The following is a 107,704-nucleotide window of genomic DNA, read 5'->3' as shown; positions in this document are numbered from 1 at the left end:
CCCCGCCATTCATTCACTTCAGCGAAGATTTCGTCCCAGTCAGTGGACTGCTTCGCAAGTAGCGTATCAATTTGCCCCACATCCATAGGACGCCAATAACAAGGCCGCCGTTAAGTGCGCGCTAATCGGCATACCTACGCATCGATTGAACTGATCGATCAAAGTTGACAACGGTACATCGCTACCGCACCACCGCCCCGGCCGCTGCCAGCCCCCAGGCCAGCAGTTCCGTTGCCCGCGCGGGCGTCACGCCCTCGACATAGCAGCGCAGTTCCGGTGCGTTGCCGGAGGCGCGGTAGTGCACCGTGTCGCCCGAGGTGAGCGCGAAGCGCAGGCCGTCGATGCTCGACAGGCTCTGGATCTCGCCGACCGGCGCGAAGAAGCGCGCGGCGTAGCCCTCGGTCTCCGCCAGGTCCGCGAGGAACGCCGCGCTGCGCGCGCCCGGCACCTGCGCCAGCCGGTCGGCCAGCGCCGCCCGCACCGGCAGCGTCTTGACCAGCCCGGCCAAAGTTTCGCCGAGCTTGGCCGCCGTCGCCAGCACGGCGAGAATGGGCAGCACCGCGTCGCGCGTCGGCAATGCGCCGAGCACCCTGCCGTTGATCGCCACGTCCGTGCCGAGCAGCAGCCCGCCATTGGCCTCGAACCCGACCACGGCCCCCGGCGAGCCGACCGCCGCGGCCTCCATGCCCGCGATCACGAAGGGCGAGCCGACCCGGGTGCGATCGACGCGGCCAAACCAGCCGACCCCCTCGATGGCGGAGTTCGAGGTCACCGGCGTCACCACCCGATCAGCCCCGAGGAAGCGGGCGGCGAGCATCCCCACCACGTCGCCGCGCACGAACTCGCCATTGCCGTCGATCACCAGCGGCCGGTCGCCGTCCCCGTCGGTCGAGACCACCGCATCGAGCTTGTGCGCGTCGATCCAGCCGAAGCGCGGCTCGAACAGCGCGTCCGAGAACGCCTCGGTGTCGACGGCGACGAAGGCGTCGGAGCGCGCCAGCCGGACCACGTCGGCCCCGGCCCGCGTCAGGAATGACACCAGCATGTCGCGCGCCACGGACGAATGCTCGAACACCCCGACGCGCCAGCCGCCCAGTGCGCCCGCGTCCAGCACCCCGCGGTAGCGCTGCCGGTAGCGGTCGCCCGCCAGCGCGCTTTCGTCCGCCGCCCTGCCCTCGCCCTCCGGCACCGCCTCGACCAGCGCGGCCGCGATGCCGGCTTCGTCGGCCTTGGTGATCTCCCCGGCCGCGACATAGAACTTGAGCCCGTTGCGATCGGCGGGGATGTGGCTGCCGGTCACCATGATGGCCGGCCCGCCCTTGGCCATGGCGTGGAGCGCCAGCGCCGGCGTCGGCAGCACGCCGCAATCGACCGGCTCCAGTCCCGCTGCGCGGATCGCCGCGGCGCAGTCGGCGACGATGGCCGGGCTCGACGCCCTGAGGTCGCGGCCCAGATACACCCGCCCCTCCGGAACCGTGCCAACATGGCTCAGGAACGCCGCGGTGTAGCGCCGCGCCGCGCCGCCCGTCAGCTCGCTGGCAAGCCCGCGCAGGCCGCTGGTGCCAAACTTGAGCGAATCCGACATGCCGCTGGCTCCCGGGACACGATGCGCAAGCATTGTCATGGCCTTGCACGCCCGCGCAAGCCGCTCAGCCGACGTTAATGTTTCGTTCATCTTGCCGGCTCAGGTTGGCCAGCATGATTGTCCAGAAGCGCACCATGAACTGGCTGCCCCGCGCGTCGGTCTACAGCGAGATGACCAGCGCCAGCGAGAAGCGTCGCGCCTACCTCAAGGCCGACCTCGCCTCGGCCGCCAGCAACAATTCCGCGCTCATCGCCGGCGGCACCGGTAATACCGGCGAGTCGATCAACCTCACACTGCGCATCGCCGCCGCACGCATCCAGGGCGGCACCACCAAGAAGGTCTAGCGGCTTGCATCCATTGGGAAACTTCCCCAGTGTCGGGCCATGTCGCTCACCTCGTTCTTCGCCCAGGACGTCACCACCGTCGCGCGCCAGCTGATCGGCGCCCGCTTCCTGGTCGACGGCGTCGGCGGCATCATCACCGAGACCGAGGCCTATCATCCGGCCGAGCCCGCCTCGCACGCCCATCGCGGCCAGACGCCCCGCAACGCGTCGATGTTCCTCGGCCCCGGGCACGTCTACGTCTATCGCTCCTACGGCCTCCACTGGTGCATGAACTTCGTCTGCGCGGACGCCTCCGCCGTCCTCATCCGCGCCCTCGAACCCACTGATGGCATTGAGAAAATGTCTGAACGGCGCGGCCTCACCGCGCCGCGCGACCTGTGCACCGGGCCCGGCAAGATGGCCGAGGCGCTGGGCATCGGCAAGGCCCATGACGGCCTTCGCCTCGACGCCCCGCCGTTCCGGCTGGACCTGGCCGGAACGCCGCATCCGGTGGTCGTCGGCCCGCGCATCGGCATCAGCCGGGCCGCCGACCTGCCCTGGCGCTTCGGCCTCGCCGGCTCGCCCTACCACAGCCGGGCCTTCCGGCCGAGCTAGTCGGGCGGCCGCCCGGATGGCAGGCATCCCGCGACAAAGGTTTAGTGACCTGTTGTCGCGCCGGGTTTCGTTCCGGCCGCACTTTGGCTAGGTTGCCGCCCTGACAACAAGGAGAAGCCCGTGCAGGTCGAAGCGCTGATCAAGGAATTGCTGGCAAACGGCAGCATGAACGAGGAGACCATCGCCGACCTCAACCGCTGGCTCGCCGAGTCGACGGCCGGCACGCTCCACCCGGACGATGCCGACTACATCGCGGCGCTGCACGCCAGGCTCACCGGCGCGCCGCAGCCCGAGCCGACCGAGCCGGCGACGCAGCCGGCCCGCCTCGATGGCCTGAGCATCGAGGACTGGCGCGACCGGGCGCTGCGCGCCGAGGCCGAACTCGCCGCCCTCAAGGACAGCGTCGCCTCGACCGGCGCCTGACATCTCCCCCGGGGCCAGCGCCAAGCCGCTTTGCTTCCCCGGCATCCCTTGCTATGAGGCACCATCCGCTCGCCGGATGGGGCCCATAGCTCAATGGTTAGAGCCGAGTGCTCATAACACTCTGGTTCCAGGTTCGAGTCCTGGTGGGCCCACCATTTCCATGCGTCGGGAAGTTTCTTCACAGCGCATGTCGATTGCGCCGTCGGCCGCTCGTTGTGTCCTCGAAACGGTGCCAATCTCGGTCACCCGACAGCGAGGACAACATTGATGCGCAAGGTCACTGCAGGCTTCTTCCACTCCGTCGACGGCGTCATCGAGGCGCCGAACCTCTGGCAGTTCGACGCCTTCGACGACGAACTGGGGGCGCTGCTGGGCGAATCCATGTCGAAGATCGACACCGTCCTGATGGGCCGCATTGGCTGGCAGGAATGGGCGGGCTACTGGCCGACCGCCAGCGCCGACGCCGATTTCGGCGCCTTCATCAACAACATGCCGAAATACGTGGCTTCGCATACGCTGCGGCAGGATCAGCTTGCCTGGCAGAACTCGACCCTGATCGCCAGCGACCTTCTCGATTTCGTGCGCGACCTCAAGTCGAAGCCGGGCGGCGAGATCGCCGTCATGGGCGGGGTGTCGCTGGCGCGCCAGCTGTTCTTCGCCGGCCTGCTTGAAGAACTGACCCTCATCACTCACCCGGTGGTGGCCGGCAGGGGCAAGCGCATGTTCGAGCCCACCGACCCGGTCACCCGCCTCGAGCTCAAGAAGAGCTTCTCGACCAGCAAGGGCAACGTGATCTCGGTCTATGGCTTGAAGCCCGCGTGAACGGAAGGCCCGCGCATCGGCTGATGCGCGGGCCTCCGTAATCAGTGCCGTCCGGGCTAGAAGCTGAACTTCAGACCGGCGAGAACGGTGCTGACGGGAATGCTCAGACCGTAGTCGCCCGAGCCTTTGTAGTTGCTCTTGTCGAACGTGTCCTGGAAGCGGTACTCGGCCACGGCCGTGATGTTATCGGTCAGCTTGGCGCCAACGCCGGCGATGACCTGGAAGCCGAAGCTGCCGTAGTCGGCCGCGTCGCTGGACCAGTCTTCCTTGCCCCAGACGTAGCCCAGACCCACGCCGCCGTAGACGCTGAAGGTGTCGTTCAGCGCGACCGTGTACTTGGCGTTGGCCATCAGGCTGAGCGTCGAGTACGTGTTGACATCGTCGTGCGCGTAGTCGCGAGACGAGTAGAGAAGGTCGGCCTCGATCGACAGGCCGTCAACGACGACCACACCGGCCGTGGCTGCAATGCTGTAGCCAAAATCGGTGTCATCGTGGCCGTCATCCTGCCCGTCCTCGAAGTAGTTGACCGGCAGGTCCTGCACCACGCCGCCAAGCAGCTGGAAGTAGATGCCGCTGTTGACGAAGCTGGTGTCGACTGCCCCCGGTGCCGCTTCGACCATGAGGTCGGCAGCCTGAGCCCCAACGGCTCCTGCCAGCAGGACGGCGCTGGCCAAAAAAATAGAACGCATAGTTAGTTCCTGGACGCGAAAGCCCCCCGCGTCGCAGCGCTGATGCCACGGCAATCGTGAAAATACTGTAGCGGCGGCGCAACGCAGGGCGGATTACCGAACAGATTCAATGCGGCGCTGCAAAGAAAAGGGGCCCGCACGCCATGCGCACGGGCCCCGAAGCCGTAGTTGTGACCCGATCAGCCGGCAGCCGTGTAGGCCGTCTTCACCTGCGTGAAGAACTCGGCGGCATACTTGCCCTGCTCCTTGGGGCCGTAGCTGGAGCCCTTGCGGCCGCCGAACGGCACGTGGAAATCGACGCCGGCCGTCGGCACGTTCACCATCACCATGCCGGCCTCGGCATTGCGCTTGAAGTGCGTCGCGTACTTGAGCGAGGTGGTGACGATGCCGGCGGAGAGCCCGAACTCGGTGTCGTTGGCGATCTCCAGTGCTTCTTCGTAGTTCTTGACGCGGATCACCGCCGCCACCGGCCCGAAGATCTCCTCGCGGGCAATGCGCATGTTGTTGTGCACTTCGGTGAACAGCGCCGGCTGCAGGTAGAAGCCCTCGGTCTCGCGATTGAGCCGCTGCCCGCCGACGCGGAGCTTGGCGCCTTCCTTCTGGCCGATGTCGATATAGTCCATGTCCTGCTTGAGCTGGCCGGCGTCGACCACCGGGCCGATCTCGGTCTCCTTGCTCAGCGCGTCGCCGACGCGCAGGTTCTTGGTGCGCTCGCACAGCGCATCGACGAAGGCGTCGTGGATGCCCTCGGTCACGATCACGCGCGAGGTCGCGGTGCAGCGCTGGCCGGTCGAGAAGAACGCCGACTGCGCCACCGATTCCACCGCCACCTTGAGGTCGGCGTCGTCGAGCACGATGGTCGGGTTCTTGCCCCCCATCTCGAGCTGGAACTTGCGCATCACCTTGACGCTGGCCTCGGCGACGCGGCGGCCGGTATTGACCGAGCCGGTGAAGGTCATCGCTGCGATGTCCTTAGAGTCGAGCATGGTCTGGCCGACCACCGAGCCCTTGCCCATGACGAGGTTCAGCACCCCCTTGGGCAGGCCGGCGCGCTGCAGGATGTCGACGATCGCCCAGGTGCAGCCCGGCACGAGGTCGGCCGGCTTGATCACCACGGTGTTGCCGTAGCAGAGCGCCGGCGCCATCTTCCAGGCCGGAATGGCGATCGGGAAGTTCCACGGCGTGATGATGCCGACGACGCCGATCGGCTCGCGCGTCATCTCGACGCCGACGCCCGGGCGCACCGACGGCACGCTCTCGCCCGACAGGCGCAGCGCCTCGCCGGCGAAGAACTCGAAGATCTGGCCGGCGCGGGTCACCTCGCCGATGCCTTCGGCCAGGGTCTTGCCCTCCTCGCGGCTCAGCAACTCGCCGAGCTCCTGCTTGCGCGCGAAGATCTCGTGCGCCGTCTTGGACAGGATTTCCCAGCGCTGCAGGATGCCGGAACGCGACCAGGCCGGGAAGGCGGCCTTGGCCGCCGCGATGGCGTTCAGCGTGTCTTCGACGCTGGCGCGGGCGTAGACGCCGACGACTTCGCTGGTGTTGGACGGGTTGATGTTGTCCACGCCGTCGCCGCCGACCCACTCGCCGTTGATGAGGTTATGGTGCAGTTCGGTCATCGGAGGTTCCTTCATGTGATGGCGTGTATTTGCACAGCCGGCGTCCTGTTCTCAAGCACGCCCGACAAAAGTGTGACTTTTGTCCCGCCTAGAGCAGCCCCGCCCTGGCGAGGTCGCGCAGCAGGTGGCTTGCCCCGTAGGTCCACGGCGCCGCCTCGGTGGCGAGCCGCACCGTGTTGCTGAGCGTGCCGAGCGAGGGCGTCGAGATCGACACCACGTCGCCGGTCTTGTGGGTGAAGCCCTTGCCGGCGCCGCCGCGATCCTTCACCGGCGCGAACATGGTGCCCAGGTAGAGCACGAATCCGTCCGGGTACTGGTGATGGCGGCCGATCGCCGACGACACCAGCGCCTCGGGCGAGCGCGAGATCTGGCTCATGTTGGAAACGCCGGTCAGCTCGAACCCATCCTCGCCGGTGACGTTGAGCGCGATATCGGCCTGCTTGACCGTCTCGAGGGTGAACGTGCCGTCAAACAGGCGGATGAACGGCCCGAGCGAGGCCGAGGCATTGTTGTCCTTGGCCTTGCCGAGCAAGAGCGCCGAGCGCCCCTCGACGTCGCGCAGGTTCACGTCGTTGCCCAGCGTGGCGCCAACGATAGTACCGCGCGAGTTGACCACCATCGCCACTTCCGGCTCCGGATTGTTCCACTCCGAGATCGGCAGGATGCCGACATCGGCGCCATACCCCACCGACGCCATCGGCTGGCACTTGGTGAAGATCTCGGCATCTGGACCGATGCCGACCTCGAGGTATTGGCTCCATACGCCGCGCGCGATCAGCGTCTCCTTGACCTTCATGGCGGTCTCGGAGCCGGGAACGAGCTGGCTGAGATCGGTGCCGATCAGTCCCAGGATGTCCTTGCGCAACGCCTCCGACCTGGCCTTGTCGCCGCGCGCCTGCTCCTCGATCACGCGCTCGAGCAGGGAGACGACGAAGGTCACGCCGGCCGCCTTCACCGCCTGCAGGTCGATCGGCGACAGCAGCGACGGCTCGGCCGGGTTGGTCTTGCCCGACCACGAATTGGCGAGCAGCCGATCAAGGCTGCCGACGACCGGGCCCATGGTCGTTCCGACATAGTCCGCCGGGTCGTCCATCTCGGCGATATCGCGCGCCGTCGGCGCGGTCCTCGAGGTGATGTCGATCACGTCCCCGTCGCGCACGGTCACGAGGCGCGGGTGGTCGTGACCCGGCACCCGGGCTCTTCCCAGCAGAATCCCTTCGGACGGAACGATCGGATTGGCCACGGCATCCCCCTGGTTCTTGCGGCCGCTACCTAACCCGTCGCTCCAAACCCTGTCCAGCCGGGGTCGAGGTACGTGCCTCGAACTTTCGTTCCATTTCGTCCCAAGGAACCGGCTGCAGGCGGCGTCTCACCTGACGAAGCGGCGTTCAATTCCCATTCAGCTATGCCGCACTAACACCCGATTGGCCGGGCATGTTCGCCCCGTCGAAGGCCACCAACAGGAGAGACGCATGCGTCCGTTCACCGCCGCAATCATCCCCTTCATGCTCGCGACTGCGCTCAGCGCCGCCCCCGTGCTTGCCCAGGAGAGCCCGATGAATGGCACCATCTCGATCAGCGGCCTCGGCGAGGTCACGGCCACGCCCGATACCGCCTTCATCAATTCGGGGGTCACCACCCAGGGCGCCACGGCGCGCGAGGCGCTCGACGCCAACACCAAGGCCATGGCCGACCTGCTCGACACGCTGAAGGCCGCCGGCATCGAGGCCCGCGACATCCAGACCTCCGGCTTCTCGGTGAACCCGAACTACGTCTATTCCGATGCCCGCGACGCCAACGGCTACCAGCTGCCGCCCAAGATCACCGGCTACCAGGTGTTCAACAACGTGAGCGTGCGCGTCCGTGACCTCGCCAGCCTCGGCGGCGTGCTCGACAAGGCGGTCAACGTCGGCGCCAACACCATCAACGGCATCAGCTTCTCGGTCGCCGACCCCAGCAAGCTCTACGACGAGGCCCGCAAGGAAGCGTTCGCCGACGCCCGGGAAAAGGCCGAGCTGTACGCCGGCGCCGCCGGCGAGAAGCTCGGCACCATCCGCAACATCGCCGAAAGCCAGGGCTACACCCAGCCCCAGCCCTACATGATGAAGGCGGCCGCCGATGCAGCCCCCTCGGCCGTGCCGATCGCCAGCGGCGAGTTGAGCTTCCAGATCAACGTGCAGGTCACCTGGGACCTGGCGCACTAAGCTGCCGAGCAGTGTCGCCCCCTCCCCCTTGAGGGGAGGGGCTGGGGGCGGGGGTCTATCGATGATCGCCGCGCCACCCCCACCTCGATCCCTCCCCTCAAAGGGGAGGGAGGCAGATCGCGAGGTCCGCCCTACCCCGCCAGCACCTTCCAGAGCATGTTCAGGCCGACGAAGGCGAGGAAGGCGGCGAACGCCAGCTTCAGCGTCCGCTGCTGCAGCCGGTGCGCCAACGCCGCGCCGAACGGGGCGCACAGCGCGGCCGTCACCCCGATCAGCACCAGCGCCGGCAGGCTGATATAGCCCAGGCTCAGCGGCGGCCGGTCGGCGACGCTCCAGCCCGATACGATGAAGCCCAGCGTGCCCGACAGCGCGATGAATACGCCGATGGCCGCGCCCGTCCCCACCGCCTTGTGCATGCTGGCGCCGAAGGCGTGGAGCGTTGGCACGCTGAGCGAGCCACCGCCGACGCCCATCAGCGCCGAGACGTAGCCGACCACCGCCGCCGAGATCCGGTGCGTCAGCGGCGAGCCGCCGAGATGGCCCATCAACCGCTCCTGGAACGGCAGCAGGATGTTGGCCGCGATGAACAGGGCCATGACGCCGAACACGATACGCAGCACGTTGCCGGAATAGAGGCCCGCCATCAGCCCGCCCAGCAGGGTCGCAGCGACGATCACCGGCGCCCACAGCTTTAGCACCTCCCGATCCACCGCGCCCCGCCTGTCGTGGGCCCGCGCGCTGGCGATGCCGGTCGGGATGATGATGGCCAGCGAGGTGCCGACCGCCACGTGCTGCACCACGTCTCCGTCATAGCCCATCAGTTGCAGGCTGGTGGCGAGCGCCGGCACGATGATGGCGCCGCCGCCGATGCCGAGCAGCCCGGCAGCAATGCCGGAGATGATCCCCGTCGCGAGCAGCCCCGCGACGAACGGCCAGTAGGTAACGATTAGGTCCACGACGCTCTTCCTCGATGCCACAGAGCAATGCCATGGCGCGCGTGGCGCCCCAAGCCCGATGCCGCCGGTTTCGTCCAGCGGGGCGCAATTGCCGGTCCCCGGCCGCCGACGAGCAGCCAGGGGGTCGCACTCGTGCCACGATTGCCACATCCTGTCGGCGCGTCGGGAACCGGGATTCGCTTGAGGAGTTTGGGTATCCGACGGGGGTATGTCGACAACTGCGGAAGGCCTGCCGGCGCCGTTCAGGTCCGGTTCAGCAGCACAGCGTCACTTCACGAAACAATTGACTCCAAAAAAAGGACAAGACCCATGCGCATTCGAAACTGGCTCCTCACCGGCACCAGTCTCGCCGTTCTCGCATTGGTGCCCAGCGCCGCGTTCGCGCAGCAGGCCGAATACCAGGCCCTGCAGGACGCCCAGGCGTCCGGCGACGCCGACGCCATCGCCAATGCCGAGCAGGCTTTGAAGGAAGCCTGCATCGTGAACGGCTATGCCAGCGTCGAGGAATGCATTGCGGCAATCACCGGCGGCAAGCCCGCCGCTGCCCCCCCGGCCGATGACAAGGCCGCTGCGGACAAGGCTGCCGCCGACGCGCAGGCCGCTGCAGACGCCAAGGCTGCAGCCGACGCGCAGGCTGCCGCAGATGCCAAGGCTGCCGCCGACGCACAGGCTGCCGCAGATGCCAAGGCTGCCGCAGACGCACAGGCTGCCGCAGACGCCAAGGCTGCCGCCGACGCGCAGGCCGCCGCAGACGCCAAGGCTGCCGCCGACGCGCAGGCCGCTGCGGACGCCAAGGCTGCCGCCGACGCCAAGGCCGCTGCCGACGCGCAAGCCGCGACCGATGCACAGGCCCAGTTCGTGGCCGAGCTCCAGGCTGCCGTGAACGACTACCAGGCCGCCCTGAACCTCGCTGCCACCGACTATGCCGCCGCCAAGGCCAAGGCCGACGCTGCCGCCGCAAAGATCGAGCAGCTCTGCCTCGCCAACGGCTACCCGGACGTGAAGTCGTGCATCGGCCAGGATCTTCCGCCGCTCCCGGCCCCTCCGGCAGCTGAGCAGCCCGCACCCGCCGAGCAGCCCGCACCGACCGAGCAGCCGGCCCCGGCCGAGCAGCCCGCTCCCGCCGAACAGCCCGCTCCGGCGGAACAGCCCGCTGCCGCGCAGCAGCCGGCGCCCGCCGCCGAACAGCCGACGGAGGCTGGTCCCGCCGATCAGCCGGCGGACGCCAACGCTGCCAATCCGGAGCAGGCGGCGCTCGACCAGCTCAACACGGCCGTCGAACTGTACAACGTCGGTATCGGCCAGTTGCAGAACGGCGATCCCGCCGGCCAGTCGACCATCGACGCAGCCAACAAGCAGTTCGCCGACCTGTGCGCCGTGCTCGGCGTGAATGACGTTGCCCAGTGCCTGGCGCAGAACAACATCACCCTGCCCCCGGTGCCGGAGCTTGCCGCTCCCGCGCAGCCGGCACCGCCGCCGATCGCCGACCTGCCGGGTGCCAACGTGGACGTGACGCCGCAGGCCCTGGAAGTGCTGCCGGAAACGGTGAAGCCCGAGCAGGCGGCCCCCGTGCTGGACAGCTCCAAGGACGTGACCACCGAGTCCGCTGCTGGTCAGCCGGCGGCCGAACAGCCGGCCGCCCCAGCCGAGCCCGCGGCGCCGCCGCCGGCCAGCGACAAGGCGGCGCAAGCCGACATCGCGGTTGCTCCCGTGCAGGACATCGCCAAGGTCCAGGGCGAGCAGATCCAGGCCAATGCGCTGCCCCCGATCGAGGTGCCGCAGAACGTCACCATCATCAACAATGTGACGAACGTGACCAACGTCACCAATGTCACCAACACCACCACCACGGTGAACAACACCACCAACAACAACACGACGAACAACAATGGTGGCAAGCCGGGCGGCAACGGTCCGGCCACCCCCCCGCCGGGTGGCAACAACTATACGAACTCGGGCTTCATCTTCCAGGTTGGCATCAACCTGGTGATCTCGAACCCGGGTCAGGACTTCGACCGCATCCGCGACGGCGACGCCGACCAGGTCTACTACGAGCGCCTGTCCAACGGCCGCGTGAAGGAGACCATCGAACGCCCGAACGGCGTGCAGATCGTCACCATCCGTGATCGCTGGGGCAACGTGCTGCGCCGTTCGCGCATCATGCCGGACGGTCGCGAGTACATCCTGGCCTCGTATGACGAGCGCAACTACAACGACGCCGACTACTTCACCAACTGGCGTGACCCGGGCGACGACCTGCCGCCGCTGCGTCTCACCATCCCGATCCGCGACTACGTGCTCGACGCTGACTATGCCGACGAGGCCGACGTCGAGGACTTCTTCGGCGAGCCCCCGGTGGAGCGCGTCCGCAAGATCTACACGATCGAGGACGTGAAGCGTTCGGCCCGCCTGCGCGACTCCGTCCGCCGCGTCGAAGTGGGCAGCCTCACCTTCGACACCGGTGCGGCGACCATCTCGCGCAGCCAGGTCGGGGCCCTCAGCAAGGTGGCAAACGCCATGCTGAAGCTGCTCGACAAGAACCCGGGCGAGGTCTTCCTCATCGAAGGCCATACCGACGCCGTCGGCAGCGACCAGTCCAACCTGATCCTGTCCGATGCCCGCGCCGCGACCGTCGCCCGCATCCTCACCGACTTCTACGACGTGCCGCCGGAGAACCTGGTTACCCAGGGCTATGGCGAGCGCTACCTGAAGGTGAAGACGCAGGCTGCCGAGCCGCTCAACCGCCGTGTGGTGCTGAAGCGCATCACCCCGCTGGTGACCCTGGCCAACAACTAGGCGCGCCGCATCCGCAAACGATCAGGGGCCGGGATCATTCCCGGCCCTTTCTGTTTGCCCTGCGGCACACCATCCACTTGCGTGGCCGCATGTTTCCTCTATGCCTTGCGGTCCGACAACCAGCGGAGCCAGCATGCCCAAGCGTCTCGAACTGATCATCGAGGGAGTGATCCTTGCCTCCCGCTGGGTCCTGGTCCTGTTCTACCTCGGCCTCGCCGTGGCGCTGGCGGTGTACGCCGCCACGTTCGGCGTCAAGCTGTGGGACTTCATCAGCCACGTCTTCGACATCGGGGAAGCCGATGCGATCCTCAAGATGCTCGGCCTGATCGACGCCGCGCTCGTTGCGAGCCTCGTGGTGATGGTGATCATCTCGGGCTACGAGAACTACGTCTCGCGCTTCGACGACGAGAACTCGGTGCACTGGCTCGGCGAGATCGATGCCGGTTCGCTCAAGATCAAGGTAGCCTCGACGATCGTGGCCATCTCCTCGATCCACCTGCTGCAGATCTTCCTCAACGTGAACACCCAGACCACCGAGCACCTGATGTGGTACACGCTGATCCACCTCGCCTTCGTGGTGTCGGCGCTGTTCCTCGCCTACATCGACCGGGTGTCGGCGCAGACCAAGACCATCGGCAAGGGCCCCAAGGCGGTCAAACCGACAAAATCGTCGGAAAGTCCCGCGGACAACGACAGACTTTCTTCATCGCCGGCACAGTGAGATTGCCATCAGCCTCAGGTATTTGCGGCGGCTGGCTGAGTCGGGATCGCAAATGATCCGGCGTCCGGGAACGTTTCCCGCGGCTACCGCGTTCTTGCGGCCATACGGTACTCAAACAAAGGAGCTTGACCATGGCTGTCCCCGAACGCGATACCGTCTATACGACCGATGACGGGCTTAAGCGCACGTCCACGACCTACACCCGTGAATCGAGCGCAACCGGCTGGTTCGTCGGCATCATCGTGGCACTGGCCCTTCTGGCGATCGGCTATCTGGTCTTCTCGGCCAACTCCGGTCCGTCCACCACTTCGACCACTGTGAACAACACTCCGGCGATTGAAGCCCCTGCGACGACGACGCAGCCGGCGACCCCGATGACACAGGCGCCGGCGACCGGCACTGAAGCGACCCCGATGGCTCCGTCGACCAGCACGGCTCCGGCCGCGCCGGCTGACAACACTGCCCCGGCCACCACCCCGGCCCCGGCGGCTCCCGCCACCACCGCTCCGGCGGCTCCGGCGACGACGCCGGCGCAGTAACCCAGGCATCGCAAGACCAACAATAGCGGACGGGTACCCGTCCGGCCTCGGCCCTCCCTCCGAGGCGACCTTAAGGTCCCGGCACCCGCCGGGACCTTTTTTGCCTTGGCGACCCCGGCTGACCACGCGGCGCGCCGCTGCGCACTGCGCCGACGTGTCATCCTTGCGTCGCGGCGGCGCCGTACCTAATTGCGAGGGACGAGATAACCGGGAGTGCGCCATGTTCAACATCGACGGCATCATCAAGGCCCTGCAGACCGACCCCAACGCCCAGCGGACCGCGATGACCGGGGCGGCAGGCCTCGCCGCCGGCATGCTCCTCTCGGGCGGCGGGCTCGGCAAGCTGGTCGGCAATGTGGCCAAGGTTGGCGCCGTGGCCGCGGTTGGCGGCCTCGCCTATTCGGCCTGGCAGCAGTATCAGAAGGAGCAGCAGTCGGGTGCCGCGGCCTCGTCCCAGGATGCCTTCGTGCCGCCGCCCCAGGCCGCCTACCAGCAGGAGGAACTGGGCAAGACCCTCGTCCGCGCCATGATCGCCGCCGCCAAGGCCGACGGCCAGATCGACGCCGAGGAAAAGGAACGCATCTTTGCCAGGCTCGAGACGATGCCGCTTTCGGCCGAGGAGAAGGCCTTCGTCTTCGACGAACTGGCGAGCCCGCTCAACATCGACGCCGTCGTCGCCCGCGCCGACACCCCGGAGCATGCATCAGAGATCTACGCCGCCTCGCTGGTCGCGATGAAGCCGGATACGGCCACCGAGCGCAGCTACCTCGAAGCGCTCGCCTTCAAGCTGAAGCTGCCGCAGGCACTGGTGGATGAGATTCACCGCCAGGCCGGAGCGCCTGCTCCCTCTTCGAGCACCGCGCGGCCGGTTGCCGACGCCTACGTGCCTGGCAGCAACGTTTGAGTTACAGGGCTGTGCGTTCTTGCTTCGGCCCGAATGCACGGCCATGTAGGGCGCAATACATGAGGTGCGCGCCATGCAGATCGGTCTTTACTCCTTCGCCGAGAACACCCCCGACCAGTTGAACGGCGGCAGGCTGCAGTCCCCCGCCGAGCGGCTTCGCGACCTGCTCGAGGAGATCAAGCTCGCCGACGAAGTCGGGCTCGATTTCTATGGCCTTGGCGAACACCACCGCCCGGACTATGTCGCCTCGGCGCCGGTCACCATCCTTGCGGCGGCGGCCGCGGTGACCAAGCGCATCCGCCTCTCCACCGCCGTCACCGTGCTGAGCTCGGACGACCCGATCCGCGTCTACCAGCAGTTCTCCACCCTCGACCTGCTGTCGAACGGCCGCGCCGAGATCATGGCCGGTCGCGGCTCGTTCATCGAAAGCTTCCCCCTGTTCGGCTACGAGCTCGACCACTACGACGCGCTGTTCGAGGAAAAGCTCGCCGAGCTGCTCGAGATCCGCAAGGGCGGCAAGGTCAACTGGCCCGGCTCCGAGCACACCAAGCCGATCCCCGGCATCGCCATCTATCCCAAGCCGATCCAGGATCCGCTGCCGCTCTGGATTGCCGTCGGCGGCACCCCCAATTCCGTCGCTCGCGCCGCCTACTACGGGCTGCCCTTGATGATCGCCATCATCGGCGGCAATCCCGAAGCCTTCCAGCAGTTCACCCAGCTCTACCGGATGACGGCCGAGAAGGTCGGCCACGACGTGAGCAAGCTGCCCATCGGCATCTCCTCGCACGGCTTCATCGCCGAAAATTCCCAGGACGCGCTCGATATCGCGTTTCCGGCCCACCACGAAGCCATGAGCCGCATCGGCCGCGAGCGTGGCTGGCCCCCCGGCACCCGCGCCCAGTTCGAGGCGGGCGCCAGCCCTTCGGGCGCCTACTTCATGGGATCGCCGCAACAGGTCATCGACAAGATCCTGATGCAGCACGAGTGGTTCAAGCATGATCGCTTCGGCCTGCAGCTGAGCGTCGGCACCCTGCCCCATGACAAGGTGATGAAGGCGATCGAGCTGTTCGGAACCGTGGTGAAGCCGGCCGTGAACAAGGCGCTGGGAGGCTAGGCCAGCCCGAGCACGGCGTCGCTGGCCGCCGGGCGGTATTTGTCCTTGGGCGGCCACGGCCGTTCCCGCCAGTCCGGCTCGAACACGAAGCTCGATCGCGTTCGATCCGGCAGCAATGCGCCGTTCCCTGCCCCGCGCGCATAGTCGTAGTAGACCTTCACCACTTCCTCGGCGCTGACCTGTTGCGCCGCCTCGTGGGCGAGGCAGGCCTCGCGCCAGCGCCGCACCCGGTCATAGTCGGCACCCGGGGGCAGTTCGAAGCCCTCGTAGTAGTCGAGGAAGGCGAAGCGCACGAACATCGGCGTGAAGACCGCCTCCGCCAGCCCGAAGCGGTCGAACAGATAGGTCCCGTCCGGATTCCGCCATTCGAGATAGTCGTTGAGCCGGCGAAACTGCGCCAGCATCGCATCGCGCATGGCATCGCGCCTGGCCTCGTCCTGGTTCATCACCATGCGATAGCCCGCGCCGGTGAAATCGCCTTCCATGGCGATCATCATGTTCTCGACGGCACGCTCATAGGGCAAGGTGCGCGCCACCGCCGGTCCGGCGATCGCCTCGTCGAGGTAGCGCAGCAGCACCAGGCTCTCCTTGAGCACGCCATTGCCGGTATCCATGATCGGCAGTGCCGTGCTGCCCCGGCTCAGTTCCAGCAGCCAGGCTTCGCGCGGCCTGGTGATGTCCACCTTGGAAAAGCGCACGGCGGCGCGCTGCCCCTTCAGCGCCAGCAGGATCTCGAGCCGCTGCGAGAACGGGCAGACGGGGATATGATAGACAATCGGGGTCGTCACGGTAGTCTCCGGAACCGTCGGGCCCGCCCTGCTGTCGCGTGACAGGCGGCGGGCAACTACTTCCCGCTGCGCTTCAGGGTCTTGATCTGGAGCGGAGGCACACCGGACTTCTCGGCGATGGCGAGGTCCTGGTCCATGATGAACGTCTTTGCCGGCTCGTCCCCGTCGAGGCCGCCAAGCAGGTCTGCGGGCACCTTGCGGTTGGAGCGTTGGCTGTCGTCTTCATAGATCACGTCGAACAGCACGAATTCGCTGCGGGCGGTGGGTTTCTTGGCCATGTCTGTCTCCATTCGCCCCGGAGGCGAGGATTGCCGGCGCCAGGCCGGAGAATGTTGCGGATTGTCGGCGCCGATCAGCGGTAGATCGCGTCGCCCTGCTCGTCGATGATCTGCCGGCCCTTGGCCAGCGAGAAGCTCACGACGTCTTCCTTGGACGAGAAGCGGTCGGCGCGGACGAACTTGTAGCTCTTGAGCTCGCCGCCGATGTCCTTCTCGATGGTTCCGGCCAGCTGGTACTCGCTGCCGACCGTCATGGTGATCGCCTTGATCGTGTGGCCCTTGTAGCTTTCCTCGCCGACCACCGCCGGCTCGATCGACTTCGAGGCCGCCCCGCCACCACCGAACAGGTTCTTCCAGAACGACATTTCGAGGCTCCTCGTCCGTCATGCCAACCGATCTGGCTTTAGGACGCCCCGGCGCCTTTGTCCACGGTTAGCGTCGCCTGACCGGTTGACGGATCACCGTCTTGAGCTTCTCCGGCGCTGTCCGTCCGGGGTCGCTGATGTAGATCTCATGATGATGGCCGTTCTCCACGAGGCCGTTGGCCGGCAGGAACTCGCCATGCAGCTTCGCGATGGTCGGCGCCTCGGCGCTGTACGGCCCGACATGCATGGTCTGGACGCTCAGCCCCTCGTCGAACGCCTCCAGCCGCAGGCTCGGCGGCGGCGCGCCGAGCTTGCCCTTGGCCTTGTCGAGCGCCTTGGCGAACATCGCCGCGTCGATCCAGTCCGGCTGCATGATCATCGCCGTCCACAGCCAGTCGTCCTTGTTTCCGGAGCCGAAGCTGGACATGTCCTCGGCCCACCACAGCCCTTCGAGCGGCGCCACGCCATAGTCGCGCCCGTCGGACTTCGAGGTGAACTTCAGCGTGTAGCTCATCGTGTAGAGCCACTGCACCGCCGTGCCATACTCCACGGCGGTGTTCGGATCGCCCTTGCCATCCACCTTGATGAAGTTGAGCCTGGGAACCTCGACCACCACGAACTGACCGACCGGCGGCTGCCAGTAGGGCTTCATCGTCTTCTTGAAGTCGAGCTTGTCCATCATCTTGCCTCACCGCGATTTTCGCGCCAAGGCTAGGGTAACGGCGGCAAACGCGCTTGATTTACATCATCGTGCTATGCACCGACGCGGCCATGACGCTCGCCGAAACCGTGGACTACTCTGCTGCCGCCGGAACCGTGAGGGCATGCATGGCGGCGAGTTCCATGTGAAGGTTCGTCGGGTCTAGTTGCAGACCACTCGGCCATGTCGGAACGCCACGGCTGAGAAACGCTCGGCTGAACATCGCCTCGTCGCGAATTGGCTCGATGACCTCGCCGCCCGCGGCCAGTATGTCAGCAAAATCACGAATGCCCTCTTCGCCATTGGAGAACCGCAGCCATAGCCGATGCCCCTCAAGCGCCTTGAGTTTCAGAACACTCACGTACTCAATCATCTTCATCGGCTCCAGGGACGGAGAAGAAGGACTTCATCATCCTACCCCGCTCCCAGTTGGCGAGCAATTCTGCCCTGTGAGCCTGTGCCCAGTCCCTCACGAGCCGGCGCGCCGTTTTCGGCAAGCTGCCCTCAATCACTTCGCCGCTGGCTATGGCCACACTAGCTTCGAAGCCCTGATACAGCACGTGGAAATGAGGCGGGGCGTGATCGCGCCAGAACATCTGATCACCATGCCGAAGAAGATGGAAATCGTCGGCATGGCGCCCTGATCCTGTTCCGTCAGTTGTCGAGGAAGCTCCTCAGCTTCCGACTCCGGCTCGGGTGCTTGAGCTTGCGCAGTGCCTTGGCCTCGATCTGGCGGATACGCTCGCGCGTCACGCTGAACTGCTGGCCCACCTCTTCGAGGGTGTGGTCAGTGTTCATGCCGATGCCGAAGCGCATGCGCAGCACGCGTTCCTCGCGCGGCGTCAGCGACGCCAGCACGCGGGTCGTGGTCTCGCGCAGGTTCGACTGGATCGCCGCATCGATCGGCTGGATGGCGTTCACGTCCGGGATGAAATCGCCGAGGTTCGAATCTTCCTCGTCGCCGATCGGCGTCTCGAGGCTGATCGGCTCCTTGGCGATCTTCAGCACCTTGCGCACCTTGTCGAGCGGCATCTGCAGCTTTTCGCTGAGCTCTTCCGGCGTCGGCTCGCGGCCGATCTCGTGCAGCATCTGGCGCGAGGTGCGGACGATCTTGTTGATCGTCTCGATCATGTGCACCGGGATACGGATGGTGCGGGCCTGGTCGGCGATCGAGCGGGTGATCGCCTGCCGGATCCACCACGTGGCGTAGGTCGAGAACTTGTAGCCGCGACGGTACTCGAACTTGTCCACGGCCTTCATCAGGCCGATATTGCCTTCCTGGATGAGATCGAGGAACTGCAGGCCGCGGTTCGTGTACTTCTTGGCGATCGAGATCACGAGGCGAAGGTTGGCTTCCACCATCTCCTTCTTGGCGATGGCAGCCTCGCGCTCGCCCTTTTGCACCTTGTGCACGATGCGGCGGTACTCGGCGATGTCGAGGCCCGTCTCGGTGGCAAGCGTGGTGATCTCGCCGCGGATTTCGTTGATGGTGTCGACTTCCCGCTTGGCGAACTCGGTCCAGCCCTTGCTGCCCAGTTCCGAGATCGTGCCGACCCAGTCCTGGTCCAGCTCGCTGCCGTAGTGCGCCTTGAGGAAGTCCTCGCGCTTCACGCCATAGCTTTCGGCGAGGCGCAGCAGGCGGCCTTCCAGGCGCACCAGGCGCTTGTTGATGTCGTACAGCTGCTCGACGAGGCTCTCGATGCGGCCCTGGTTGAGGCTCAGCGACTTCACGTCGGTGATGACTTCGGCGCGCAGGCCCTCGAGCTTCTTGAGGTCGGACGCGCTGGCCGGCGCGGCGCCGGCGAGGCGATCCTCGGTGTGCTGGTCCTGCAGCTTGCGCATCTTGCCATAGGCCTCGGCGATGCGGTCGAACGTCGCCACCACCTGGGGCTTGAGTTCGGCTTCCATGGCCGAGAGCGACAGCGAGTTCTCGAAGTCGTCGTCCTCTTCCTCGACCGGATCCTGCGGCGCCTCGGGCTCCTCGGGCACGTAGTCGTCCTCGTCGTCGCCCGCGGCCTTGCGCGGCGCCGGCTTCGCCTTGGCGGCAGGCTTTGACTCCTCGCGCTTGTCGGCGGGGCGCTCGATCTCGGACGGCATCACCGGGGCTTCGCGCTTGGCGTCGGGGCCCGCATAGGTGGCCTCGAGGTCGATGATGTCGCGCAGCAGGATTTCGGCGTTGGCCAGCTGGTCGCGCCAGATGATGATGGCCTGGAAGGTCAGCGGGCTCTCGCACAGGCCCTCGATCATGGTCTCGCGACCGGCCTCGATGCGCTTGGCGATGGCGATTTCGCCCTCGCGGCTGAGCAATTCGACCGAGCCCATCTCGCGCAGGTACATGCGCACCGGATCATCGGTCCGGTCGCTGCCTTCGCGGGTATTGGACTTGGAGGCGACCGCGGTGCCGGTGCGCTCGGCGATCTCGGAGGACTCTTCCTCGGCCGTATCCGGCTCGGCTTCCTCGACCTCGTCCTCGTCGACGACATTGATGCCCATGTCGGAGAACATCGCCATGATGTCCTCGATCTGCTCGGAGGTGACTTCCTCCGAGGGCAGCACGGCGTTTAGCTCTTCATAGGTGACGTAACCGCGCTTCTTGGCGGTCTTGATCAGCTTCTTGACCGCGGCATCGGATAGGTCGAGCAGCGGGCTATCGGGAGTCTCTGGCGCGCCGGTTTCCGGCTTCTCTACGTCTTTGGGCTTCGTCTGTGTCGCTGCCTTGGTGGCCATCTAGCTTGCTGCTCCGGGTGCCCGCCTGGTCGGGCGCCGATAAGTCGTTAAGTGGTCACGGCTTGAGACATCGTAAAGGGAAAGGGTGGCGCGACGTTTTCCGATATGCCGTCACTTGTCCGTCATCAGCACTGATTCGCCCAAATGCGAATTCGCGCGTACCCGCCGCCTCGTCAAAAGCTGCGTGTCGCGCGACCTGATAACGAACCAAACCCTTCGATCAATGCCTCTGTGCCATCGACGGTGGTGATCTGGTTCTGGATGTCCCGCAGCCGCTCAAATGTTTCTTCGCTCGGGTCTTCGCCCAGCGCCAATTCGGCTGCTTTCAAGGCCTTATTTAGCTCAACCGATTTGTAATGCAAGGCCAGCGCATGCCTTAATCCGATCTCCGCGTCCGGATCGGCGATCTCCGCTGCGCTCTGCCAAACCCCCTGTCGCGCCAGCAAATCATGCATTTTCTCGATCGCCTCGCCGAATCCGCGCGCGCCCAGCGCCGCCTTCAGCTCCGCTGCAGAAATCTCGTGATTGCGCGTCACCAGGTCGAGCATGGCCCCCAGCAGGTTCCGCGAGGCCGGCGAGGAGAGCTCCAGCGAGGCAAGTGATTCGAGCCGGCTGTCGGCCAGCGCCGGGTGGTTCACCAGCGTCATCAGGATGGCAGCCTCGCGCGGCGTCGCGTCGACACCCCTGCCCGGCTTCAGCAGGCGCGAATTCCTCAGCGTGTCCGAAACCACCACGCGCGGACTGCCCCTGCCCCCCGGCTGAGGGTTCGAGCGCGCGCCATATTGGCCGCCACGGCCGCCACCGCGCGGACTGTCGCGCCGCCCCTCCCAGCGCTGCTGCCGCACCGGCGCGAAGAAGGCCTGCAGCTTCTCGTCGAAGGCCTGCATGTAGTGGCGCTTGACGCTGGGCTCGGCAATCGCGTTGGCGCGCGCCTTGAGCCGCGCTTCCAGCGCCGCCCGCGCCTCGGGCGTCTCGGGCACGATGCCGCCGGTCTCGATGCTCCAGATCACGTCGCTGAGCGAGCGCGCCCGGTCGATGACGTCGGCGAAAGCACCTCGGCCTTCTGCCTTGATCAGGTCGTCGGGGTCCTGCCCCTCGGGCAGGGTCGCGATCTTCACCGTCCGCCCCGGCTGCAGGTGCGGCAGCACCAGCTCGGTCACCCGCGCCGCTGCGCGCTGCCCGGCGCTGTCGCCATCGAAGCAGAGGATCGGCTGCTCGCTCATCCGCCACAGCAGTTGCAGGTGATCCTCGGTCAGCGCCGTCCCCATCGGCGCCACCGTGCCCTCGAACCCGGCCATCACCGCGGCGATCACGTCGAGATAGCCCTCGACCACGATCACCGCCTTGCCCGCCCGTGCCGCCTCGCGCGCCGTCTGGCCGTTGTAGAGGTTGAGCCGCTTCTTGAAGAGCTCGGTCTCGGGCGAGTTGAGGTACTTGGCCGGCACGTCGGGGCTCAGCGCGCGCCCGCCGAAGGCGATCACCTTGCCGCGGAAGTCGCTGATCGGGAACATCACACGGTTGCGGAACCGGTCGTAAGGCAGCGGCGAATCCTCGCGCACCACCACGAGGCCGGCGTCCACCATTTCCTGGGCCGAGACGCCGTTCGCGGCCAGGTGCTCCTTCAGCCCGTTCGCGCTGTCGGGCGCGTAGCCGATCCGGAACCGGGTCTGCGCCGCCGCGCTCACCCCGCGGTCGTGCAGGTAGCCCCGCGCCCGCGCCCCGATATTGTGGCTGAGCGCCGCCTCGAAATACTGGGTCGCGATCTCCATCACGTCGTAGAGCGTGCGCCGCGCTTCCTGGCGCTGCTCCTCGCGTTCGTCGCGCGCCGGCATCGGCAGGCCGGCCATTCCGGCCAGCTTTTCCACGGCCTCCGGAAAGCTCATCCCGGCCTTTTCGGTCAGGAAGCGGAAGTGATCGCCCGACACCCCGCAGCCGAAGCAATGGTAGATGCCGCGCCGGTCGTCGGCATGAAAGCTCGGGCTTTTTTCGCCATGGAACGGGCAGCACGCCCAGAAGTCCCCCCGCCCCGGCTGGCTCTTGCGCTTGTCCCAGATGACGTGCTCGCCCACCACCTGCGAAATCGGCAGGCGCTGCCGGATTTCATCTAGGAAGCCGTCGGAGAAGCGCATGGCTGATACCTAGGTCGGCGGCATGGCAAAGTCATCCCGCCCGTGACTTATCCCCGCTGATACCAGCCATGCTAGCTTGCCACCACTTCTTCGACGCGAGGTGCCGACGGGGCATCGCGGAGAAGGTTCGGGCTAGTGGGGAGCCGTCCCTGCTAGGGTTCTTCGGTTCCTGCATCGCTTCGTGGTGCCGGAGGGCCAAAAGACCGATCGCAATGGGCGGGGCGAGAGTCCCAACCTTGTACAGTTCGGCGGACGACCGCCACCGGGACGAAGTCCCGCCCATGCCGCCTCCTCGGAGGCGGCACAGACTGAGCAGGAACCCGATGGCTGTGGCCAGTCGGGGGCTTTCCCGCGCCTAGGCGGCGCCCTTGGCCGACTGGTACATCCGCCAGGCCAGCCCGAACAGCCCGATGGCGAAGATGATCGCCAGCACCCCACCCAGAACGACGAACACCCAGGCCGCGGTCAGCGGGAAGAACAGCAGCGCGATCCCGAAGATCACGTAGGCGATGCCCGACAGCAGCACCGGCCAGATCCGCGCGTAGTGCTCGCGCTCGCGCACGATCACCCAGATCTCCATCACCCCCACGAAGATCGACTGGAACGCCACGAGATAGACGAGGAACGTCGTCGTCAGCACGGTCGCGATGAGCGGAGAGATAAGGATCAGCACACCGGTGATGATGGCGAGCGCGTTGCGCACCACGTCGAACCAGAAATTGCCGGTCCTGGCGCCGCCAAAGGTCAGGCTCCACAGGCCCAGGATGCCGTCGACCAGCAGCAGCGCACCACCGAACAGCACCAGTACCACCAGCGCCTGGGCCGGAAAGATCACCGCATATATGCCGGCGAGCAGCATCAGCAGCCCCCGCAGGCCCGTGATCCACGCCCACCGCTTCCTGACATCGCTCGAAATAGCCATCGGTCCGCCTCCAATGTTCGTTGCTGCACCGGAGGCTAGCGCATTTTCGGTGCTGGTGAAGCTGCTTTCGATGGCCGGCCGCCATTCGCGCCAAACTTGCATCGGGTCGGAGGAAATGGTCTGACCACGGCCGAGGCTGTTTCGAGGATTCCATGCCGTTTGCCATTTACGCGCTGGCGCTTGCCGCGTTCGCTGTCGGCTCGGCCGAGTTCGTCATTTCCGGGCTGCTGCCGCTGCTGGCCGACGACCTTGCGGTCTCGATTCCCATGGCCGGCCTTCTCGTGACCGCCTATGCGGCAGGCGTCGCAGTGGGCGGCCCGATCCTCACCATCCTCACGTCCCGCTATTCGCAGCGCACGGTGCTGATCGGGGTGATGGCGCTGTTCACGCTGGCGCAAGTTCTCTGTGCGATCGCGCCCGACTACGGCATGTTGCTGGCCGCGCGCCTGCTGTCCTCGGTTGCCCACGGCACCTTCTTCGGCGCCGGCAATGTCATCGTCGTGGGGCTGGTGCCGCCGGAGCGGCGCGGGGCGGCGTTCTCGCTGTTCATTTCCGGCATTACCGTTGCCAACCTGCTCGGCCTGCCGGGCGGCAGCGCCATCGGGCTCAACTTCGGCTGGCGCACGACGTTCCTGATCGTCGCCACCATCGCCGCCGTCGCGGTGGCCGTCCTGGTGGCCCGCGTCCCGAATACCCGCGGCCCCGGCGAGCGCAGCGCTACGCTCGGGGCCCAGGTGCGCGAACTGCGCCACCAGCAGGTCTGGCTCAGCTACCTGACCATCACCTTCGTCATGGTCGGCGCGCTTGCCTTCGGCACCTACCAGGTGCCGATCCTGGAACAGGTCACCCGGATCGCGCCGGAGATCGTCCCCATCTACCTGCTGGTCGGGGGCCTCGGCTCGGTCCTCGGCATCTACCTGGGCGGACGCGGCACCGACTGGAAGCCGATGCCGACGCTCATCGCCGTGCTGCTGCTGCAGGCCTTCTTCTACTTCACCATGCTGTTCGCCATGCACGACAAGGTGTGGATGACGGTCAACCTGCTGATCACGTCGATCCTCGGTTTCGCCTTCTCCACCCCGCTGCAGGCCCGCGTCATCACCGCCGCGCACTCCGCGCCGAACCTTGCCTCGTCGCTGATCTCGACCGCCTTCAATATCGGCATCGCCGTTGGCGCGGCCATCGGTGCGATCCTGATCAGCAGCGGCGTCAGCTATGCCGACATCCCGGCGGTGGGCGTCGTTTCCAGCCTGTGCGCCGCGGGCACCGCCAGCCTTTCCTGGTGGCTCGAGCGGCGACAGCTGGCGACCGGATGAGGCGCGCTAGGCCCCCAGCGCCGTCCTGATCTTGGCCGAGGCCTTGCCGAAGTCGATGCGCCCGGGGAATTCAGCCTTGAGCGCAGCCACCACCTTGCCCATGTCCTTAGCCCCTTCGGCGCCGGTCTTCCGGATCGCGTCGATGATCGCCGCCTCGACCTCGGCCTCGCTCAACCCCTTGGGCAGGAACTCGTTGAGGATCGCTATCTCCTCGCGCTCGACCACGGCTAGATCCTCGCGCCCGGCCTTCTCGTAGATGCCGAGCGATTCCTCGCGCTGCTTCACCATCTTCTGCAGCAGGGCGAGCACATCCTGCTCGTTGAGCGGCTCCTTGCCCTGCCCTCGCGCGTCGATTTCCTTGTCCTTGATGGCGGCGTTGATCGCCCTGAGCGTCGCGGTGCGTCGCTTGTCGCCGGCCTTGAGCGCCGCCTTGTATCCTTCGCTGATCGCTTCACGCATCCGGCTGTCTCCACTACGCTTGGATTGTCTTTGTCTCACCCCATATAGCGCAATAAAGCCGGTGCGCCACTTGCGCTCCGCCGGCCCCCCGACTAAGGAGGGGCCTCAACCGACACCGACCAGAACCTTTGGAGCCCCGCCATGACCGGCTGGCAGCAAAAGCCCGCGACCGCCCTCCTGCTGCTGGACGACGGCACGCGCCTCGAGGGGCACGGCATCGGCGCCATCGGCCACGCGGCCGGCGAAGTGTGCTTCAACACAGCGATGACCGGCTACCAGGAGATCCTCACCGATCCCTCCTATGCCGGCCAGATCATCACCTTCACCTTCCCCCACATCGGCAATGTCGGCACCAACGACGAGGACATCGAGACGGTCAACATGGCCGCGCTCTCGGGGATCCGCGGCTGCGTGCTGCGCGCCGACATCACCAACCCGTCGAACTACCGCGCCGTCGAAAAGCTCGATGCCTGGCTGAAGAAGCGCAATATCATCGGCATCGCCGGCATCGACACCCGGGCGCTTACCGCCCGCATCCGCGAGAAGGGCATGCCCAACGGCGTCATTGCCCATGCGCCCGACGGCTATTTCCACGAGCCCTCGATCCTGGCCGAGCTCAAGGCCTTCCCCGGCCTCGAAGGGCTCGACCTCGCCAAGGAAGTCACCACGGCCCAGACCTACCACTGGGACCAGACCCCATGGACCCGCACCGGCGGCTACGGTCGGCTCGAGAACCCGGAGTTCCACGTCGTCGCCATCGACTACGGCGCCAAGCGCAACATCCTGCGCCAGCTCGCCCACCAGGGCGCCCGCGTCACCGTCGTGCCCGCCACGGCAACCGCCAAGGATGTGCTCTCGCACAACCCCGACGCGATCTTCCTGTCCAACGGCCCCGGCGATCCGGCCGCGACCGGCAAATATGCCGTGCCGACCATCAAGGCGCTGATGGACACCGGCAAGCCGATGTTCGGCATCTGCCTCGGCCACCAGCTGCTTGGCCTCGCCGTCGGCGGCAAGACGCAGAAGATGCACCAGGGCCACCACGGCGCCAACCATCCGGTCAAGGACCTGACCACCGGCAAGGTCGAGATCACCTCGATGAACCACGGCTTCGCGGTGGATACCGAAAGCCTGCCCGGCAACGTCAGGCAGACGCACATCTCGCTGTTCGACGGCTCCAATGCCGGCCTCGAGGTCGAGGGCAAGCCGATCTTCTCGGTGCAGTACCACCCCGAGGCCAGCCCCGGCCCGCACGACAGCCACTACCTGTTCACCCGCTTCCTCAACCTGGTGCGCGCCCAGAAGGGCCTCGAGCAGCAGCCGGAACACGAAAAACCCGCCGCATAGGCAGTTGCCCCTCGCCAGGGCCCGCTATTGATGCAGCGATGGCGAGAGGGCCGCCCGTTCCCGGGCGGCCCTCTCCGTCACGCGGGCGCGCTCTACTCGGCGTCTTCCTGCGTGGCCGCATAGGCGTCAAACTCGGCCTGGTCGAGCAAGCCGTCCTGGCTCGTATCGGCGGCCTTGAACGCCGCTTCGTCCAGATCGGACCAGACAGCCTGGGCCTCCGCAAGGCTCACTCCGCCGCTGCTATCCGCATCCGCCGTGGCGAAAGCAATGTCGGGCGCCTCGGCGAATGCGGCCGAGGACATGCCGATGACGGCAACGGTGATCAGGAGCTTCTTCATGGAGTCCTTCCCTTCCATGTGAGGTTTGGAAACGGCGCCCCGTGGGCGAGGCGCCGGCGGAGGCTTCAACGCCGTCCGCCCCACCAGACTAGGCCGGAATGTGCCCCCAGACCGGCCGCACTACGGCGTGCCGAGGGTCATTTTCCGGTCATTTCGGGAACTGGGGGAAACCGGTCGTGAACGGGAACCGGCCGGACAGCGCCCGCGTCTGGCGCGGTTTGCGCAGCCCGCAAGGACTTACTGGACCCGTCGCCAGTGCGCGGCCAGCGGACCGCCTGCGCCGACAACCGGATCGGTGCCCGGCAGCGGCACTCGGGCGATGTTCTGGTCGGCACGCGGACGCTCGCCGCCCTCGCCCCGCAGCAGATCCCACGTCTGGCCCGGCGGGTAGCAGCCCACCACCAGGAAGTCGCCGCTGGAATCAAGCCGGCGATGCGCCACCCCAGCCGGGATGACGATCACGTCGCCCGGCTCCACGTCGAACGTCTGCCCCTCGGGACCGCCCAGCATCAGGCGCGCCGATCCGGCAACCACCCCCAGCGTCTCGTGCGCGGTCGAATGGTAGTGATGGTAGGTAAAGACCGAGGCGCGCCAGGACGGTGGCCAGCCATTCTCCACGAACAGCGCTTCCATCTGGTCCGGCCCCGACGCGTAGCTCGGCAGCGCCTGCTCGTAGAACAGCAGCGGCAGCCGGCTGTTCGGGAACGTCCCGTCGTCGAAGAACCTCTCGATCCTGAGGCCGTCCACGCGTCCGGACATGATCTAGATACTGTTGTTGAACGTGTCGCACTGCGCCACGTCGCCTGTCTGCAGCCCGCGCTTTAGCCAGGCCATGCGCTGCTGCGACGTGCCGTGCGTGAAGTTGCGCGAACTAACCTGCCCGCGCGTCAGCGTGTCGTCGCCGATCGCGTTGGCGGCATTGATCGCCTCCGCGACATCGCCCTGCTCGAGGTAGTTCTGCTGGTTCTCCCAGTAGCCCCAGACGCCGGCATAGCAGTCGGCCTGCAGCTCGACCCGCACCGAGTAGGCGTTCTGCTGGTCCTGGCTCATCGAGCCGCGCCGCTGGTTGAACTCGGGCAGCACGCCGGTCTGGTCCTGCACCGCATGGCCGATCTCGTGCGCGATCACATAGGCCTGGGCGAAATCGCCGGCCGCGCCGAACTGGTCGCGCAGCTGCTGGTAGAAGCTCAGGTCGATGTAAACCTTCTGGTCGTTCGGGCAGTAGAACGGTCCCGACGCCGACTGGGCCACGCCGCAGGCCGACTGCGTCGCCTCGGTGAACAGCACCACCTTGGGCGGCGTGTAGGTGGAGTTGTGCTTCTGGAACTCGTCGCCCCAGAACGTCTCGGTGTCCTTGACGATCACGCCGACGAAGTTGGCCAGTTCGTCCTGGCCCGCCGAGCTCGGCGGCGGCGACCACTGGCTGCTCTGCGGCGCGACCGTGCCGCCACCGCCGGTCAGGACGTCGATCGGGTTCTGCCCGGTGGCGACCCAGATGATGCCCAGCACGATGATTATGCCGACCAGTCCCAGCCCGCCGCCGGCGCGCCCCATAGGAATGCCGCCGCCCCCGGGCATGCGGAAACCGCCGCCGGAGCCGCCGAAACCGCCCATGCCGCCGCCCTGGCTGCGGCGGTCTTCGATATTGGAACTGCGCTCACGCCCCTGCCATTTCATGGGGATTGGTCTCCGACTGACGCTCAATTCTATCAATAAGCGCTGGAGCGGCAAACGGGTTCCCTGCCGGCCGGCCCAACAGCGTTGTTGACCGCCTGGTCAAAAGCCACTCTGATGCCGCCACCCGTCATTGCATCGTCACGCAGGCGGGAGAGGAGATGTCGCATCGCATCGGCGAGCGGCAGACGGCAGTTGCGGCCGTCCCCCAGACGATCATTCAGCTCAGGGAGACTTCCAACATGAATTACCACAATGGCATTTCCCGCCGTGCCTTCCTTGCCGGCTCAGCGACGCTGGGCGCGGCGGTGGTCCTGCACCCGTTCGCCGTCCAGGCAGCGGCCGGCCAGGCCCACCTGCGCATCATGGAGACCACCGACCTGCACGTCGCAGTCTTCCCCTACGACTACTATGCCGACGCCCCCAACGACACGCTCGGCCTCGCCCGCACCGCCGCGATCATCGATTCCATCCGCGCCGAGGCCGGCAACTCGATTCTCGTCGACAACGGCGACGTCATCCAGGGCAACCCGATGGGCGACTACATCGCCTACGAGAAGGGCCTGACCAACGAGCCGCACCCGATCATCGCGGCCATGAACACCCTCGGCTACGAAGCCGGCACGCTCGGCAACCACGAGTTCAACTACGGCCTCGAGTTCCTCGATGCCGCCATCGCCGCCGCCAACTTCCCGATCGTCTCGGCCAACCTGGTGAAGGGCGAACTCGCCGCCGATCCGCTCGGCGACACCACCTACATCGCGCCCTACAAGATCATCGAGAAGCAGATCACGGACGGCGCTGGCACCACGCATACGGTCAAGCTCGGCTTCATCGGCTTCCTGCCTCCGCAGATCATGACCTGGGACTCGACGCACCTCAGCGGCAAGGTCAACACCCGCGACATCGTCGAGACCGCCAGGGCCTGGGTGCCGAAGATCCGCGAAGAAGGCGCCGACCTGGTCATCGCCCTCTCCCATTCCGGCATCGCCGCCGATATCGGCATCGGCGAGAACGCCTCGCTGCAGCTCGCCGCGGTCGAGGGCATCGACGTCGTCTTCACCGGCCACCAGCACCTGGTGTTCCCGAACTCCAAGGACTTCGAGGGCGTCGAGGGCGCCGATCTCGAGAAGGGCACGCTCGCCGGCAAGCCTGCCGTGATGGCCGGCTTCTGGGGCTCGCACATGGGCCTCATCGACCTGCTGCTCGAAAAGTCCGACGACGGCAAGTGGTCGATCGTCTCCCACACCTCCGAGGCCCGGCCGATCTACGAGCGCGTCGACGGCAAGGTGAAGCCGAAGGTGGAGAGCGTCGCCACCGTCCTTGCCGCTGCGCAGGACGACCACGACGAGACCCTCGCCTATGTCCGCCGCCCCGTCGGCGAGACCGCTGCGCCGCTCCACTCCTATTTCGCGCTGGTTGCCGACGATCCGTCGGTGCAGATCGTGAACATCGCCCAGAAGTGGTACCTCGAGCAGATGCAGAAGGGCACCGACTGGGACGGCCTGCCGATCCTGTCCGCCGCTGCCCCGTTCAAGGCCGGCGGCCGCGGCGGCCCGGACTATTACACCGACGTGCCGGTGGGTCCGGTCGCGATCAAGAACGTCGCCGACCTCTACCTCTACCCCAACACCATCCAGGCCGTGGTGATTACCGGCCAGGACGTGCAGAACTGGCTCGACCGCTCCGCCGGCATCTTCAACCAGGTCGCCGCCGGCGCCACCGACGCGCCGCTGATCAACCCCGACTTCCCGTCGTATAACTACGACGTGATCGACGGCGTCACCTACAAGATCGACATCACCAGGCCGTCAAAATACGGCCCCAAGGGCGAGGACCTCGGCAACGCCGAAAGCCGTATCGTCGACCTGATGTTCGACGGCAAGCCGATCGACCCGGCCCAGAAGTTCGTCGTCGCCACCAACAATTACCGCGCCGGTGGCGGCGGCAGCTTCCCCGGCATCGGGCCGGACAAGATCGTCTTCAAGGGTCCCGACACCAACCGCGACATCATCGTGCGCTACATCGTCGACCAGAAGACCATCCAGCCCAAGGCCGACAGCAACTGGTCGCTCGCCCCGCTCGGCGGCACCGTGCTGTTCGAAACCGGCCCCAAGGCAGCCGACCACCTCGCCGACGTGACCGCGGTGAAGATCGAGGCGACCGGCCACACCAACGAATACGGCTTCGGCCAGTACCGCATCACCCTCTAGGTGAGTCCCCGGGAGCGGCAGCCTGGCTGCCGCTCTTGACTTAGGCCCTTGGCGGGCTTTGGCTTCCCCTGTTCTACAGTTCGAAATTGAGCAGGGATTCGATGGGCGCCACCCCTCAAATGGAAGTCCTCCTCAAGGAGGCGGATATTGTTCTCAACGGGTCCCGTCCGTGGGACCCGCAGATCCATTCCAACGAATTCTGGACCCGCCTCTACGGCCAGGGCACCCTGGGCCTCGGCGAGGCCTACATGGACGGCATCTGGGATGTCGAAGACATGGCCGAGTTCTTCAACAAGGTCCTGTCCTCCAAGGTGCCGGAGGGAATCCGCGCCACGCCGAACCTGATCTGGCAGGTCGTCCAGGCCCGTGTGCTGAACATGCAGAATATCGCGCGTTCCAGGCGTGTTGCCGACATGCACTACAGTGAAACGGAAGCCTACAAGGCCTCGCTCGACGCCCGCATGACCGGCTCGTGCGGCTACTGGCCCGACGGCGTCACCAATATCGACCAGGCACAGGAGGCCAAGCTCGACCTGGTCTGCCGCAAGATCGGCGTAAAGCCGGGCCAGCTGGTCTGGGACATCGGCTGCGGCTGGGGCGCCTTCATGGGCTTTGCCGCCGAGAAATACGGCGCCCGCTGCGTCGGCGTCACGGTGTCGCCCGACCAGGCTGCCTACGGCCGAGAGCGCTACAAGCACCTGCCCATCGAGTTCCGCGTGCAGGACTACCGGCAGTTCGGCGGCAAGACCGACCACGTCGTCTCGATGGGCATGTTCGAGCACGTCGGCCACAAGAACTACCGCGCCTATTTCGAGAAGGCCCGCTCCGTCATCAAGGACGACGGCCTGTTCATGATGCACACCATCGGCTCGCAATGGTCCACCGAGACCATCGAGGCGTGGCTGGAGAAGTACATCTTCCCCGGCGGCGTCATCCCCTCCATCGCCCAGGTCGGCAGGGCCATCGACGGCCTGTTCACCGTCATCGACCTGCACAATATCGGCCCGCACTACGACAGGACGCTCTGCGCCTGGTACGAGAATTTCGAGCGCAACTGGAAGAAGGACCGCACGCCCGAGGAAGAGCGCTTCTACCGCCTGTGGAAATACTACCTGCTGTGCTGCGCCGGCGGCTTCCGCGCCAAGGTGCTGCAGGTCTGGCAGTTCGTGCTCTCGACCCGCGGCGTGCCGGACGGCTACGTCACGCAGCGTTGAGCATGGGCGATAGCATCGGCGGATGAACGCCCGGCTCTCCCTCCTGCTCGTGGCCGCCCTGCTTGTCGGGCTGGCGGTGTACCTCTGGCTCCAGCCCGAGGCGCCGAAGCAGCCAACGCCGGCACCGGTCGAGACCAGCGCCCGGGGCACGGCATCAAAGGCTTCCGACCAGTTCCTCATCCTGGCCGCCAGCTGGGAGCCGGCCTTCTGCGAGACGGTTCGCAACAAGCCCGAATGCGCCAGCATGGGAAAGTCACGCTTCGACGCGAGCCACTTCTCGCTCCACGGCCTGTGGCCACGCGACGAATACTGCAGCGTGCCCACGACTATCGAGCAGCTCGATCGCGACGGCCGCTGGCAACAGCTCCCGCCCGTCGACCTGCCGGCCGACCTGCGCAAGACCCTCGACCAAGTCATGCCCGGCACCCGTTCGCAGCTCGAGCGCCACGAGTGGACCAGGCACGGCACCTGTTACGGCGCTGATGAGGCGGCCTACTACTCCGCTGCCACGGCCCTGCTCGCCCAGCTCAACGCCTCGCGGGTCCGCGACCTCTTCGCCGGCAGCATCGGCAAGCAGCTGACCCAGGCCGAGATCCGCTCCGCCTTCGACGACTCCTTCGGCGCCGGCGCCGGCCAGCGGGTCCGCGTCGCCTGCGAGGACGACGGCAGCCGCCGCATCATCGTCGAGGTCACCGTCGGCCTGTGGGGCACCGTCACGGACAGCACCCGCATGTCCGACCTCATCCGCGCTGCCCGCCCCACCGATGGAGGCTGCTCCGGCGGCATCGTCGATCCTGTTGGATCGCAATAGCGAATTGTTTACCGGCCGCGTTCAGCCGGCCTCAATCGCTGCCGGCTAGGCTCCGCACAGATCCGCGGGGCCGCACATGTCCAACTCCCAGTTCGCACTCGATATTTCCGGGCTCCGGAAGAGCTTCGACCGGCCGGTCGTCATTGACCTCGAGCTGAAGGTGAAGGCGGGCGAGTTCTACGCCCTGCTCGGCCCCAACGGCGCCGGCAAGACCACCATTCTCCGCATGGTCGCGGGCCTGCTCAGGCAGGACGCCGGCTCGATCTCTGTGCTCGGCATCGACACGGCCAGGGACCCGATCGCCGCCCGACAGATCGTTGCCTGGGTCTCCGACGAGCCGATGGTCTACGATCGCCTCACCCCGCTCGAGTATCTCGAGTTCGTCGCCGGCCTCTGGCGCATCGACGCGCGCGAGGCCGAGCGCCATTCGAATGAGCTGATCGACTGGCTCGGCCTCCGCCCCCACGCCAATGAGCGCTGCGGCGGCTTTTCCAAGGGCATGCTGCAGAAGGTCGCCCTCGCTGGCGCCCTCGTCCACGATCCGCGCCTCATCATCCTCGACGAGCCGCTGACCGGCCTCGATGCCGGCTCGGCCCGCCAGGTCAAGGACGTGCTGAAGCAGAAGGTCGCGTCCGGTGTCACCGTCATCATGACGACCCACATCCTTGAGGTCGCCGAGCGCATGGCCGAGCGGATCGGCGTCATCAACCACGGCCGCCTCGTCGCCGAAGGCACGCTCGCCGAACTGCGCACCCGCATCGGCCGCGAGACCACGCTCGAGGAGATCTTCCTCGATCTGGTCGCACAGAAGGAGGCCGACCTCGCCACCGAGGCCGCCGCCTGATGAGCCTCGCCCCCGCCACCCTATCCTGGTTCGCCGCGCACGAATTCCGCCTTGCCTGGCGCGACTGGCTGGCCGTGATGACCGCCGGCAAGCGGGTGCGCGGCATCGTCCTGTTCGGCGTGCTGGCCCTGTTCTACATCGGCCTGCACCTGTTCGCGAACGCGCTGATGGCGCCGTGGATGGCCGCGGGCATCGGCCCCGACAAGGCGACGCTCGTCACCGTCACCGGCACCGGCTTCCTGTTCTGGACCGTGATGCTGAGCCAGGCGCTCGAGTCGATCACCCGCGCCTACTACGCGCGCTCCGACCTCGACCTTATCCTGAGCTCGCCCGCCTCCTCGGCCCGCGTCTTCGCCGTCCGCACCAGCGCCACCGCCTTTGCCACCGTGCTGCTCGCCTGCCTGCTGGCCAGCCCGATCATCAACACCCTCGCCGCCCACGACGGGCCGAAATGGCTCGCCGCCTACGGCGTGCTCGCCGGCTTCGGAGCGCTCGCCGCGGCAATTTCCGTGCTGGTCACCATCGGCCTGTTCCGCACCATCGGTCCCGCCCGTACGCGCCTCGCGGCGCAGATCATCGCCGGCATCGTCGGCGCCGGTTTCGTCATCGGCATCCAGGCCGTCGCCATTCTCAGCTTCGGCAACATGAACCGCTACGCCGTGCTGCAGTCGCCCGAGTTCATCACGGCGGCGCCCGAGGTGGGCAACCTGATCTGGCTGCCGGCCCGCGCCGCCATGGGCAACGTCGCCGATATGCTGCTCGTCGTCGCCCTCGGCTTCGGCACGCTCGCCCTGGTGATCCGCCTGACATCGGCCAGCTTCGCCCAGAATGCTATCGCCGCCGCCGGCGTCTCGGCCACCCGCGTCCAGCAGACCGCCTCCACCCGCCCGTTCCGCCAGGCCAGCCAGCGCCACGCCCTGCGCGTCAAGGAATGGAAGCTGCTGCGCCGCGATCCCTGGCTGCTCAGCCAGACGCTGATGCAGATCCTCTACCTGTTCCCGCCGGCGCTGTTCCTGTGGGTCTCCTACGGACAGAACGCCGGCACCTATGTCGTGGTCATCCCGGTGATCGTCATGGCGGCCGGCCAGCTCGCCGGCGGCCTCAGCTGGCTCGCCATCTCGGGCGAGGACGCGCACGATCTCGTCGTCACCGCGCCGATCTCGCCCCGGGCCGTGCTGATCGCCAAGATCGAGGCCGTGACCATGTCGGTTGCGGCGATCTTCGCGCCGGTCCTCGTCTGCCTCGCCATCGCCTCGCTCGAACTCGCCTGGATCACCGCTGCATTCGTCGCCGTCTCGGCCGGCTCGGCCACCGCCATCCAGCTCTGGTTCCGCGTGCCGATGCGCCGCGCCATGTTCCGCCGCCGCCAGGTCGCCTCGCGCGTCGCCACCATCTCCGAGGCCCTGAGTTCGATCATGTGGGCCGGTGCCGCGGTGCTCGTCGCCGGCAACCAGTGGATAGCGGCCCTGCCCGCCATCCTGGCGATCGTCGTCCTCGCCGTCGCCTACGCCCTGAGCCCCAAGGGCAAGCGCGTCTAGGCTAGGCCTCCCCGGCAGTTCTCCCCTCCCTCCCCCTTGAGGGATCGAGGGGGTGGTCCGGCGATCACCGATGGAGCCCCTAGTGCTCGCTGCCCGCCGGGGCCAGCCATGCCGCCACCAGCGCCAGCACGACCACCAGCGCCCCCACGGGTGCCAGCCAGGTCAGCCCCCAGCGTTCGAGCACCACGCCCCCGAGCAGCGCCGAGAGGGCGCCGCCGATATTCATCGCCGTCAGGTTGAGAGCCGCCGACAGCTGCACCGATTTTGCCGATAGCGACGCCAGCCGATGCAGCTGCGGCGGCATCACCCCCCACGCCGTCGCACCATAGATCAGCATGAAGCCGAAGAAGGCCGGTCCGGCGATCCAGTGCGGCAGTTGCACCAGCAACGGCAATCCGGCGAGCAGGGCAATCACGATCCCGATCATCAGCAGCGTCGTCCGCTTGCCGCCGTATCGGTCCGCCATCCGGCCGCCGAAGTGGTTGCCCAGCATCGCCCCGCACCCGAACGCCAGCATCACCAGCGGCATCATCGACCTGTCGAGCCCGACGAGGTCCGTCGTCACCGGGGCCAGGAAGTTGAAAAACGTGAACGTGCCCATGACCAGCAGGCCCGACGAGAGCAGCGTCATCGGCACGCCCGGCACCTTCAGCACGCTGAGCCGCTCGCGCAGCGTCCGGCTGTCGCCGTAGATATTGCCGGGGAGCCGCAGCCACATCGTTACCGCCGCAAGGATTGCGATGGCCCCGAGCCCGACATAGGCCACCCGCCAGCCCAGCGTATTCGCCACCAGCGCCGCCAGCGGCGCCCCCAGCGCCACGGCGATCGAGCCGCCCATCACCACCGTCGAGATCGCGCTCCCGCGCTTGCCCGGCGCCGCGAGCTTGACAGCCGTCGATTGCGCGGTCGAGGTGAACATCCCGGCGCCGGTCGCGAGGAAGGTGCGCGCCCCCAGCAGCAGCAGGTAGCCCGGCAGCAGGCCAAACAGCAGCGCCATGGTTCCGAACAGGAACTCGGCCCCCGCCACCACGGTGCGTCGGTCCACATGCCCGAACAGCGTGGCAAGGATCGGCGTGCCGATGCCATAGGCCAGCGAGTAGACGAAGATCAGCCAACCGGCCTCGGCGACGGAGACCCCGACTTCGGCGGCGACATCGGGCATGACGACGACAATGAGCGAGCTCTCGACGCTGCCGGCGAATGCCCCAAGCGCCAGCCACAGCAGTCTCGCGTCCATCGAAGGCCCCTCTCCCCGCGCCAATAGGCAGAGAGTCCGATTGTTCGGTCAAGCGGCCGCGCCTAGACCTTTCAGCCAAGCCGGACCGGCATCGTCGGCGCCGCCGGGCGGCAGCGGACACCGAGGTTCCTCGAATCGATCGTTTCCGCTAGTCGGCTCGATATCTGGGTTTCGGGGACGATCTGCAGTGAGCCGCCTCTCCTACCGCGATGCACGCGCCGCCGATCTCGGCTTCATCGTCCGCCTCATCGTCGACGACAGTGTCGCTGCCACCCCTGACGAACCCGACCGGCCCGACCATCCGCGCTACCTCGCCGCGCTGGCGGCCATCGATGCCGATCCCACCAGAGGCTGGTGGTCGCCGAACTCGCCGGCCGTCCGGTAGGTACACTGCAGTTGACCTTCATCCCCGGCATCAACCGGCTCGGCGAGTGGCGCTGCCTGGTCGAGGCGGTCCACGTCGCTCCCGACCACCGCAACCTTGGTCTGGGCAGCGAGATGATCCGGTGGGCCGTCGCCGAGGCGCGCGCCCGCGGCTGCGGCCTGGTCCAGCTCACCTCGAACAAGAAACGGCTGGACGCCCACCGCTTCTACGAGCGGCTGGGGTTCCAGAAGAGCCACGAAGGTTTCAAACTGGCGTTGTAGTCAGCCGGCTGCCCGCAGCACCACTGCCACCGTGTCCGGCCGCCGCCCGGGATCGGGCAGGTCATGCGGACCGAAGCCTTCGGCGCTGTTGACGTTGAGCGCCACGCCGGTGGCGCGGAAGCCGAGCACTTCCTCGAGCCCGCCATTCTCCCCGTTCACCAGCAGCGGCGCTGATGGGTCGAACGTTTCCAGCATGGCGATCACGTCGCCCACCGTGAGTCCGACCAGTCGCGGCCTCCCAAGGGGGGAAGATTTGTCGAGGAGTTTGAGCACGGTCGAGTTTCCGGAACCAAAGCTAGCGCGTCCGATAATCTGCCGCTTTGCCACTGCGCGCACCCCGCAATTGTGGGGTTGCTACGCGTCCGGCGCATTGCTGCTATGAATATTGCAGCCGCGCCACGAGGTGGCCGAGTTCGGACTGCTTCTTGATCTCGAGCTTGTCGTAGACCGTCTTCAGCGTCGAGCGCGCCGTGTGCTCGGAAATGCCCAGTTCGCCGGCCGCTGCCTTCGGAGGCATGCCGGTCCCGACCAGCGCCGCCAGCCGTGCTTCGGCGGCCGTCAATCCGAACAGCTGGAGCAGTTGCGCCGCATCGCGCCGCTCCGGCCCGTGCATGTCGGCCAGCAGCACAAGCGCCGAATCCCTGGCATGTGCACCATGCTCGAGCGGCAGCACATAGGCGAGCACGTAGCCGCCGCCGGGAAGCTGCATCAGCACGGGGTCGGAGAGGCGGGGTCCCGTTCGCCCGACGCTCATGCGCAGCGCGCGCGCCAGTGCCTGTCGCTCGGCCGGCACGTTGGACAGCAGCCGTTCCCCCACGCCCGAGCCATCGAGCTTGAGCAGCGCCAGCGCCCTGGTGTTGGCTTCGAGCAGCGTTCCGTCTTCACGCACGATCGCGGCTGCGCGACCGGTGTCGTCGATGAGGCTCAGAAACACGCTCGCGGCATTCTTCGACGCCCCCGGACCCACGACCCGGGGTTCGCTCCAGATCGAGTTGACGCGCGGCGCGTGCAGTCCGAACACATATTCCAGCGGTCGCAAGGCCTGCATGTAGTCGGGCGCATCGTCGGTAATCTCGAGCGACATCACCTCGGCGTCGTCGAGGTCGGCCAGCGTCGAGTCCGCATACTTGATAAGCCCCGCCCGCGTGTGCCCCAGGAAGGTATCGACGCCGGTCAGGTCGCGGCGCACCTGGCGGGAGGGCCGGATGGTGGCCCGCAGCCAGTCGACGCCATCCACGCTGGCAACGCCATGCAGCAGGTCGGCCTCCGGCCACGTCAGCGCCGTGCCCTCGACCACGCTGTCCGAATAGAGGTCGCGCATCACCTCGCATCCCGGCATGTCCACGATGTCGCCCATCACGAACATGCCCTCGCCTATGTCGGAGCCCGGCACACCCTGCGCCGACACGCCCACTACGCCGCGCCGATAGGGAGCGATCCCGCTGCCGCTGGGCGCGGTATAGATCCCGAGAATGCCGATACTGGTGGGGGAGGGCACAAGTCCGTCGGGCAGGAACGGGGTCACCGCGTCGGCATCGATGCGGAACCCTGTCCAGATGACATCGATAGCAGTCTTCTGGAACGGCGGCTGTGGCGGCGCCTGCTGTCGCGTCGATAGCGGTCGGTTGGTAGCGCGGAACGCACCGCGAACCTTATCGCCAAGCATCGGCTACTCCAGCCGAACAGAGAATACTCATTGCGCCGCATTCGCAGGCTACAGCAAAATCGCTGTGCCGCGCCATGTAATCGATATCAGGAAGGATAGGAAGCGAGCAGGGAAGGATCAACCGATGTGATGTATTGGTCGATCAGTTCTCGATCGCCCCCAGCCGCACCAGAACCTCGCCCGGTATGCCGTAGTGGCGGATCGCATCCCTCTGGTCGCGCAGCCCGCACGACTCGCGCTGCACGAAGAATTTCCACACCTCGCGCGCCGCAGCCTTTAGCAGCACGACGCGCTCCTCCGGCGGTCCCGGTGCCGCGTCGAACGCCCTGAGCGCGGCCATCGCTTTCTCCACCTGCCGCCCGTGATGCCCGAGCGAGGCCGCCTTCTCTCCCGCCACCTCGTGCTCGATCGGGCCAAAGCCGCTGACAAGGCGCTGGCGCAGTTCGGCAATATCGAAGGCGGTCACGGGCATGTCGCCAAAACTAGGCAACCTGCCTGCGTCCGGCAAGCCTGCCCTTCCCCATGGCAGGCCCGCAGGCTAGAAGCGCGCCATGTCTGCTCCGCTGTCCCGCTCCGCCGCTACGCTCACCGGCTTTTCCGCCGTGCTGCTCTGGTCGCTGCTTGCCTTCCTCACGGCCGCCAGCGGGACCATGCCGGCCTTCCAGCTGACGGCGATCACCTTCGCCATCGGCGGCCTCTCGCTGCTGGTCATCCGCCCCGGTGCGATCAAGGCCATGCGCCAGCCGCTGCCGGTCTGGCTGCTCGGGGTGGGCGGCCTGTTCGGCTACCACTTCGCTTATTTCTTCGCCCTCAGGACCGCGCCGCCCGTCGAGGCCGGACTGATCAACTATCTTTGGCCGGTGCTGATCGTCGTCTTCTCCGCCCTGCTGCCCGGCGAGCGGCTCAAGTGGCAGCACCTCGCCGGCTGCGCCCTCGCGCTGGTCGGGGCCGGCCTTGTCGTCAGTCGCGGACAGGGCTTCGGCTTCGATCCGCAGTACGCCCTCGGTTACGGCGCGGCGCTCTGCGCCGCCCTCGCCTGGTCGACCTACTCGGTCCTGTCGCGCCGGTATGCCCATGTCCCGAGCGACGCCATCGCCGGCTTCTGTCTCGCCACGGCTGGCCTGGCCGCCGCCTGCCACCTGCTGTTTGAGGCCACCGTCTGGCCCGCGACACCCTGGCAATGGGCCGCCGTGCTCGGCCTCGGGCTCGGCCCGGTCGGGCTCGCCTTCTATGTCTGGGATGTCGGGGTCAAGCGCGGCGATATCCAGGTGCTGGGCGCCGCATCCTACTCGGCGCCGCTGCTGTCGACGCTGATCCTGATCCTCACCGGCTATGCGCAGTTCACTCCCGTGGTTCTCGTCGCCTGCCTGCTGATCACCATCGGCGCGCTGCTGGCCGCCAAGGACCTGCTGTTCCGCCGCCGCCTCGCCTGACCCGTTCGCCGTTAGTGCGAACTCTCCGCGCGTGCTACACTCTTCGCATGTCGAAAGCCGCACCGCACACGATGGCGGACAGTGCCACCAAGCCGCGCACGCGGACCAGGCTCGCCCGGCCGCCGCTGCACAAGGTGATCCTCGTCAACGACGACTTCACGCCGCGTGACTTCGTCGTGCGCGTGCTCAAGGCGGAATTCCGCATCACCGAGGACCAGGCTTACCGCATCATGATCACGGCCCACACCAAGGGCAGTTGCGTGGTCGCCGTGTTCATCCGCGAGATCGCCGAGACCAAGGCGAAGCGCGCCACCGAGATGGCCCGCAACGAGGGCTTCCCGCTGCTCTTCACCACCGAGCCGGAAGAATAGCTCAGGTCAAGAGCGAGATGCCGAGGCCAAGCATGACCAGCACGATGATGATGCCGATCACCATGATCGCGAACACGATCTTGGCGATGGTCGCCGCGCCGGCAGCAATGCCGGTGAAGCCGAGCGCGCCGGCAACCAGCGCGATGACGATGAGCAGGATGAGGAGCTGAAGCATCTGGGGCCCCGGGTTTGGCTTGCCTATCAACGGCCATGGCCGGCGCCCGTTCCCCGGATGACGGAAAGGGCCCGGCACGATGCCGGGTCCTTCGCTCAGTGGAGGTCAGTTGGCCCAGGTGGTGTAGCCGAGCTTCAGCGTCGTGCCGGCAAAGCCGTTGACGCGGAACTGCGAGATACGGCCCTGGTCGGTCTTGGCGCAGACATAGGTGCCCGGGGGAATGTCCTCGAGCGGCACGCGGTCAGTGGAGAAATCTTCGTCCACGCACCCTGCGTAGCCCCGGTTCGTGCCGTCGCCGACCGCAATCCGCGCGCCGTTCTGCGGCGTGATGTACTTCTCGACATCGGTCTCGGCCTCGTACCAGATATCCGTGCCTGCCCCGCCGACGGCGCCGTTGTCGAGGTTGGCCGTGTAGGTCTGCATCAGGTCGATCGGCCCGGTCGAGAAGGTCACCGGAACCTCGGGGGGCGCCGGCGGCGGCGGCAGCGGCGGCACACCGACATAGACGGTCAGCGACGAAGTCTTGTTGTTGATCTGCGGCACCAGCGGCGCCGTGTCGGAGTTCACGTTGCGGCAATAGCCGGTGAGGTTGGCTCCATCGCACAGCCGCGCCCGCGCGCCTCCGAACAGCTCCACCGACGAAATCTTGTCGTTGAACGTGGCGTTGAGCGCGTTGCGGATGCCGACCCCGACGCACAGCTTCTGGCCATCGAAATTGCTGCCGGTGTAGAAGCATGCGCCCGGCTCGTCCGCGGGCTCGGGTTCCGGCGCGGGCCCCGGACCCGGCGGCACCACCGGCCCATCCCCGCAATTGATGCCGAGGCTCGGGCCGTCCGGGCCGATGTTGAAGCCGAAGCTGCAGTCCGGGTTGCTGCCCGATCCCTCCTCGACGTCCCCTGCCGGCTCCTCGGCGACCGGGACGAGATAGTTCGCGCTCACCCAGCCGTCCGGGCCTGAATGCTCGACGAAGCAGAAGTTCGACGGCGCGCACTCCTTGATCGTCACGACCTCGCCGGCCGTCAGCTGGTCGACCACGCTGAAGCTCTTGCCCGGCCCGGTGCGCACGTTGACCGCCGATTTCGCTGCGGCCTCGACGGCAAGCGCCGCCCCTGTACACGCCAGGAGCGCAGCGATCGCTGCGGCCGGCGCCAGTATCCGTTTGATGGACATTCCCTCACCCTCTCCTCTGCGGAGGGTACACCCCGCCGCATACAACACCAGATCAAGCACCTCGCGGCTGAACCGGCGCTGAATACTGTATCGCGCGCCCCGTCGCGCAACACATCGTGCACAGAACTCCCGCAACCCCCTCATCCGGGCTATCGTTATGGGCATATGTCCCGATTCCGGAGATATCCATGCCGCACCTGAACCTGATCCAGAGGCTCGCCGTCGCTCTTGCAGTGCTTGCCCTCCCGGTCGCACCGGCCCTCGCCGGACCGGCCGAAAACGCGCTCCTCGCAGGGTATGCCGGCGAATGGACCGGAACCGGGCAGGTCACCGGCCCGGACGCGGGCACCGTGGTCTGCCGCATCAGCTTCAAGCCCACCGCCGCCGGCAAGCTGACCTACAACGGGCGCTGCAGCTACAGTGGACAGGGCACCGCGAGCTTCCGCGGCACCATGTTCTACAACGACGCTGCCAGGCGCTACGAGGCCTCGTCTTCCGCCCAGGGCGTCTCCACCTCGACCATCGGCAAGAAACAGGGCGGAAGCATCGTCTTCGCCGCCAGCGGCATGGATACCCGCTATGGCTCTGCCTCGTCGGTGATGACGCTCGCCGGCAACGCCATCAGGCTGAGCTTCAAGCTGGTGGACAAGGAGGGCGCCACCACCGCCTCCAGCATCAGCTTCTCGAGGTCCTGAGGCGGAACCTTAGCGGTTGCCGGGCGTTTTCCTTCGCTCAGGGGAGGCGCGCATGAGCGACTTCAAGGTTGGGTACTTCGTCGGCAGCCTCGCCAAGGCGTCGATCAACCGCAAGCTGGCCAAGGCGATGGTGAAGCTGGCGCCATCGGAGTTGAAGCTCAAGGAGATCGAGTTCTCCGAGCTCCCGCTCTACAGCTACGACTACGACGCCGACTTCCCGCCTCCCGCCCGCACCATGAAGGCGGCGCTGGCGGCTTCCGACGCCGTGCTGTTCGTGACCCCCGAGTACAACCGCTCCATTCCCGGCGGCCTGAAGAACGCCATCGACTGGGCCAGTCGCCCGTGGGGCCAGAATTCGTTCCACCGCAAGCCCTCGGGCATCGTCGGCGCCTCGCCCGGCATGATCGGTACCGCCGTGGCGCAGCAGAGCCTCAGAAGCGTGATGGCGTTCTGCAACTCGCCGCTGATGAACTCGATCGAGGTCTACATCCACTTCACCCCCGGCCTGATCGACGACGACGGCAACGTCAGCAACAAGGGTACGGCCGATTTCCTCCACAACTACATGGTGGAGTTCCACGGCTTCATCGAGCGCGTCTACACCGCCATTCCGCGCGTGACCTGATCAGGCGCCGGCCCGCGCATAGCGCAGCTTGGCCTTCTCCCGCGCCCGCGCGATCAGCACTTCGCGGTCGCGCTTGGGCGCATCCGTTTCGAGCTCCTTGAGCAGTCGCCTGACTACCTTTTCGACATCGTCCACTGCCGCGTAGAAGGCCGTTTCGTTCGCCTTGGAGGGATGCGTGTAGCCCGAGATCTTGCGCACGAACTGCAGCGCCGCGTCATGCATCTCGTTCCCGCTCGCCGGTGGCTCGAAGTTGAACAGCGGCTTGATGTTCCGACACATGGCTAACTCCTTCGCTCTCCGCCAACCGTCGCACCGAAGCAGGGGCCCGGCAAGGCGGCCGACCCGGCGCGCTCGGTCCCCGCGCCGCGACCAACTTCTAATCACAACCCACCGCTGGGGGTTCCCTTCGCCATCCGCTTCGGTTACAGGACGCGCCTAGCCCATAGAATCCGACGCCATCGACCCGCCGCAACGGGTCTTTCTGCGCGCCCCCAAGCCGAGGCCCGAAAAGTTGCCCACTTTTCGGTCACGCCGAGAGCCAAGAGAAGACGAACGAGCCCCAGATGCCAAAACGCACCGATATCAAGTCGATCCTCATCATCGGTGCGGGGCCGATCATCATTGGTCAGGCCTGCGAGTTCGACTACTCCGGCACCCAGGCCTGCAAGGCGCTCAAGGACGAGGGCTACCGGATCATCCTCGTCAACTCCAATCCGGCGACGATCATGACCGATCCCGATCTCGCCGACGCGACCTACGTCGAGCCGATCACCCCCGAGATCGTCGCCAAGATCATCGAGAAGGAGCGCCCGGACGCGCTGCTCCCGACCATGGGTGGCCAGACCGCGCTTAACTGCGCGCTCAGCCTCAAGAAGATGGGTGTCCTCGACAAGTTCAACGTCGAGATGATCGGCGCCGACTCGGAAGCCATCGACAAGGCCGAGGACCGCGAGCTCTTCCGCGACGCCATGAAGAAGATCGGCCTCGAGACCCCGCGCTCGATGCTGGCCCACAACACCATCGAGGCGCTGCAGGCCCTCGAGGTCATCGGGCTGCCCTGCATCATCCGCCCCAGCTTCACCCTCGGCGGCACCGGCGGCGGCATCGCCTACAACAAGGAAGAATACCTCACCATCGTCGAGAGCGGCATTGATGCCTCCCCGACCGACGAGGTGCTGATCGAAGAATCCGTGCTCGGCTGGAAAGAGTACGAGATGGAGGTCGTCCGCGACCGCAACGACAACTGCATCATCGTCTGCTCGATCGAGAACCTCGATCCGATGGGCGTCCACACCGGCGACTCGATCACCGTCGCGCCAGCGCTGACGCTGACGGACAAGGAATACCAGATCATGCGCGATGCCTCGATCGCGGTGCTCCGCGAGATCGGCGTCGAGACCGGTGGCTCGAACGTGCAGTTCGCCATCAACCCGGCCGACGGCCGCATGATCGTCATCGAGATGAACCCGCGCGTCTCGCGCTCCTCGGCGCTCGCCTCCAAGGCCACCGGCTTCCCGATCGCCAAGGTCGCCGCCCGCCTCGCCGTCGGCTACACCCTCGACGAGCTCGAAAACGACATCACCGGCGGCGCCACCCCGGCCTCGTTCGAGCCGACCATCGACTACGTCGTCACCAAGATCCCGCGCTTCGCCTTCGAGAAGTTCCCCGGCGCCGACAACCGCCTCACCACCTCGATGAAGTCGGTGGGCGAGGCCATGGCCATCGGCCGCACCTTCCAGGAATCGCTGCAGAAGGCGTTGCGCTCGCTCGAGACCGGCCTTACCGGCCTCAATGAGATCGGCATCCCCGACTATGCGACCGGCGCACCCGAGGATGACAACGAGAACGCCGTCTTCGCCGCCATCTCCACGCCGACGCCGCAGCGCCTGCTGCACGTCGCCGAAGCCATGCGGCTCGGCTACTCGCTGGACGACATCCACGACGCGAGCAAGATCGATCCGTGGTTCCTCGAGCAGATCAAGGGCATCGTCGACACCGAGGCCAAGGTCCGCGAGTTCGGCCTGCCGCAGGACGCCAGGACCCTGCGCAGCCTGAAGGCCATGGGCTTTTCCGACCGCCGCCTCGCCGACCTCTCCGGCAAGCAGGCCAAGGACGTCCGCGCCCTGCGCAAGCAGCTCGGCGTCCGCCCGGTCTATAAGCGCATCGACACCAGCGCCGCCGAGTTCGCCTCGCCCACCGCCTACATGTACTCGACCTACGAGGCCCCCTTCATCGGCACGCCCGAGGATGAGGCGCGCCCGTCCGACCGCAAGAAGGTCGTGATCCTCGGCGGCGGCCCGAACCGTATCGGCCAGGGCATCGAGTTCGACTACTGCTGCTGCCATGCCGCGTTCGCGCTCGCCGACGCGGGCTACGAGACCATCATGGTCAACTGCAACCCCGAGACCGTCTCGACCGACTACGACACCTCCGACCGCCTCTATTTCGAGCCGCTCACCGAGGAAGACGTCATCGAGATCCTCGAGACCGAAAAGCAGAACGGCACGCTCCACGGCGTCATCGTCCAGTTCGGCGGCCAGACCCCGCTGAACCTCGCCGAAGCCGTCGAGAAGGCGGGCGTGCCGATCCTCGGCACCCAGCCGAGCTCGATCGACCTCGCCGAAGACCGCGACCTGTTCAGTAAGCTCATCAGCCGCCTCGAGCTGACCCAGCCCAAGAACGGCATCGCCTACTCGCTCGAGCAGGCCCGCCTCGTCGCAGAGCGCCTGGGCTATCCGCTGGTGATCCGCCCGTCCTACGTGCTGGGCGGCCGCGCCATGGCCATCGTCCACTCGCCCAACGAGTTCGAGCGCTACGTGCAGGATACGCTGACCGGCCTCGTCCCGCCCGACATCCTCATCCGCTACCCCAACGACAAGACCGGGCAGATCAACTCGGTCCTCTCCGACAACCCGCTGCTGTTCGACGGTTACCTGAGCCGCGCCATCGAGATCGACGTCGACTGCCTCAGTGACGGCAAGGACGTCTTCGTCTGCGGCATCATGGAGCACATCGAGGAAGCCGGCATCCACTCCGGCGACTCGGCCTGCTCGCTCCCCCCGATCCACCTGTCGGACGACGTCATCGCCGAACTGAAGCGCCAGACCGCCGAAATCGCCCTTGCCCTAAAGGTCGGCGGCCTGATGAACGTGCAGTACGCGCTCAAGGATGGCACCATCTACATCCTCGAGGTGAACCCGCGCGCTTCCCGCACGGTCCCCTTCGTCGCCAAGGTCATCGGTGAGCCCATCGCCAAGATCGCCTCGCGCATCATGGCCGGCGAGAGCCTTCAGAGCTTCAACCTCGTCGAGAAGAAACTCGACCATGTGGCCGTGAAGGAAGCCGTTTTCCCGTTCAATCGCTTCCCGGGCGTCGACACCGTGCTCGGCCCTGAAATGAAGTCGACCGGCGAAGTCATCGGCCTCGACACCAGCTATCCGATCGCCTTCGCCAAGTCGCAGCTCGGCGCCGGCTCCAAGGTTCCGCGCGAGGGCACCGTGTTTGTCTCCGTCCGCGACGACGACAAGCCGCTGATCCTCGGTTTCTGCCGCCACCTCGAGCATGCCGGGTTCAAGATCGTCGCCACCTCCGGCACCCATAGGTACCTGGTCGAAAACGGCATCGCCGCCACCAAGGTCAACAAGGTGCTCGAAGGCCGCCCGCATATCGTCGACAGCATGAAGAACGGCGGGGTGCAGCTGGTGATCAACACCACCGACGGCGCCAAGTCGATTTCCGACAGCCGCGACATCCGCCGCACCGCGCTGATGGGCAAGATCCCCTACTACACCACCATCCCCGGCGCCGTCGCCGCAGTGGAGGGCATCATCGCCTACCGCGAGGGCAACCTGCAGGTCCGCCCGCTGCAGAGCTATTTCGCGGCCTGACCAGCCGGGCGGCCCGCTGGCCGCCCGCGCCCTCGACTGCGGCGGACAAGGGGCCCATAGTCCGGCCATCGTGCGGGACTTGCCCCTTGAAGACCTCCTTCCTGACCGCCGTCGCCATGATCGCCTTCGCGGCCAATTCCGTGCTCGCCCGGCTGGCCTTCGCGACCGCCGGGGCCGAGCCGCTAAGCTATACCGGCATCCGCCTCGCCTCGGGCGCGGTCGTCCTTGTTGCCCTCCTCGGGCTGAGGCAGCGCGGCGTGCCGCAAAGCCTGGCCGGCAGCTGGGCTGCCGCTGCCGCCCTCTTCGGCTATGCCTTCGCCTTTTCCATTGCCTACGTCCTGCTCGGCGCGGGAACCGGCGCGCTCATCCTGTTCGCCAGCGTCCAGATCGGTATTGTCGGCTGGGCCATCCTCAAGGGCGACCGCCCCGGCGCGCTCGAATGGCTGGGCCTCGTCGTTGCGCTGGCAGCCTTCGCCTGGCTCGTTTCGCCCGGCCTGGTCGCGCCGCACCCGGTGGGAGCAGGCCTGATGGTCGGGGCTGGTCTGTGCTGGGCGGCCTACACACTGCTCGGCCGCGGTTCGAGCTCTCCTCTCGCCGATACGGCCGGCAACTTCGCCCGCACCCTGCCTGCCGCCCTCATCCTCTTGCTCGTTAGCCTGTTCGGCGCCCCGCTCGACCCGATCGCCGCGGGCTACGCGGTGGCGTCCGGCGCCCTCGCTTCCGGCCTCGGCTATGCCGTCTGGTACCTCGTGCTGCCCGGGCTTCCGCGTACCACCGCCGCGGTCGTTCAGCTGACCGTCCCGGCGCTGGCCGCCGTCGGCGGCGTCGTCCTGATCGGCGAACAGCCGACGCTGCGCCTCGTCGTTGCCTCGCTCGGCATCATCGGCGGCGTTGCCATGGCCCTGATCGGCGCCGATCGCCGCCGCCGCACCGGAGCGGGTTGACGCCGCGGCGCGATCGATTACCCTGCCGCAGTCATGATGATGATCCGCCATTTCGCATCGGTGTTCCTGCTCGCCTGAGCGAGCCAGCACAGCACACCACCCGGCGCCCCGCGCGCCCGAGCCCGCCAGCCGCGGGTTGATGCGATTTGGAATGCACAATGCCCAACACCACACGCGCGCTCTCCGCAGCGCAGATCGAGCAATTCGTCACCGACGGCTTTGTCCGTATCGACGACGCCTTCCCGGCCGGGCTGGCCGGCGAATGTCGCCGCATCCTCTGGGCCGACACCGGTTGCGATCCCGATGACCCCGCCACCTGGACGAAGCCGGTCATCCGCCTCGGCGAGTACGCGCAGCCGCCGTTCGCCGCCGCCGCCAGTACGCCGGTCCTCCACGCCGCCTTCGACCAGTTGGTCGGTGCCGGCCGATGGTCCCCGCGCGGCGGCCTCGGCACGTTTCCGATCCGCTTTCCCTCCCCGGACGATCCGGGCGATGCCGGCTGGCATATCGACGTCAGCTTCGGGTGGGAGGAGCACCCGACCGACTTCCTGAGCTGGCGGGCCAACGTCGTGTCGACGGGTCGGGCCCTGCTGATGCTGTTCATCTTCTCCGAAGTCGGCGAGGACGACGCTCCAACCCGCATCCGCGCCGGCTCGCACCTGGATATTGCCCGACAGCTCGCCCCCGCGGGTGAAGCCGGCCTCTCCCTGCGTGAACTTGCCGCCGACAACTTCGCCGGCTCGGCGCACCGGCCCGAGACCCTGGCCATCGGCACCCCGGGCACGGTCTATCTTTGCCACCCCTTCCTGGTTCACGCCGCCCAGCCGCATCGAGGCACCAGGCCCCGGTTCATGGCCCAGCCGCCGCTGCTGCCGCGCGAGCCGCTCCGGCTCGAGCGTAGCGACGGCAGCTATTCCCCCGTCGAGCTGGCCATCCGCCTCGCCCTCGGGCGCTGAACGCGTGGTGGGCCGGCAACTATCCGGCCCACCCGTTCACGCGTCGCGGCCGGCGGGGACCGGTTTTTTGCCTCTGGCCGTCGTCCGGCGCGAAAGCGTTTCGCCCAAGATGCTGGCGGCGTTCGATCCCAGCCAATAAGTTGCCGGCTTGATTGATCGGGGGGGCGCGTTTGGTCTGGGGCATCGATCCGCTCTATTCGCTGTCGGGCCTGTTTGTCGGCCTGGTCGTCGGTCTTACCGGCGTCGGCGGCGGCTCGCTGATGACCCCGCTGCTCATCCTGCTGTTCAATGTTCATCCTGCCACCGCCGTCGGCACCGACCTGCTCTTCGCCGCCACCACCAAGACGGCCGGCACGCTGGTCCACGGCTTCAACGGCCATGTCGACTGGCGCGTCGTGGCAAGGCTCGGGGTCGGCAGCGTCTCCGCCTCGGCCGTCACGCTGCTTGTCCTCCATCAGCTCGGCGGCTCCGATCCGGGGGTCGCGCACGTCCTGGCGCTGGTGCTGGGCGGCATGCTGGTGCTCACGGCCCTGTCGCTGCTGTTCCGGCGCTGGCTGTTCCGCTTCGCCCACCGCCATCGCGAACTGCCGCCACTGTCGCAGGCCGCGATCACCGTCGCTTTCGGCGCCCTGCTCGGCGTCCTCGTCTCGGTGTCCTCGGTCGGCGCCGGTGCCATCGGCGTCACCGTGCTGATGCTGCTCTATCCGCGTCTTTCACTGGTTCGCATCGTCGCCACCGACATCGCCCACGCCGTGCCGCTGACGCTGGTCGCCGGGCTCGGCCACTGGCTGATCGGCAACGTCGAATGGAGCATGCTCGCGTCGCTCCTTGTCGGCTCCATTCCCGGCATCGTCATCGCCAGCATGTTTGCGCCGAAGGTTCCGGAAGCCGCCGTCCGCTACCTCCTCGCCGCCGTCCTCGCCATCGTCGGGCTCCGGCTGCTGGTGTCCTAGGCCTTCTCCGCCACCACCACGACGCCCTCGACTGGCAGCCGGCGGTCCATCCGCACCGTCACCCGTTCGACTTCGACGATGGCCAGGCCATGCCGCTCGCACAGCGCCAGGGTCGGCGCCACCGCATGCTGGAAGCGCAGTGAGGACATCAGCCGGGCCGGTGCGTCGCCCTCGTGCGTCTCCAGCGAGAATGCCAGCACCCCGCCCGGCGCGGTCGCACGTCCGATCGCCTGCACCGAGGCATCGAGCGCCCCGACATAGTTGAACACGTCCGCCGCAACGACGAGATCGGCCGGCGCCGGCTCGCGCTCGAGGAACTCGGCGAGGTCGGCCTTCTCGAGCCGGTCGTAGACCCGCTTGCGCTCGGCCCGCTTCAGCATGTTGGCGGAAAGGTCGACGCCCTCCAGCCGGCCGACCAGCGGTCGCAGCCGCTCGCCCATCAGGCCCGTCCCGCACCCCAGGTCGACGGCGCGCGCGAACCGGATCACGCCCCGTGCCGCCATCCAGCGGGCGACGGCGGCGGCGATGATGTCCGGGATCCGGTACCCAAGTCCATCGACCAGCGACTGCTCGAAACGCGGTGCATAGTCGTCGAACAGGGCCTCGACATAGGCCGGCTCCGGCCGGGTGTCCGCCAGGGCGCCATGGGCCGCGAGCTTCAGTCGCGCCCCGAACACGCCGCTGCGGTCGAGCCGCAGCAGCTCCAGCCACGCCCCGACCGCCCCTGCGATGTCCCCTGCCGCCTCGCGATAGCTGCCGAGCAGGCTCCAGCCCGCCACCCATTGCGGCACCACCTCGAGCGCTTGCGCCATCACCTCGGCCGCATCGGCGAAAGCACGCTCCGCCGCCAGCGCCGCGGCGTGGAACGCACGGCGATCGGCAACCAGGTCGCCGGACGAATACTGTATCTGCTGCAAAGGAAATCGGACCCCGGATGGGACGTTGCAGTACTTACCGCGCCGCGAACTGGCTGGGAAGGTGGGTAGAACGGGGATTTTCCACTTTGCCCTCGCGGCGGCGCGGCATAGACTGGGTACAGGCTGATCCGCGTCGATCCGGCCTTTTGGCGGGGCCAGCAGCCCCGATTGGATGCCTCGCCGCACCCACTCCCCGGTGCGTCAGGAAGACTTCGATGGTTCGAATTTTGGCCCGACACGCCTCTGCGTGCCGGGATACAGTTGTTTCATCGCCCATATTGATAGGCTGGTTTTTTCCGGCTACAAGTTAACGGTCGAATATTGCGGCCGACACTTCGTGCCTGGCGTCTAACGCGCCTGCTGAGGTTCATTCCAAGAATTCGATTGGCAAAGGTTCCTATTGGGGTGGGAGCCGCCACGGCAGTCTGCGAAAGGGACTATATATGGCTACCGGCACTGTGAAATGGTTCAACGGTCAGAAGGGCTACGGCTTCATCCAGCCCGACGAGGGCGGGGCCGACGTGTTCGTGCACATCTCCGCGGTTCAGCGCTCGGGACTTTCCGGCCTTGATGAGGGTCAGAAGGTCACCTACGAGATCGTCAAGGACAAGCGGACCGGAAAGAACGCCGCCGACAACCTCCAGGCGAGCTGATCGGCACCGGTTTCGAGGGAGACCGACAAGGCGCAGCCAACCTTGGCTGCGCCTTTCTCTTTTCAGAATGGCTCATAGCAGTCGTAGTTCACTTGCCGGATGATCCGGCCGTCCCTGAGCGTGAAGACCATGCAGATATGTGCAACCATCGGGTCGCCCGGCTGCATGATGCCCAGCGCAACGTTGAGTATCCCCTCCCAGCGCGTCTCGACCGTCACCTTGTCGCCGGCGCCGAAGATCGTCGCTATCGGATAGCTCTGCCGCCTCAGCACTTGCGCCCCACGCGGCAGGTCCCGCAGCAGTTCCTCGCGCCCCCGCACCTGGCCTTTCGCATAGAGCCGGTTGGGACGCTCGACCTGCTCGATTGAAGGATCGATGTACCTTCCCACAACCTCCACGTCGAAACGCTCGATAGCCGCCAGGTACGCACGAACGATCCCCACATTGCCCTCTTCTGCCATCGCGACCTCCACTAGAACGATGTTCTAATATATAGAACATCGTTCTAGTTTCGTCTATGGTGGGCGGATGCCAAACGAGCCGGATCGCCGTACACAAATCCTGGATGCCGCCCTCGCCTGTTTCCTCGATCGGGGCTACGCCGCAACATCCATTGCCGACATCAGAGCTGGCAGTGGCGCCTCCACCGGCAGCATCTACCACTTCTTTTCCAACAAGGGCGCTCTCGCCTCCGCCCTCGTCGAGCGCGCCGTCGCGGGCTGGGGGGCGGCCACGGCGGCAATCCAGCCGGGCATGCCGGCAGAAGCAGCAATCCGGGCCTCGGTGTCGGGGCTTGTCATCTGGGGCCTCGAGCGTCCGGCCGAACGCCGCTTCCTCGACGAAATGCGGTCTCTCGCGCGGCTCGATCCCACGCTCGCCGATGTCGATCAGTATTTCGCGCGAGGTGCCCTAGCGGCATCCGCCCTCTACGCCGAATACCGGGAACGAGGCGAGGTTCGGGACCTGCCCTGGCCCGTCGCCCACGCCCTCATGCTGGGCCCCGCCTACGACTTTCTCCGCCACGCAGACCCCGCCGAGGCCCCGGCACAGGCAGCCGCCCTCCTCGCCGATGCCGCATGGGACGCTGTGCGCCTGCAGGGCACTTGACGCCATCGCGTTCCGTGGCGATATGCACCGTTCGTGAACGACACCTGCGTGCGGCTTGACCGAAGCGCACACTGCAGGCAGTCTAATCTTGCGCTCCCCCCCAAGTCAGTCTGCCGGTCAGCCGAACGACTTTGGCAGGGGGAGCCTTTCTTTGTATGGAGACGGCAATGGACAAGATTCCGATGACACCCAGCGGTCACAAGACGCTGTCGGAGGAATATCGCCGCCGCACCGCTGAAGATCGGCCCAAGATCATCGCGGACATTTCGGAGGCGCGCGCCCACGGCGACCTTTCGGAGAACGCCGAGTACCACGCTGCCAAGGAGCAGCAGAGCCTCAACGAGGGGCGCATCAAGGAACTCGAGTCGCTGCTCGCGCTCGCCGAGATCATCGACGTCAGCAAGATCAGCGGCCCGACCATCAAGTTCGGCGCCACGGTCAAACTCATAGACGAGGACACCGAGGCCGAGAAGTCCTACCAGATCGTCGGCGACGCCGAGGCTGACCTGAGCAAGGGCCGCATCTCGATCTCGTCCCCGATCGCGCGTGCCATGATCGGCAAGGAGAAGGGCGATTCGGTCGAGGTCGCCGCGCCCGGCGGCGCGAAAACCTACGAAATCCTCGACGTCAAGTTCGTCTGACCCTCGCGCGGGCCCTGCGCCCGCGTGAAACTGTGGACTTTTCCGCCGCGCCATGCGCTCCATCGTCGCCCGGCATGGCTGCGGCCTTGAAAGCCGCGCGCCGAACCACCTATTTTGGTTCGGGCGTGGCCTTTCACGCACGTAGGTCAGGACTGCGTCAGTCCAAGCGTAATGGAGCGTAAGGTGCACGCCAAAGTCGTCATCATCGGATCTGGCCCGGCCGGCTACACGGCCGCCATCTATGCGGCGCGCGCCATGCTCGAGCCGGTCATGATCGCGGGCATCCAGCCCGGCGGCCAGCTCACCATCACCACCGATGTCGAGAACTATCCCGGCTTCGCCGACGTCATCCAGGGCCCCTGGCTCATGGAGCAGATGAAGGCGCAGGCCGAGCACGTCGGCACGAAGATGATCAACGACATCATCGTCGAGGTCGATCTCGACCGCCGGCCGTTCGTGCTGAAGGGCGACAGCGGCACCACCTACACCGCCGACGCGGTGATCATCGCCACCGGCGCCCAGGCCCGCTGGCTCGGGCTGGAGTCCGAGGAGAAGTTCCAGGGTTTTGGCGTCTCCGCCTGCGCCACCTGCGACGGCTTCTTCTACCGCGGCAAGGAAGTGGTCGTGGTCGGCGGCGGCAACACCGCGGTCGAGGAAGCGCTGTTCCTCACCAACTTCGCCTCCAAGGTCACGGTCGTCCATCGCCGCGGCGAGTTCCGCGCCGAGCGCATCCTGCAGGAGCGCCTGTTCAAGAACCCCAAGGTCGAGGTGATCTGGAACGCCGAGATCGAGGAAGTCTACGGCGAGACCATGCCGCGCTCGGTCCGGGGCGTGAAGATCCGCGACACCAAGACCGGCAAGGTCACCGAGAAGGACGTCGACGGCGTGTTCATCGCCATCGGCCACCAGCCGGCGACCTCGATCTTCTCGGGCAAGCTCGACATGAAGCCGGGCGGCTACCTCAAGGTCGTGCCGGGCGGCACGGCGACCAACGTGGCCGGCGTCTTTGCCGCTGGCGACGTGACCGACGATGTCTACCGCCAGGCCGTAACCGCCGCGGGCATGGGCTGCATGGCGGCCCTCGATGCCGAGGAATATCTCGCCTCGCTCGAGCTCGCGGAAGCTGCGGAATAGCCGATGCTGGATTGGGACAAGCTCCGCATCTTCCACACCGCCGCTGAATCAGGGTCCTTCACTCACGCCGCCGAGCGGCTGAACATGAGCCAGTCTGCCGTGTCGCGGCAGATCTCGGCGCTCGAGGACGACCTCGGGCTTAAGCTCTTCATCCGCCATGCGCGCGGCCTCGTGCTTACCGAGGTCGGTGAGCAGCTGTTCCGCACCGCGCACCGTATGAACTGGGAACTGCAGCAGGTCGAGACCCAGATGTCCGAGAGCCAGGAGGTGCCGACCGGCCCCCTGCTCGTCACCACCACCGTGGGCATCGGCTCGACCTGGCTCAGCTCGCGCATCCACGAGTTCCTGATCCTGTATCCGGAAATCCAGATTGAGATTAAGCTCAACGACGCCGAGCTCGATCTCGCCATGCGCGAGGCCGACGTCGCCATCCGACTGCACCGCCCGAACCAGTCGGAGATGATCCAGCGCAAGCTGTTCACCGTGCACAACCACTTCTATGCCTCGCGCGATTACGTCGCCGAGTTCGGCGAGCCCAGGGCGGTCGAGGATCTCGACAGCCACCGCATCATCTCGTTCGGCGAGCCGGTTCCGTCCTACCTGGGCGACATCAACTACCTCGAGCGCCTCGGCCGCCCCGACTCGTCGCCGCGCCGCGCCGCCATGAAGGTCAACGCCATCTACGGCATGATGCAGGCCGCCCGCGCCGGCATCGGCATCGCCATGCTCCCCGACTACGTCACCGAGGGCGAGGACAATCTGGTGCGGGTGCTCGAGGGCATCGAGCTGCCGGCCTACGAGGCCTATTTCGTTTATCCGCCTGCGCTGAAGAACTCGAAGCGGGTCGGCGTGTTCCGTGACTTCCTCGTTGGCAAGGCAAGGGAATGGTCGTTCTAGGTCGAGCGTGGGCGCTCGCGCTCCTGCCGCTGTTGCTGCTCCCTGCCCCGGCTTCGGCCGACTCCATGACCTCGGTGCAGTTCGGTGTGCTGTTCTGCATCGGCCGGCTCTCCGGCGACATGGCGCCGGTGCTCGCAGTGATGACGCCCGAGTTGCAGGCGCTGGTCGAAAAGGCCGATCCGGCGACGATCCGCTGGCAGGGCAAGCCGGACTACGCCAGTACGTGCGAACCCGTCGGCGCCTCAGGCACCTATGACGCGCCGCAGGTCATCCTCTCCTACCGCTACCGCGAAGCCGACAAGCCCGGTTTCTCCGACCGGCTGGTGATGCGTTTCGTCGATGGCCTGCTGCGGCTCGACGACATCCTGTTCGCCGACGGCAAGTCGATGCGCGACAGCCTCGCGGCGCAGAACTAGCTAGAGCTTTTCACGCCCCCGCACGGACGCCCGCCTCGGGCTGGGTCTCGCGTCGTCGATTACTGCGGCTCTGTAGCCAGGGCGGCAATCCTGCTCATGTTGGCGGCGACGTGCCGCTGGTTCGGCACGCGATCGGCAGTTCGGTTCCGAATGGGAAATGGCACATCTGGCAGCGGCAGCCCGAGCAGACCACACAGCTCGCTCCAGCCATCGCCGTTTTCGAAGCAGAGAACGCGGAAGCGGCTGCTCAGACCAAGCCGTTCGGCGAGGTCGGCGACATTCCGGTTGTGGGCATTGTAACGCTCGAGAAAGTGAGACGCGTCCTGCTGCGGATAGTCGAGTCCATAGCAGAGGGCCCTGATCTTGGCGTTCTTCGGGCTGCTGAGAAGCGCATGTCGTTCGAGGCTTGCCAACCAGGTCTCAGGCGACTTGCGCACCGTGAGAACGTAGTAGGCGTCCGTCCCATAGCGTTGCATCAGTCGTTCGAACATGGCCGGATAGGGCCAGTCCTCGAATGCGGTATTGCGCCAAAGCACTCGGTCGATGCGATCGAAACGCCCGGCAAAGTAGTCTTTCGTCAATCGACGATCGTACATTGCATGATGAAACCCGAGGATTTCCAGCGCCGCTCCCAAGCTCGAAGTACCGGTCTTGCTGAGTCCGAGGCCGAACACCTTCGGCCGGGCTTCTCTGGACAAGAACTGATAGAGGGGTCGCATGCGCTGATTGTCCTTGGGCGCAGTGGATCGGCCTGCCAAGACGACTACTGCATCGTCGTCGGCAGCGTCTATCCCCCATCGGTTCGGAAGGTCCCGGGCTGTCTCTCTGGCCAGTCTTCAGCAGAAATGCCTACAGCCGCTTCACCAGCCGGAAGATGATCTGTCGGCGGATGCGGAAGCCGAGCCTCTCGTAGATCGACTTGGCGCCGGCGTTCTCCCGCTTGACGTGCAGGAACGGGGTTCGCCCCTCCCGGGCGATCTGTGCCGCCACGAATGACACCAGCGTCGCCGCCAGCCCCCTGCCCCGGAACTCCGGCCACGTGCATACCGCGCTGACCTCGGTCAGTCCGTCCATCCGCATGCGCTCGCCTGCCATCGCCATCAGCCGCCCGTCCGGCGACTTGAGCCCGTAGTAGCGTCCCATGCCGATCGTGCCCGCGCGAAACGGCCCCGGCTCGGTCGCCATCGCCAGTTCCACCATGGCCGGCACGTCCGGAAGTTCGAGTCGTGCCGGCACCACGTCGGGAGCCCCCGGCGGTGCCTCGCACACCATCTGGTCGCACACGATCTCGCCCAGTTGCGCCCACCCCTCCGGAACGTCGTAGGCGCTGCCGGTCACCAGCCCCACGACATCATCCTTCGGCACCAGCGCCTTCAGCGCCTCGAACCCCCCGGCCGTGTATCGCTCGAGCCCGGCGATCGGCGACATGGCAGCGGGATAGCGCGCCGCCCGGCCATTCCGTTCCGCGATCTGGCGGTGCCCGTCGATCAGCGCGTTCCAGGCAGGATTGTCGAGGGCGGACAGATTGGTCATGGGCGACTCCGATGCCGGGCCCCGCATCTAGCACTGCCCGCGGCGCCCCCCAAGAGCACCAACGGTACGGAAATGTCCGCACGTTCATCGCCAATTCAGCGCCCTGACGCTAGCTCGACATCATCCAATTCGGGGCAAACGATGCGACCGGTCATCACCACCATCCTCTTTTTGACGCTCTGCCTGCCGGCTGCCGCCCAGCCCGTCACGCTGACGCCGCAGCAGGTCGGCCAGATCTTCTGCATCGCCCGCCTCGGCAACGACATGGCGCCCGTCGGCGGCCTGCTGACCGCCGATCTTGCAGCAACGATCTCTGCTGCCGAAGCCCGGAACGAGGAAGTCCGGCGGGGTCACCCGGACGAGAAGCCGCCGCTCGGCGACGGCATCCCCTGGCAGGCCTTTCCCGACTATGCCGACCAGTGCGAGGCCGGCAAGGTCACCTTCATGATGGACGAGGCGCGCGTCGCCCTCGACTATGCCTTCACCACCTATCCGGACGCCGGCTTCACCGACACCCTGTCGCTCCGGCTCGTCGAAGATCCTCTCGGCACCAGGGTCTGGCGCATCGACGATATCGCCTACGCCAACGGCGGCAACCTGCGCGCTGCGCTGGCCTCGGCTTTCCTCGACTGATCACGCCGGCGCGAGCCTGGCGGCGGCCTCTTGACGGCCCCCGCCCAAAGGCGCATTCCCGCCGTGCTGCGGGCGTTTGCGCTCCGGCTTTCAACAGGAACTGAAAATGAACCCCGACAGTCGAAGTCGATCTTCGATCTTGCCGGCGCACTAGCCCGAACCGGGTCCGGCGCGCTGGCGCGGCGACCGCTTGGAGCCCCGTTATGCTGCGTGCCTATATCCGCGAGGACAACCGTCTCGCCCCCACCGACTTCGATCCGACCGCCGCAACTCCGATCGGCAGTGCCGTCTGGTACAGCCTGATCGACCCGACGCGCGAGGAGGACAAGTTCGTCGAGTCCTGTCTCGGCATCGACATCCCGACCCGCCGCGAGATGCAGGACATCGAGCCTTCGGCCCGCCTCTACAGCGAGGCCGGCGCAGAGTTCATGACCATCACCGCGCTGATCGAGGACGAGTCCGGCCAGGTGGTGAAGAGCCCCATCACCTTCGTTCTGCGCAACGACCAGTTGGTCACGGTGCGCTACGCCGATCCCAAGCCCTTCCGCCTCTACGAGCGCCTCGTCTCCCGCCCCACCACCGGCGAGATCGGCGGCGAGCGCGTCATGATCGGACTGCTCGAGTCGTTCATCGACCGGCTGGCCCAGTTGCTCGAGAACACTGGCGACGGCATCGACCAGATTTCCCGCGAGGTGTTCGGCAACAAGTCGACCAAGCCGACCCGCAAGACGCGCGACCTGCAGTCGCTCATCGAACAGATCGGCAAGAAGGGCGATGTCCTCACCCTCGCCCGCGAGAGTCTCGTCTCGATCAGCCGCCTCGTCAGCTATCACCAGAGCGCCGGCAGCGAAGATCAGCGCGCCGTCCGCGAGCGCAAGCAGGAACTCAAGGTCCTGCAGCGCGACGCGGCGGCACTCAGCGACCACGCCACCTTCCTGTCGGACAAGATCACCTTCCTGCTCGATGCGACTCTGGGCCTCATCAACCTCGAGCAGAACCAGATCATCAAGATCTTCTCGGTGGCCGCCGTGGTCTTCCTGCCCCCCACCCTGGTGGCATCGGTGTACGGCATGAACTTCCACATCATGCCCGAACTCGACTGGCCGTTCGGCTATCCGTTCGCGCTGGGACTCATGATCCTGTCGGCGCTCGTGCCCTTTCTCTACTTCAAGCGCAGCGGCTGGCTCTGAGGCCGTGGATTCGGCCTCCGGCCACTGACAAAAAACTGTCATATCAGGACCTTGACCCCCTTAACGACCCGCATGTGCGACGCCATGGCGCACGCCGGCGCCGGCAATACACGAGCAAACTCATCGACTTAATAGGTATGCGATAATCGCATACCTCGCATGCCCGCCTTAACCTTGATAGGTCAGCATCACGGCCATATATCCCGCTCCGACAGCAGCTGAGCGCTTCTCCCTCCTCCTCCTAGCGCTCGTTGTTTGTTCCTCCTTGCAGTCAGCAATGACTGCAACTCGGCCCCGCTCTCCCCTCGAGCGGGGCCTTATTTTTTTTCCGCGCGACCACCGGGGCCGGATTGTGACGTTTACGTCATGTCAGCACAGCTGACCTATCCCTGCGCAGACTGCATAGCTGGCATGTAGCATTGCGGATTGTGGACCAAACGGTCAAAGTGCATATTGTGAGTGTCGATGTGAGCCGCACCGTATCCTCCTCCCTCGGTCCTGCTCTGCGACACCCGGTTTGAAGTCGTATCCTCCTCCCTCGACTTCGAACCACTGGCAAATGGCGTTTCCTCCTCCCTCGTCCATTTGCCACCACTTTCGATTTGGACTGCGGTCCTTTTCATCAGGCTCCATCTTCGGATGGAGCCTCTTTTTTTGCTTCGCGCGAAGTGCGGGCGCCCTCCCCCGACGCCACGCCAGCCGCATGCGAGGTCCCCGGTGAGGGGATGGTGCATCGACCCGCACCGTTCCTGCACGCCGCTGCCGTCCGTTCCGCGTCTCGCGTCAGGCGATGCCGCCTGGCGCAGGCGTCCGCGTCTGCTGCATGGCTGCCGTTCCGAGGCAGCGTTTGATCCGGCTCCGCCGTGCGCCGATACTGCTGGGCAACGGGATTGCAGCCGCCCTCCTCCCTGGCTGCGTTCTCATGGGTCGTCCGCTTCGGTGGCCGACCTTTGAAGGCTCCGCTCATCCCCTCGAGCGGAGCCTTTTTCTTTGCCCGGCACGACCAGCCCGGCAGAACCTGCCCACCGGCGATCTTCTCCACGGCATTGCCCAGCATTTCCGGGCGTTTCCGCTGGCATGCGGCGTGCATCTCCATGCCCGTACCCGGAGGCACCCATGACCAGCGTCGGCACCGTCGGCCCATCCCTGAGCTACGCCCAGATCCTCGCCAACGCGCACAAGACGAGCACCTCTTCCGGCTCCGCCTCATCCGGCAAGACAGGCGCCGGCAGCTCCGCTGACACCGTCACCCTCTCCGATGCCGCCAGGGCCGCGCTCGCCGAGAAGGACTTCGCCACCATCACCACCGACGCCCGCGCCACCCTGGATGCGCTGCTGGCCGCTGCGCAGGTCACGAGCCCGCTCAAGGACGGCGCCCTCGCCGTCGACCTCGGCAAGGTCGATCGCCGCGAGCTCTACGCCATGAGCATCAACTCGAACCAGAAGTTCACCGTCGACGAGCAGAAGGCCGCCGCCATCGAGCTGCAGAATCGCTTCGACCACGCGCTGGCCGGCCCCACCGCCGTCGGCCGCGTCACCGGCAGCATCAAGGGCCTCTACACCGCCGCGCTGGCCTATTTCGACGGCATGGGCCCCGAGGAAAAAGCCACCGCCGCCTATGCCGACCAGCGCGCCGCCCTCGAGCAGATGCTCAACAAGATCGAGGCCGATCCCGGCACCCTCCCCGGCGCCGTCGCCAACGACCCTATCGACGCCTACATGCAGCGCCTGGCCGCCGGCGAGACCGGTGGCCTCCGGGACATCGGCTCGGTCGCTGCCGACGCCCGCGCCACGCTCGACGCGCTGTACAGGTCGAGCGGCGGCACCAGGCCGGACTACAGCGATTTCGACAGCCGCTCGATCGCCGCCGTCGCCCTCAATTCGGGCGGGCGGTTCAGCGCGGCCGAATCCCGCGCCGCCAGCGCCGAGATGCGGTCGCGCTCCGCATCCGCCCTGCTGCAAGGCCTGAAATCCGCCGGCTCGTCGACCGATCCCGGCGCCTTCGCCCAGAACGTCATCTCCCTCTACGGCGCCATGAGTCCGGAGGAACGTGCCGCCGCCGGCTGGTCCGACAACCTCTACGCTGCCGCCGTCGCCAGCTACCAGAGCGCCAGCAAGCTCGGCTCCCTCCTCGGCGCCGCCACCGGGAGCGCCATCTGGAGCGGCAGTGCCTCGGGCAGCGCCGACACCGGCTCGTTCAGCCTGATGGACTACCTGTAGATGTCGGCGGCTCGCGTCGGTCAGCGCCGGCGATCAATCGAGGGGCTGAAGCGCCACCGGCCCCCTGCAAGCCCATCCCGCGCCTCGTGCGTTTCCCGGTAGAATTGGGCCGCAGTCATCGCTGCTTCGGCCCCCTCTGGCTGTCGGAACGGGGCATCGATTCAAGCAGACAGGTCGGCATCCCGCCAGGCTCTCTGGCTAGACAGAGCCCCGCCATCACGTCCCTTCGGCCAGCACATCGAGCGCGGCGTTCAGGGCCGCGAGCCGCCCAGCCCCGATGCGGTCGGCGTAGCGTGCCTCGATTTCCAGCTTCACCTCGTTGCCGTCGGCGATGGCCTGCTTTCCCCTGGGCAACAGCCGCACGATCCTGCCGCGCCCATCGGTCGGGTCGGGAATGCGCTCGACGATGCCCTCGGCCACCAGTTCGTCCACCAGTTGCTGCACGGCCTGCTTGGAAATCCCCATCGCGGACGGCAGCGCCGATTGCGACATTCCGCCCGGTCGCAGGTGCCCGACCACCGCCCCGCGCGCCTCCGCCATCCAGCCATGGCCGCGTGCCGCCATCGCCGTGTCGAACTCGGTCTTCCACTGCCGCGCCAGGCGCCAGAGCCGCCACCCGACGTGGTCGATCAGCGGCGGCATCGCATTATCGTCAAGCGTCTTGACCATATCACTCATCCAGTATAGTCAAGTTACTTGACGATACCCCTTTGCGGCGCTCGCCGCAAGGCAACACAAGGACCACACCATGCCCCTGATCGACAACACCAATCCACCCCGCTTCGATATCCCCGGCACCTCGTTCACCGGTCTTGCCGCCCCCAGCCGGGGCACACGCGAGAACGCTATGTGGCGCACCGTGGTCGCGCCGGGCACCATCGGCGCACCGCATCACCTGACGCGCGAGGAGATCGTCCTCGCCGTCAAGGGCCACGGCGCCATCCATGTCGACGGCGTCCGCCACCCGCTGGCGTCCGACGACGTCTTCGCGGTACCGGCCTTTTCCGAGATCCGGCTGGAATGCGCGGGCGACACGCCCTTCGAGGCCATCGTCGTGCTGCCGGCCGGCGCCCACGCCGTCGTCGCCGGCAAGCCGTCGTTCCAGCCCCCCTGGAGCGTCTAGCCGGTCGCTGGCGCCGGACCAGGCGCCAGCCACCCCTCGATCAGCTGATCCTGGCGCAGAAATCCTGGATGCGGCTCACCGCATCCTCGAGCTGCGCGTTGCTCGCCGCATAGCTCAACCGCATGTGCCCCGGCAGGCCGAACGCCGTGCCATGCACCAGCGCCACGCCGGTCTCCTCGAGCAGCGCCAGAACGAACGCCTCGTCATCCGGCAGCGCGCGTCCGCCGCCGGATGTCCGGCCCAGCAGCCGCTTCACCGATGGGAATACGTAGAACGCCCCCTCCGGCGTCAGGCAGTCGAGCCCGGTATTGGCATTGAGCCCGGCGACCACCAGGTCGCGCCGCCCCTGGAAGATGTCGCGCCAGCCCTTGAGGAAGTCCTGCGGCCCGTTCAGGGCCTCCACCGCCGCCCATTGCGAGATCGAGGACGGGTTGGTGGTCGATTGGCTTTGCAGCTTGTTCATCGCCCCCAGCAGCGGACGCGGACCCGTGCAGTAGCCGATGCGCCAGCCGGTCATGGCGTGCGATTTCGACACGCCGTTCATGGTCAGCGTACGTTCCTGCAATCTCGGTTCGATCCCGGCGATCGTCGCGAACGTGCCGCCGTCATAGACCAGCACCTCGTAGATATCGTCGGTGAGGATATGCACCTGCGGATGCCGCAGCAATACATCCGCCAGCCCGCGCAGCTCGGCGGCCGAATAGGCCGCGCCGGTCGGGTTCGACGGCGTGTTGAGGATCAGCCACTTGGTCCGGGGCGTGATCGCCGCCTCCAGCACCTCGGGCTTCAGCTTGAAGCCTGTCGAGGCGTCGGCCACCGCGAACACTGGATCGGCATCGCACAGCCGAACGATCTCGGGATAGCTCACCCAGTACGGCACCGGGATCACCACCTCGTCGCCGGGGTTCAGCGTCGCCATCAGCGCATTGAAGATGATCTGCTTGCCGCCGGCCGCGACGAAGCAGTCCGCCGCCGTCACGTCGAGCCCGTTGTCGCGCTTGAACTTCGCCGCCACGGCTTCCTTGAGCTCGATGATGCCGTCCACCGCCGTGTAGCGCGTCTTGCCCGAGTTGATCGCCCGGATCGCCGCCTCGCGCACGTTCTGGGGCGTGTCGAAGTCCGGCTCGCCCGCCGCCAGCGAAATCACGTCCTGGCCCTGCCGCTTCATCTCCTGCGCCTTGGAGTTGATCGCCACCGTGGCGGAGGGCTGGATGCGGTTGAGCGCGTCGGACAGGAAAGCCAAGATCATCTCCCCGGAAAAATGGCCGGAATGCTCTAGGCCGTCGCCGCGCGCCGCACAACCGCGCCGTTCGACGGAACGCGCTCCGCCGCGCCCCGCCACACGATTGCCCTCAAATCGTCCGCGCTTCTCCGCGATGGCAACGAAACATCATCGCATTCGGGCCGTCTCCTCGCTGCTTGCAAACCCAGTGTCAGCGAGTTTCCCATGTCCCCAACAAAGCTCCCGGCCCCGCGCAAGACCCCGCTCCTGCCGCGCCGGCGCCTGTTCGGCAATCCGCTCACCGCGGCGGCGGCCATCTCGTTTTCGCTGACCTTCCTGGGCGCCGGCGCTCTCCTCGCCGCGGGCGTTGTTCCGCCGCGGGTCCTCACCGGCCTGGGCGAGATCGACACCCCGGTGGTTTTCCTCCTCGTGCCGCTCTGCGCACTGCTCTTCGCGATCATGGTCGAGGTCGTGCGCGCGACGTTGCGCGAAGGCCCGCACCGCCAGCCTCGGCCGCCCCGGCAGCCCAATGCCCTGGCGGCCTGGAAGCCGGGCACCGGCGAAGGCTGAACCGGCCTCCGGACGGGCACGTTGCCGATCATCCGTTCATCTTCCCGTTAGTTCCGGTAGTCTAGAAGGTGGCCGAGGGCCGACCGCTGCCCGCACCGCGATGCCGTGACCATCCGCGCTTGGGGCGCCATGGTGCGCGGCGTCGAACCGTTCGCGACTGAGGAACCACCATGACCCGCAACGTCCACCTCATGCCCGGCCGCCGCCTGCGCCCGGCGCATGCCCTTCTGCTCGCCACCGCCTTCACCGGCGTGGCCTCGACCGCGGCCTTCGCCGAAACCCTGAGTGTGACGGGCATTGCTCCCGCCGCCGGCGCCTACGGCCTTTCGGTCCCCTCGGTCGAGATCGTGGACGGCAACCTCGACGAAGCCCAGGTGCGCGCCCTCTTCACCGGCGCCGAAGGCACGCTCGCCCCGCTGGCGACGCTCACCGCCAAATCGGTGACCATCCCCGCGCTGACCTTCAACTATGCCGTGGACGCCTCGGCCACCGAGCCGCTGGCCCTGACCTATCACAACCTGGTCCTCAACGACGTCGTCGACGGCGTCGCCGCCTCTGCCACCATCGAGGGCGCCGATTTCACTGCCGGTGAGGGCACCAAGGGCACGCTCGGCGAGATGTCGGTCGGCCACTTCGATCTTGGCGGCTTGCTCGGCTTCTATGGCCTCGCCCCGGCCGCCACTGGCACCGAGATCAAGGAGGTCTACTCCGACTTCAGGTTCGCCGGCGGCACCTTCGGCGCTGGCGATCTCTTCAGCTGCACCTTCGGCCCGGCCGAGGTCGGCGGCTTCAGCGCCCGGCCGCTCAAGTACAACATGGCCGAGATCCAGTCCCTGATCGTCGAGGCCGAGGCGGCCCAGACGGCGGGCACGCCTGTGCCGCCCGAGGACGTCAGGAAGATCGCCCTCTTCTACACCGACCTCCTCACCGCCTTCAGCTCGAGCCCGATGTCGCTGGACGGCATCGACTGCTCGGGCAAGGACGAGAACGGCAAGCCGATGGCCTTCTCGATCGGCGAGATCGCGGCCGACGGCTTCGAGCCGGCGAAATACCCCGCCGTTTCGGTCGATGACCTGAAGATCGATGTCGCCGACGAGGGCCACGTGAACGTCGGCAACTTCACCTGGAAGAAGATGGACTTCTCGACGGCGATCGCCATCATCGAGGCCGCCACCACCCTCGACGAGGCGTTCTTCGAGGCCAACTGGCGCAAGCTCGTCCCGGCCATGGACGGCTTCAGCATCGCCGGGCTCGATGTCGATACGCCTGATCCGGAAAAGCCGGGCGAGCGCATCAAGGGCACCATGGGCTCGTTCGACGCGACGCTCGGCAACTACATCAACGGCATCCCTGCCGACATCACGCTGCGGCTGGGCAACTTCATCCTGCCGCTGACCGAGGAGATGACCGACCTGCCGGTCGCCGACCTGCGGGCCCGTGGCATCGAGCAGCTCGACGTCTCGGTCGGCACCTCGCTCAAGTGGGACCAGGCAAGCTCGACCATCACGGCCGACGACGTCACTTTCGATCTCGGCAGCCTCGGCAAGCTCACCCTGTCGGGCACCTTCGGCAACGCCACCGACGCCCTGTTCGGCGACGACAACGATGCGGCCATGCTGGCCGCGCAGATGATCACCCTCAAGGACGTGACCCTCGATGTCGAGGACCGCGGCATCGGCTCCATCCTCGTCGCCATGGGTGCCCGTGACGCCGGCCAGCCGGAGGAGGCCTTCCGCACCGCCGTCGCCGGCATGGCCCAGGGCCTGACGCTGGCCTTCCTGGGCAACACCACCGAGGCCCTCACCGCCGCCCAGCAGCTCGGTACGTTCCTGCAGGGCGCCTCGCACCTCAAGCTCACCATCACCAGCAAGGACGAAGCCGGCATCGGCCTCGCCGACCTCGCCGCGGCGGAAACGAACCCCGCCGCGCTCGCCGGCAAGCTCGATGTCGTCGCCGTCGCCGATGGCGAGCCGGTTGTCCTGCCGCTGGTCGAGCAGTCCGCGACCACCGGGCAGGGCCAGGGCAATGCTGAGGGCGAGACCGTTCAGGACCAGAAGCGCAACCTCAAGAACACGCAGTAGTGCGCATCGGCCGGGCGCTGCCGCCGTCGGCGGCGCCCGGCCCCGACTTTGATCGACATGGTCTTGTCGCATCCTCCCTTCGGGCGCACTATGGCGGCCTGAGAGGAGGACTTAACGATGCAAGTCGAGACTATCCTTCAATCCAAGGGCCACGCGGTCTTCACCGTGGAAGCCGGCGCGCCGCTCTCGGAAGCAGTGCACATCCTCAATTCCAAAAAGATCGGTGCCGTGGTCGTCGTCGACGCCAAGGGCAAGGTCGCCGGCATCCTGAGCGAGCGCGACATCGTGCGCCGCCTCGAAAAGGACCCGGTCGCGCTGCTGGCCTCGCCGGTGCGCAACGCCATGACCGCCAAGGTCATCACCAGCAGCCCGGGCGCCAGCGTGTCGGACCTCATGGAAACCATGACCCAGCACCGCATCCGCCACATCCCCATCGTCGACGGCGGCAAGCTCACCGGCATCGTCTCCATCGGCGACGTGGTGAAGCGCAAGATCGAGGAAACCGAGCAGGAAGCCCTGGCGCTGAAGGAATACATCGCGTCCTGAGCCTTCCCGCGGGCCTCTCTTCACCTCCCCCTTGATGGGGGGCGATCGCCTATGCGCACGGCGATTGCGGGGTTGCCTTCTCCCCTTGCGGGAGAAGGGGCCCGAAGGGCGGATGAGGGGTCCGTCTCGGCCCTCACTGTCGCTTGTCGCTGCGCTCCGATCGGGCCGCACGCGCTGCCCCACCTTTCCAACCTTTCCACCATTTCACCTGCCGGCAACCCCGCCGCAATCCGTCTGGCGGCATCCTCCCTCCCGTACCCGAACCAAGGGAGAGACCCCGGAATGACCTCCACCCGAGCCACGATCCTCGCGGCCCTCGTCGCGGCCCTCGGCCTCACCGCCATGAACCCCGCCTTCGCTGCCGGAGCCCCGCAGCACCAGCGGCCCGGCGACGACCGCACTCTCGAGTTCCGTCGCGACGGCGCCGGCGGCGCCTTCCGGTTCGTCGATTTCTCCTGCCGCCCGAACGCCGCCGACCGGCTCGAAGTCCGGCTCGATCGCATGGCCCAACGCCTCGATCTCTCCGCGGCGCAGAAGAAGCTGTTCGAGGACTTCCGTACCTCGGCCCTGACCGCCCAGACGGCGCTTGCCGACCAGTGTGTCACCATCCGGCCGGGCAAGACTGCCGACAGGGCGCAGCGTCCAGACCTGATCCAGCGCCTCGAGCAGCGCCTGAAGTTCGACGAGGCCCGTCTCGCCGCGATGAACGAACTGCTGCCGCACCTGAAGGCGTTCTATGCCAGCCTGAGCGACCAGCAGAAGCGCGCCCTCATGCCCCGGCCGATGTTCCGCCACGACCTCGGCGACCAGCGTCCCGGCGGCCCGGGCTTCCAGCGCCCGCCGATGCCCGACGCGCCCGGCGGCAACAATCTGGACGGCTGACTCCACGCGCCGGTCAGGTCCCCAAGCAGACCGGCTGCGAGCCGTCCGCGAAGCCCCGGCGTCCCCTCCCGCCGGGGCTTCTTGCCGTGCCGAAGGCAAAATCGCTTCAGTGGAGCGATTCTAGGCAAGAAGGCCATGAGAGCTACGCTCGAACGGCAACGGTGCCGCAACAGGCAACGCCCCCCTATCCGCCACGAAACCCTCTTCAACGCCTTGCCTCGTGGGAGTACAATCTTTCAAGGAGGGCTGTAGAGGGAGGTTTTCATGGTCAACTCCAAGCTCCTCGCCCTGTCCCTCGCCGCACTCGTCGCGACCGCCGGTGTCCCCACCCCCGGTGTTGCGCGCAGCAACAACGGCTTCACCAAGGACGAAATCGCCAGGATGTGCACTTCGGCCTACGAGGTGTGCTACGCCGCCTGCAACCGCCCGTCCGACACCTTCAGCAGCACCTTCGACCAGCAGACCTGCGAGATGCAATGCGACGCCAGCTTCAACGCCTGCGTCGGCAGCTACGGCGGCTCGAACAGCACGATAGGCGGCGCCGGCACCCCCAGGCAGTCGCCCTCCAGCAAGAAGCTGCCGCTCCTCAGCCCCGAGTAGCCGGCGCGACCTGCCGGACGAAGCGTGGCTGCGGTTGTGCGCTTATCCACACGCCGCATTGCTCCCTTCACATCGCTCGTCTAACCATCGCTCATCCCGCCCCGCGAGCGCCCGATGACCGCTGACCTGCCCCTCGATCCCGACCTGATCCGCGCCGAGTTTCCCGCCTTCCGCGAGCCAAGCCTCGACGGCTGGGCCTTCTTCGAGAATGCCGGTGGCTCCTACACCAGCCAGCAGGTGCTCGCCCGGCTCGACCATTACTATCGTGCCACCAAGGTCCAGCCCTACGGCTTCTACCCCGCCTCGCGCGAGGCCGGCGCCGCCATGGACCTTGCCCACCGCCGCATCGCCCAGGCGCTGAACGTCGGCATGGACTGGATCCATTTCGGTCCCTCCACCTCCGGCAACACCTACACGCTCGGCCACGCCTTCGCCGGCTGGCTGAAGCCGGGCGATGCCATCGTCGTCACCAACCAGGACCACGAGGCCAATTCGGGCGCCTGGCGTCGCCTCGCCGACCGTGGCTTCACCGTGCGCGAATGGAAGGTCGACCCCGAGACCGGCCATCTCGACCCGGCCGACCTCGACAAGCTGCTCGACAGCAAGGTGCGCGCCGTCTGCTTCCCGCACGCCTCCAACATCGTCGGCGAGATCAACCCGGTCCGCGAGATCGTGCAGAAGGCCAAGAGCTTCGGCGCCGTCACGGTGGTCGACGGCGTCTCCTACGCCCCGCACGGCCTGCCCGACCTGCTCGAGCTCGGCTGCGATATCTACCTGTTCTCGGCCTACAAGGTGTATGGCCCGCATCAGGGCGTCATGGCCATCCGCCCTTCGCTGGCCTCCGAGCTCCCCAACCAGGGCCACTTCTTCAACGACACCCAGCCGCGCAAGCGCCTCGTCCCCGCCGGCCCGGACCACGCGCAGATCGCCGCCTCCGCCGGCATCGCCGATTATCTCGAGCGCGTCGCCCAGATCGCCGGCGACAAGGTCGAGGGCACCAATCCCTTCCGCAAGGCCCACGCCGCCATGCGGGCCCAGGAGATTGCCCTGCTCACCCCGCTGATGGAGTTCCTGCGCGGGCGCAACAACGTGCGCCTCATCGGCCCCGCCGATGCCATGAGCCGCGCCCCGACCATCTCGCTCGCCGTCCGGGGGCTCGCCATCGAGGCCGCCGACAAGCTCTCGCGCCACAAGGTCATGGCCTCCGGCGGCCATTTCTATGCCTACCGCCTGCTCGAGGCCCTCGGCCTCAACCCCGGCCACGGCGTCCTGCGCGTCTCGTTCACCCACTACACCACGCCCGCCGAAGTGCAGCAGCTGATCGCCGCCCTGGATGCGGAGTTGAAGTAAGGCCCCTCCTCCCCTTCGCCGGCAATATCCGCCCAATTTCCATTCGACGCGCCCACCCGGCCCGGCTAAACAGCCGGCCATGTCTCGCGCTTCCGCCGTCCTCCTGCTGCTTGCCGCAACCGCCATCTGGGGCCTTGCCTTCGTCGCCCAGAAGTCCGCCATGGACCATATGGGCCCGCTCGCCTTCAGCGGCACCCGCTTCCTGCTCGGCGGCCTCGTCCTGATCCCCTTCGCCGCGCTCGAACTCCGCCGCAAGCGCGCACGGCCCGCCCGTTTCACGCCCGCGCTCTGGGGCCTGGTCGCCCTGCTCTGCACGGCATTTTTCGCCGGCTCGATCCTGCAGCAATATGGCCTCGCCCTGACGAGCGTCACCAACTCGGGCTTCCTCACCGCCCTCTACGTACTGTTCGTGCCGCTGATCGCGTTTCTTGCCGTGCGGGCGAAGCCGCACCCGATCATCTATGTCGGCGCCCCGCTCGCGCTGGTCGGCATCTTCTACCTCAACGGCGGCCGCTTCGAGGACTTCCGCTTCGGCGACCTCCTCGTCGTCACCAGCGCCGTGTTCTGGGGCGGCCACGTCTTCCTGCTCGGCCTGCTGAGCCGCGAGACCGCCCTGCCCGTGGCCCTCTCGGCCTTCACCTTCGTGGTCGTCGGCGTCGCCTGCCTCGCACTCGCCGCTGGGTTCGAGCCGGAGGGCTTCAGCGGCCTCGGCGAGGTCTGGCCGCAGGTGCTCTATACCGGCATCCTGTCGACGGCACTGGCCTTCACCCTGCAGGCCGTGGCGCAGCAGTATGTCCCCTCCGCCAACGCCGCGATCGTGCTTTCTGCCGAGAGTCTGTTCGCCGCGCTCGGCGGTGCGTTGCTGCTGGGCGAGCGGCTGAGCCCGGTCGGCTATGCCGGCGCGGCGCTCATCTTTGTGGCGATCCTCGTGATCGAAGCCGTCCCGGCCCTGCGCGCACGCAGGGCCGCGGCCGGTACCTGACCTACTCGACGCGCGTCATGTCGTATTCGTCGCAGATGACGATGTAGGCGCACAGCTTCACGTGCAGGGCGTTCTCGCCCCGCATGGTGACGAAGGCATCGCCGGTGTGCCCGAACACCTTCATCTTGCCCTGCCAGCGGTTCTCGCCGGAGGGCTTGGCGCCGTTGATGATGGTGGCGTTGAGATACTCGAGGTTGTGCTTCTTGCGCATGTTGCCGCGCAGCGCCACCAGCTTCACGCAGAGCTGCCGGCTGTCGGCATCGCACCAGCTGACCGAATAGTCGGAGTTCTTCTCAGCCACCCACACGCCCGTCGGATCCAGGTCCTGCGCGTGACTTGCGCCCGCCATCGCCACGGTGAGACCCAGCGCCAGAATTGACTTGCCGATACCCTTCATCTTGCTCTCCAGGAGCCCATCCCGCGCCGTATCGGCTAGAGCCCGAAAATGTCGCCATTATGATGCACGGCGTCATCTGCTTGTCATGTCACATCAATAGCTTGCCGGTGCTCGGGGCCATGTTCCCCATACCCCTTGCGCTAGGCCGGTTGCTCCCGCCGATTTCCGCAACCAGAACGTGCTTTCTACGCGCGGGGCACGTCGCCGCCAATCGTCTGCCCTGCTGCCGAGCCCCAATTCGGCATCCTCGTCGGCCGCCCCCGCCAGGCGGCCGATTTTTTGTTGAGACGCACCGATTGCCCTCGCGGTGCGGCCTCGCCTGCGGCATGAACGGCGCATGGCCAAGCTCTACTTCTCCTACTCGACCATGAACGCCGGCAAGTCGACGCTGCTGCTCCAGGCGTCGTACAACTATGTCGAGCGCGGCATGCGCACCCTGCTGTTCACCTCCTCGCTCTATGCCGAGGGCGATGTCGGCATCATCTCCTCCCGCCTCGGCATCTCCGCCCCCGCCGAGATGTTCGGTTCGGGCGACGACCTGTTCCAGCGCGTCAACGACCACCTGCAGGAATCCAAGGTCGACTGCGTCTTCGTCGACGAGGCCCAGTTCCTCACCGCCGACCAGGTCTGGCAGCTCGCCCGCGTTTCCGACCGGCTCGACGTGCCGGTCATGTGCTATGGCCTCAGGACCGATTTCCGCGGCCAGCTCTTCCCCGGCTCTTCCGAGCTGCTCGCCGTCGCCGACGAGCTGCGCGAGGTGCGCACCATCTGCTTCTGCGGCCGCAAGGCCACCATGGTGGTCCGCCGCGATGCCGAGGGCGGCGCGCTGCGCGAAGGCAACCAGGTGTCGATCGAGAAATCGGTGTATGTCTCACTCTGCCGCCGCCACTGGGAAGAAGAGATCGGCCGCTGGCCGCCGAAAGGACCGCAGCATGACCATGACCACTGACGCGACCGAGCCCAGGGGCGCGCTCACCATCCGCACCCTCGCCATGCCCGCCGACACCAACGCGGCCGGCGACATATTCGGCGGCTGGGTGCTCAGCCAGATGGACATCGCCGGCGGCATCGCGGCGGCCGAGCGCGCGCACGGCCGCGTCGTCACCGTCGCCATCGAGGCCATGACCTTCATTGCCCCGGTCAAGACCGGCGACGTGCTCTGCGTCTACACCACGGTCGAGCGCATCGGTAACACTTCGATTACCATCGCGATGGAAGCCTGGGCCCGCCGCAACCGCGTCGCCGACCGGGTGAAGGTGACCGAGGGCCGCTTCATCTACGTCGCGCTCGACGACGAGGGCAACAAGAAGCCGATCGCGCGCTGAGCCTCGTCACCGCCGTCCGCCTTCGTTCAGCTGCCATTCAGCCCCGACGCGTCACCGCTGGGGTCAACATCCGGCAGCCGTTACGCCGGGAACCACGCGCGTGGTCGGGGTTTGCCCCCTCCGCGAGCGGAAGGCGCTGCGACGGACCTGCTGCCCGCGCAGCGCCTTTTCCGCCTCCCACCGAGCACGATCGCCCCCGCCCTTCCCAAGCGCCCCTTGCTGGCGCTAGGTTCGCCGACGACACTGTTCGAGGGACCTCACAATGAAGCCGTTCTTCGCCGTCCTCTGCGCCGTCTTTCTGCTCGTCCTGACCCCCATCGGCGCCGCCGCGCAAGGCGGGACTCCCGCCTGGTCGCTGCGCCCGCTCGTTCTCATGGAGGGGCCCGGAAAGGCCTACGATGTCGTCGGTCGCATCGACGCCGAGGTGCGGATCCGTGTCGATCGCTGCTCGCGCGACTGGTGCCGCGTCCACCGGGGGCATGCGGCCGGTTGGACGAGCCTGCATGCCATTACCTTCGGCGTCGGCCCCCACAGCCCCTACGCTTTCCCGCGCCTCGGCTACAAGTGGGGCGGCCCGGGCGTGGTCTGCCTCTACGAGGGCCACAATTTCACCGGCGCCTCGCTGTGCGGCAAGTCCGGCTTCAAGGCCCGCGACCTGCTGCTGCTCGACGCCGACAACCGCTTCTCCTCGGTCTCGATCGAGGGCAACGTCTCGGTACTGCTCTGCCGCGACCGCGATTTCCACGACTATTGCGTGCGCCTGAACGACAGCAAGGCTCGCCTGCCCCGCCTGCTCGATAACGGCGTCAGCTCCATGCGGGTCTACTGAGGGGCCGGCTTAACCGGCCGTTCACCGTCGATGCATTTGTGCCCCGCTCTTTCGCGCGCCGCCTGATTTTGATCTCATTTGACGGGACTGGTGGAACCGCGAGGACCCGCCCCCGTTTCTGGGCGCAGCGGCCCCACCGAATCCCGAAGCGTCACAAGAGAGGACAATCCATGCTCCCCATCAGGCTCGCCGGAGCCGCAGCATTGCTGCTCGGCTCGCTCCTTTTCACCTCCGCGGCCAATGCCGCGGTCGCAACCTCCGCCGTCAACGTCCGCAATGCACCGGTGAACGGTGCGGTCGTCGATGTCCTCCGTGCGGGCGACGAGGTCGAGATCGACCGCTGCACCGGCGGCTGGTGCTATGTCATCAAGCCCGGTCCGGATGGCTGGGTGTCGCAGGCCTTTCTCAGCGATGAGGATTATGCCCCCGTGCCGTCCCGTCCCGCGCCGACGCGTCCCGATGTCGACGTGAGCATCGGCTTCTCCGTCCCCGGCTTCAGCTTCCAGGCCGGCTCCGGTGGCTTCGATGTGCGCCCCGGCCGGCCCGGTGGCCTGCGCGATCGCGTCTGCTTCTACGAGCGCACCGGTTTCCGTGGCGACAGCTTCTGCGCCCGTCCCGGTGAGCGCCTCGCCCGCCTCGGGACCTGGGACGACAGCATCCGCTCGATCGAGGTGCGCGGCGATGCCCAAGCCCTCGTCTGTGAGCGCGCCAACTTCAACGGCCGCTGCATCGTGATCTCCCGCAGCGTACCCGACCTGCGCGGCGCCCGCGACGAGATCAGTTCCATCCGCGTCCGCTGACCGGCTCGAGCGCGTCCCTCCGGTGAGGGGCGCGCTTCCCCTCCCGGCCGATCCGCCTTAGCCTCGCGCGGCACTGCGGAGCGTTCACATTCCAGACTCCATCCACATCGGCGGCGCCGTCCATCTCCCGCTCGCGGAGGTGTCGATCGACTACATCCGCAGTCCCGGTCCCGGCGGCCAGAACGTCAACAAGGTCGCGTCCGCCGCGCAACTGCGCTTCGACCTGATGCACTCCCCGTCCCTGCCCGAGCCGGTGAAGCTGCGCGCCGCCGCCCTCGCCGGCAGCCGCCTCACCACCGACGGCTCGGTCGTCATCACCGCCAATCGCTACCGCAACCAACCGCAGAATCGCGACGACGCCATCGGCCGTCTCGTGGCCCTGCTCCGCGCCGCCCTGGTTCCGCCCAAGCCGCGCAAGCCGACCCGTCCCACCCTTGCCTCGAAACGACGTCGCCTCGAGGCCAAGACCCAGCGCGGCACCACCAAGCGCCTGCGCGGCCGCGTCGAGGACTAGACCCTACTGCCAGCGCCCGTAGGTCCAGGGCAGGTACCAGTGCGCGCGCTCCGGCAGGTGCTCCGGCACCGGATCGTATCCATGCGTTCCGCCGGGCCGGCAGCGCACGATCCGCGCCAGCCCCATCCAGCCGCCGGGCCAGAAGCCGAAGCGCCAGATGGCGTCGCGCGTGAACTCCGAGCACGTCGGCGCATGCCGGCAGTTGCGGCCCATGAACATGCTGAGCGAGTAGCGATAGCCCTGGATCAGGACGTAGGAGGCCATCTTGAAGGGCCAGTCCACGACGGACCAGAACAGCCGGGCGGCACGATCCATCAGCCGGCCACCGCGGTCCGCGACGCCTCGATCTTGTCGAGCGCCTCGCACACGGCATCGAACACCAGCAGCGTCGAGGTATGGCGCGGACGGTATTCGCGTACCGGCTCGAGATACTTGAGGTCAGCCCACCTGTCGCCCGCTGGCGGCGGGCCGTTGTCCTTGAGCATGGCCGTCATCTCGTCGCGCACGCGGCGGAACTCGCTCGTCGGCGTGCCGACCACATGGGTAGCGACGACCGCCGCCGAGGTCTGGCCAAGGGCGCACGCCTGGATCTCGTGTCCGTAGCCCGTGATCACCCCGTCCTCGACCTTGACGTCGACCTCGATGGTCGAGCCGCAGACGCGGCTGACGCGCCGGGCACTGGCATGGGCATCCGGCAATCGGCCCGGGCGCGGCTGGTTGCCGGCAAGCTCCAGAATCCGTTCGGAATAAAGATCGCTTAGTTCCATTCTTCTCGCGAAACTGTTTCTTGGCCGCCTGCGTTCTCCTCCTATATAGGTTGGGAATAGCTGCAAGTCAGGGGCGTCCACGTCGCTGACAAACCGTGAACCGCCAGGTGGCCAATTGCGGGCCGCCGGAAATTGACCGGAAGTGAAAATGGACGCCCGCGCGAAGCTGCCGCCTGCCGCCACCGTTGCCGATTTTCCCCGCCCCAGCCGCGACGAGGCCGAGGCGGCCGTCCGCACGCTGATCGCGTGGGCCGGCGACAACCCCAATCGCGAGGGCCTCCTGGATACGCCCAAGCGCGTCACCAAGGCCTTTGGCGAGTTCTTCGCGGGCTACGACCAGAGCGCCTCCGAAGTGCTCGATACCACGTTCAGGGAAGTCGGCGGCTACGACGACATCGTGCTGGTCAAGGACATCCCGTTCGCCTCGCATTGCGAGCATCACATGGTGCCGTTCTTCGGCAAGGCCCACATCGCCTACCTGCCCAGTGACGGCGTCGTCGGGCTCAGCAAGCTGGCGCGCCTCGTCGATCTCTATGCCCGGCGCCTGCAGGTGCAGGAAAACATGACCCAGCAGGTCATCGACGCGCTGAACGAGGAGCTCGAGCCGCGCGGCGCCGCCGTGATGCTCGAGGCCGAGCACATGTGCATGTCGATGCGCGGGGTTCGCGCCCATGGCGCGCAGACCACCACGCTGCGCTTCACCGGCAAGTTCGCCGAGGAGCGCGACCTGCAGGATCGCTTCTTCGCCCTCCTCGGTCGGCGCGGCTGATCTGGCGGAATGCCCGGCGGACGGCTACAACCCGCCGCATGAGCACGCTTTTCGTCGATCCCAGCACCCTCAGCCACGCCGAGCAGGAAGAAGGCACCGTCTTTGCGCCGAAGTTCGACGCGAACGGCCTCGTCACGGCCGTGGCCCAGGAGGCCGGCAGCAACCGCATCCTGATGGTCGCGCACATGAACGCCAAGGCGCTGCGCCTGACGCTCGAGACCGGCGAGGTCCACTACTTCTCCCGCTCGCGCGGCCGGATCTGGAAGAAGGGTGAGAGCTCGGGGGAGATCCAGAAGCTCGTCGAGATGCGCACCGACTGCGACCAGGATGTGGTGCTGATGTCGGTGGAGCAGACTGGCCGCGGCGCCGCCTGCCACACCGGCCGCAAGAGCTGCTTCTACCGCGTGGTCGTCGACGGCCAGACCCTGCGCCCCACCGGCGAGCCGAGACTGTTCGATCCAAAGGATGTATATTGATCGAGCCAGAGGATGTTCGAGCAATGACGGAATTCACGCGCATCGCACTCGATCCCGCCCGGATGGGGGGCAGAGCCTGCATCAAAGGGACGCGCGTGACCGTCGGAATGGTCGCGGGGCAGATCGGCGCAGGCCGCACCATCGATGACCTGCTGGGGGACTATCCCTACATCTCGCGCGAGGACATCCTGGAGGCAGTCCGCTATGCCGCGTGGCTCGCCGAAGAACGCGAAGTGACCCTGGCTGCGGAGTGAACCTGATCGTCGACATGAACCTGCCGCCCCGGTTGGCAAGTAGCCTTCGGGGTGCCGGACATGCGGCAGTCCACTGGTCAGAGCTGGGAGCCGCTGATGCCGTGGACTCGGAAATTCTGACATACGCGGTGCGGACCCGCTCGGTCATTCTGACGCATGACCTCGACTTCGGCTCAATCCTCGCCGCATCGGGCGAGTCCGTACCCAGCGTTGTCATCCTTCGATCCGATAACCTCGCCGTGGAGGCCTTGGTGGACACCATAGCGGCCGCGCTGGCGCAGTTCGAGGCTGACCTGGAAATCGGCGCACTCCTCGTCGTCGACGCATCGCGCACGCGGGCAAGGCTGCTGCCGATCAAGCCTCAGTAGTGCGGCGGCGGCGGCTCCGGCGACGGCGCCAGGGCCGGATGCGCCTCCACTTCGCGCAGTTGCGAGCCGAGGTTGTGCAACTCGCGCTTCAGCGCCTCGATCTCCTTGAAGTGCAGCGCGAGGGCCTGGTTCAGTTCCTCGATCGCCTGGTCCTGGAAGGCGATCGTCGTTTCCAGCTTTTCGATGCGGGCGGCAGTATCGGTTCCAGCTTGCGGTTCCGGGATCATGACACGTTCTCCTTGGGCCGGCGTTCGAACAGCGGGGTGAGGAACAGCCCCGCCAGAAAACCGCCGAGATGGGCCTGCCATGCGATGCCGATCGACTGGCCGATCAGGCTGGGCAGGAACGGCACGGCGGCATTCAGGATCAGCCATATGGCAATGAAGAAGGCAGCCCTCTGGTTGCGCGCCAGGTCGGCGAGGCGCGCCATGCGACGGCCGAGCACGCGCGCCTCGCCGGTCTCGGGGTCGCGCGCCACGAGGACCGGCTCGAAGATGAAGCGGCAGGCGGCCCCGGTCAGGCCGGCGATGCCGCCCGATGCCCCCACCAGGAACTGGAACGCCGGCAGCGTCGTCGCCGCGAAGAAGACGGCGCCCGCCACGGCGCTGGCGCCGAAGAGAATCAGTGTGGGAATCGCCCCGTAGCGGCGGGCCACCGGGGTGCCGAAAATCGCCAGCCAGGCGCAATTGATTAAAAGGTGCTCCCATCCGGCATGCAAAAACGCGTGCGTGACGGGGGTCCAGAGCAGCGGTATCCACCCCCCGTAGAACTGCTCCGGCTGGAGAGCGCGGAGCGGGATGAAGCCGAACCAGTAGAGCAGCATCTGGTCGCCGGACTCGTTAAGAACGAAGGCTCTGGCGAGGTGGACGGCCAGCATGGCGCCCAGCAGCCCGAGCACGACGCCGGGCAGCAGGATGGCCGGCTCCCTGCCCCCTTGGCCTTGATTTTGCTGGCGATTTTGGTCTTCCGACATGAAAACTCCCGGATTTCCGGGCTTTGTAGCCCATTTCACCGACTTATCCACACGCGACCCGGCGCGTTAACCCTAACAATTGATTAAGGGCGATTTCGCCCCAGCCTTTTGTCACTCTGACCACCTGCGGCGGTCGCCCCTTCCCCGGGGATGCGGCTCCCGGGGTTTGGGAAAAGGCAAAGAGACTATGCAGAAGGCCAGCACCAAGGCGCTGTTCGACTATTGGAATGCGCTCCGCGGCTCCCGCAGCGCGCCGGATCGGCGCGACATCGATCCCACCCGGATCCGCTCGGCCCTTGCCAACACCTTCATCCTCGAGCTCAACGACCGGCGCGAGTTCGATTTCCGCCTCGCCGGCTCGCATCTCTGCTCGGCCTATGCCCGCGAGCTCAAGGGCCGTTCCTTTACGCGTCTGTGGCACGAACGTGACCGCGACGCCATCGACACCCTGGTCCGCGCCGTCACCGAGGATCATGCGGTTGCCCTCGTCACGTTTCAGGGCACGACGGCGGTGCACACCCGCCTGTCGGTCGAGACCATCCTGCTGCCGCTCCGTCACAACGGCAGCACCGAGGCGCGCCTGCTCGGCGCCATGACCGCCATCGACGAGCCCTACTGGTTCGGCGTGCAGCCCATCCTCGAGCAGCGCATCACCGGGCTGCGCCTGATCTGGCCGGACGACGTGTCCATGTCCGACATGGGCAGGGACGTGATGGCCGCCGTGCCGGCCGAGGACCTGGCCTACGGCATGGCCGGCTCGCCCATTCCGGCGCCGATGTCCGCGACTGTTTTCGGCCGTTCGGCCCGCCGTTATGCGCACCTGGCGGTCATCGACGGCGGACGGCGCTAAATAAATCGTCATCTGCCGGCAATTGCCGGAGCAGACCTTACTTTCGATTAACCAAGAGTGGACTAGCCTAGTCGCGTCAATGGCTTGAGCCGGCTGTCCGCACGATATGTTCACCGAAGAAACCCGCCTCGCGAGACCGCCGCGCAGTTATGCGCAGATGCCGCAATTCCAGCGCGTGAAGGTCTCGCTGCTCGGCCGCTACATGCTGACCGACCGGCGCGAGTTTCCCTGCCAGGTCCTGGAGATGTCGCCGGGCGATGCGGTCGTCGTCGCGCCCGTGCCCGGCAGCTCCGGCGAGCGCGTGATCGCCTATATCGATCATCTCGGCCGCATCGAGGGCGACATCACCGAAGTGATCGATGGCGGCTTCAAGATGCATATCGGCGCCACGTCCCGCAAACGCGACAAGATGGCGGCGCAGCTCACCTGGCTTGCCAACAAGGACGTGCTCAACCTGCCCGAGGACCGCCGCCACGAGCGCGTCGTTCCCGACAACCGGCACTCTACCGCCGTCCTCGACGATGGCCGCCGCTACAACTGCAAGATCATCGACATCTCGCTGTCGGGCGCAGCGATCGAGCTCGCCGTCCGCCCCGCCATGGGCACCCCGGTCACCCTGGGCCGCATGCGGGCCCGCGTCGTTCGCCATTTCGCCGACGGCGTCGCCGTGGAGTTTGTCTCCGCCCAGGAAATGCTGACCGTCGTCCAGCAGAACCTCCGGGTCAACTGATCCATCAGCCTCCCTCTTATGCCTAACGAGTCCTCACCCGGACCGATCGCATTCGCATAAAAACTAGCTTGCAGTTTTTCGGTCGGGGCAATTCGCCCCCGGCATCTTGGTTCCCAACAGGGGGCAGCCAAGATGCCGAGCAAGATCAGGTCGTTCATCAGTGTCGCGATGGTTTTCGGGATGGCCGTATTCATCTTCGCCATGCCGGCCCGCGCCGACCAGGTCGACTTCACCAACCCGGCCTTCGCCCCCGCCGGTGGCGTCACCAGCATCCCGGTCGGCGCGTCGGAGTTCTGCAAGGCGCATCGCTCCGACTGCAAGGCCAATCCGAACGCCGTCGCTGCCGCCGCGCTCTCCGACAAGCGCTGGAACGAGCTGGTCGACACCAACAACCTGATCAACGCCGCGATCATCCCGGTCACCGACCAGGACCTCTACAAGGTCTCCGAGCTCTGGACCTATCCCGAGGGCTACGGCGACTGCGAGGATTTCGCGCTGGCCAAGCGCAAGGCCCTGATCGGGCTCGGCTGGAACCCCTCGACTCTGCTGATGACCGTGGTGCGCCAGCCCAATGGCGAGGGCCATGCCGTGCTGATGGTCCGCACCGACCGCGGCGACCTCGTGCTGGACAACCAGGACGGCCGTATCCTGCTGTGGAGCCAGACGCCCTACACCTACCTCAAGCGCCAGGCGCAGGCCGATGCCGGCCAGTGGGTCGACCTCGTCGACAACCGCGCCACCTTCGTCGCGACCAAGTAGGGGTCTCTGCCCTACGCGGCCACGGCGAAATAGCCGCCGACGAAGATCAGGCCGGTGATGAAAGCCCAGCCAAAGGCAACGAACGCCGCCACCAGCGCCATCGTGATCGACAACGTGCCGTTCCGGTCGTGCTGCCAGCCCATCTGCAGCATGATGTAGGGGCCGCACACGAAGCTGATCGCCAGGTGCCCGAGCGTCTGCAGGAAGGTCGTGCCGTCGTAACGCAGCATGGCCTGCGTCCGCGCGAAGCCCTGGTACAGATGCGTGCCCATCCCGGCGACGGCGAGGCCGACTGCCATGATCAAGCCGGCGAGCATCAATTCACGCAACATAGTCGGGCCCCGCAGCCTGATCCTTAACCGTTTGTTAAGCATACTGGAGCCCCATGGGCCTTGTCACGTCGCGCCCGCAACACTGGTTAATTCCCACCATGGCCGGCCATGCCGAGGCCCACGGGCCGCATCGGAGCTCCCTTGGCTTCAACCTCGCCGCCCTCGCCGTCCTGATGGCGCTGCTGGGGCTCGGGGCCGCCTACCTGCTCGACGCCGCCGGTCGCGGTGCCCGCACCCAGCTGCACCGGCTCGATGCCGAGACCACCCTCACCCGCACGCTCGGCGGCGTAGATCTGGAGATCCCGCGCTCCTGGTTCCGCTACGACGAGCAGCGCATCGAAGGCTTCGCCAAGCAGGTCGAGCTGCGGCTCGAGCTGCCGCTGGGGCGCGCCGGCAGCACTGAGGCGATCGACGTGACGCTGGTGCCGCGCAGCCGCGCCCGGCCGAGCGCCGCGCTGCTCGACGGCGTCTATCTGCACCAGTTCCTGCCCGAGCAGCTCGATGGCCCGCCCGGCCTCGTTGGCAAGCCGCTGGCGCCCACCGAAGGCTATGAGCACGAGACAGTCTGGTACGATGCGCTGTCGGCCGAGCCGTTCGTGGCCAAATGCGCGTCGGCGATGACGCGGGGAGCGGCCGGGCAGTGCCTGCGCACGGTCTATCTCGGCCCCGGCATCGCGGCCATCTACGCCTTCCCCGAGGCCGTGCTGGCGCACTGGCGCGAGTTCGATCCCCTGCTCCGTGATCGGCTGAAGCAGATCGGTGCCCTCTAGGGCGCCGACAAGCCGCCGCTGCGGACTCACCTCTCCCCTGGGGGAGAGGTCGCCGTAAAGCGGCGGGTGAGGGGGCCTTGCCCCGCACGGCTACCCACTTCCGGCAGGCCCCTACCCCTCGCGCCCGTGCGGCACCGTGCGCCATACCAGCAGCGACACCAGCACCAACGGCGCGCCGATCAGCGGCAGCGTCATCGCTCCGAAACGGTCCACCACCACGCCGCCGACCGCGGCAGCCACCGCCATGCCGATCATGAACGCCGACATGTTGAGCGAGATGGCCACCGGCACGACGCCCGGGGCGATCTGCGCCATGTGGCTCGCCACAGCGATCGAGTAGGTCCGCACCACGAACCCCTGCGCCCCCACCGTCAGCATCAGCGCCGGCAGGGCCAGGTCCCGCGGCACATGCGGCAGCGCCACGAAGGCGAGCATCACCACCACCACCGCCAGCCCGGCAATCGTCGCCGTGCGGGCACTGCCGAACCGGTCGGCCATCCTCCCGGCCGTGGCGCTGCAGGCGATCGCCCCCACCCCGCCGGCCAGCAGCACCAGCGGCAGCGCCGCGTAGCCGACATTGGCCGCCGTCAGCAGCGCCGCGACATAGACGATCATCGGCGACGACCCGATCATGAACAGCAGCGTCGACAGCAGGGCCTTGCCGATGGCGGGGTCGCGCAGCACCCGCAGCCGCTCGCCGATGCTTAGCGTGTCGCCGGGCATGCCGCGCGGCAGCCGCACATAGAGCGACAGCGCCGCCAGCGCCGCCATGATCGACAGCGCCACATAGACGACGCGCCAGCCGAACTGCGCCGCCAGCAGGGCGCCGAGCGGCACGCCGGCCAGCGCTGCGATCGCCTGGCCCATGCTGATCACCTGCATGTAGCGGCCGCGCTGGCCCGCCGGGGCCAGCATCGCCGCCGTCGCCATGGCCGTGCCGGTATAGGTGCCCGCCGCCACCGCCAGCACCGTGCGCACCACCACCAGCCCGTCGAAGACCGGCGTCACGACGATCAGCAGCGCGCAGATCGCAAACCCGGACTCGGACCAGGCCAGGATGCGTCGCCGCCCGACCCCACCGAGCAGCAGCGCCAGCAGCGGCGGCCCGAACGCGTAGGCCAGCGAATAGAACAGCACCAGCAGGCCCGCCTGGCCCAGGCTCACCCCCATGTCGGTGCTGATCAGCGGCAACAGCCCGGCAATCAGCCCGCCTTCGATGGCGCCCACGAAAGCCGCCAGCGCCAGCCAGAAAACCCGCGAATCCATGTACTCCCCCCGCTACCATACTTGTCCGGACCGCGCCGCGGTGGAAGGGGGAAACCGGTCCCCTCATCCTCACCTGCGCAGCGGGGGAGGGGGACCAGCGAAGCTGGTGGAGGGGGCGGCCGCTCCCACCGTTGCCGAGGCGGTGGAGACGGCACCAACAAGGCGCGCGCGGCCCAGGTTCCCTTTCCGTTCCGCCCATGCTAGAAGCCACGATCCGAATACTGACACATGCTGACAGCGCACCTATCTATGGTGTCCGCCGCCACGTCCCTCCTGCTTCCCTGAGGGGTGGCCGCGCCAGCGGCCGGGGTGAGGGGAAGACCAACGAGACGAGTCCGCCATGCCCGCCAAGAAGTCTGATCCTGCCCCCTCATTCTCCATCGACGACTTCATCGGCGAGATCGAGAAGGCCGAGGACGAGCGGCTGAACCAGCGCCTGCCGCAGGAGCGGCTGAAGAACAAGCGCGCCCTCGACAACGCTGCCCGCCGCGCCGCCGAAGCCAACGGCACCGGCATCCAGCCGCTTGTGCCGCAACCGCTCGAAAAGCCGAAGCGCCGCGCAGCGGCCCCCTCCCCCCTTGAGGGGGAGGCCGGGAGGGGGGAGGCCACAGACGCGAAGCCCAAGAAGTCCACTCGCAGTACCGCGACGGGCATGTCCCTCAAGGCCCCGAAGTCCAAGGCCAACGCCGTCGATCGCCCGACCAACCTGCCCGGTTTCGAGGAGCCGCAGGCCGGCTTCGGCCACCTGCCCTCGCGCCTCACCGCCCGCGACATCTCGCGCGAGGCCGCCAAGGACCCAGAGGTGATGGAGCACCTCAACGCCGCCCTCGAAGCATCCAAGAAGAAGGTCCGCGCGAAAAACATGCCCGGCCAGTCCCTCGCCGGCGCGCAGACCGTGGGCATCTCGGCCACGGTGAAGGCGCTCGAGGACATCATCCTGCACGGCCGCAAGGAGGTCGAGGGCAACACCGAGTGGAAGCCGCACCGCCCGCTGCCGCGCGAAAAATCCGAGGGCGGCATCCCGTTCAAGCTCGTCACCCCGTATGAGCCGGCCGGCGACCAGCCCACCGCCATCGCCGACATCGTCGAGGGCGTCGAGAACGGCGAGACCGACCAGGTCCTGCTCGGCGTCACCGGCTCGGGCAAGACCTACACCATGGCGCAGACCATCATGCGCACGCAGCGCCCCGCCCTCATCCTCGCCCCCAACAAGACGCTGGCCGCCCAGCTCTACGGCGAGATGAAGTCGTTCTTCCCCGAGAACGCCGTCGAGTACTTCGTCTCCTACTACGACTACTACCAGCCCGAGGCCTACGTCCCGCGCACCGACACCTATATCGAGAAGGAATCGACCATCAACGAGCAGATCGACCGCATGCGCCACGCGGCGACGCGCGCCCTGCTCGAGCGCGACGACGTCATCATCGTCGCCTCCGTCTCCTGCATCTACGGCATCGGCTCGGTCGAAGACTACACCGCCATGACGCTCGACGTGCGCAAGGGCCAGAAGCTCGACCAGCGCGAGTTCCTCCGCGCCCTCGCCCAGCTGCAATACAAGCGCGGCGACGCCGGCTTCACCCGCGGCACCTTCCGCGTGCGCGGCGACACCGTCGAGCTGTTCCCGGCCCACTACGAGGATGCCGCCTGGCGCATCACCCTGTTCGGCAACGAGATCGAATCCATCGCCGAGTTCGACCCGCTGACCGGCAAGAAGAGCTCCGACCTCATCTCCATCCGCGTCTTCGCCAATTCCCACTACGTCACGCCGCGCGCCACCCTCACCGGCGCCATCAAGGAGATCCGCAAGGAGCTCGCCGCGCGCCTGCAGGAGCTGAACGGCGCCGGCCGCTTCCTCGAGGCCCAGCGCCTCGAGCAGCGCTGCCTGTTCGACCTCGAGATGATGGAAGCCACCGGCTCCTGCGCCGGCATCGAGAACTACTCGCGCTACTTCTCAGGCCGCAAGCCGGGCGAGCCGCCGCCGACCCTGTTCGAATACCTGCCCGACAACGCGCTGGTGTTCATCGACGAGAGCCACGTCACCGTCGGCCAGCTCGGCGCCATGTATCGCGGCGACCTCAGGCGCAAGGCCACCCTCGCCGAATACGGCTTCCGCCTCCCCTCCTGCATGGACAACCGCCCGCTCCGCTTCGAGGAGTGGAACGCCATGCGCCCGCAGACCGTCTACGTCTCCGCCACCCCCGGCGCCTGGGAGATGGAGCAGGCCGGCGGCGTCTTCGCCGAGCAGGTCATCCGCCCCACCGGCCTCATCGATCCGCCGGTCGAGATCCGCCCGGCCAAGAACCAGGTCGACGACGTCGTCGACGAGATCCGCCAGGTCACCCGCGCCGGCTACCGCACGCTGGTCACCGTGCTCACCAAGCGCATGGCCGAGGACCTCACCGAGTACCTGCACGAGCAGGGCATCCGCGTGCGCTACATGCACTCCGACATCGACACCATCGAGCGCATCGAGATCATCCGCGACCTCCGCCTCGGCGGCTTCGACGTGCTGGTCGGCATCAACCTGCTGCGCGAAGGCCTCGACATCCCCGAATGCGGCTTCGTCGCCATCCTCGACGCCGACAAGGAAGGTTTTTTGCGCTCCGAAACCAGCCTGATCCAGACCATCGGCCGCGCCGCCCGCAACGTCGACGGCAAGGTCATCCTCTACGCCGACACCATCACCGGCTCCATGGAACGCGCCATGGCCGAAACCAACCGCCGCCGCGAAAAGCAGGTCGCCTACAACGAAGCCAACGGCATCACCCCCCAGAGCGTGAAGTCGAACATCAAGGAAATCGTCGACAGCGTCTACGAGCAGGACCACGTCACGATCAGCATCGGCAAGGACAAGACCGGCAAGGAGAAGGTCCAGGCCGGCGCCAACCTGGCGGCAGTCCTCAAGGACCTGGAACGCGAAATGCGCGAAGCGGCGACGAACCTGGAGTTCGAGAAGGCGGCGCGTTTGAGAGACGAAATCAAGCGGTTGAGGGAGATGGAATTGGATGTGCTGGAGGGTGAGCGTGCCGAGTAGTCTTTGTTAGCAACCAATTGGTAATCGTCGCATACTGTCTTCCGACATTGCCAATCACTGCATTCCCGGTGATATCCTGATGAAACAGGCATCCTAGCTCATGAATCGCGATCCTATCCAAAGAAAGCTGGCGGAATTTCTGACGCCGCAAGGCGTGTTCCGAGCGGTTGGCGGAGCGGGCGAAATTTGGGTTGGCACCAATCTTGGAAGCGTTCGAAAAGACAACCAAGACCGGGTGCTCGCCATTCAGGTCAGGTACGCCAACCGCCCTAGGGACAACTTCACACTCTGCGTTCTCGCTGACGGCATCGGTGGCTTATCTAACGGTGCCGAGGCCGCCGCGCTTGCCGCCAGCACCTTCGCATCATCGGCCATTCGCCTAGTTGCTCTACCGATAGAGCGCCGGCTTTGGAGCTCAGCACAAGAAGCCAACGTGGCCGTATATGAGGCCTTCGGTGGTCGCTCTGGGGCAACTCTGTCAGGTGTATTCGTGGGTGAGTCGGGTGCCTTTGGCGTAAACATTGGCGACAGTCGAATCTACGGCGTGACGTCCGAACGCTCGGTTCGCCAACTATCAGTGGACGACACATTTCAGAACTATGCCAAGAATGCGGTTGGGCTGGCTGAACAACGCAATGCACTCATCCAATTTGTGGGTATGGGTGAGGGCGTCGAACCCCACATTATTGCCGGAGATACCTATCGCTATTCTTATTTCTTGCTCACCTCCGATGGTGTTCACGGAGTTGGGGACAGTCTCTTTGGGAAAATAGTAAGTTCAGCAGCCACTCCGCAGGACGTGATCCGCCGACTAGTGACGCTGAACGATATTTCAGGAGGAACGGACAACGGCTCGGCCGCCATTGTTTCGAACCGTCAGGATAGAGAACCAGGAACGGACGGCACCACTATCAGGGCAATCAGCCCTATCGACAGGCTGGAGATATGGATTCCAGTCGTAGTACCCCAGCCAGATCGGCGAGAACCAAGTCTCCACCAAATCGATCACGCTAGAGAGCCTCAAGTGAAGGCCAAGCGGAAAGCACGAATCCTGCCGAGGCCTAAAAAGACGAAGACGGCGGATGCGACTTCTCCTAAGTTGCCCCTCGACGGGGACGACGATAAGCCGGAAGTTAAGATAAGCTTCCCCGACAAGGGGGACTGATTGATACTACCTAAGCGGTACAAGCACGAGAAATCCTTCTCGGCGGGCGGCATGTCGGATGCGGCCAAGTGCATCGATACGCACCTCGATCGCCCCGTTCTGGTAAAGGCGCTGAAAGAGGGAACCGACAAGAAGCGCCTGCTCGACGAAATTCGGGCATTGCAAAAAATTCGGTCAAAGCACGTCGTACAAATATATGACGTTGTTAGGGACGAAGACGGAGAAATACAGGGCCTGGTCGAGGAATACATAGAGGGAGCGGACCTTACCTACCTTAACCCTCCGACCACGGCCGAAGACCTAATGAAGTTGTTTTACCCGATCGCCAAGGGAATCGCAGAGATCCACGACCACGGGCACATACATCGCGACGTCAAACGGCAAAACATGAAGTTCGACGGCGAGGGGTGCCTAAAGATTTTCGACTTTGGTCTGGCGCGCGATGAGACAGCAGATGCAAGTACCATCGGGCCGATTGGCACGCCAGGTTACATGGCTCCAGAGTTATTCGTCGCTGGCACCAACGGAAAGACCTCCTTCACCACTGCTATCGACGTTTACGCCTTTGGCGTAACGGCCATTTCGCTTGCTCGGGGCACAATGCCCAATGGTCTGAAAGGAATCCCGCCGAAACTTCCTGCCGCAGACGCTGACTTCAACGGACTGCCTCAAAGCTTACCGCCGGCAGTCGCAACCTTGCTGAATCAGTGCTTGGCCGCCGATCCAACTGCACGACCTAAGATGTCAGAAGTTGCAGAGGAATTGTCGCTGCACCTACTTCACGGTCAGCACAGGGCATTCGTCGGATTCAGCGGGCGGCTATACGTGCTGGACGCCACCCACCCGGCGGCCGATCTCTCCGTGGCCGGTCAGGGCGCGCTTCGCGTGCGATACGATGGTCTCCGCTTCCTTCTTGAAAATGTCACAGGTCACGTAGCGCTAAACAATCAGCAAGCGTTCAACGGCATGGTCGTCCCGGGATCATGTGTAATTATGCTGGGCCTCCCTTACCCCAGTGCACGCACCGCCATAACGATCGACGTCTCACACCCCGAGGTGACGCTGTGAACGGAAACTTGCACAAAGCCGGCGACATAATAGGGGATCGCTACCTGGTATTGGGCTTCATAGGCCAAGGCGGAATGCAGGAGGTTTACCAAGCAGAAGACAAGTTGCTTGGAAAAATAGTCGCCCTGAAGGCCCCTAAGAATCTTTCGGCACAGAAGCGATTCAAGAGAAGCGCCGTAGTTAGCGCAAAAGTAAATCACCCAAACGTGGCGAAGACATTAGACTATGTCGACGTAGATGAGAATCACGCGTACTTGGTTGAAGAGTATATTCCGGGAAAAGACTTGAGCAGAGTTTTGCGTGAGGACCTGCCCCTTCTTGACCCACAGATCGTTGCTCGGATATTTCATCATCTCGCAAGAGGGCTAGCCGCTTCTCATCATGCTGGGGTTATTCATAGAGACCTGAAACCAAGCAACGTAATGTCGGTAGATGGTGCGCTGGTTAGCGATGTTAAGATAACCGATTTCGGTATCGCTAAGATGGCCGAAGAGGAGATTGCAGAAGCAGCCGAGGGAGGGGAAGAGAGTCTCACTGCTTCACAAACTGCGATCGGTGCGCTTCCGTATATGGCGCCCGAAATTATCAGCTCCATGAAATCTGCCGACAAGCCAGCGGACATTTGGTCGCTGGGCGCTATGTGTTTTGAATTGCTGACCGGCATCAAGCCATTTGGCGCTGGATTGAAGGCGGTGTCGGCTATCCAAGCAGGAAAGCTGCCACCTTTTCCGACAGAACTGTCTAAGTCGCAATTCGCGCCGCTTGCCAAAGACATTCTGTCCGTGGTTCAGAAGTGCCTACAGCTGGAACAAAAAGCCAGACCGACTGCCGACGAGCTAGTAAAGCTTTGCGAGACGTTCTGCTACCCAGCCAATCCACGAGAGTTCGGCGTCGTTGACAGCATGCGGAACGCCTTTTTTGGCTTCATCACCGCCGCAGCAGGCAAAAGTGTGTTCTTTCACCGAGACAGTATTTTTGGGGCGAATACGGCAGCGTCCGGCGAGCGAGTTGTATTTACACGATACCCTGGCGAGGGAAGCGATCGAGCATTTCCTGTAGTGAAACTACGGAAGTAGCATCACCCCTGCTCAATCGTCAGCGTCCCGTGCACCCGGTCCTCGATCGTCTGCAGCGGCAGGCTCAGCCGGAACTCGTCTTCCTCCGGGCGGTAGATCGAGAAGCGGAAGCCCTTTACCCTGAGCGTCTCCGCTTCCTCCTGGGTGAACTTGGGGTGGCGGGTGGTCCGCCCGTTGAGGGGAATGGTGTGCACAGGCATCGTCACGGCTCCGGCATGGACGTCAGGTGCCGACAGGATAGAACAGAACAGGAACATATTCGAGTCCGTTCGTGCCTGTCGACGCCATCATTGCTGCGCCCTGCCCGCGTTTCGCGCACGGACTTCGGCCACCCCCTCGGCTATCATCCCAGCGCAAGCTGGGACCCATGTCGCCGCCCGCGCCGGCCGGGAGTTGGGTCCCAGTTGCCGCAGGGATGACAGCAAGCGGGTGTGGCGGTCGTGCCCCGCCCCCCACCGGGTCATTCCCGCGCAGGCGGGAACCCCTGTCTTCGGGGCCAGCCGCAACCAGGGATCCCGGCTTTCGCAGCGATGACCCCCTGTGCACATGGGACTTCGTCCACGCCGCCGCCGCACCCGGTGCCGCCCCGTCAGCAGCCTCGCCAGCACATCACGTCGAGCCCCATCACCACGACAGCCGCGATCGCATAGGTCGTCGTGAACAGGGCCAGCAGCAGCGCCACCGCCAGGCTCGCCCGGTTGAGCAGCACCGCAAGGCCCATGGTCAGCACTTCCAGTCCCGCAAACAGCGCCACCCAGGCCGGCGACAGGTGCGCGCACCTCCCCTTCCACCCTTCTCCCCCGCCGCGCTATGCTGCCCCTGTCGCAACGGGGGGATTTTCGACCATGGCCAACCTGCTCACGCTCACCATGGCCTATCCGATGCTGCGCCTCGAGCGCGGCGAGACGCTGATCGAGGCCGGCGAGGCGCGCGGCGAGCTCTACGTCCTCGCCTCCGGCCGGCTCAAGGTCGAGCGCGACGGCGTCGAGATCGCCCGCATCGCCGAACCCGGCACGCTGGTCGGCGAGATGAGCGTGCTGCTCGGCGCCGATCACTCCGCCACCGTCACCGCCCTCGGCCCGGTCGAGGTCCGCCACATCGAGGACGGGCTGCGCTGGCTCGAGCAGAGCCCGGTCGCCGCCCTGCACGTCGCCACCCTCGCCTGCCAGCGCCTCGATGCCACCAGCGCCCTGCTCGTCGAGCTCAAGAAGGGCGGGCGCGAGGAGAGCTTCCTCGAGCGCCTGTTCGGCACCATCACCGGCGCCGAGACACGCGCCTGACGCAGAAAAGCCGTGCCGGTCCCGCGCTTCGGCGGTATCATCGGCATCCGGACCGGCGTTTCCTGGAGAACCACCATGCGCCTGCGCGCCATCCTCGTCGTCACCGCGCTCCTCGCCGCGGCCCTCGCCCCGCTTTCGGCCGAAGCCGCCTCCCGCGCCACCGCCCGCGCCTCCGGCGACCTCCCGATCCGCACCGGCCCCGGCGTCGGCTATGCCGCCATCGGCACGCTCAGGAAGGGCGCCGAAGTGCACCTGCAGCGCTGCACCCGCGATTCCGGCTGGTGCCTGTTCCTCGACAAGTCCGGCAATCCGGTGGGCTGGGTGCGTGGCTCCTATCTCGTCGGCTCGGGCGCCAAGCTCGAGGTCACGCCGCACCGTTTCCTCGGGTTCGATCCGCTCGATCCGCTCGGCTTCTGCGGCCCCGACCGGAACGGCGACTGGGACGACAGCAACCCGTTCTGCGAGCAGTAACCGGTCCCTCCCCGCGCCGCGACAGCACCCCGGACGCGATTGTGGTGCGTTCGCCCGCAGAGCGGCGGTAGCGCGTGCCGGCATGGCCAACGGCAGCTAAAGGCCCGGTTCAGCCTGCGTTCAGCCGGCCGGGACTAGGGTTGCGGTCATGGCAGAGATGCCCCACGAGATAGCCAAGGACTCCGGACAAATGCTCACCCGCACCCTCAAGACCGTCGCCGTAGCCACCGCCGTGCTGCTCGCCACCGCCGGTGCCTCCATGGCCGCCACCTGGGCCTATGTCGATACCGACGCCAAGGTCCGCCAGTTCCACCAGAACGCCTCCGCGACCGTGAACTGGGTCGAGGAAGGCCAGAAGGTCAAGGTCATCGGCCAGTGGAACAACTGGTACAAGCTGCAGATCCCCGGCCCCGACGGCTGGGTGAAGGCCAACGTGCTCGATTTCGGCTACTACGACGACTACCCGACCTACCCGGTGAAGCCCGGCTTCGGCAGCTCGTTCTGCGTCGACGGCAAGAACGCGCAGTTCTGCTTCGGCACCCAGTTCTGACGCCACGCATCGATCGTCTGGCGAGAGCCTCCCTGCACCCGGCAGCGAGGCTCTCGTTCATTTTCGGTTCAGGAAACCCGGCGCACCGTTTCCCCGTTCGGGGGACAACCACCATCTCTCCTGAAAGGATCGATCCCATGCTCCTTCATCGCATCGCCCTGGGTGCTGCAAGCGCGGCGCTCGCTTTCGCAATTGGTGCCACCACCGCGCTGGCTGCGCCGGCCTATGCCTCCGCCACGGTCAACGTCCGCGCCGGCGCCGGCACCGGCTATCCCGTGGTCGACGTGCTCCGCATCGGCGAGCGCGTCGAGGTGAGCTACTGCCGCGGCGCCTGGTGCATGGTGCAGAAGCCGGGCCCCGACGGCTGGGTCAACGCCAACTACCTCGCGGCCGATCGCCATGGCCGCTATGACCGCTATGACCGCTATGACCCGGGCTATTCCGACGGCGAGGACTTCTTCCTCTTCGAGCGGCCGACTTACCGCTATCGCCCGATCTACCCCTTCTTCCGCAGCCAGGTCTGCTGGGGCAGTGCCAACACGTCGCTGTGCTTCCGCGACTGACCCGGCTTGTCGGCCACCGGCTGGGGGGCTATCTAGTCCCCCAGTGCGAATTGTCCTGGTGACCGATGCCCGCCCCGGCCAACAACTCCAAGCCCTATGTCAAGCTCGCGGCCACGCTGTCGAGCCTCGGGCTCGGCCTCTATTTCCTCGAACAGTTCGGCTTGCGCGAGGCGCAGCAGATGCTGCACCTCGAGCCCGATGGGCTGGTCGTCAGCATCCTGTTCCTGGCGCCGTTCGTCCTCATCCTGGCCGCCATCGTGGTCTTCGTCGTCGGCAAGATGCGCCGGCTCTGACCCGCCCCGCCTATTCGACGCGCAGCCGCTCCACATCGATCCCGCGCGAGACCAGTGGCTCCCTGGCCCGCCGGCCGAGGAACTCGTTGAGGCCGTAGAGCACCACCGCGGCGATCAGCAGCACGATGCCGAAGCCGCGCGTCCCCTCCTCCGTGCCGATCGCGATCGCCGCCAGCAAGGCGGCCGCGCCGCCCCCGAGCAGGATGTACCAGCGCCGCTCCGCCTGGATACGCAGGTTGCGCGCCCCCGACAGCAGCAGGTCCCTGAGCTCGAGGTCGCCCATCTGCGCCAGTTCCGAATTGCCGCCTTCGCGCCGGATCGTCTGCATGTAGGCCTCGACGCGCCGGTCGATCACCTCCTGCCGCTCGGCCTCGCGCCGGCCGCGGAAGAAGTAGCTGAGCACGACCCCGATCAGCCCCAGAGCTGCCAGGACTTCCAGCAAGACGATCATTGGCGAACTCCGTGTCGCGGGCCCAGCGCCCATCGCAATTCAGATGTCCCCCGCGATGCCGCGATTCAAGGTGCGATCAGTGTGGCGGCGTCTCTTCCTCGGCCACGGACGGCGCGGTATTGCGCCCCGCCCGGCTAAGGTGCCGTTCGCGCGCCATCACCACGAGGCCGGCCCCTACGATCACCGCGCCGCCGACCAGGGCCACCGGATCGATCAGGTGGCCGAAGAACTGGTAGCTGAGGAAGATTCCCCAGGGCAGCGCCAGGTAGTTGAACGGCTGCAGCGTGCTCGCCGGCGCTCGCGCCAGCGCCACCGTCATCAGCCCGTGCGCGGCGGTGGAACTGACGGTCATGAACGCCATCTGCCACAGCGCCTCGCCCTCGAACGGCGTCCAGAAGAACACCCCGACGGCTGTGGTCAGGACCAGTCCGCCAACCCCGGCATAGACCATGCTCGTCGCCGTGCTGTCGACGGCGGAGACCTTGCGGGTCAGCGCGATGTAGAGGGCATAGGTGGCTGCCGAGAGCAGCGCGAACAGCACCCCGCCGTCGATCGGCAACCCGCCCGGCCGGACGATCACAAGCGCGCCGGCAAAGCCGACCGCCACGGCGAGGAGGCGGAACACCCCGACCCGCTCGCCCAGGATCGGGATCGCCATCAGCGTCGCCAGCAGCGGATAGACCAGCACCACCGCCTGCAGTTCCGCCAGCGGCACCGTCCGCAGCGCCATGGCGAAGGCCCAGATGTCGATCACGAGCAGCACCGCCCGCGCCACCTGCAGCACCGGGAAGCGCGAGCGGAACGCTTGCCTGAGCGGTGCCTGCCTGCTGACCAGCCACAGGGAAAAGGCCGCGAACGCCCAGAACCGGACCATCGCGATCTGGAACGGCGAATGCGTCTGCACCAGGGATTTCGAAACGGCGTCCTGCACGCCGAAGATGATGATCGCCAGCACCGAAAGGCCGATGCCCATGGCGACGTTGTCAGCGCGCCGGCGCGATTGGCCGGCGTCATGCTCACTCATGGAAAGTCTCTATAAAGGTAAGGCCCCGGGCTGGTCGGCCCGGGGCAGGCATGCGACTTATGCCGCTTATGTGCTGCTCTTCATAGTGGCGTTCTTGATCAGCCCGGCGATGGCCGTCAGGATGCCGCCGCCGACCAGGCCGGTCACGCCCTGCCCGGCCAGCGCGCCGATATCGAGCCCGCCGGCGGTGCCGGCCGCCGCGGCAGCGGCGCCGCCGACCAGGCCCGAAAGTCCGGGAATCTGCCCGGCAAGCCAGGTGCCCAGCCAGCCGCCGATCGCGCCCGCGATCGAGTTGCCCACCGGCCCCAGATTGATCTGCTTTACCACGGCCGCCAGGCCGTTGCCGCCGACGCCGCCGGCGATCAGTTGCACCAGAATAGAGACAATTGCTTCCATTGGACGCTCCTCGTATCCAGCATTGGAAGCCAGGGTTGGCCCCCAACTCGCAGCAGGAGCATAGGCCTGATCAGCGAGAGTCGGTAGTCATCGCTGCTCACCCACTTGAATAGGCAGGGGAAATCATGCACCCGACGGCCGCTTCTACAGATACTGTGTCAACGTTACTTACCCATCAGCTGCCCTGTCCTGCGGCACCGCAACCGTCGCGCTGTCGATTGAAGCGCGGACCGTCAGGTCCTATCTTCCACCACGACTCATGACATCCGCAGCCACACATCAGCCGGCCGACAATCGCCGGGTCGCCCTCGTCACCGGTGCCGCCGATCGGGTCGGCGCGGCCATCGCGCGCCGCCTCGCGCGTTCGGGCTGGGCGGTGATTGTCCATTACCGCAGCTCGGCCGGGAAGGCCGAGACGGTTGCGGCCGGGATCCGCGCCGCTGGCGGCCGCGCCGCGACCGTGGGCGCCGACCTTGCGGATCGGTCCGAGCGGGTCCGCGTGGTGGCCGAAGCCGGCAAGGCCTTCGGTCCGCTGACCCTGCTGGTCAACAACGCCTCCCTGTTCGAGCGCGATGCCGCAACCGACCTCGACGAGGCCCTTTGGGACGCACATTTCGCCGTCCACGCCGAGGCGCCGGCTTTTCTCGCCCGCGATTTCGCCGCGCAATTGCCGGACGACGTCCAGGGCAACATCGTCAACATCATCGACGAGCGCGTCCTCGACCTGTCGCCGGCCTATTTCAGCTACACGCTGAGCAAGTCCGTGCTCTGGACGATGACGCGGACCCTGGCCCAGTCGCTGGCGCCCCGCATCCGCGTCAACGCAGTCGCCCCGGGCCCCACCGCGCCGCCCCCGCACGTGACCCCGGAGGCGCATGCGCGTCGCCTCACTGAACTGCCCCTCGGCACTGCGGCCGATCCGGATGGCATCGCCGACGGGGTGCTTGCGATCCTCGCATTGCCGGCCATGACGGGGCAGATGATCGCCCTCGATGGCGGCGAGCATATCGAGTGGCCGGCCCGTCGCGGCCCCACGCCGAGGCGCAGATGACCGATACGCCCGTGCACGGCGCCGACATCATCCGCGGCTTCGTCAAGACCCTGCCAACCTCGCCCGGCGTCTACCGCATGTTCGACGAGGCCGGCGAGGTCGTCTATGTCGGCAAGGCGCGCAACCTCAAGGCGCGCGTCACCAACTACACCCGCCCCGAGGGCCTCGACATCCGCATCCGGCGGATGATCGAAGCCACGCGCAACATGGAGTTCGTGCGCACCGAAACGGAAGCCGAAGCGCTCCTGCTCGAGGCCAACCTGATCAAGCGCCTGAAGCCGCGCTTCAACGTGCTGCTGCGCGACGACAAGAGCTTCCCCTACATTCTCATTGCCACCGAGCACGAGGCCGCCGAACTCCGGAAACATCGCGGGGCGCGTCGCACCAGGGGCCACTATTTCGGCCCCTTCGCCTCGGCGCTGGCGGTCAAGCGCACCATCACCGCGCTGCAGCGCGCCTTCCTGCTCCGCACCTGCTCGGACAGCTTCTACAGGGGCCGCACCCGGCCCTGCATGCTGCACCAGATCAAGCGTTGCTCGGCCCCCTGCACCGGCGAAATCTCGCTCGCCGACTACAACGTGCTGGTCGAGGAGGCCCGCCAGTTCCTCTCCGGTAAGTCCAAGGTGGTGCAGGACCACCTCGCCGAGGACATGAACAAGGCGGCGGAAGCCCTCGATTTCGAGCGCGCCGCCCTGCTCCGCGATCGCCTGTCGGCGCTCGCCCTGGTGCAATCGCAGGGCGACGTCGCCGCCAAGACCGTCGAGGAAGCCGACGTCTTCGCCATCGGGCACGAGGCCGGCCAGTTCTGCGTGCAGGTGTTCTTCTTCCGCGCCTACCAGAATTGGGGCAACCACGCCTTCCGCCCCCGCGCCGACGCTTCGCTGACCGATGCGGAGGTGCTCGAAGCCTTCATCGGCCAGTTCTACGAGGACCGCACCCCGCCCCGGCAGATCCTGCTTTCGCATCCGCTCAGCGAGACCGAACTGATGGAGGAGGCCCTGTCCGGCAAGGCCGGCCACAAGGTGTCGGTCCAGGTCCCGCAGCGCGGCGAGAAGAAGGACCTGGTCCAGCACGCGCTCAACAACGCCCGCGAGGCGCTCGGCCGCCAGCTGGCGGAAGGCGCGACGCAGAAGGCGCTGCTCGAGGGTGTCGCCACCCTGTTCGGCCTCGACGAGCCGCCGCGCCGCATCGAGGTCTACGACAACTCGCACATCTCCGGCACCAACGCCGTCGGCGCCATGATCGTCGCCGGCGAGGAGGGGCTGAGCAAGAAGCACTACCGCACCTACAACATCCGCTCGACCGACATCACGCCGGGCGACGACTTCGGCATGATGCGCGAGGTGCTGACCCGACGCTTCACCCGCCTTGCCAACGAGAGTGACCCGATGGCCGACGACGAGGAGGGCACCATGCCGGATTGGCCCGACGTCGTGTTCATCGACGGCGGCGCCGGCCAGCTCAACGCTGTGCGCGAGGTGATCTCCGGCCTGAACCTGCCCCGGGAGGTGACCTTCATCGGCATCGCCAAGGGCGAGGAGCGCGACGCCGGCCGCGAGAAATTCCACATGGAGGGCCGCGAGCCCTTCATGCTGCCGCATCGCGACCCGGTGCTCTACTACGTCCAGCGCCTGCGCGACGAAGCCCACCGCTTCGCCATCGGCACCCATCGCGCCAAGCGGCAGAAGGCCGCCATCACCAACCCGCTCGACGAGATCGAAGGCATCGGCCCGACCCGCAAGCGCGCCCTGCTCCAGCGCTTCGGCTCGGCCAAGGCCGTCAGCCGCGCCGCCCTCGCCGACCTCCAGTCGGTCCCGGGCGTCTCGAGCGCGCTGGCGCAGCAGATCTACGACCACTTCAACGGCAGCTAGCACGACGGCCCGGCGAGGCGTTTGCCCCGAGCGCTGGTTCGTAGTTTTGCGCGAGCAGCTGAGTCACCGATATTCCAGTCACTCTCGGTGTCATCCCTGCGAAAGCAGGGACCCAACGCGTAGCTCGCGCCGGTGGAGCGATGGATCCCGGGTCGAGCCCGGGATGACAGCTGGGGGTGGGGCGGGAAAAAAACAAAAGGCGCCCGATGGGCGCCTTCGTTCATACGATCACAGTGATCGAAGCTTAGTTGACCGCAGTCCGCGCGACCGACTTGATGTCTTCGCGGGTGATGCCGAGGTCACGGAGCTGGGTATTGCTCAGCTGCGACAGCTCACGGACGGTGCGGTTGTAGGCGGCGATCTGCGAAAGCTTCTGGCGGATGTTCATTTCGTTTTCCCCTTCTGTTTGGTGACCTGGATATAGGTCCACCAACCCGACTGGAGCAGTAGGGTATTTCGCAACCGAGCTATGCAATCAGCGCAGGCAGGATTAACTGCCGTTAAGTTTCGATTCATCTTGATCAGCCAAAGGCCGGTTCTTGTTCAGCTTCCGTTCATCCGCGCGGCAATCCTGCGGCGGAAATGCGATCACCCCTTGATGCCGGACGACAGCATGATCGCCTCGGTCACCTTGCGCTGGAAGACGAGGTAGACCGCCGCCACCGGCAGCCCGGCGAGCAGGGCCGCCGCCAGGCCGCCAACGCCCATGTATTGCTCGATCTGCCCGATGGCCACGGTGATGTTCATCAGCGGCTCCTTGGTCACCACGAGGAACGGCCACAGGAACGCGTTCCACGCCCCGATGAAGACGATGATCGAAAGCGCGGCCGTGACGCCCCAGTTGGCCGGCAGGTAGATGTTCCACAGCACGCGCGCATGGCTCGCGCCGTCCACCCGCGCCGCCTCGCCCAGTTCCCTCGGCATGCTGTCGAAGAACTGCTTGTAGACGATCACCGCCACCGGCGCGATCAGCTGCGGCAGGATCACGCCGGCCCAGGTGTTGATCAGCTTCCAGCTGTTCATCAGGAGGAAGTGGTTCACGATCAGCGCCTGCACCGGAATCATGAAGCTCGCGAGGATGACGCCCCACAGCAACTTCCGCCCGCGGAACTCAAGCTGCGAGATGGCGTACCCCGCCGCCGCGCTGATGCCGATGACGACTGCCGTCACCGTCCCCGAGGTTACCAGCGAGTTGAGGTACCAGAGCCCGATCGGCGTGTTCACCAGCGCATCGGCATAGACGCCGAGCCCGTCGAGGAGCGAGCCCTGCGCCCGCGGCGCCACCGTCGCCATCACCGCCCAGACCAGCGGATAGGCCCAGGCGACGCTCGCCGCCAGCGTCAGGACCGCCAGCACCAACCCCGCCATGTTCAGCCGCCGGCTCACTTGCGCGCCCTCAGCAGCTGGAACTGCAGCACCGACAGCGCCGCGACGATCACGAACAGTGCCACGGCCACGGTCGCCGCATAGCCACCCTGGTTGCGCTGGAAGGCCAGCGTGTAGATGTACTGCACCAGCACCATCGAAGCGTCGACCCGTCCGCCCTGCACCAGCAGGTACACCTGGTCGAACACCTTGATCTGGGTGATCAGCTGGATGGTCAGCACCAGCGCCGTCACCGGCCAGATCAGCGGCCAGGTGACGTCGCGGAACAGCACCCAGCGCCCTGCCCCATCGAGCTTGGCCGCCTCGTAGAGCTCGGCCGGGATGTTCTTGAGTCCGGCCATGAACAGCAGCACGTTGAAGCCGACGGTCCACCAGATGGTGATCGCGGCCGCCATCGGCAGCACGAAGGCCGGCATCGCCAGCACTCGCTCGGGCAGGATGACCTGGCCGGGCCCGTACGCGAACCACGTCCAGATCGAGGTCACCGTCGTCACCGGCAGCACGTAGGGCAGGAAGAACGCCGCCAGCACGAGCCCCTGCCAGAAGCGCCCGAGGCGCACCACCAGCATGGCGAAGGCGAGGCCGAGCAGCGTCCCCGGCACCACGGTCAGCGCCACGAACAGGGCCGTGTTGCGCACCGAATTGCCGAAGCGCCAGTCGCGGAAGAGCTTGAGATAGTTGTCGAGCCCGACGAACTCGCCCGGCACGATAAGCTGCCCGCTGGTGAGGCTCATCGCCAGCATCTGCAGCGTCGGATAGAGGAACAGCGCCGCATAGACGATGACGAACGGCGCCACCAGGGGCAGCGCCGTGCGATTGTCGAGCCTGTTGCTGCGCTTTGTCATGGCCCAAGGCTTTTGCGGCCTCGGGCCGGTCAGGTCAACCACCGGGTCGCCCCCGCCCTTTCAGGGCCTGCACCATGCGGAAGCAGTGTCATCGAGGCGATCGACCCGCCGTGCTCGCGGTGCCATCCCAAGGTGGTGTTGCCCAACCCCGTGCATTCGTGGTTGTTCGGGGGGGTCGCGCCGGACGTGCTGGAATTGGCCGCCGGGGACGCGATCACGGCCGGATCGCACCGGTTGGGGACTGGGGTTGTAGTCAATGACAACGAGCAATCGCGCCGACATGCTGCGCGACATGACGAGAGACCTGCTGCTGGCCGGACGGCTGTGGCGCAAGATGGCGCGCGAGGCGGCGGCCCGCCACGGCGTGTCGGAGGCTGCGTCAGCGCCGCTGATCTGGATCGACCGCCTGGGCGAGAACGTCCGCCAGAACGCGCTGGCCGAGGCGGTGGGCATCGAGGGCGCCTCGCTCGTCCGCCTGATCGACGAACTCGAGGCCTCGGGCCTGGTCACGCGCAGGCCCGACCCGAACGACCGCCGCGCCAATTCCGTCTCGCTTACGCCACGTGGCCGGGAAGTCGTCACCGAGGTGAACGACGACATCCAGCGCCTTCGCCTCGACATCTTCAGAGACCTCGATCTTGCCGACATCCATGCTGCAGCCCGGGTGCTCGACGCCATCAAGCTAGCCGGCGGCAGGCAATGCCAGCGCCCCGATCCGGGCCATTCGACGAACGGATGAGGACAGGCTCGTGACAAGTACTTCGTACTCGGCTACAAACCTCGCCCATGAACCTCCGCGCCACCTACTTCTATTGGTACTTTAGCAACGGAAGCCGCTGGCAGCCGGAGGGGCGCGTTTGATCTCATAGACCAAGCGATAGAATTCCCGAAAAGCCGCCAGCAACTGGCGGCTTTTTCGTCGCCGGTGCTCACCAGATCCCCGAGGAGCCGACGACAAATGCTGAAATCCACCGACGACCTGCGCATCAAGGGACTTCGCGAACTCCGAACACCGGAGGAAGTGATCCGCGAGTTCCCGCGCACCGACGCCGCCACCCGCACGGTGATCAGCGCCCGCCACGCGCTGCACAACATCTTGCACGGCACCGACGACCGCCTCGCCGTCGTCGTCGGCCCCTGCTCCATCCATGACCCCAAGGCCGCGCTGGACTATGCCCGCCGCCTCGCGCCGGTCCGTGAGCGCCTCGCCGGCAGCCTCGAGATCGTCATGCGCGTCTATTTCGAGAAGCCCCGCACCACCGTCGGCTGGAAGGGCCTCATCAACGATCCCAATCTCGACGGCAGCTTCGATATCGACAACGGCCTGCGGCTTGCCCGCTCGGTGCTGCTCGAGATCAACAATCTCGGCCTGCCCGCCGGCTCCGAATTCCTCGACATGACGACCCCGCAGTATTTCGCCGACCTCGTCTCGTGGGGCGCCATCGGCGCGCGCACCACCGAGAGCCAGGTCCACCGCGAACTGGCCTCGGGGCTGAGCTGCCCGGTCGGCTTCAAGAACGGCACCGACGGCAATGTCCGCATCGCGCTCGACGCGGTGAAGTCGGCCAGCCAGCCGCACCATTTCCTCGCCGTCACCAAGTCGGGCCGTTCGGCCATCGCCGCGACCACCGGCAACGACGACTGCCACATCATCCTGCGCGGCGGCAAGGTGCCGAACTTCGGCGCCGAGAGCGTCGATGCGGCGTGCGCGGAGGCCGAGAAGTCCGGAATCTGCCCGGCCGTGATGATCGACGCCAGCCACGCCAACTCGTCCAAGAAGCCGGAGAACCAGCCCCTCGTCCTCGCCGAGGTCGGCGCCCAGCTGGCTGCCGGGGACAAGCGGATCATCGGCGTGATGATCGAATCCAACCTCGTCGCCGGCCGCCAGGACCTCGTGCCGGGCAAGGAGCTGGTCTACGGGCAGTCGATCACCGATGCCTGCATCGACTGGGACACCACGGTCGAGACGCTCGAAAAGCTGGCCGAGTCCGTGGAAGAACGCCGCCGCGCGACGGGGCAACTGGTGGCCTGAGGCACGATACATCAGCCAACCACAGGGTCATCCCCGCGAAAGCGGGGACCTCTGTTTGGGATGGTGCAGCAAACGGAGATCCCCGCTTTCGCGGGGATGACACCCAGTCTGCCGTGCTGCCGGCGCCGGCAACCCTCCCTGAACCCTCGCCACCACCATCCCCTGCCCCGCCTTGACCGCGCCACGCCGATAGCGTCTTCTCCGCCCATGCAGATCCCGCCGCAACTGATGTCGCTTCCCAACCAGCTGACCATCGCGCGCATCCTCGCGATTCCGGTCATCTGCCTGTTCCTGCTGAGCGGCTGGGAGTGGCTGCGCTGGCTCGCGCTCCTGCTCTACATCGCCGCCGCCATCACCGACTGGCTCGATGGCTTCCTCGCGCGCCGGATGAACCTCAACTCGGCGCTCGGCAAGATGCTCGATCCGATCGCCGACAAGCTGCTGGTCGGCGCGCTGATCGTCACCTTCGCCTTCACGCGCGATTTCTCCGGCTGGGACCTGATCCCGGCCATCGCCATCCTGATGCGCGAAATCTTCGTCGCCGGCCTGCGCGAATACCTGGGCAACCGCGCCATCGAGGTGCCGGTGACTTTTCTCGCCAAGTGGAAGACCACCACCCAGCTCGTCGCCCTCGCCATGATCATGGCCGCCCCGATGCTGCTCGGGCTGGGCTTCATCGCCCACCTGTTCCTCTGGATCGCGGCCGGGCTGACGGTGTGGACGGGCTGGGAGTACCTGCGCTCGACCTGGCCGTATCTTTCGGGGCCCGAAATATGAAGATCCGCTACTTCGCCTGGCTGCGCGAACGCCTCAATCGCGGCGAGGAGGATGTCGACCTGCCGGCCGAGGTGGTGACCGTAGGCGACCTGATTCAGTGGCTCAGGGATCGCGACGAAGCCGCTGATCTGGCAATGCAAAAGCCGCAGCTGATCAAGGCGGCGCTCGACACCGAGATCGTGCCGCATACCGCCCCCATCGGCAACGCCAAGGTCATCGCCCTGTTCCCGCCGATGACAGGCGGCTGAACGTGTCCGTCCGGCTGCAGGCGGCGCCTTTCGATCCCGGCGCCGAGACCAATGCCTTTCTCGCGGCAAGCGCCGGCGCCGGCGCGGCTGTGACCTTTACCGGCCTCGTCCGCTCCCGCCCCGACGATCCGGTCAGCACCCTGACGCTCGAGGCCTATCCCGAGCTGGCCGAGGCCCAGATCGGCAGGGCCATCGCCGAAGCCGTGGCGCGGTTCGGCCTGATCAAGGCCGCTGTCATCCACCGCTACGGCGCGCTCGATTCCGGCGAACCGATCGTCCAGGTGATGACCCTCGCCCCGCACCGGCAGGCGGCATTCGACGGCGCCTCGTTCCTGATGGACTATCTGAAGACCGACGCCCCCTTCTGGAAGAAGGAGGCCACGCCCGCCGGAAACCGCTGGGTCGAGGCGAAAGCGGAAGACGACCACGCCCGTGACAAATGGAACCGCAAGTGACCGATAGCAGCCCACCATTTTCCCTCGTCGGCCTCGACCACGTTGTCTTCATCGTCGACGACCTCGCCAAGGCCACGAAGTGGTACGCCGATGTGCTCGGTTGCCAGCCCGGTTATTCCTATCCGGCACTCGGTATGGAGCAGGTCTGGTGCGGGGCGGCGCTGATCGTACTGTGGGATATCACGCATCCGGGCGCGGCGTCCGCCATCCCCCCGGTCAAGGGTGGCCGCAATGTCGACCATGTCTGCATTGCCCTCACCCCGTTCGATGAGGACGAGATGCGCGCCCATCTGTCGAGGCACGGCGTAGCGATCGACCGCGAAGCCTTCCACGGCGGCGCGCGCGGTATGGGCAACTCGTTCTACGTGCTCGATCCGTGGGGCAACAAGCTCGAGCTCAAGGGCCCCGCCGTCTATCCGGATGGGCGCGGCTAGTCAGGGCAGCGGGCCGCCCTGGCCGGCCTTCGTGGCGGCAACGACCCCGCGCAGCGCGGCGAGCAGGTGTCCGGTATCGACCCCGACCCCCGCAAGGCTGACACCCTCGCCGAACCATCGCTTCGCCGCCTCCGGCGTACCCGCGAAGATGCCGGCCGTGATGCCCTCTGCCTTGCAGGCCGCAATCACCAGTCGGATGGCCGACACGACCTCCGGATGTGCCATCTCGCCCGGAACGCCGAGCGCATGCGACAGGTCCATCGGCCCGATGAAGATGCCGTCGAGATGCGGAAGCTTCACGATATGCTCCGCATCCGCCAGCCCGCCCTGCCCCTCGATCATCAGCAGGACGGCGACGTCGCGGTTGGCCTCGGCGAACCACTCGAGCCGGCCGGAATAATCGGCGGCGCGGACGAACGGGTTGGCGCCGCGGTTGCCGTCAGGCGCGAAGCGCGCGGCGCGCACCGCCTTTTCGGCTTCGGCGAGCGAGCCGATCTGCGGCACGATCACACCCGCCGCGCCGGCGTCGAGCGCCGCGGCAATCTCCGTCGGCTCGCTGCTGCGCACCCGCACCAGCGGGTAGAGGCCCCGCGCCCGCGCGGCCAGGATCAGCGGGCCGAGCGCCTCGCTGCCATGTGCGCCATGCTCGATATCGAGGATCACGGCGTCGAACCCGGCGAGCCCGATCAGTTCAACCACCTCGACGGACGGGATGATCGAAAACGTGGCGACCAGCGGCACACCGCTCTTCAGCCGCTCGCGCAGCGCCGGCAGACTCATCGCTTCCTCCCCAAAGCACGAACCCCGCCACATGGGCGGGGTTCGATCAACTCGTCAATTCGGCCGACTTACTCGGCCGCCACCTTCTTGGGCGTCACGGCCTCGGTATAGGCGTTGATCAGCGTGGTGCAGCCCTTGGCCGGCTTGAACTTGTACTGGCCGACCTCGGAGACCGGGGTGATTTCCGCCGCCGTGCCGGTGAGGAAGCACTCGTCGAAATTCGACAGTTCCTCGGGCAGGATGTGGCGCTCGACCACCTTGTAGCCGTTCTGCTTGGCCAGCTCGATCGCCGTCTGCCGGGTGATGCCGTTGAGGAAGCAGTCGGGGGTCGGGGTGTGGATCTCGTCGCCCTTGATGAAGAACACGTTGGCGCCGGTCGCCTCTGCGACATAGCCGCGATAGTCGAGCATCAGCGAGTCGGCATAGCCGTTGGCCATCGCCGCGTCTTTCGACAACGTGCAGATCATGTAGAGGCCGGCGGCCTTGGCGGTGCAGGGGATGGTCTCGGGGCTCGGGCGCTTCCAGCGGCTCCATTCGAGGCGGATGCCCTTGAGCTTCTCCTCGACCGAGAAATAGCTCGGCCACACCCACGAGGCGATAGCGAGGTGCACCTTGTTATTGCGGCCGGGCACCGACAGCTCCTCGGAGCCGCGCCAGGCGACCGGGCGAACATAGGCGTCGACGAGGCCGTTCTTATCGAGCACGAGGCGCTTGGCAGCCTCGATCTCGTCGACCGAGTAGGGAATGGTGAAGTCGAGGGTCTTGCCCGACTGGATCAGGCGCTCGGTATGCTGGCGGGACTTGAAGATCTCGCCGCCATAGGCCCGCTCGCCCTCGAACACCGTGCTGGCATAGTGCAGCCCATGGGTCAGGACGTGGATCTTCGCGTCCTTCCACGGCACCATCTGCCCGTCGAACCAGATCCAGCCGTCGCGCTGGTCCATCGGAATTGCCATCAGTCTCTCCCACTCATCTTTATTGCAGCCGAACAGACTGCCGTGCTTGTTGCGATGATCCTGCCTCACCGGCGTACCCTTGGCAAACCGGAACGGCTTTGGGATAAGGCAACATTGGTCCTGTCAATGAGGGGATGATGGCATCGGGCAAAATAAGTGTCAACAAGGCTGACATAAATTTGGCCGCGACGGCCGCTGGGGCCATGCCCCTCGACGTCATGGGGCTGTTCTTCTTTGCCTACAGGGACTTCGTTGGCGATGCTGACGCGTTGCTCGAACGCCAGGGATTCGGGCGCGCGCATCACCGGGTGCTGTTCTTCGCCAACCTGCGCCCCGGGATGCCGGTTGCCGACCTGCTCGATATCCTGAAGATCACCAAGCAGAGTCTGGCGCGCGTGCTGCGCCAGCTCGTCGACAACGGCTATATCGAGCAGAAGACGGGCGAAACCGACCGCCGCCAGCGCCTGCTCTATGCCACCGAAAAGGGCCGCGAGCTGTTCGAAGTGCTGTCGGCCACGCAGACCAGCCGCATCCAGGCCGCCATCGCCCCCCTGCCCGCCGAGGGCAAGCGCACCGTGCTCAAGTTCTTCGTCGGCATGGTCGAGCCCGAGGACCGCGCCCTGCTCGATCGGCTGAAGCTGACCGACGATCTCTGACGGCGCCCGCGGCTTCGCTCGACCGGGTCATTCCCCGCGAAGGAGCCTGTGCCGGCCGTAACGGCCGCGGCCTACATCAGCTTCTTGCCGTTCGGCACCGTCCGCTCTGTTGCCGCCAGCACGATGGCCCCGGCCTCGTCCTCGAACCCCAGCGTCAGCACTTCGCTGCGCACCGGCCCGATCTGGCGCGGCGGGAAGTTCACCACCGCCAGCACCTGCCGGCCGACCAGCGACTCCGGGGTGTAGTGCACCGTGATCTGCGCCGAGCTCTTCCTGATCCCGATCTCGGGACCGAAATCGATCAGCAGGATGTAGGCGGGCTTGCGCGCCTCGGGAAAGGGGCGCGCTTCGACGATCGTACCGGTGCGGATGTCGACCTTGTCGAAATCGGCGTAGCTGATCTCGACCATCAGGCCCGCCCGAGCTCTTCCGAGCGCCGGCGGGCCGCGTCGACCGCCCTGTCCATCAGCGGCTGCAGCCCGTCCGGCGCCATCAGCACGTCGAGCGCGGCCGCGGTAGTACCCTTCGGCGATGTCACGTTGATGCGCAACTGGGACGCCGGCATATCCTTCTCCGCTTCCAGCAGGGCTGCGGCGCCGGTTACCGTCGCGCGCGCCAGCTGCATGGCCTGCTCGTCGTCGAAGCCCTGCTTGCGCGCCGCCTCGGCCAACGCTTCCACGAGGTAGAACACATAGGCGGGCCCGGAGCCCGACACGGCAGTGACCGCGTCGATCTTCCGCTCGTCGTCGAACCACATGACCTGCCCCGCGGCGCTGAGCAGCGCGTTGGCGACGGCCCGATCCTCATCGCTGACCGCCAGCCCGACGGCGCCGGTGATCCCCCGGCCAACCTGCGCCGGCGTATTCGGCATGGTGCGGATCACCCGCTCGGTCTGCAGCCCCTCGGACAGCCCGACCAGCGGAATGCCGGCGGCGATGGACAGCACCAGCGTATAGCTGCCGACCACGGGCCGGATCTCGGCCATCACGTCGTAGATGACCTGCGGCTTGACCGCCAGCACCAGCACGTGCGTCAGCACGCCGAGGGGACGGGGCAGCAGCCGGACGCCGTGCTCGGCGGCGAACTGCACCGCGGCTTCGCCGGGCTTGGGATCACACAGCACCAGCCGGTCCGGCGGCAACCCGCCCGCGATCCAGCCGCGCGCCAGGGCCAGGCCCATCTTGCCGGCCCCGACCAGGGCAACCGGTCCGATCTCGGAGAGATTCAAGCTTCGCCCACCGTTTCGAACATGACCTCGCTGAGCGCGTCGGCCGCGCTCTTTCCAGCCCATATCACGAACTGGAACGCCTGGTAGTAGAGATCGCAGCTGTCGGTGGCCGAGCGCAGCAGCGCCTCGCATTGCTGCGGACTCACCTCGGCGCCGCCCGTGAGCAGGTGCGAGTTGCGGAACAGGATGACCCCTTCATGGTTCCACATGTCGAAATGGCCGATCCAGAGCTGCTCGTTGATCAGGGCGATCAACTGCTTCACCTCGGCCCGGCGCATGTCGGACACCTTGAGGTCGAAGGCGGCCGCGATGTGCAAGGACTCGAGGTCTTCCATCCAGTTGAACGAGACGTGGTAGTCGGCCCAGTTCCCGCGCACCGAAATGGAAATCTCGTCGGCATCCTGGCGCTCGAAGTTCCAGTCGTTGATCGAGGCGATGTGCTCGATGATGTCGACCGGGTGCACCGTACGATCCGGTTCCAGTTCCAGAATATGTGTCATTGGCTGAGCGTCCCATTGGGCGAAACGTAAGGGCTTGGCCGGTGCAAACCGGTCCTACGCGGTACTTTCAAAGAACTCGACGCGGGAGAGCCTACGAATCGTCCTATGGCAGGCACGCTACACTGGAGCCCCGATTCCGGGGATTGGACTGCCAGAGCCATCCAAGGCTTTCTTCTGTGGATGATCCGGCCGGAAGGGTTAACAGGGTGTTAAGACCCCGAGTCTGTCCCCAGCCCGCTTGCCCGATTTTGGCACAATCGGACGGGCCCGACTCGCGCTATGCTGCGCGCCGTTCCGGACATGTGACGGTTGGGTGAAGCGCGATCCCAGAGGGCGAGCCTTCGCGTCCGGCCGCCATCCGGCTCCGGGTGATGGATGGGCGGGGTGACCGGCGCGGTTCAGGGCCACGCGGGTAGTCCGCAAATGAAACGGCCGTCGCCGCGCCGGTCTTATCGAGGTCTGGGTGAGACCGCTGCCGTGAGGGAGCGTGCGCGGCTGGTTCTCTCCA

At 66.5% G+C, this 107,704-nt stretch carries 126 protein-coding genes, 1 tRNA gene and 1 pseudogene (1 of these 128 cut by a window edge); 76 read left to right on the top strand and 52 right to left on the bottom strand.

Annotated features, from left to right (window positions below; genetic code table 11):
* Both J0I99_RS12260 and J0I99_RS12255 read right to left on the bottom strand, forming a co-directional pair.
* On the bottom strand, positions 1–86 hold the start of the coding sequence (locus J0I99_RS12260; protein WP_291397898.1) for a hypothetical protein. The gene continues 436 nt to the left of window position 1, outside the view; 86 of the gene's 522 nt are visible here — the first part of the coding sequence; the start codon lies at positions 84–86; the stop codon falls past the left edge of the window.
* Positions 87–181: 95 nt separating this feature from the next.
* On the bottom strand, positions 182–1,585 hold the full coding sequence (locus J0I99_RS12255; protein WP_291397896.1) for a phosphomannomutase: 1,404 nt from the start codon (positions 1,583–1,585) through the stop codon (positions 182–184).
* A gap of 113 nt (positions 1,586–1,698) precedes the next feature.
* Between J0I99_RS12255 and J0I99_RS12250 the strand changes: the two genes are divergently transcribed.
* The 5 genes from J0I99_RS12250 (at position 1,699) to J0I99_RS12230 (ending at position 3,768) form a co-directional block, all read left to right on the top strand.
* On the top strand, positions 1,699–1,929 hold the full coding sequence (locus J0I99_RS12250) for a hypothetical protein (protein WP_291391431.1): 231 nt from the start codon (positions 1,699–1,701) through the stop codon (positions 1,927–1,929).
* Positions 1,930–1,968: 39 nt separating this feature from the next.
* Entirely contained in the window at positions 1,969–2,523 is a 555-nt protein-coding gene (locus J0I99_RS12245) for a DNA-3-methyladenine glycosylase (protein WP_291397895.1), read from the top strand.
* A 120-nt stretch (positions 2,524–2,643) separates the two neighbouring features.
* A complete protein-coding gene (locus tag J0I99_RS12240; protein WP_291391429.1) occupies positions 2,644–2,946 on the top strand; it encodes a hypothetical protein in 303 nt (100 codons plus the stop codon).
* 79 nt (positions 2,947–3,025) lie between these two features.
* Positions 3,026–3,101 (top strand) — tRNA-Ile (locus tag J0I99_RS12235).
* Positions 3,102–3,213: 112 nt separating this feature from the next.
* Entirely contained in the window at positions 3,214–3,768 is a 555-nt protein-coding gene (locus tag J0I99_RS12230; RefSeq protein WP_291397893.1) for a dihydrofolate reductase family protein, read from the top strand.
* A 56-nt stretch (positions 3,769–3,824) separates the two neighbouring features.
* On the opposite strand, the gene J0I99_RS12225 is transcribed toward J0I99_RS12230, so the two are convergent.
* The 3 genes from J0I99_RS12225 to J0I99_RS12215 all read right to left on the bottom strand — a co-directional run bounded on the left by J0I99_RS12225 (position 3,825) and on the right by J0I99_RS12215 (position 7,319).
* On the bottom strand, positions 3,825–4,457 hold the full coding sequence (locus J0I99_RS12225) for an outer membrane beta-barrel protein (protein WP_291397891.1): 633 nt from the start codon (positions 4,455–4,457) through the stop codon (positions 3,825–3,827).
* Between the two features lie 179 nt (positions 4,458–4,636).
* A complete protein-coding gene (locus J0I99_RS12220; RefSeq protein ID WP_291391426.1) occupies positions 4,637–6,076 on the bottom strand; it encodes an aldehyde dehydrogenase family protein in 1,440 nt (479 codons plus the stop codon).
* Between the two features lie 88 nt (positions 6,077–6,164).
* On the bottom strand, positions 6,165–7,319 hold the full coding sequence (locus tag J0I99_RS12215) for a fumarylacetoacetate hydrolase family protein (protein ID WP_291397890.1): 1,155 nt from the start codon (positions 7,317–7,319) through the stop codon (positions 6,165–6,167).
* A gap of 229 nt (positions 7,320–7,548) precedes the next feature.
* Between J0I99_RS12215 and J0I99_RS12210 the strand changes: the two genes are divergently transcribed.
* Positions 7,549–8,280: an SIMPL domain-containing protein gene (locus J0I99_RS12210; RefSeq protein ID WP_291397888.1), complete on the top strand. Its 732-nt coding sequence runs from the start codon at positions 7,549–7,551 to the stop codon at positions 8,278–8,280.
* Positions 8,281–8,411: 131 nt separating this feature from the next.
* On the opposite strand, the gene J0I99_RS12205 is transcribed toward J0I99_RS12210, so the two are convergent.
* Positions 8,412–9,236, bottom strand: coding sequence for a sulfite exporter TauE/SafE family protein (locus J0I99_RS12205; protein ID WP_291391423.1), 825 nt, complete (start codon positions 9,234–9,236; stop codon positions 8,412–8,414).
* Between the two features lie 309 nt (positions 9,237–9,545).
* On the opposite strand from J0I99_RS12205, the gene J0I99_RS12200 reads away from it, so the two are divergent.
* From J0I99_RS12200 to J0I99_RS12180, 5 genes are all read left to right on the top strand, one after another.
* A complete protein-coding gene (locus J0I99_RS12200) occupies positions 9,546–12,032 on the top strand; it encodes an OmpA family protein (protein WP_291397887.1) in 2,487 nt (828 codons plus the stop codon).
* Positions 12,033–12,165: 133 nt separating this feature from the next.
* On the top strand, positions 12,166–12,753 hold the full coding sequence (locus J0I99_RS12195; protein WP_291397886.1) for a TIGR00645 family protein: 588 nt from the start codon (positions 12,166–12,168) through the stop codon (positions 12,751–12,753).
* Positions 12,754–12,884: 131 nt separating this feature from the next.
* Complete coding sequence (locus J0I99_RS12190; protein WP_291397885.1) at positions 12,885–13,292, top strand: hypothetical protein; 408 nt, start codon at positions 12,885–12,887, stop codon at positions 13,290–13,292.
* 220 nt (positions 13,293–13,512) lie between these two features.
* Positions 13,513–14,196: a tellurite resistance TerB family protein gene (locus J0I99_RS12185; protein WP_291397883.1), complete on the top strand. Its 684-nt coding sequence runs from the start codon at positions 13,513–13,515 to the stop codon at positions 14,194–14,196.
* 73 nt (positions 14,197–14,269) lie between these two features.
* Positions 14,270–15,310: an LLM class flavin-dependent oxidoreductase gene (locus J0I99_RS12180; protein ID WP_291391418.1), complete on the top strand. Its 1,041-nt coding sequence runs from the start codon at positions 14,270–14,272 to the stop codon at positions 15,308–15,310.
* On the opposite strand, the gene J0I99_RS12175 is transcribed toward J0I99_RS12180, so the two are convergent.
* The 9 genes from J0I99_RS12175 to J0I99_RS12135 all read right to left on the bottom strand — a co-directional run bounded on the left by J0I99_RS12175 (position 15,307) and on the right by J0I99_RS12135 (position 23,219).
* Positions 15,307–16,098, bottom strand: a complete 792-nt coding sequence (locus tag J0I99_RS12175) for a glutathione S-transferase family protein (RefSeq protein ID WP_291397881.1) — start codon at positions 16,096–16,098, stop codon at positions 15,307–15,309. The genes J0I99_RS12180 and J0I99_RS12175 overlap by 4 nt on opposite strands.
* 56 nt (positions 16,099–16,154) lie before the next feature.
* The gene (locus tag J0I99_RS12170) at positions 16,155–16,376 is read right to left on the bottom strand and encodes a hypothetical protein (protein WP_291392438.1); all 222 of its coding nucleotides are present in this window, start codon (positions 16,374–16,376) and stop codon (positions 16,155–16,157) included.
* A gap of 74 nt (positions 16,377–16,450) precedes the next feature.
* Entirely contained in the window at positions 16,451–16,741 is a 291-nt protein-coding gene (locus J0I99_RS12165; protein WP_291392437.1) for an HlyU family transcriptional regulator, read from the bottom strand.
* Between the two features lie 67 nt (positions 16,742–16,808).
* Positions 16,809–17,423, bottom strand: a complete 615-nt coding sequence (locus J0I99_RS12160) for a GyrI-like domain-containing protein (protein WP_291397879.1) — start codon at positions 17,421–17,423, stop codon at positions 16,809–16,811.
* Positions 17,424–17,535: 112 nt separating this feature from the next.
* Positions 17,536–17,820, bottom strand: a complete 285-nt coding sequence (locus J0I99_RS12155) for a DUF2442 domain-containing protein (RefSeq protein ID WP_291397877.1) — start codon at positions 17,818–17,820, stop codon at positions 17,536–17,538.
* Positions 17,807–18,037, bottom strand: a complete 231-nt coding sequence (locus tag J0I99_RS12150; RefSeq protein WP_291397875.1) for a DUF4160 domain-containing protein — start codon at positions 18,035–18,037, stop codon at positions 17,807–17,809. The genes J0I99_RS12155 and J0I99_RS12150 overlap by 14 nt, the downstream gene beginning before the upstream one ends.
* 58 nt (positions 18,038–18,095) lie before the next feature.
* Positions 18,096–20,168: an RNA polymerase sigma factor RpoD gene (rpoD, locus tag J0I99_RS12145; RefSeq protein ID WP_291397874.1), complete on the bottom strand. Its 2,073-nt coding sequence runs from the start codon at positions 20,166–20,168 to the stop codon at positions 18,096–18,098.
* Positions 20,169–20,341: 173 nt separating this feature from the next.
* Entirely contained in the window at positions 20,342–22,297 is a 1,956-nt protein-coding gene (dnaG, locus tag J0I99_RS12140) for a DNA primase (RefSeq protein WP_291397873.1), read from the bottom strand.
* 355 nt (positions 22,298–22,652) lie between these two features.
* Positions 22,653–23,219 carry an HdeD family acid-resistance protein gene (locus J0I99_RS12135; RefSeq protein ID WP_291397872.1) on the bottom strand — a complete coding sequence of 189 codons (567 nt, stop codon included), beginning with the start codon at positions 23,217–23,219 and terminating at the stop codon, positions 22,653–22,655.
* Between the two features lie 152 nt (positions 23,220–23,371).
* On the opposite strand from J0I99_RS12135, the gene J0I99_RS12130 reads away from it, so the two are divergent.
* The gene (locus J0I99_RS12130) at positions 23,372–24,535 is read left to right on the top strand and encodes an MFS transporter (protein ID WP_291394320.1); all 1,164 of its coding nucleotides are present in this window, start codon (positions 23,372–23,374) and stop codon (positions 24,533–24,535) included.
* 6 nt (positions 24,536–24,541) lie between these two features.
* On the opposite strand, the gene J0I99_RS12125 is transcribed toward J0I99_RS12130, so the two are convergent.
* On the bottom strand, positions 24,542–24,994 hold the full coding sequence (locus tag J0I99_RS12125) for a GatB/YqeY domain-containing protein (RefSeq protein ID WP_291397870.1): 453 nt from the start codon (positions 24,992–24,994) through the stop codon (positions 24,542–24,544).
* 141 nt (positions 24,995–25,135) lie between these two features.
* Here J0I99_RS12125 and carA point away from each other — a divergent pair, with 141 nt between their 5' ends.
* The gene (carA, locus tag J0I99_RS12120; protein ID WP_291397868.1) at positions 25,136–26,341 is read left to right on the top strand and encodes a glutamine-hydrolyzing carbamoyl-phosphate synthase small subunit; all 1,206 of its coding nucleotides are present in this window, start codon (positions 25,136–25,138) and stop codon (positions 26,339–26,341) included.
* Positions 26,342–26,433: 92 nt separating this feature from the next.
* Here carA and J0I99_RS12115 read toward each other — a convergent pair whose 3' ends face one another.
* From J0I99_RS12115 to J0I99_RS12105, 3 genes are all read right to left on the bottom strand, one after another.
* Complete coding sequence (locus tag J0I99_RS12115; protein WP_291394317.1) at positions 26,434–26,679, bottom strand: hypothetical protein; 246 nt, start codon at positions 26,677–26,679, stop codon at positions 26,434–26,436.
* 237 nt (positions 26,680–26,916) lie between these two features.
* Positions 26,917–27,438 carry a cupin domain-containing protein gene (locus tag J0I99_RS12110; protein WP_291394316.1) on the bottom strand — a complete coding sequence of 174 codons (522 nt, stop codon included), beginning with the start codon at positions 27,436–27,438 and terminating at the stop codon, positions 26,917–26,919.
* Between the two features lie 3 nt (positions 27,439–27,441).
* Positions 27,442–28,356 (bottom strand): neutral zinc metallopeptidase, encoded by a 915-nt coding sequence (locus J0I99_RS12105; RefSeq protein WP_291397866.1) that lies wholly within the window; start codon positions 28,354–28,356, stop codon positions 27,442–27,444.
* A 239-nt stretch (positions 28,357–28,595) separates the two neighbouring features.
* On the opposite strand from J0I99_RS12105, the gene J0I99_RS12100 reads away from it, so the two are divergent.
* The 5 genes from J0I99_RS12100 (at position 28,596) to J0I99_RS12080 (ending at position 34,973) form a co-directional block, all read left to right on the top strand.
* Entirely contained in the window at positions 28,596–30,566 is a 1,971-nt protein-coding gene (locus J0I99_RS12100; protein ID WP_291398004.1) for a bifunctional 2',3'-cyclic-nucleotide 2'-phosphodiesterase/3'-nucleotidase, read from the top strand.
* A 119-nt stretch (positions 30,567–30,685) separates the two neighbouring features.
* Positions 30,686–31,780, top strand: a complete 1,095-nt coding sequence (gene cfa / locus J0I99_RS12095; protein WP_291397864.1) for a cyclopropane fatty acyl phospholipid synthase — start codon at positions 30,686–30,688, stop codon at positions 31,778–31,780.
* 22 nt (positions 31,781–31,802) lie between these two features.
* Positions 31,803–32,591, top strand: coding sequence for a ribonuclease (locus tag J0I99_RS12090; RefSeq protein ID WP_291397862.1), 789 nt, complete (start codon positions 31,803–31,805; stop codon positions 32,589–32,591).
* 76 nt (positions 32,592–32,667) lie between these two features.
* Positions 32,668–33,435 (top strand): ABC transporter ATP-binding protein, encoded by a 768-nt coding sequence (locus J0I99_RS12085; RefSeq protein ID WP_291397861.1) that lies wholly within the window; start codon positions 32,668–32,670, stop codon positions 33,433–33,435.
* Positions 33,435–34,973: a permease gene (locus J0I99_RS12080; RefSeq protein WP_291397859.1), complete on the top strand. Its 1,539-nt coding sequence runs from the start codon at positions 33,435–33,437 to the stop codon at positions 34,971–34,973. The genes J0I99_RS12085 and J0I99_RS12080 overlap by 1 nt, the downstream gene beginning before the upstream one ends.
* A gap of 79 nt (positions 34,974–35,052) precedes the next feature.
* Here J0I99_RS12080 and J0I99_RS12075 read toward each other — a convergent pair whose 3' ends face one another.
* The gene (locus tag J0I99_RS12075) at positions 35,053–36,210 is read right to left on the bottom strand and encodes an MFS transporter (protein WP_291397858.1); all 1,158 of its coding nucleotides are present in this window, start codon (positions 36,208–36,210) and stop codon (positions 35,053–35,055) included.
* A 187-nt stretch (positions 36,211–36,397) separates the two neighbouring features.
* Here J0I99_RS12075 and J0I99_RS20310 point away from each other — a divergent pair, with 187 nt between their 5' ends.
* Entirely contained in the window at positions 36,398–36,595 is a 198-nt protein-coding gene (locus J0I99_RS20310; RefSeq protein ID WP_367115405.1) for a hypothetical protein, read from the top strand.
* On the top strand, positions 36,565–36,855 hold the full coding sequence (locus J0I99_RS20305; protein WP_367115404.1) for a GNAT family N-acetyltransferase: 291 nt from the start codon (positions 36,565–36,567) through the stop codon (positions 36,853–36,855). The genes J0I99_RS20310 and J0I99_RS20305 overlap by 31 nt, the downstream gene beginning before the upstream one ends.
* On the opposite strand, the gene J0I99_RS12065 is transcribed toward J0I99_RS20305, so the two are convergent.
* The 3 genes from J0I99_RS12065 to J0I99_RS12055 form a co-directional block, all read right to left on the bottom strand.
* Positions 36,856–37,128, bottom strand: coding sequence for a hypothetical protein (locus tag J0I99_RS12065; RefSeq protein WP_291393686.1), 273 nt, complete (start codon positions 37,126–37,128; stop codon positions 36,856–36,858).
* Between the two features lie 103 nt (positions 37,129–37,231).
* Entirely contained in the window at positions 37,232–38,521 is a 1,290-nt protein-coding gene (locus tag J0I99_RS12060; protein ID WP_291397857.1) for a helix-turn-helix transcriptional regulator, read from the bottom strand.
* A gap of 142 nt (positions 38,522–38,663) precedes the next feature.
* Positions 38,664–38,987: a DUF6665 family protein gene (locus J0I99_RS12055; RefSeq protein WP_291393684.1), complete on the bottom strand. Its 324-nt coding sequence runs from the start codon at positions 38,985–38,987 to the stop codon at positions 38,664–38,666.
* Positions 38,988–39,072: 85 nt separating this feature from the next.
* Between J0I99_RS12055 and J0I99_RS12050 the strand changes: the two genes are divergently transcribed.
* Together J0I99_RS12050 and clpS are read left to right on the top strand one after the other, a co-directional pair.
* On the top strand, positions 39,073–39,954 hold the full coding sequence (locus tag J0I99_RS12050) for an EamA family transporter (RefSeq protein ID WP_291397854.1): 882 nt from the start codon (positions 39,073–39,075) through the stop codon (positions 39,952–39,954).
* Between the two features lie 71 nt (positions 39,955–40,025).
* Positions 40,026–40,325 (top strand): ATP-dependent Clp protease adapter ClpS, encoded by a 300-nt coding sequence (gene clpS / locus J0I99_RS12045; RefSeq protein WP_291393689.1) that lies wholly within the window; start codon positions 40,026–40,028, stop codon positions 40,323–40,325.
* Between the two features lies 1 nt (position 40,326).
* Here the strand turns inward: clpS and J0I99_RS12040 are convergent, their stop codons facing one another.
* The gene (locus tag J0I99_RS12040) at positions 40,327–40,500 is read right to left on the bottom strand and encodes a DUF1328 family protein (RefSeq protein ID WP_291393682.1); all 174 of its coding nucleotides are present in this window, start codon (positions 40,498–40,500) and stop codon (positions 40,327–40,329) included.
* A 105-nt stretch (positions 40,501–40,605) separates the two neighbouring features.
* Entirely contained in the window at positions 40,606–41,670 is a 1,065-nt protein-coding gene (locus J0I99_RS12035; protein WP_291397852.1) for an SH3 domain-containing protein, read from the bottom strand.
* Between the two features lie 188 nt (positions 41,671–41,858).
* On the opposite strand from J0I99_RS12035, the gene J0I99_RS12030 reads away from it, so the two are divergent.
* Together J0I99_RS12030 and J0I99_RS12025 are read left to right on the top strand one after the other, a co-directional pair.
* Entirely contained in the window at positions 41,859–42,365 is a 507-nt protein-coding gene (locus J0I99_RS12030; protein ID WP_291393679.1) for a hypothetical protein, read from the top strand.
* A 52-nt stretch (positions 42,366–42,417) separates the two neighbouring features.
* On the top strand, positions 42,418–42,990 hold the full coding sequence (locus J0I99_RS12025; protein ID WP_291393677.1) for an NADPH-dependent FMN reductase: 573 nt from the start codon (positions 42,418–42,420) through the stop codon (positions 42,988–42,990).
* Here the strand turns inward: J0I99_RS12025 and J0I99_RS12020 are convergent, their stop codons facing one another.
* On the bottom strand, positions 42,991–43,269 hold the full coding sequence (locus tag J0I99_RS12020) for a DUF2277 domain-containing protein (protein ID WP_291393675.1): 279 nt from the start codon (positions 43,267–43,269) through the stop codon (positions 42,991–42,993). It abuts the gene before it with no gap.
* Positions 43,270–43,553: 284 nt separating this feature from the next.
* On the opposite strand from J0I99_RS12020, the gene carB reads away from it, so the two are divergent.
* The 4 genes from carB to J0I99_RS12000 all read left to right on the top strand — a co-directional run bounded on the left by carB (position 43,554) and on the right by J0I99_RS12000 (position 49,730).
* Entirely contained in the window at positions 43,554–46,877 is a 3,324-nt protein-coding gene (gene carB / locus J0I99_RS12015; protein WP_291397850.1) for a carbamoyl-phosphate synthase large subunit, read from the top strand.
* An 86-nt stretch (positions 46,878–46,963) separates the two neighbouring features.
* On the top strand, positions 46,964–47,821 hold the full coding sequence (locus J0I99_RS12010) for a DMT family transporter (protein WP_291397848.1): 858 nt from the start codon (positions 46,964–46,966) through the stop codon (positions 47,819–47,821).
* 158 nt (positions 47,822–47,979) lie between these two features.
* The gene (locus J0I99_RS12005; protein WP_291397846.1) at positions 47,980–48,777 is read left to right on the top strand and encodes a phytanoyl-CoA dioxygenase; all 798 of its coding nucleotides are present in this window, start codon (positions 47,980–47,982) and stop codon (positions 48,775–48,777) included.
* 170 nt (positions 48,778–48,947) lie between these two features.
* Positions 48,948–49,730, top strand: a complete 783-nt coding sequence (locus tag J0I99_RS12000; protein WP_291397844.1) for a sulfite exporter TauE/SafE family protein — start codon at positions 48,948–48,950, stop codon at positions 49,728–49,730.
* Here J0I99_RS12000 and J0I99_RS11995 read toward each other — a convergent pair.
* Entirely contained in the window at positions 49,727–50,647 is a 921-nt protein-coding gene (locus J0I99_RS11995) for a methyltransferase (protein ID WP_291397842.1), read from the bottom strand. The genes J0I99_RS12000 and J0I99_RS11995 overlap by 4 nt on opposite strands.
* 443 nt (positions 50,648–51,090) lie before the next feature.
* On the opposite strand from J0I99_RS11995, the gene J0I99_RS11990 reads away from it, so the two are divergent.
* Positions 51,091–51,300: a cold-shock protein gene (locus J0I99_RS11990; protein ID WP_055045318.1), complete on the top strand. Its 210-nt coding sequence runs from the start codon at positions 51,091–51,093 to the stop codon at positions 51,298–51,300.
* Positions 51,301–51,362: 62 nt separating this feature from the next.
* Here J0I99_RS11990 and J0I99_RS11985 read toward each other — a convergent pair whose 3' ends face one another.
* Complete coding sequence (locus J0I99_RS11985) at positions 51,363–51,761, bottom strand: nuclear transport factor 2 family protein (RefSeq protein ID WP_291397841.1); 399 nt, start codon at positions 51,759–51,761, stop codon at positions 51,363–51,365.
* Between the two features lie 67 nt (positions 51,762–51,828).
* On the opposite strand from J0I99_RS11985, the gene J0I99_RS11980 reads away from it, so the two are divergent.
* The 5 genes from J0I99_RS11980 to J0I99_RS11960 all read left to right on the top strand — a co-directional run bounded on the left by J0I99_RS11980 (position 51,829) and on the right by J0I99_RS11960 (position 55,495).
* The gene (locus J0I99_RS11980) at positions 51,829–52,407 is read left to right on the top strand and encodes a TetR/AcrR family transcriptional regulator (protein ID WP_291397839.1); all 579 of its coding nucleotides are present in this window, start codon (positions 51,829–51,831) and stop codon (positions 52,405–52,407) included.
* 167 nt (positions 52,408–52,574) lie between these two features.
* Positions 52,575–53,048 carry a transcription elongation factor GreA gene (gene greA, locus J0I99_RS11975; RefSeq protein WP_291397837.1) on the top strand — a complete coding sequence of 158 codons (474 nt, stop codon included), beginning with the start codon at positions 52,575–52,577 and terminating at the stop codon, positions 53,046–53,048.
* Between the two features lie 171 nt (positions 53,049–53,219).
* Entirely contained in the window at positions 53,220–54,182 is a 963-nt protein-coding gene (gene trxB / locus J0I99_RS11970) for a thioredoxin-disulfide reductase (RefSeq protein WP_291390681.1), read from the top strand.
* A 3-nt stretch (positions 54,183–54,185) separates the two neighbouring features.
* The gene (locus J0I99_RS11965) at positions 54,186–55,079 is read left to right on the top strand and encodes a LysR family transcriptional regulator (protein ID WP_291390680.1); all 894 of its coding nucleotides are present in this window, start codon (positions 54,186–54,188) and stop codon (positions 55,077–55,079) included.
* Entirely contained in the window at positions 55,067–55,495 is a 429-nt protein-coding gene (locus tag J0I99_RS11960; RefSeq protein ID WP_291397835.1) for a hypothetical protein, read from the top strand. The genes J0I99_RS11965 and J0I99_RS11960 overlap by 13 nt, the downstream gene beginning before the upstream one ends.
* Before the next feature lie 59 nt (positions 55,496–55,554).
* On the opposite strand, the gene J0I99_RS11955 is transcribed toward J0I99_RS11960, so the two are convergent.
* Together J0I99_RS11955 and J0I99_RS11950 are read right to left on the bottom strand one after the other, a co-directional pair.
* Positions 55,555–56,214: a sulfotransferase gene (locus tag J0I99_RS11955; protein ID WP_291397832.1), complete on the bottom strand. Its 660-nt coding sequence runs from the start codon at positions 56,212–56,214 to the stop codon at positions 55,555–55,557.
* Between the two features lie 130 nt (positions 56,215–56,344).
* Positions 56,345–57,028 (bottom strand): GNAT family N-acetyltransferase, encoded by a 684-nt coding sequence (locus J0I99_RS11950; protein ID WP_291397831.1) that lies wholly within the window; start codon positions 57,026–57,028, stop codon positions 56,345–56,347.
* Between the two features lie 141 nt (positions 57,029–57,169).
* Here J0I99_RS11950 and J0I99_RS11945 point away from each other — a divergent pair, with 141 nt between their 5' ends.
* The 3 genes from J0I99_RS11945 (at position 57,170) to J0I99_RS11935 (ending at position 61,071) form a co-directional block, all read left to right on the top strand.
* On the top strand, positions 57,170–57,661 hold the full coding sequence (locus tag J0I99_RS11945) for a hypothetical protein (RefSeq protein ID WP_291397829.1): 492 nt from the start codon (positions 57,170–57,172) through the stop codon (positions 57,659–57,661).
* A 203-nt stretch (positions 57,662–57,864) separates the two neighbouring features.
* Positions 57,865–58,851: a magnesium/cobalt transporter CorA gene (corA, locus tag J0I99_RS11940; protein WP_291397827.1), complete on the top strand. Its 987-nt coding sequence runs from the start codon at positions 57,865–57,867 to the stop codon at positions 58,849–58,851.
* A 1,116-nt stretch (positions 58,852–59,967) separates the two neighbouring features.
* Complete coding sequence (locus J0I99_RS11935) at positions 59,968–61,071, top strand: hypothetical protein (RefSeq protein WP_291397825.1); 1,104 nt, start codon at positions 59,968–59,970, stop codon at positions 61,069–61,071.
* Between the two features lie 216 nt (positions 61,072–61,287).
* Here the strand turns inward: J0I99_RS11935 and J0I99_RS11930 are convergent, their stop codons facing one another.
* Complete coding sequence (locus J0I99_RS11930; RefSeq protein WP_291397823.1) at positions 61,288–61,740, bottom strand: MarR family transcriptional regulator; 453 nt, start codon at positions 61,738–61,740, stop codon at positions 61,288–61,290.
* A gap of 79 nt (positions 61,741–61,819) precedes the next feature.
* On the opposite strand from J0I99_RS11930, the gene J0I99_RS11925 reads away from it, so the two are divergent.
* Complete coding sequence (locus J0I99_RS11925; RefSeq protein ID WP_291397821.1) at positions 61,820–62,194, top strand: cupin domain-containing protein; 375 nt, start codon at positions 61,820–61,822, stop codon at positions 62,192–62,194.
* Between the two features lie 40 nt (positions 62,195–62,234).
* On the opposite strand, the gene J0I99_RS11920 is transcribed toward J0I99_RS11925, so the two are convergent.
* On the bottom strand, positions 62,235–63,437 hold the full coding sequence (locus tag J0I99_RS11920) for a pyridoxal phosphate-dependent aminotransferase (protein WP_291393535.1): 1,203 nt from the start codon (positions 63,435–63,437) through the stop codon (positions 62,235–62,237).
* 204 nt (positions 63,438–63,641) lie between these two features.
* Here J0I99_RS11920 and J0I99_RS11915 point away from each other — a divergent pair, with 204 nt between their 5' ends.
* The 7 genes from J0I99_RS11915 (at position 63,642) to J0I99_RS11885 (ending at position 70,427) form a co-directional block, all read left to right on the top strand.
* Positions 63,642–63,986, top strand: coding sequence for a hypothetical protein (locus J0I99_RS11915; protein ID WP_291393533.1), 345 nt, complete (start codon positions 63,642–63,644; stop codon positions 63,984–63,986).
* A 170-nt stretch (positions 63,987–64,156) separates the two neighbouring features.
* The gene (locus J0I99_RS11910; RefSeq protein WP_291397819.1) at positions 64,157–66,067 is read left to right on the top strand and encodes a hypothetical protein; all 1,911 of its coding nucleotides are present in this window, start codon (positions 64,157–64,159) and stop codon (positions 66,065–66,067) included.
* Positions 66,068–66,184: 117 nt separating this feature from the next.
* Positions 66,185–66,613 (top strand): CBS domain-containing protein, encoded by a 429-nt coding sequence (locus J0I99_RS11905; RefSeq protein WP_291393529.1) that lies wholly within the window; start codon positions 66,185–66,187, stop codon positions 66,611–66,613.
* Between the two features lie 282 nt (positions 66,614–66,895).
* Positions 66,896–67,495, top strand: a complete 600-nt coding sequence (locus J0I99_RS11900) for a Spy/CpxP family protein refolding chaperone (protein WP_291397817.1) — start codon at positions 66,896–66,898, stop codon at positions 67,493–67,495.
* Between the two features lie 264 nt (positions 67,496–67,759).
* A complete protein-coding gene (locus J0I99_RS11895; RefSeq protein ID WP_291397815.1) occupies positions 67,760–68,095 on the top strand; it encodes a hypothetical protein in 336 nt (111 codons plus the stop codon).
* Between the two features lie 114 nt (positions 68,096–68,209).
* Positions 68,210–69,445, top strand: coding sequence for an aminotransferase class V-fold PLP-dependent enzyme (locus J0I99_RS11890; RefSeq protein WP_291397813.1), 1,236 nt, complete (start codon positions 68,210–68,212; stop codon positions 69,443–69,445).
* Between the two features lie 79 nt (positions 69,446–69,524).
* Positions 69,525–70,427: a DMT family transporter gene (locus J0I99_RS11885; protein ID WP_291397811.1), complete on the top strand. Its 903-nt coding sequence runs from the start codon at positions 69,525–69,527 to the stop codon at positions 70,425–70,427.
* Position 70,428: 1 nt separating this feature from the next.
* On the opposite strand, the gene J0I99_RS11880 is transcribed toward J0I99_RS11885, so the two are convergent.
* Positions 70,429–70,824, bottom strand: a complete 396-nt coding sequence (locus J0I99_RS11880; RefSeq protein WP_291392074.1) for a hypothetical protein — start codon at positions 70,822–70,824, stop codon at positions 70,429–70,431.
* A 337-nt stretch (positions 70,825–71,161) separates the two neighbouring features.
* Between J0I99_RS11880 and J0I99_RS11875 the strand changes: the two genes are divergently transcribed.
* The 5 genes from J0I99_RS11875 (at position 71,162) to arfB (ending at position 74,292) form a co-directional block, all read left to right on the top strand.
* On the top strand, positions 71,162–71,773 hold the full coding sequence (locus J0I99_RS11875; protein WP_291392073.1) for a thymidine kinase: 612 nt from the start codon (positions 71,162–71,164) through the stop codon (positions 71,771–71,773).
* Complete coding sequence (locus tag J0I99_RS11870) at positions 71,763–72,149, top strand: acyl-CoA thioesterase (RefSeq protein ID WP_291392083.1); 387 nt, start codon at positions 71,763–71,765, stop codon at positions 72,147–72,149. Before J0I99_RS11875 ends, J0I99_RS11870 begins: the two co-directional genes overlap by 11 nt.
* 262 nt (positions 72,150–72,411) lie before the next feature.
* Positions 72,412–72,978, top strand: a complete 567-nt coding sequence (locus J0I99_RS11865; protein WP_291397809.1) for an SH3 domain-containing protein — start codon at positions 72,412–72,414, stop codon at positions 72,976–72,978.
* Between the two features lie 170 nt (positions 72,979–73,148).
* Complete coding sequence (locus J0I99_RS11860; protein WP_291397807.1) at positions 73,149–73,778, top strand: SH3 domain-containing protein; 630 nt, start codon at positions 73,149–73,151, stop codon at positions 73,776–73,778.
* A gap of 73 nt (positions 73,779–73,851) precedes the next feature.
* The gene (gene arfB / locus J0I99_RS11855; protein ID WP_367115409.1) at positions 73,852–74,292 is read left to right on the top strand and encodes an alternative ribosome rescue aminoacyl-tRNA hydrolase ArfB; all 441 of its coding nucleotides are present in this window, start codon (positions 73,852–73,854) and stop codon (positions 74,290–74,292) included.
* A gap of 3 nt (positions 74,293–74,295) precedes the next feature.
* Here the strand turns inward: arfB and yidD are convergent, their stop codons facing one another.
* Together yidD and J0I99_RS11845 are read right to left on the bottom strand one after the other, a co-directional pair.
* Positions 74,296–74,607: a membrane protein insertion efficiency factor YidD gene (gene yidD, locus J0I99_RS11850; RefSeq protein ID WP_367115400.1), complete on the bottom strand. Its 312-nt coding sequence runs from the start codon at positions 74,605–74,607 to the stop codon at positions 74,296–74,298.
* Positions 74,607–75,059 (bottom strand): iron-sulfur cluster assembly scaffold protein, encoded by a 453-nt coding sequence (locus tag J0I99_RS11845; RefSeq protein ID WP_291392067.1) that lies wholly within the window; start codon positions 75,057–75,059, stop codon positions 74,607–74,609. The genes yidD and J0I99_RS11845 overlap by 1 nt, the downstream gene beginning before the upstream one ends.
* A 148-nt stretch (positions 75,060–75,207) precedes the next feature.
* Here J0I99_RS11845 and folE point away from each other — a divergent pair, with 148 nt between their 5' ends.
* The 4 genes from folE to J0I99_RS11825 are packed head-to-tail and all read left to right on the top strand — an operon-like array spanning position 75,208 to position 76,926.
* The gene (folE, locus tag J0I99_RS11840; protein WP_291392065.1) at positions 75,208–75,828 is read left to right on the top strand and encodes a GTP cyclohydrolase I FolE; all 621 of its coding nucleotides are present in this window, start codon (positions 75,208–75,210) and stop codon (positions 75,826–75,828) included.
* 38 nt (positions 75,829–75,866) lie between these two features.
* Positions 75,867–76,304: a phosphoribosyl-AMP cyclohydrolase gene (hisI, locus tag J0I99_RS11835; protein WP_291397806.1), complete on the top strand. Its 438-nt coding sequence runs from the start codon at positions 75,867–75,869 to the stop codon at positions 76,302–76,304.
* 23 nt (positions 76,305–76,327) lie between these two features.
* The gene (locus tag J0I99_RS11830) at positions 76,328–76,558 is read left to right on the top strand and encodes a DUF433 domain-containing protein (protein ID WP_291392061.1); all 231 of its coding nucleotides are present in this window, start codon (positions 76,328–76,330) and stop codon (positions 76,556–76,558) included.
* Complete coding sequence (locus J0I99_RS11825) at positions 76,555–76,926, top strand: DUF5615 family PIN-like protein (RefSeq protein WP_291397804.1); 372 nt, start codon at positions 76,555–76,557, stop codon at positions 76,924–76,926. Before J0I99_RS11830 ends, J0I99_RS11825 begins: the two co-directional genes overlap by 4 nt.
* On the opposite strand, the gene J0I99_RS11820 is transcribed toward J0I99_RS11825, so the two are convergent.
* The gene (locus J0I99_RS11820; protein ID WP_291392059.1) at positions 76,920–77,153 is read right to left on the bottom strand and encodes a SlyX family protein; all 234 of its coding nucleotides are present in this window, start codon (positions 77,151–77,153) and stop codon (positions 76,920–76,922) included. The genes J0I99_RS11825 and J0I99_RS11820 overlap by 7 nt on opposite strands.
* Positions 77,150–77,899 carry a rhomboid family intramembrane serine protease gene (locus J0I99_RS11815; protein ID WP_291397802.1) on the bottom strand — a complete coding sequence of 250 codons (750 nt, stop codon included), beginning with the start codon at positions 77,897–77,899 and terminating at the stop codon, positions 77,150–77,152. Before J0I99_RS11815 ends, J0I99_RS11820 begins: the two co-directional genes overlap by 4 nt.
* Positions 77,900–78,086: 187 nt before the next feature.
* On the opposite strand from J0I99_RS11815, the gene J0I99_RS11810 reads away from it, so the two are divergent.
* From J0I99_RS11810 to J0I99_RS11800, 3 genes are all read left to right on the top strand, one after another.
* Complete coding sequence (locus J0I99_RS11810) at positions 78,087–78,749, top strand: PAS domain-containing protein (RefSeq protein WP_291397800.1); 663 nt, start codon at positions 78,087–78,089, stop codon at positions 78,747–78,749.
* Between the two features lie 157 nt (positions 78,750–78,906).
* Positions 78,907–79,479 (top strand): PilZ domain-containing protein, encoded by a 573-nt coding sequence (locus tag J0I99_RS11805; protein ID WP_291397798.1) that lies wholly within the window; start codon positions 78,907–78,909, stop codon positions 79,477–79,479.
* Between the two features lie 132 nt (positions 79,480–79,611).
* The gene (locus tag J0I99_RS11800; RefSeq protein WP_291397797.1) at positions 79,612–80,238 is read left to right on the top strand and encodes a transglutaminase-like cysteine peptidase; all 627 of its coding nucleotides are present in this window, start codon (positions 79,612–79,614) and stop codon (positions 80,236–80,238) included.
* Positions 80,239–80,249: 11 nt separating this feature from the next.
* Here J0I99_RS11800 and J0I99_RS11795 read toward each other — a convergent pair whose 3' ends face one another.
* Complete coding sequence (locus tag J0I99_RS11795; protein WP_291392048.1) at positions 80,250–80,570, bottom strand: hypothetical protein; 321 nt, start codon at positions 80,568–80,570, stop codon at positions 80,250–80,252.
* A 98-nt stretch (positions 80,571–80,668) separates the two neighbouring features.
* Here J0I99_RS11795 and J0I99_RS11790 point away from each other — a divergent pair, with 98 nt between their 5' ends.
* Entirely contained in the window at positions 80,669–81,340 is a 672-nt protein-coding gene (locus J0I99_RS11790) for a hypothetical protein (RefSeq protein ID WP_291397796.1), read from the top strand.
* Positions 81,341–81,451: 111 nt separating this feature from the next.
* Here J0I99_RS11790 and J0I99_RS11785 read toward each other — a convergent pair whose 3' ends face one another.
* Positions 81,452–82,606, bottom strand: coding sequence for an MFS transporter (locus J0I99_RS11785; RefSeq protein ID WP_291397794.1), 1,155 nt, complete (start codon positions 82,604–82,606; stop codon positions 81,452–81,454).
* Between the two features lie 652 nt (positions 82,607–83,258).
* Between J0I99_RS11785 and uvrB the strand changes: the two are divergent.
* From uvrB to J0I99_RS11765, 4 genes and pseudogenes are all read left to right on the top strand, one after another.
* Positions 83,259–85,622 (top strand): annotated as a pseudogene (uvrB, locus tag J0I99_RS11780) (excinuclease ABC subunit UvrB); the annotation flags it as partial.
* A 118-nt stretch (positions 85,623–85,740) separates the two neighbouring features.
* On the top strand, positions 85,741–86,805 hold the full coding sequence (locus J0I99_RS11775) for a PP2C family serine/threonine-protein phosphatase (protein ID WP_291397792.1): 1,065 nt from the start codon (positions 85,741–85,743) through the stop codon (positions 86,803–86,805).
* Positions 86,806–87,873 (top strand): serine/threonine-protein kinase, encoded by a 1,068-nt coding sequence (locus J0I99_RS11770; RefSeq protein ID WP_291397790.1) that lies wholly within the window; start codon positions 86,806–86,808, stop codon positions 87,871–87,873.
* A complete protein-coding gene (locus J0I99_RS11765; RefSeq protein WP_291397788.1) occupies positions 87,870–88,949 on the top strand; it encodes a serine/threonine-protein kinase in 1,080 nt (359 codons plus the stop codon). Before J0I99_RS11770 ends, J0I99_RS11765 begins: the two co-directional genes overlap by 4 nt.
* Before the next feature lie 2 nt (positions 88,950–88,951).
* Here J0I99_RS11765 and J0I99_RS11760 read toward each other — a convergent pair whose 3' ends face one another.
* Positions 88,952–89,149: a hypothetical protein gene (locus J0I99_RS11760; protein ID WP_291397786.1), complete on the bottom strand. Its 198-nt coding sequence runs from the start codon at positions 89,147–89,149 to the stop codon at positions 88,952–88,954.
* 389 nt (positions 89,150–89,538) lie between these two features.
* Complete coding sequence (locus J0I99_RS11755) at positions 89,539–89,703, bottom strand: hypothetical protein (RefSeq protein WP_291397784.1); 165 nt, start codon at positions 89,701–89,703, stop codon at positions 89,539–89,541.
* 91 nt (positions 89,704–89,794) lie between these two features.
* Between J0I99_RS11755 and J0I99_RS11750 the strand changes: the two genes are divergently transcribed.
* From J0I99_RS11750 to J0I99_RS11730, 5 genes are all read left to right on the top strand, one after another.
* The gene (locus tag J0I99_RS11750) at positions 89,795–90,229 is read left to right on the top strand and encodes a Crp/Fnr family transcriptional regulator (RefSeq protein WP_291390078.1); all 435 of its coding nucleotides are present in this window, start codon (positions 89,795–89,797) and stop codon (positions 90,227–90,229) included.
* Between the two features lie 12 nt (positions 90,230–90,241).
* Positions 90,242–90,700, top strand: a complete 459-nt coding sequence (locus J0I99_RS11745) for an SH3 domain-containing protein (RefSeq protein WP_291397783.1) — start codon at positions 90,242–90,244, stop codon at positions 90,698–90,700.
* A 148-nt stretch (positions 90,701–90,848) separates the two neighbouring features.
* Positions 90,849–91,250, top strand: coding sequence for an SH3 domain-containing protein (locus tag J0I99_RS11740; RefSeq protein WP_291397782.1), 402 nt, complete (start codon positions 90,849–90,851; stop codon positions 91,248–91,250).
* A gap of 137 nt (positions 91,251–91,387) precedes the next feature.
* Complete coding sequence (locus J0I99_RS11735) at positions 91,388–91,813, top strand: SH3 domain-containing protein (protein WP_291397780.1); 426 nt, start codon at positions 91,388–91,390, stop codon at positions 91,811–91,813.
* Positions 91,814–91,878: 65 nt separating this feature from the next.
* The gene (locus tag J0I99_RS11730) at positions 91,879–92,106 is read left to right on the top strand and encodes a hypothetical protein (RefSeq protein ID WP_291397778.1); all 228 of its coding nucleotides are present in this window, start codon (positions 91,879–91,881) and stop codon (positions 92,104–92,106) included.
* A 10-nt stretch (positions 92,107–92,116) separates the two neighbouring features.
* On the opposite strand, the gene J0I99_RS11725 is transcribed toward J0I99_RS11730, so the two are convergent.
* The 3 genes from J0I99_RS11725 to J0I99_RS11715 form a co-directional block, all read right to left on the bottom strand.
* Entirely contained in the window at positions 92,117–92,557 is a 441-nt protein-coding gene (locus tag J0I99_RS11725; RefSeq protein ID WP_291390072.1) for a hypothetical protein, read from the bottom strand.
* Positions 92,558–92,633: 76 nt separating this feature from the next.
* Positions 92,634–93,581, bottom strand: a complete 948-nt coding sequence (locus J0I99_RS11720; protein WP_291397777.1) for a DMT family transporter — start codon at positions 93,579–93,581, stop codon at positions 92,634–92,636.
* 66 nt (positions 93,582–93,647) lie between these two features.
* Entirely contained in the window at positions 93,648–93,977 is a 330-nt protein-coding gene (locus J0I99_RS11715; RefSeq protein ID WP_291397776.1) for a hypothetical protein, read from the bottom strand.
* A gap of 259 nt (positions 93,978–94,236) precedes the next feature.
* Here J0I99_RS11715 and J0I99_RS11710 point away from each other — a divergent pair, with 259 nt between their 5' ends.
* Both J0I99_RS11710 and uvrC read left to right on the top strand, forming a co-directional pair.
* Entirely contained in the window at positions 94,237–95,028 is a 792-nt protein-coding gene (locus tag J0I99_RS11710) for an SDR family oxidoreductase (protein ID WP_291397774.1), read from the top strand.
* Complete coding sequence (uvrC, locus tag J0I99_RS11705; RefSeq protein ID WP_291397773.1) at positions 95,025–96,899, top strand: excinuclease ABC subunit UvrC; 1,875 nt, start codon at positions 95,025–95,027, stop codon at positions 96,897–96,899. Before J0I99_RS11710 ends, uvrC begins: the two co-directional genes overlap by 4 nt.
* A 244-nt stretch (positions 96,900–97,143) precedes the next feature.
* On the opposite strand, the gene J0I99_RS11700 is transcribed toward uvrC, so the two are convergent.
* The 3 genes from J0I99_RS11700 to J0I99_RS11690 all read right to left on the bottom strand — a co-directional run bounded on the left by J0I99_RS11700 (position 97,144) and on the right by J0I99_RS11690 (position 99,130).
* Entirely contained in the window at positions 97,144–97,287 is a 144-nt protein-coding gene (locus J0I99_RS11700; protein ID WP_291389919.1) for a DUF1127 domain-containing protein, read from the bottom strand.
* A 200-nt stretch (positions 97,288–97,487) separates the two neighbouring features.
* Positions 97,488–98,267 carry a carbohydrate ABC transporter permease gene (locus tag J0I99_RS11695; RefSeq protein ID WP_291397998.1) on the bottom strand — a complete coding sequence of 260 codons (780 nt, stop codon included), beginning with the start codon at positions 98,265–98,267 and terminating at the stop codon, positions 97,488–97,490.
* Positions 98,268–98,281: 14 nt separating this feature from the next.
* Positions 98,282–99,130, bottom strand: coding sequence for a carbohydrate ABC transporter permease (locus tag J0I99_RS11690; protein ID WP_291397772.1), 849 nt, complete (start codon positions 99,128–99,130; stop codon positions 98,282–98,284).
* A 256-nt stretch (positions 99,131–99,386) separates the two neighbouring features.
* On the opposite strand from J0I99_RS11690, the gene J0I99_RS11685 reads away from it, so the two are divergent.
* From J0I99_RS11685 to J0I99_RS11660, 6 genes are all read left to right on the top strand, one after another.
* Complete coding sequence (locus tag J0I99_RS11685; RefSeq protein WP_291391231.1) at positions 99,387–99,869, top strand: MarR family transcriptional regulator; 483 nt, start codon at positions 99,387–99,389, stop codon at positions 99,867–99,869.
* Between the two features lie 219 nt (positions 99,870–100,088).
* Positions 100,089–101,162, top strand: coding sequence for a 3-deoxy-7-phosphoheptulonate synthase (locus J0I99_RS11680; RefSeq protein ID WP_291397771.1), 1,074 nt, complete (start codon positions 100,089–100,091; stop codon positions 101,160–101,162).
* A 228-nt stretch (positions 101,163–101,390) separates the two neighbouring features.
* The gene (gene pgsA / locus J0I99_RS11675) at positions 101,391–101,939 is read left to right on the top strand and encodes a CDP-diacylglycerol--glycerol-3-phosphate 3-phosphatidyltransferase (RefSeq protein WP_291397770.1); all 549 of its coding nucleotides are present in this window, start codon (positions 101,391–101,393) and stop codon (positions 101,937–101,939) included.
* Entirely contained in the window at positions 101,936–102,187 is a 252-nt protein-coding gene (gene moaD, locus J0I99_RS11670) for a molybdopterin converting factor subunit 1 (protein WP_291397769.1), read from the top strand. Before pgsA ends, moaD begins: the two co-directional genes overlap by 4 nt.
* 2 nt (positions 102,188–102,189) lie before the next feature.
* A complete protein-coding gene (locus tag J0I99_RS11665) occupies positions 102,190–102,642 on the top strand; it encodes a molybdenum cofactor biosynthesis protein MoaE (protein ID WP_291397768.1) in 453 nt (150 codons plus the stop codon).
* On the top strand, positions 102,639–103,076 hold the full coding sequence (locus J0I99_RS11660; protein ID WP_291397766.1) for a VOC family protein: 438 nt from the start codon (positions 102,639–102,641) through the stop codon (positions 103,074–103,076). Before J0I99_RS11665 ends, J0I99_RS11660 begins: the two co-directional genes overlap by 4 nt.
* On the opposite strand, the gene J0I99_RS11655 is transcribed toward J0I99_RS11660, so the two are convergent.
* Positions 103,077–103,856, bottom strand: coding sequence for an aldolase/citrate lyase family protein (locus tag J0I99_RS11655; RefSeq protein ID WP_291397764.1), 780 nt, complete (start codon positions 103,854–103,856; stop codon positions 103,077–103,079).
* A gap of 68 nt (positions 103,857–103,924) precedes the next feature.
* The gene (locus tag J0I99_RS11650; RefSeq protein ID WP_291397997.1) at positions 103,925–104,815 is read right to left on the bottom strand and encodes a branched-chain amino acid aminotransferase; all 891 of its coding nucleotides are present in this window, start codon (positions 104,813–104,815) and stop codon (positions 103,925–103,927) included.
* A gap of 200 nt (positions 104,816–105,015) precedes the next feature.
* Between J0I99_RS11650 and J0I99_RS11645 the strand changes: the two genes are divergently transcribed.
* Positions 105,016–105,468 carry a MarR family transcriptional regulator gene (locus J0I99_RS11645; protein ID WP_291389933.1) on the top strand — a complete coding sequence of 151 codons (453 nt, stop codon included), beginning with the start codon at positions 105,016–105,018 and terminating at the stop codon, positions 105,466–105,468.
* Between the two features lie 71 nt (positions 105,469–105,539).
* On the opposite strand, the gene J0I99_RS11640 is transcribed toward J0I99_RS11645, so the two are convergent.
* From J0I99_RS11640 to J0I99_RS11630, 3 genes are read right to left on the bottom strand one after another with little or no spacing between them, the layout of a single operon-like run.
* Entirely contained in the window at positions 105,540–105,881 is a 342-nt protein-coding gene (locus J0I99_RS11640) for a tRNA-binding protein (protein WP_291389940.1), read from the bottom strand.
* Positions 105,878–106,696 carry a pyrroline-5-carboxylate reductase gene (proC, locus tag J0I99_RS11635; protein WP_291397762.1) on the bottom strand — a complete coding sequence of 273 codons (819 nt, stop codon included), beginning with the start codon at positions 106,694–106,696 and terminating at the stop codon, positions 105,878–105,880. The genes J0I99_RS11640 and proC overlap by 4 nt, the downstream gene beginning before the upstream one ends.
* On the bottom strand, positions 106,693–107,196 hold the full coding sequence (locus J0I99_RS11630; protein WP_291389937.1) for a YbjN domain-containing protein: 504 nt from the start codon (positions 107,194–107,196) through the stop codon (positions 106,693–106,695). The genes proC and J0I99_RS11630 overlap by 4 nt, the downstream gene beginning before the upstream one ends.
* Positions 107,197–107,704 lie beyond the last annotated feature (508 nt).

The sequence above is a fragment of the Devosia sp. genome (assembly GCF_017307495.1).
Classification (GTDB): Bacteria; Pseudomonadota; Alphaproteobacteria; order Rhizobiales; family Devosiaceae; genus Devosia_A.
The sequence above is the reverse complement of the archived record's forward strand: the minus strand, read 5'-3'. Positions and strand labels throughout refer to the sequence as shown.

What these genes read in the sequence shown, in the direction of transcription:
- J0I99_RS12060 (WP_291397857.1), bottom strand. Translation starts at nt 38,521, where the DNA reads ATGCTTGGCGATAAGGTTCGCGGTGCGTTCCGCGCTACCAACCGACCG.
- J0I99_RS11785 (WP_291397794.1), bottom strand. Translation starts at nt 82,606, where the DNA reads ATGGATTCGCGGGTTTTCTGGCTGGCGCTGGCGGCTTTCGTGGGCGCC.
- J0I99_RS11900 (WP_291397817.1), top strand. Translation starts at nt 66,896, where the DNA reads ATGACCTCCACCCGAGCCACGATCCTCGCGGCCCTCGTCGCGGCCCTC.
- J0I99_RS11870 (WP_291392083.1), top strand. Translation starts at nt 71,763, where the DNA reads ATGACCACTGACGCGACCGAGCCCAGGGGCGCGCTCACCATCCGCACC.
- J0I99_RS12080 (WP_291397859.1), top strand. Translation starts at nt 33,435, where the DNA reads ATGAGCCTCGCCCCCGCCACCCTATCCTGGTTCGCCGCGCACGAATTC.
- J0I99_RS11725 (WP_291390072.1), bottom strand. Translation starts at nt 92,557, where the DNA reads ATGATCGTCTTGCTGGAAGTCCTGGCAGCTCTGGGGCTGATCGGGGTC.
- J0I99_RS11710 (WP_291397774.1), top strand. Translation starts at nt 94,237, where the DNA reads ATGACATCCGCAGCCACACATCAGCCGGCCGACAATCGCCGGGTCGCC.
- J0I99_RS11960 (WP_291397835.1), top strand. Translation starts at nt 55,067, where the DNA reads ATGGTCGTTCTAGGTCGAGCGTGGGCGCTCGCGCTCCTGCCGCTGTTG.
- J0I99_RS11880 (WP_291392074.1), bottom strand. Translation starts at nt 70,824, where the DNA reads ATGAAGGGTATCGGCAAGTCAATTCTGGCGCTGGGTCTCACCGTGGCG.
- yidD (WP_367115400.1), bottom strand. Translation starts at nt 74,607, where the DNA reads ATGGATCGTGCCGCCCGGCTGTTCTGGTCCGTCGTGGACTGGCCCTTC.
- J0I99_RS11820 (WP_291392059.1), bottom strand. Translation starts at nt 77,153, where the DNA reads ATGATCCCGGAACCGCAAGCTGGAACCGATACTGCCGCCCGCATCGAA.
- J0I99_RS12230 (WP_291397893.1), top strand. Translation starts at nt 3,214, where the DNA reads ATGCGCAAGGTCACTGCAGGCTTCTTCCACTCCGTCGACGGCGTCATC.
- J0I99_RS11860 (WP_291397807.1), top strand. Translation starts at nt 73,149, where the DNA reads ATGCTCCCCATCAGGCTCGCCGGAGCCGCAGCATTGCTGCTCGGCTCG.
- rpoD (WP_291397874.1), bottom strand. Translation starts at nt 20,168, where the DNA reads ATGGCCACCAAGGCAGCGACACAGACGAAGCCCAAAGACGTAGAGAAG.
- J0I99_RS11965 (WP_291390680.1), top strand. Translation starts at nt 54,186, where the DNA reads ATGCTGGATTGGGACAAGCTCCGCATCTTCCACACCGCCGCTGAATCA.
- J0I99_RS11730 (WP_291397778.1), top strand. Translation starts at nt 91,879, where the DNA reads ATGCCCGCCCCGGCCAACAACTCCAAGCCCTATGTCAAGCTCGCGGCC.
- clpS (WP_291393689.1), top strand. Translation starts at nt 40,026, where the DNA reads ATGGCGGACAGTGCCACCAAGCCGCGCACGCGGACCAGGCTCGCCCGG.
- cfa (WP_291397864.1), top strand. Translation starts at nt 30,686, where the DNA reads ATGGAAGTCCTCCTCAAGGAGGCGGATATTGTTCTCAACGGGTCCCGT.
- carB (WP_291397850.1), top strand. Translation starts at nt 43,554, where the DNA reads ATGCCAAAACGCACCGATATCAAGTCGATCCTCATCATCGGTGCGGGG.
- J0I99_RS11790 (WP_291397796.1), top strand. Translation starts at nt 80,669, where the DNA reads ATGGCCGGCCATGCCGAGGCCCACGGGCCGCATCGGAGCTCCCTTGGC.
- J0I99_RS12110 (WP_291394316.1), bottom strand. Translation starts at nt 27,438, where the DNA reads ATGTCCGGACGCGTGGACGGCCTCAGGATCGAGAGGTTCTTCGACGAC.
- J0I99_RS12125 (WP_291397870.1), bottom strand. Translation starts at nt 24,994, where the DNA reads ATGCGTGAAGCGATCAGCGAAGGATACAAGGCGGCGCTCAAGGCCGGC.
- J0I99_RS12250 (WP_291391431.1), top strand. Translation starts at nt 1,699, where the DNA reads ATGATTGTCCAGAAGCGCACCATGAACTGGCTGCCCCGCGCGTCGGTC.
- J0I99_RS12090 (WP_291397862.1), top strand. Translation starts at nt 31,803, where the DNA reads ATGAACGCCCGGCTCTCCCTCCTGCTCGTGGCCGCCCTGCTTGTCGGG.
- J0I99_RS11945 (WP_291397829.1), top strand. Translation starts at nt 57,170, where the DNA reads ATGCGACCGGTCATCACCACCATCCTCTTTTTGACGCTCTGCCTGCCG.
- J0I99_RS11750 (WP_291390078.1), top strand. Translation starts at nt 89,795, where the DNA reads ATGGCCAACCTGCTCACGCTCACCATGGCCTATCCGATGCTGCGCCTC.
- J0I99_RS12245 (WP_291397895.1), top strand. Translation starts at nt 1,969, where the DNA reads ATGTCGCTCACCTCGTTCTTCGCCCAGGACGTCACCACCGTCGCGCGC.
- J0I99_RS11795 (WP_291392048.1), bottom strand. Translation starts at nt 80,570, where the DNA reads ATGTTGCGTGAATTGATGCTCGCCGGCTTGATCATGGCAGTCGGCCTC.
- J0I99_RS12150 (WP_291397875.1), bottom strand. Translation starts at nt 18,037, where the DNA reads ATGTTCTGGCGCGATCACGCCCCGCCTCATTTCCACGTGCTGTATCAG.
- J0I99_RS12195 (WP_291397886.1), top strand. Translation starts at nt 12,166, where the DNA reads ATGCCCAAGCGTCTCGAACTGATCATCGAGGGAGTGATCCTTGCCTCC.
- J0I99_RS12135 (WP_291397872.1), bottom strand. Translation starts at nt 23,219, where the DNA reads ATGGCTATTTCGAGCGATGTCAGGAAGCGGTGGGCGTGGATCACGGGC.
- J0I99_RS12165 (WP_291392437.1), bottom strand. Translation starts at nt 16,741, where the DNA reads ATGTCGTTCTGGAAGAACCTGTTCGGTGGTGGCGGGGCGGCCTCGAAG.
- hisI (WP_291397806.1), top strand. Translation starts at nt 75,867, where the DNA reads ATGAGCACGCTTTTCGTCGATCCCAGCACCCTCAGCCACGCCGAGCAG.
- J0I99_RS11925 (WP_291397821.1), top strand. Translation starts at nt 61,820, where the DNA reads ATGCCCCTGATCGACAACACCAATCCACCCCGCTTCGATATCCCCGGC.
- J0I99_RS12040 (WP_291393682.1), bottom strand. Translation starts at nt 40,500, where the DNA reads ATGCTTCAGCTCCTCATCCTGCTCATCGTCATCGCGCTGGTTGCCGGC.
- dnaG (WP_291397873.1), bottom strand. Translation starts at nt 22,297, where the DNA reads ATGCGCTTCTCCGACGGCTTCCTAGATGAAATCCGGCAGCGCCTGCCG.
- J0I99_RS11950 (WP_291397831.1), bottom strand. Translation starts at nt 57,028, where the DNA reads ATGACCAATCTGTCCGCCCTCGACAATCCTGCCTGGAACGCGCTGATC.
- J0I99_RS11930 (WP_291397823.1), bottom strand. Translation starts at nt 61,740, where the DNA reads ATGGTCAAGACGCTTGACGATAATGCGATGCCGCCGCTGATCGACCAC.
- J0I99_RS11760 (WP_291397786.1), bottom strand. Translation starts at nt 89,149, where the DNA reads ATGCCTGTGCACACCATTCCCCTCAACGGGCGGACCACCCGCCACCCC.
- J0I99_RS12225 (WP_291397891.1), bottom strand. Translation starts at nt 4,457, where the DNA reads ATGCGTTCTATTTTTTTGGCCAGCGCCGTCCTGCTGGCAGGAGCCGTT.
- J0I99_RS11700 (WP_291389919.1), bottom strand. Translation starts at nt 97,287, where the DNA reads ATGAACATCCGCCAGAAGCTTTCGCAGATCGCCGCCTACAACCGCACC.
- J0I99_RS11740 (WP_291397782.1), top strand. Translation starts at nt 90,849, where the DNA reads ATGGCAGAGATGCCCCACGAGATAGCCAAGGACTCCGGACAAATGCTC.
- J0I99_RS11815 (WP_291397802.1), bottom strand. Translation starts at nt 77,899, where the DNA reads ATGTCGGAAGACCAAAATCGCCAGCAAAATCAAGGCCAAGGGGGCAGG.
- J0I99_RS11830 (WP_291392061.1), top strand. Translation starts at nt 76,328, where the DNA reads ATGACGGAATTCACGCGCATCGCACTCGATCCCGCCCGGATGGGGGGC.
- J0I99_RS12025 (WP_291393677.1), top strand. Translation starts at nt 42,418, where the DNA reads ATGAGCGACTTCAAGGTTGGGTACTTCGTCGGCAGCCTCGCCAAGGCG.
- J0I99_RS11885 (WP_291397811.1), top strand. Translation starts at nt 69,525, where the DNA reads ATGTCTCGCGCTTCCGCCGTCCTCCTGCTGCTTGCCGCAACCGCCATC.
- J0I99_RS12035 (WP_291397852.1), bottom strand. Translation starts at nt 41,670, where the DNA reads ATGTCCATCAAACGGATACTGGCGCCGGCCGCAGCGATCGCTGCGCTC.
- J0I99_RS12050 (WP_291397854.1), top strand. Translation starts at nt 39,073, where the DNA reads ATGTCTGCTCCGCTGTCCCGCTCCGCCGCTACGCTCACCGGCTTTTCC.
- J0I99_RS12160 (WP_291397879.1), bottom strand. Translation starts at nt 17,423, where the DNA reads ATGATGGACAAGCTCGACTTCAAGAAGACGATGAAGCCCTACTGGCAG.
- J0I99_RS11775 (WP_291397792.1), top strand. Translation starts at nt 85,741, where the DNA reads ATGAATCGCGATCCTATCCAAAGAAAGCTGGCGGAATTTCTGACGCCG.
- J0I99_RS12210 (WP_291397888.1), top strand. Translation starts at nt 7,549, where the DNA reads ATGCGTCCGTTCACCGCCGCAATCATCCCCTTCATGCTCGCGACTGCG.
- J0I99_RS11910 (WP_291397819.1), top strand. Translation starts at nt 64,157, where the DNA reads ATGACCCGCAACGTCCACCTCATGCCCGGCCGCCGCCTGCGCCCGGCG.
- J0I99_RS11895 (WP_291397815.1), top strand. Translation starts at nt 67,760, where the DNA reads ATGGTCAACTCCAAGCTCCTCGCCCTGTCCCTCGCCGCACTCGTCGCG.
- J0I99_RS11805 (WP_291397798.1), top strand. Translation starts at nt 78,907, where the DNA reads ATGCCGCAATTCCAGCGCGTGAAGGTCTCGCTGCTCGGCCGCTACATG.
- J0I99_RS12130 (WP_291394320.1), top strand. Translation starts at nt 23,372, where the DNA reads ATGCCGTTTGCCATTTACGCGCTGGCGCTTGCCGCGTTCGCTGTCGGC.
- J0I99_RS12185 (WP_291397883.1), top strand. Translation starts at nt 13,513, where the DNA reads ATGTTCAACATCGACGGCATCATCAAGGCCCTGCAGACCGACCCCAAC.
- J0I99_RS11685 (WP_291391231.1), top strand. Translation starts at nt 99,387, where the DNA reads ATGACAACGAGCAATCGCGCCGACATGCTGCGCGACATGACGAGAGAC.
- J0I99_RS12170 (WP_291392438.1), bottom strand. Translation starts at nt 16,376, where the DNA reads ATGGCCAAGAAACCCACCGCCCGCAGCGAATTCGTGCTGTTCGACGTG.
- J0I99_RS12255 (WP_291397896.1), bottom strand. Translation starts at nt 1,585, where the DNA reads ATGTCGGATTCGCTCAAGTTTGGCACCAGCGGCCTGCGCGGGCTTGCC.
- J0I99_RS12220 (WP_291391426.1), bottom strand. Translation starts at nt 6,076, where the DNA reads ATGACCGAACTGCACCATAACCTCATCAACGGCGAGTGGGTCGGCGGC.
- folE (WP_291392065.1), top strand. Translation starts at nt 75,208, where the DNA reads ATGGACGCCCGCGCGAAGCTGCCGCCTGCCGCCACCGTTGCCGATTTT.
- J0I99_RS11735 (WP_291397780.1), top strand. Translation starts at nt 91,388, where the DNA reads ATGCTCCTTCATCGCATCGCCCTGGGTGCTGCAAGCGCGGCGCTCGCT.
- J0I99_RS11690 (WP_291397772.1), bottom strand. Translation starts at nt 99,130, where the DNA reads ATGACAAAGCGCAGCAACAGGCTCGACAATCGCACGGCGCTGCCCCTG.
- J0I99_RS11980 (WP_291397839.1), top strand. Translation starts at nt 51,829, where the DNA reads ATGCCAAACGAGCCGGATCGCCGTACACAAATCCTGGATGCCGCCCTC.
- pgsA (WP_291397770.1), top strand. Translation starts at nt 101,391, where the DNA reads ATGTCGCTTCCCAACCAGCTGACCATCGCGCGCATCCTCGCGATTCCG.
- J0I99_RS11985 (WP_291397841.1), bottom strand. Translation starts at nt 51,761, where the DNA reads ATGGCAGAAGAGGGCAATGTGGGGATCGTTCGTGCGTACCTGGCGGCT.
- J0I99_RS11990 (WP_055045318.1), top strand. Translation starts at nt 51,091, where the DNA reads ATGGCTACCGGCACTGTGAAATGGTTCAACGGTCAGAAGGGCTACGGC.
- J0I99_RS11645 (WP_291389933.1), top strand. Translation starts at nt 105,016, where the DNA reads ATGCCCCTCGACGTCATGGGGCTGTTCTTCTTTGCCTACAGGGACTTC.
- J0I99_RS12020 (WP_291393675.1), bottom strand. Translation starts at nt 43,269, where the DNA reads ATGTGTCGGAACATCAAGCCGCTGTTCAACTTCGAGCCACCGGCGAGC.
- J0I99_RS11810 (WP_291397800.1), top strand. Translation starts at nt 78,087, where the DNA reads ATGCAGAAGGCCAGCACCAAGGCGCTGTTCGACTATTGGAATGCGCTC.
- trxB (WP_291390681.1), top strand. Translation starts at nt 53,220, where the DNA reads ATGGAGCGTAAGGTGCACGCCAAAGTCGTCATCATCGGATCTGGCCCG.
- J0I99_RS11875 (WP_291392073.1), top strand. Translation starts at nt 71,162, where the DNA reads ATGGCCAAGCTCTACTTCTCCTACTCGACCATGAACGCCGGCAAGTCG.
- J0I99_RS12115 (WP_291394317.1), bottom strand. Translation starts at nt 26,679, where the DNA reads ATGAAGAAGCTCCTGATCACCGTTGCCGTCATCGGCATGTCCTCGGCC.
- J0I99_RS11890 (WP_291397813.1), top strand. Translation starts at nt 68,210, where the DNA reads ATGACCGCTGACCTGCCCCTCGATCCCGACCTGATCCGCGCCGAGTTT.
- J0I99_RS12100 (WP_291398004.1), top strand. Translation starts at nt 28,596, where the DNA reads ATGAATTACCACAATGGCATTTCCCGCCGTGCCTTCCTTGCCGGCTCA.
- J0I99_RS12155 (WP_291397877.1), bottom strand. Translation starts at nt 17,820, where the DNA reads ATGAAGATGATTGAGTACGTGAGTGTTCTGAAACTCAAGGCGCTTGAG.
- corA (WP_291397827.1), top strand. Translation starts at nt 57,865, where the DNA reads ATGCTGCGTGCCTATATCCGCGAGGACAACCGTCTCGCCCCCACCGAC.
- J0I99_RS12085 (WP_291397861.1), top strand. Translation starts at nt 32,668, where the DNA reads ATGTCCAACTCCCAGTTCGCACTCGATATTTCCGGGCTCCGGAAGAGC.
- J0I99_RS11955 (WP_291397832.1), bottom strand. Translation starts at nt 56,214, where the DNA reads ATGCGACCCCTCTATCAGTTCTTGTCCAGAGAAGCCCGGCCGAAGGTG.
- J0I99_RS11715 (WP_291397776.1), bottom strand. Translation starts at nt 93,977, where the DNA reads ATGGAAGCAATTGTCTCTATTCTGGTGCAACTGATCGCCGGCGGCGTC.
- J0I99_RS11680 (WP_291397771.1), top strand. Translation starts at nt 100,089, where the DNA reads ATGCTGAAATCCACCGACGACCTGCGCATCAAGGGACTTCGCGAACTC.
- J0I99_RS11800 (WP_291397797.1), top strand. Translation starts at nt 79,612, where the DNA reads ATGCCGAGCAAGATCAGGTCGTTCATCAGTGTCGCGATGGTTTTCGGG.
- J0I99_RS11845 (WP_291392067.1), bottom strand. Translation starts at nt 75,059, where the DNA reads ATGGAACTAAGCGATCTTTATTCCGAACGGATTCTGGAGCTTGCCGGC.
- J0I99_RS12105 (WP_291397866.1), bottom strand. Translation starts at nt 28,356, where the DNA reads ATGAAATGGCAGGGGCGTGAGCGCAGTTCCAATATCGAAGACCGCCGC.
- J0I99_RS12005 (WP_291397846.1), top strand. Translation starts at nt 47,980, where the DNA reads ATGCCCAACACCACACGCGCGCTCTCCGCAGCGCAGATCGAGCAATTC.
- carA (WP_291397868.1), top strand. Translation starts at nt 25,136, where the DNA reads ATGACCGGCTGGCAGCAAAAGCCCGCGACCGCCCTCCTGCTGCTGGAC.
- J0I99_RS12030 (WP_291393679.1), top strand. Translation starts at nt 41,859, where the DNA reads ATGCCGCACCTGAACCTGATCCAGAGGCTCGCCGTCGCTCTTGCAGTG.
- J0I99_RS12200 (WP_291397887.1), top strand. Translation starts at nt 9,546, where the DNA reads ATGCGCATTCGAAACTGGCTCCTCACCGGCACCAGTCTCGCCGTTCTC.
- moaD (WP_291397769.1), top strand. Translation starts at nt 101,936, where the DNA reads ATGAAGATCCGCTACTTCGCCTGGCTGCGCGAACGCCTCAATCGCGGC.
- J0I99_RS11905 (WP_291393529.1), top strand. Translation starts at nt 66,185, where the DNA reads ATGCAAGTCGAGACTATCCTTCAATCCAAGGGCCACGCGGTCTTCACC.
- J0I99_RS11865 (WP_291397809.1), top strand. Translation starts at nt 72,412, where the DNA reads ATGAAGCCGTTCTTCGCCGTCCTCTGCGCCGTCTTTCTGCTCGTCCTG.
- J0I99_RS12190 (WP_291397885.1), top strand. Translation starts at nt 12,885, where the DNA reads ATGGCTGTCCCCGAACGCGATACCGTCTATACGACCGATGACGGGCTT.
- J0I99_RS11630 (WP_291389937.1), bottom strand. Translation starts at nt 107,196, where the DNA reads ATGACACATATTCTGGAACTGGAACCGGATCGTACGGTGCACCCGGTC.
- J0I99_RS11915 (WP_291393533.1), top strand. Translation starts at nt 63,642, where the DNA reads ATGTCCCCAACAAAGCTCCCGGCCCCGCGCAAGACCCCGCTCCTGCCG.
- J0I99_RS12180 (WP_291391418.1), top strand. Translation starts at nt 14,270, where the DNA reads ATGCAGATCGGTCTTTACTCCTTCGCCGAGAACACCCCCGACCAGTTG.
- J0I99_RS11655 (WP_291397764.1), bottom strand. Translation starts at nt 103,856, where the DNA reads ATGAGTCTGCCGGCGCTGCGCGAGCGGCTGAAGAGCGGTGTGCCGCTG.
- J0I99_RS11935 (WP_291397825.1), top strand. Translation starts at nt 59,968, where the DNA reads ATGACCAGCGTCGGCACCGTCGGCCCATCCCTGAGCTACGCCCAGATC.
- J0I99_RS12075 (WP_291397858.1), bottom strand. Translation starts at nt 36,210, where the DNA reads ATGGACGCGAGACTGCTGTGGCTGGCGCTTGGGGCATTCGCCGGCAGC.
- greA (WP_291397837.1), top strand. Translation starts at nt 52,575, where the DNA reads ATGGACAAGATTCCGATGACACCCAGCGGTCACAAGACGCTGTCGGAG.
- J0I99_RS11720 (WP_291397777.1), bottom strand. Translation starts at nt 93,581, where the DNA reads ATGAGTGAGCATGACGCCGGCCAATCGCGCCGGCGCGCTGACAACGTC.
- J0I99_RS11695 (WP_291397998.1), bottom strand. Translation starts at nt 98,267, where the DNA reads ATGGCGGGGTTGGTGCTGGCGGTCCTGACGCTGGCGGCGAGCGTCGCC.
- uvrC (WP_291397773.1), top strand. Translation starts at nt 95,025, where the DNA reads ATGACCGATACGCCCGTGCACGGCGCCGACATCATCCGCGGCTTCGTC.